Below are 115343 nucleotides of genomic sequence, written 5' to 3'. Positions count from 1 at the left end.
GCAAAACTTGGTGGTTTGCGCAAGATGATAGGATGGAATGGGCCAATGCTAACTGACTCAGGTGGATATCAGATATTTAGCTTAGGCCACGGATCAGTTTCGGAAGAGATAAAAGGAATAAGAAAAAAACAAAAAACTTTGATCAAAATTAATGAGGATGGGGCAATTTTCCGTTCTTACATTAATGGTAAAATTTATTGCTTAACTCCTGAAAAATCTGTACAAATTCAACAGAAATTAGGTGCAGATTTAATCCTAGTTTTAGATGAATGCACTCCATTTCACGTAAGCAAAGAATACACAGCAAAATCAATGCTCATGAGCCACAGATGGGCTGAACGTTCTTTAAATGAATTTGAAAAAAACAATAATGGCAAGCAGGCACTGTATGGAATTAGTCAAGGCGGAATATATCACGATCTGCGTAGAGAAAGTTGTGATTTTATCAACAATTTACCATTTTTCGGTCAAGCAATAGGTGGATCACTTGGTCAAAGTAAAGAGCAGATGTACGATGTAGTTTCTTTCACTATGGACCACTTGAAAAAAGACAGGCCTACTCATTTGCTTGGTATTGGTGGAATTGTGGACATCTTTCGCGGAGTTAGTCTTGGAATTGATACGTTTGATTGCGTGCATCCAACCCGTTTAGCAAGGCATGGTGGTGCGCTGATTAAAGTAAAAAATAGAGATTCTATTTCTTCAAAGTGCAAAGAGCATATCAATTTGCGAAATCAACAATTCGAGCTGGACGATAACCCAATTGAAAGTGACTGTTTATGTTTTACCTGCAGAAAACATTCAAGAGCTTATATACACCATTTACTGAAAGCTAAAGAGCTCCTGGCTTACACGCTCGTTACCATTCATAATATTTTCTTTATGAATAAGTTAATGACATCAATAAGGCAGGCAATATTAGATGATAGGCTAGATCAGGAGAAAAATAATTGGATTAGTGAAATACCATTGCACTTTGATTTGGCCTCTCTTTAAGTCTTTTCTTCATTAGACTTCTTGCATAACCATATAACGAACTTTTATTGGAAATAGAAACGAAAAAACTTACTTGACAAACTCCGCCAGCCCCCTTATCATGGTACTGAAGCTATTTATTTATCTTCGCAATCTGTGCAGGTTAATGACAAAAAACTTAGGGTATTTGGCGTCTCATGTTTAATTTTTCGCACTACGTGCATCGCATGTCCTTAAAAATTTCTGGGTTTTTACCTATATAAGCCGAAACGCGCTTACAAAGCGTTTAAGACAGCAAAAAACGTCAAATTGACAAGGGAGAATTTGAATACTAGCTACCCTAGGGTTTCTTTGCCTTTTTTCCTGCTTGGTAAATTTCTTAAACACTTGCGGTGTAGGTTAGTTGCAAGTTAAAAGCAGCTAAATCGCTCTTAATCAAGCGTTTTAGAATAAAAAAAACGCCGATATTTTAGTACATAGTGAATAGCTAACCACCACGGGGCTTCTTTTGCCTTTTTTTCATTTGGTAAATTCCTTAATATTTATGGCTAAACGACAATCGTCATCCCAGCGGGATCTAGAGATACCGCGGCGGTATAGCTATACCTTTTTTCTACTTAGTTTGGGTTATGCAAGAAGTCTATTCTGTTAACTCTTCCTTTTATTATTTTTCCTTCAGAAGTGCTATAATAAATAATTAATCTATTAATGTTAGCCTTTGTCTTGAATTTGTAAATGTTAGAGATAAAGATATGAATATAAAAAATAATGTTCTATTAATATTTGACTTTGATAATACTATTACTAATGGGCACATGCACAATGCTCTTTCTAGGTTAAGCAAAAGTGACTTTAATTCTACTCAAAATAATGCAGCAACTGATAACGACATAAAAAATTTTCTAGAAAATACAGACGGAATAAAAAATAAAGATGGGTTAAAATCTGTACTGCAATCTGCACTTTCAAGTGGAATAGAAGTTAATATTGCATCATATACAAAATATCCGGATGCTGTAAAAGAGGTTGTAAAGGATCACTTGGGTTTATTTGAAGAACAAACAGGTAGCATTTCTGTATTTGGTGGGTTTCCAGGAGATTATGATAATCAGTTGCAAGAGTTAGATGTTAGAGAACAACAAAGTCAAGTCGGAAAGAATTTGCACATCTGTGAGGCAATTGTGAAGTATAAGAATAAACACGGTGAGTTGCCAAAAACTGTCATGCTAGTTGATGATGATGTAAAAAATATTCAAAAGATTAATGAGTTTGTTGCATCAATGAGCAAAAGAGGGGGATGGCTTAAAGAAAATGGGCTGAGTGTTGAAGATATAAACAATATTAAATTTGAAGGCATTCAAGTACCTAAAGAGGACAAAAATGTTGGTTATCTAGAAAGAGTACAGGAGTTTGTCAATGCTAACTTGGTACAAGAACCAATTTATGAAAATTTAAGGAAAGAAGAACCTATATACCAAAATCTTCAAGACACTCAGAGACAATCACCTGAAGAAAAGCCACCACAATTACCTCCTAAACTTAAGAATTTAAATGCAGTATCCCAGAATAATGAGGAGCCACCATCATTACCTACTAAAAAAAGGAAATCAAGTTATGGTGTGGTTGTTGATGATGAGAGTAAAAAACAAGATATTAAAGACATGTCATCATCCAAAGCACAACCAACACGCTCAAAACGTCATGCAATGATGCTTGACCCTCAGCAAATAGAATCTATACACCAGAATGCTGAAGAGCCACCACTAGGTAAAAAATACGCACATACTGAAACCATCTCCTTATTAGAGGCATTTGAGACAATCAGAGATTTTTTTCAAGATTGTGGTCAAAAAATAATAAATACTATTCATAGATTATTAAAGAAGGAAGTAATAACAGGAGTTAAAGAGCAAGGCTATGATGTGAATAGTGAAAAAGGTAAAAGTGAAATTACGATTTATGGTAATAAATCGATAGATATTGACAAAATAAAAACGGATTTTATTGATACCTCTCTAATTCGAATAATGGAATTGGGTGAGGAGAAAATCAAAGATCTTAACAATAATTATAAAGGTGATCAGCTAGGGCGAGAGATATCGAAATTATTGAACGCTGGTTCGCAAAAGGAAAATATAAACTCAAACTATAATGATGGGGAGCCTATATTTCAGACTCGTGAAGAAGCATGGAATTATCCTCAGCAAAAGAAAGACATAAACTCAAACTCTGTAAGAGGAAACTACAATAATGGAGAGCCTATATTTCAAACTCGTGAAGAAGCATGGAATTATCCTCAGCAAAAGAAAAATATAAACTTGAATCCTGCAAGCAGCACTACACCTCAAGGTCAAGTATCATCATCTCCTCCTAGAAGCAATATAAAAGAAGCGTGTAGTTCACAGCACACCGCTTCAATTGTAAAGTAGCCAAATTAATGTAATAGAATGCGCTAAGCTTTAAGCATAGAAACCACTTTATCGTAACTTGGTAATGATTCAATTTCTCCAATTGCAGCTAGAGTGGTTTTTTCATGCTGAGATAACAATTCTTCTGCTGCTTTTTTTACGTTAGCAGTGGTAACTGCACTAATTTTTTCTATTAATTCATTTTTACTGATGTACCTATTATAGTTACCGTAGTAGTGTCCCAATGTTTCAGCACGTGAGCTAACACTTTCGCGTGACATTAAAATTTGGGATTTTACTCGCTCTTTCACTCTATTTACTTCTTCTTCCTTCAGATCATCTGTAGACAACTTCTTCAACTCTGTCGTTATAGATTTTAAAAGCTTATCTAAGTTACTACTGTCTGTACCAGCAAAAATGGAAAACATTCCTGTATTAGTATAGCTGGAATTAAATGAATAAACAGAGTAAGCTAATCCCTGCTTTTCCCTTACTTCCTGGAATAAACGTGATGACATTCCGCTCCCTAATATAGAATCAAGCACTTGAAACGTGTGATATTTATCGTCATGGCGAGAAACACTAGGTAGACCAATTAGCAAGTGTACCTGATCTAATTTACGATGTTCTAAATACTCACCACCAGTACAGCTCGCATTTTGGCTTTTTTTCAGCTTTTTAGAATGAATCTTTGAGAGAAAATCTTTGGTTAATGCAACAACTTCTTCATGTTCAACATTTCCTGCAACGGCAAATAGCATATTCTCACCAAAGTAATGCTCATTTATGTAATTATCTAGATCTCCTCGAGTAAAAGATTTTACAGTATTTTGCGTGCCTAAGATTGACCTACCAAATGGTTGGTCTTTATAAGCTGCCTCAAAATATTTGTCGAAAATAATGTCACTTGGTGAATCATTAGTTTGAAAAATCTCTTGTATTACAACACCCTTCTCACGTTCCAATTCATCTTCTGGAAACGTGGAATTCATCAATATATCTATTAATATATCAATACCAGTTTTTATGTCTTTCTTGAGGACTTTTGCATAATAGGTGGTGCTTTCCCTACCAGTGCTGGCGTTGAAAACCCCACCTATGTCATCAAAAGCTTTTGCAATTTCAAAGGCAGTTCTTGTCTTCGTCCCTTTGAAAGCCATGTGTTCTAAAAAATGGGATATTCCATTTTGCTTTGCACTTTCTGCTCTACTGCCAACACCAACTCGTATGCTTAAAGCTACGGAATCAATATCACGCACCTGCTCAGTTATTATGCGCAGACCATTATCTAATTTTGTTACCCGTGGTATATTCATCTCATATATTCTTCTAAGTTCTCTTCTGCAAAATCCCAATTAATCAAATGATCAAGGAAAACTTTTATGTAGTCAATTCTACGGTTTTGACAATCTAAATAATAGGCGTGCTCCCACACATCCATAGTGAGTAGTGGCACTTGGCCATAAATTATTGGCAAATCTGCATTTGGAGTCTTGGTGATTTTGAGCTTTCCTAACCTACCTTTTTCGAGCACTAACCATACCCATCCACTGCCAAACTGGCTTACTCCATGACTCGAAAATTCTTCATAAAATTTATCAAAGCCACCGATATCGTCCTGAATTTTTTTTGCTAAAAGACTACTATCTTTAGGCTTACCACCACCATTTTTTTTCATTGAGTTCCAATAAAAAGTGTGGTTCCAAACTTGTGCTGCGTTATTAAATATAGGCAAGTTGCTGCTATTACCATGAACTTCTGTTATTAATCCCTCAATTTTCACATGCTGATAATCCGTATTTTCAACCAGCTCGTTGAGTTTATTTAAATACCCTTTATGATGCTTATCATAATGAAAGTCTAAAGTTTTTGCAGATATGTAAGGCTCTAAAGCTGTTTTATCATATGGTAATTCAGGTAAAGTAAAACTCATAAAAACCTCTTTATTTCTAACCTACTTGGATGGTAGGGCAATATATGCTTTTGTGCAACATATAATTAATAGCTAAAACATTTAGGTATCTATTGCATTATTCTAAATTATACTACAATAACGATTATTATATAAGCCATAGAAATGGATTAAATGCAAAAGTTACTTGACACCCTTCGCCAACCCCCTTATCATGAAACTGAAGCTATTTATTTATCTTCTCTGTACAGATTAAATGACAAAAAACTCACGTATATGGCGTCTCATGCTTAATTTTTTGCACTATGTGCACCTTATGTCTTATAAAATTTCTACCTACATAAGCTGAAACGCACTTATAAAGCGTTTAAAACATAAAAAAACGCCAACTTAAAAAATGGATAGTGAATAACTAGCTACCCTAGGGTTTCTTTTGCCTTTTTTTCTGTTTAGTAAATTTCTTAACGTTTATAATTTAGATTAGTTGCGGTTTAAAAGTAGCTGAATCGCGGTTATTAAACGTTTAGAATAAAAAACGCCATACTTGAAAGTATAATGTAAGTAATTAGCCAACCACGGGGCCTCTTTTGCCTTTTTCTCCGCTTGGTAAATTTCTTAATGTTTATACGGAAGGTGTCATTCCAGCGCGTGACGCTGGAATCCCAAAAAAAGGAGCACTGGGATGACATCATAGGGGCGCTGGCCTGACAATCGTCATTCCGCTACGTGTTAGCGGGATCTAGAGATACCGTGACGGTATGACAAGGGAGAACAGTTGTATTCCTGCACAATTTATTCTCATGACAAAAACGTCTTAACTTTCTCTCTACTTTTTCTGGGTAAGGTCAATTTTGTGAAAAAATGGATTGAATTATAGGCAGATTTGGCTATTATTTGTAATACATGGGTATTAGGTAAAATGTTTAAATTTGATCCTTTATTATTAGCTCGAATTCAGTTTGCCTTCACAATAGGCTTTCACATTATATTTCCTGCTTTCACGATCGGGCTTGCAAGTTTTCTAGCCTTTTTGGAATGGTGTTGGCTTAAGACTGGTGATACACGTTTCCGTGATGTTTATAAATTCTGGATCAAGATTTTTGCCGTTGCTTTTGGCATGGGAGTGGTATCTGGAGTTGTAATGTCATATCAACTTGGTACCAATTGGTCGATTTTTTCTGACCGCATAGCCAATGTTCTCGGCCCTCTATTTTCCTTTGAGGTTTTAACAGCCTTTTTTCTGGAGGCATCTTTTTTGAGTATTATGCTATTTGGATGGAATAGAGTAAGTTCTCGTATGCACTTTGCTTCTACTTGTATTGTTGCAGTGGGAACGCTTATTTCAGCTTTTTGGATTATTGCGGCCAACAGTTGGATGCAAACACCCGCTGGATTCACGATTGGTGAGAATGGTCTCCTATATCCAACCAATTGGTTAGAGATTATTTTTAATCCTTCTTTCCCTTATCGCTTTATTCATATGGTAACAGCAGCCTATCTTACAACAGCTTTTGTGGTTGGTGGTGTAGGAGCATTTTATCTTTGGAGAAAACGACATGCTCCTCAAGCAAGAATTATGCTTGGTATGGCAACCATTATGGTAGCTTTAGCTGCACCATTTCAGCTGTTCATGGGAGATAGGCATGGATTAAATACACTAAAGCATCAACCTGCTAAGATTGCTGCAATGGAAGGTATATGGGAAACCGAAAAAGGGGCTGGCTTACTTTTATTTGCTTATCCGGATCAGCAAAATGAAATTAATCACTACGAGATAAAAATTCCTAATCTTGCCAGCTTGATCTTAACACATGATTTTTTAGGAGAAGTAAAAGGATTAAAGGAATGGAAAAAAGAAGATAGACCACCTGTAGTATGGGTATTCTGGTCCTTCCGTATAATGGTTGGAGTTGGAATTTTAATGATCATAATTGGGTCAGTAAGTGTTATACAGTATCTTCGTGGCAAATTATTCCAAAGTTGTTTCTTACATGGATGGTGGATATCAATGATGCCGTCTGGGTTCATAGCGTTACTTGCAGGTTGGTTTACTACTGAAATTGGCTGTCAACCTTACACTGTATATGGAATTATGCGCACAATTGAATCATTTTCATCTGCGATTACCGGTCCTCAGGTTGCATGGTCTTTGATTGCATTTATCGTTATGTATACCCTTATATTTGGAGCAGGTAGTTACTATATTCTGAAACTTATATACAAAGGAATTCCTGTCATTAAAGAAGAAGAGCAATTTTATAAACACGGTATTGGAGCTTCAGTGATTGATGCTGGTACATCTGGAAAGGACAACAATCATGTTTGATTTTTCTTCCTTAATTAATTTACCCCTAATCTGGGGATTACTAATTGCCATAGCTGTTTTACTGTATATTTTAATGGATGGGTTTGATTTAGGTATTGGTATTTTACTTCCTTTTGCACCGTCAGATAAATGCCGTGATCACATGATAAGCTCAATTGCACCATTTTGGGATGGAAACGAAACATGGTTGGTATTGGTTGGTGGAGGGTTGTTTGCTGCTTTTCCTCTTGCATATTCAATATTAATGCCTGCTTTTTATATTCCAATCATTATTATGCTGCTTGGCATTATAGTGCGCGGAGTATCCTTTGAGTTTCGTTTTAAGGCAGAAGGAAAATACAGGCGATTATGGGATTATGCCTTTCATTTTGGGTCACTTGGTGCTGCATTTTGCCAAGGCATGATTTTAGGTGCATTTATACATGGTGTAGAAGTAAACGGACGCAACTTTTCTGGTGGCCAATTTGATTGGGCAAGTGCTTTTAGTGTAATGACAGGCATTGCTGTGATATTTGGATATGCACTTTTAGGTTCTACATGGCTCATAATGAAGACAGAAAATATAACACAAGAATGGGCACGCAAGGTTGCTTCTTATACGCTTGGTTTTGTAGGTATTTTCATGGGACTAGTGAGTGTAGTGACACCATTTTTAAATGAACGTATTAAAAACTTTTGGTTTAGCATGCCAAATTTTTATTATTTATTTTCTATTCCATTACTCACATCTTGGCTATTTTTCATGCTGTGGTTTGATCTTCAGAATACTAAACGGAAGTACCGTCCATTCTTTCTCAGTATTGCTATTTTTTTTATGGGATATTTAGGTTTAGGAATTAGTATCTACCCATGGATTATACCTTTTCAATATACCATTCTGGATGCAGCCGCTTCTGGGCCAAGTTTATCTTTAATGCTCATTGTTATAATACCGCTTTTACCAATCATTTTAACTTATACTGGTTATTGCTATTATGTCTTTCGTGGAAAATCAAATTATGAACACACATATTAAGGAGTTAGTGACCTTATGGTTAAAACGTTACCCTTAAATCAAGCAGTCATTCAGGCAATGGCGTCAACTCAAGAACCTTCATTAGCAAACCCTCCTATGGATTTTCTGAAAAGTTTTTGAGTATATTGTATTTTTAATTTGTAGAATAAGTTTTTTCCTTTTTGCATGCTAACCAAAAAGGGTTCTGTCATCCTTCTTGTCATATAAGTAGCTTGACGCGGGCATTCAGTTTTCTTTATAATTTTCTTTGTGAAAGAACAAAAATGCTTATTTGTAACCATAGCTGGCTTACCAAATGCTGGGAAGTCTACATTAATTAACAGCATCATAGGCAAGAAAATTGCAATTGTCACCCCTAAAGTGCAAACAACAAGGACGCAAATAAGGGGTGTTGCAACATGCAACAACACACAAATTGTCTTTACTGACTCCCCAGGAATTTTCTCAGCAGAAACAAAACTTGAAAAAGCTTTAGTCAAATCTGCATGGTCGGCAGTTAAGGATAGTGACATCACTTTGTTGCTTGTTGATGTAAGCAATTATTTGAAAAATATAGAAAGAATTAAGACTATATTTATGCGGCTGCAGCGCACAAAAGGCAGATGCATTTTGGTTATCAATAAAACTGATTTGGTAAAAAGGCCTGAATTAAAGATGGCGCATGAGCATCTGAATTTGCTTTATAAATTTGAAAAGGTTTTTATGATATCAGCATTAAAGAATGATGGACTTTCTGATTTGATGAATTACTTGTCTGAAGTTGCATCGGTGAGCCCCTGGTTTTATGAAGAAGATCAAATAACCGATTCCTCGACAAATTTTTTATCAGCAGAAATTACGAGAGAAAAATTATTCTTGAACTTGCGTGAAGAATTGCCATACTCTACAGCTGTTATAACTGAACAATTTGAGGAAAAAAAAGATAAGAGTTTAGTCATCAAACAGATCATATTTGTGTTGAAAGATAGTCATAAAAAAATAGTGCTAGGAAAAGATGGCAGTAATATTAAAAAAATTAATATCGAAGCGCGTGCTGAACTAGAAAAATTATTTGAGTGCAAGGTACACCTCTTTTTATTTGTGAAAGTGCGACCTTGGATCGACCGTCCGGAGGAGTATATAGGCAATGCTTAATTCTTTATTGGTATTTGATATTGAAACTATACCAGATGTAAATTCCTGCAAAAATTTACTCAATATTAGTGATGATAGTAGTGTAGAAGAGAAGAGGGATGCATTAACAAAATATCATCTTGAAATAACAAACGGGCAAAACTCTTTTCTGCGTCAGCCTTTTCACCTTGTTGTAGTTATTAGTTTTTTACTTTGCAATATAAGCTACCAGAGTGGTTATGAGGTGTTCACACTGCAAGAAATAAGATCTGGAGGCACACTAAATTCCAGTGAAAAGGAGCTAGTGAAAGGATTTTTTAACTACATATCAGAGAAAAAGCCAAGATTAGTTTCGTTCAACGGACGCACTTTTGATATACCAGTGCTGAAGTATCGTGCTATGGTCCATGGCATTCAAGCGGAATATTTTCATAAAGCTGGCGATAAGTGGAATAGTTACAATCAGAGATATAGCAGTGATTGGCATTGTGATTTGCTTGAATCCCTCTCTGATTTTGGAGCTTCTGCGAGAGTAAAAATGAACGAAGTTTGTGCAGCATTTAATCTTCCTGGTAAGATTGGAGTTGATGGGTCACAAGTTATGGACTTATACGATAGCGGCAAGATACAAGAGATTCGAGATTATTGTGAAACAGATGTAATTAACACTTATTTGATTTACTTAAGGTTCATGCATCATCAGGGAAGGATTACTACTGAAAGCTACAACAAAAGTGCGGAAGAGCTGCTTTTAGAGTGCGAAAAAAAAGAATACCTAAAGAAATTTAAAGAAGAATGGCAAATAACTTGTGGTGGAAAAATTTTACTTCCATAGAATAAATAGTCGAGTTATAATGCACTAACAAGCGAACCTCTGTACTAAATTTTGGTTAATATACACGTTGAGCATATTAAGAAAGTTGCTTTTAAGGTATTGCATTTTACTTTTATTTTCGTTATAAGGTTGCTTTAAGTTGAATTTTCAACATTTTTATACTATTTACATTTAAGATATGATTTCGAAATTTTTTGGGGGCACTTCATGAAAAAGTCTATGTATACTAGAACTGCTCTAGTTTCTTTATTAACTTTATGTTCTTTCAGCAGTTTTGCAGCTGACTTTCCTGATGAGAGTATGAAGGAAATAAAAAAGCAAGAGAGCACAAAAACTTCTGGAAAAACAGAAGTTATGAAAACATCAAATAAAAAACTGAAAGAAAAGATGGACAGAATATGTAATGCTGATCCAAGAAAAAAAGCTGAAGAGCTTAAGAAAAAAGAGGAGCTAAGATTAGCAGCCGAGCAGAAGAAAAAAGAGGAGATCAGGCTAGCAAATGAGAAAAAAGCAAAGCTTATAGAGGATTCAAAAGCGAAAGCTCTAAACGCTAAGAATTCTAATATAGAAAAAGGTAAAGTTTCAAAAACTAAGCGTTCTAAAACTAAGAATGCTAAAGTTGAAGCTAAAGATGTAAAGAAGGATATAAAAGTTGTTAACAAAAATACAGAGGAAAAAGGTAAGGCAAGTCCTGTTGTTTCAGTTGGTGGAGTTGATATTATCGATACCAATCAAGGGCAAAGTAATTTAAGAATAACTTTTGGTGGTGTTGTTGATGCTCAAGGTTATGGCAAAGCTGGACCAAGTGGCGCAGATTATAAACGTTATAACGTTATGCCAAACAGATCTACAGAGTATTATAATGCCACTCCAGATATAACAAAAGGAGCAAATCCAATATTCTATGAAGGAATAGGAAATATTGGTGATTACAGCAACGATATGGGTATGATTGCTGATGCAATATTGCACCTCAGAGCAGAAAATAAGAATGAAGATTTAGGTCTTCTTTATGGTGCTGACGTGCAGTTTCATGTCCCAGTGACCGAAGGTAAGGGAGCTTCACAGGGTGTTTATGCTGCAAAAGGCAGAAGTGCGCATGTGTTTGTTAACTCAAAATATGGTGACGTGAAGCTTGGTTACCAATTTGGTCCTGAGGCTCTGATGAGGCTTGATGCAACAAGAATTGCGACTGTTGACGGAGCTGCAGATAGTGACTGGTTCAGAAAAGTGAACTTAGAAGGAAGCGCTGCTAGCTTTCCATTTTATGTAACACCACGTCTTTACACTGAAAGTTTTTCGAGTGAAAGTGAAAAATTCTCTTTCCGTATGGCAGGGAAATATAACAAAGGCGTTATGACTACACTGCCATTTAGAGTTGCTTACTACTCACCAAATTATATGGGCGCAAGATTTGGTATCAGCTACTCACCTCGTTATGATAGTGGTTTGTTTACTGTAAAAGAAACAGTTTCAGAAGATAAAGGCGGTAAGATAGAACATAAGGAAACGATAAAGCATGTCGGCCCAGACTATGAGCACATAGTAAGTGCTGGTGCATCATATGAATATGACTTTGATAAACATAACATAAAAGTTAAAACTTCTGCAGTTGGTGAATATGGCTTTCCAAAGCAACCAAGTAAAGATAAGCATCTTTATAAGGAATTTGTGGAGTATAATGACCTGATGGGTGTTAATTTTGGTGTAAGCGCTGATTATAAGATTAATGAAGATCAAGGCGTAAAGTTTGCTGCCTCTTTTGCATACTTGGGCAAATCTGGTCAACCGAAGGGTATTAAAAAATTAATTGGTGATACCTATACGGAAATTGATAGTAAAGATGCTACTGATGGCAAAAGAGTGGAAGGGCTGAAAGCTCAATTTGGTAAAGATAGTATAGATACAATGTATTGGACTGTAGGAGCTGGGTATCAACATGAGAATATCTACACAAGTTTGACGTATTTTGGCAGCAGAATGAATGACAAAGATATGCTTCATGATGGTGCACTTGGCGTTCAATATGATCTGTCTCCTGCATGCAGTAAGAACAAATTTGTTCCTTACGCAGCTCTCCATTATTTTATGACTAACGAAACAGGTAAGCTGAAAGATGAGTCTGATGCTGATGTACCTTCTAACCAAGGAATTCTCCTTCTTACTGGTGTGAAGTTTTCTTTCTAACCAGCCAGTACACACCACAGTTAATTGTGGTGTATTCTTGTCTGTTAGTGTTTATTTGTCGATCAAATAAACATATGGTGTCCTCTCTCCTGTCATCCCAGTGCGTGACACACAACTGTACGAACATTGTGATTTGAGGACACTCCACCAAGAAGGATGTCATCCCAGTGCCCAGACACTGGGATCCAGCTTTCCATGCAACTTCATCAAAAGCGTTTATTCAGCATAAGATCAGCCACTTTTTATGCTCACCAAATCAGTTTGCTTACTTACAAGCAAAATTTCCTGGATTCCAGTGTCAAGCACTGGAATGACACCCTATGGTCACCGGAATGACGCTTTATGGCTACTTAGATGATGAGAAAAGAACACACTGCCCTTATTCTACTGGCCGTATAGCTACTTTCAAATTTAATCAATTAAGCAGGAGGCCCCTATGCAAACCACACTAAAAAATCATTTAGCTGGAGAATTACTTACCACTGCTACGTGCTGGAAATTAACGCTTGCAGGTGGAGAAGTAATGGGATTCACTGACTATGATGAAGACTTAAATATTGATAATATACTCTATAAATCTTCAAGTGGATTTACAGCCAGTAGTATAATATTAAACAGCGATTTAAAGACTGATAATTTGGAAATTGAGGGAATATTAAATAGTGTTGATATCAAAGAAAAAGATGTTTTATCAGGAAAGTACGACTTTGCAAATATTGAGATATTTCTTGTGAATTATAAAGACTTGACCCAGGGAACAATGAATCTACATTCAGGAATTTTTGGTAAAGTGACATTAAGTAGTGGAAGATTTATTGTTGAAATTAGATGGCTTTCAGCAAAGCTTGAGAGAAGCATAGCAGAATTATACTCTCCTGCATGCAGAGCACAATTTTGCGATGATAAATGTAAAGCCGATACTAAAAAATTTAGTAAAATAAGTACAATCACTAAAGTAATAGACGAAAGAAGATTTGAAGACACGAATTTAACTGAGAGTGATGAATATTATAAGCACGGAGTAGTAAAATTCTTTGGCTCAATAGCGTTTGAAGGTGTAGTAAAAGAATATAAAAATAAAGTAGTTACGTTGTTTACTTCGCCTCCATACCAAATTTTTGCTGGAGATAAATATTCAATACTCGCAGATTGCGATAAAACATTTCCAACTTGCAGAAGCAAGTTTAACAATACTGTGAATTTTCGTGGTGAACCCTATATACCAGGTTTTTATATTGTTTAGCAGTACAATTTTCAATATTATGAATAAGCATGGAAAGGTGGCTGAGTGGTCTAAAGCACACGCTTGGAAAGCGTGCACATATGAAAATATGTCGGGGGTTCGAATCCCCCCTTTTCCGTATGTTACTTCTAGAATAGTATAAAACCCCCGGTCGCGCACACAACTGTACGAACATTGTAATATGGTACAATGTTACAACTATGCGGTGGTAATTTACGATAAATTCATGTAGCCATTTCAAATTTAGCCATACCAATGTCAGTAAATTGATTAAGCAAATAACACTTGAGTAGCAGTTCCTTCCCACGATTAATTTCAGATTTGTTCCGAAAATTAAACCCGAATGTTTGTTTCAGTCGCGAGAAAAAACTTTCTACATAAGATCTTTTTCCGTAGTTTGTTTGCCTTTTCCACCTCTTCATTCCATCTTCGCTGTATGACTTTATTAGTCTAATTGCAGCATTTCTCTCTGCCATACTTTGGATGCTCTGCTGCATTGTTTTTTTGGAGGAATTTTTGTCTTTATGCCGCATTCATCACACAATTTATAGAGTTTATGTCTGTCATATGCTCTGTCTGCATATAGTGCTTTTATGGCATGCTGAAAATTAACTCCTTTAAGTAAATCGCAAGCTCCATAGTGATCAGACCGTTACTGTATTTTGCAGCTATGGCTTTTTTGCTGTTTATATTCAACATTACATGCAATTTTCTTGTCTGTTCATAGCCACGATATTTTCTATCAGCGCTATTTTCCTTGCTGTGTGTTGTTATAAATGCTGATGCTTGTGCTATCTATGGCAATTTCGATATCTTCCATATTATTTTTATCAATTCTGCAATCATTGATCTTAATATTAAGTTTTTTTTGAAGCTTGCGAATAGCTGATAACTGCCAAATCTCTTCCTATTTGTTGCAAATATCCTTTTATAAACCCGACTGTTTGTCTTAAGCCAATTCTAAAAAGATTAACGATTATATGCACTAAAATCACAACTTTATCACTATAAATATAGTTGCCGCCCTGCATTTTTGGACTATTTTCATACCAATTTTCGATAGCTTTATCGATGTAACGAAAAATATTTCCTCTTTTTTCTAGAAATTTGTTATATTCATGGCAGTTACTAACTCTCATTTTTTGTGGCATATTTTTTCTTCAACAGTTAAATAGCTATTTATAATGAATTTTGTCAGTAGCCACCAGATTTTTCAGTTGCTATGCAACAAAGCTATTCCAGTGTCAAGCACTGGGATGACAGGAAAAGAGGCTATTTGGATGACATCTTTCTTCTTGGTATAAATTATTTTATATCTCAATGTTCATACAGCTATGCACGTTGCTGCATAGTGGATGAGGTGTACTACCTCTAAGAATATACATTATCTCACATAATAATATAATATTTCGTTCATAAATCAACGTTTTTAACATGCAGCAAGAACATTTCCGTTGTAATTAAGGTTCTTAAGATGTATATTAATGAATCTTGTTTTCAATAAATAATGAAAGTAATAATTGTCATGATAATGTTATTGTGTAGCACTTACACAATGGCAAGCGAGAGAATAAGTCTAGTGGATAAAAAACTATCTCAAGGATATGTAGCTCCAGTGCTTATAGAAAATAGCGTTATTTTATCAGACAAGCACGGCGCTTTATATTCCTTTGATATTGATAACTCAAAGGCTATGAATTGGAAATTACACCTCTCACATAGGAAAAAAATTGGTAACATGAGCCTATCACATTATGAAAAAAATGTTTTCTTTATAGTGGATAACACTTTACACGCAATAGGCGCAAAAACTGGCAAGATTGAGCGGGAAAAAGAATTGAGAGCTCCAGTAAGAGGAAAAGCAGCAGTAATAAATAATAAATTGGTAGTATTGACTATTGATAATTATCTGTACGTGTTTGATATAAAAGATGGCAGCTTCGTTTGGACTTATCAAAACGGCATCAATGAGGTTCGAGGTTTGTATTCCATATCGCCAGCAATTTCTAATGATAAAATAATAGCACCATTTTCAAATGGTGAGTTAATAGCTTTTAATGAAGACGGTAAAAAATTGTGGAGCCAAAAATTGGCTACAAACCTTTTGGATACACAGCTCACAGATGTAACTACTACACCGAGAGTGCTTGGCGATACTTTAATAGCTACAAATAATTCTTATATTTATAGCATTGACGTGAAATCAGGAAATATTTTATGGTCAAAGTCACTGCAAGTAAAAAGTGTATCAGACATTGAGTCATATTATAGTCCTCTTATCCCTGCAGAGAAACAAAAAGAAGGCGGCAGAATTTTTATAGTTACTAAAACGATAAAATAATTGGCCTGGATATAAAAAATGGAGAAACAGTCTGGACATCTGATTTAATAGAAAATACGCAATTGTTTGCTCCAATTATGCATGCCCATACACTGTGGGTGACAAGCAATAAAGGTTCAATGTTTGCTTTTCCGGGATCTGAAAGTGCAGGAAAGGTAGTCAAAGTACCTGGTAATGTGTTTCACACTCCAGTGTTTACTCGCAATAAGATATATGTAACAACTGAGGGAAAAGGTGTTTATTCTTTAGAAAATAGGTTTGTTTTTTATGACTGATTATGATTTAATTGTTATAGGTGGTGGCCCAGGAGGCTATAAGTGTGCTATCGCTGCTGCAAAACTTGGATTGAAAGTTGCCTGTATAGATAAAAATAGCATTTTTGGTGGCACATGCCTCAGAGTTGGGTGCATACCCTCCAAAGCATTGCTCCATTCTTCCTATCAGTATGCTCACACGAAAAATGATCTGTCGAAGCTTGGCATAAAAATTAAGGACGCAAGTTTCGATTTAAAAGAAATGCTAGGCTATAAGGACGCCAGAGTTCAGGAACTTGGAAAAGGTATAGAATATCTGTTTAACCTTCACAAAATCACTAAAATCAATGGGCTTGCTTCTTTTGACCAAGGTAATCTTGAAGTTTCAGTTGAAGATAAGGTGCTGAAGACAAAAAATATAGTAATTGCAACCGGTTCTGATGTTATTTCTTTGCCAGGAATTAATATCGATGAGAAAGACATTATTTCTTCCACCGGTGCACTATCTTTAACTGAAGTACCAAAAAAACTTGTCGTAATCGGAGCCGGGGCAATAGGGCTTGAAATGTCTTCTGTATGGAGAAGGCTAGGGTCTGAAGTCACTGTAGTAGAATTTTTTGACAGAATCGCTGCAGCAATGGATGGAGAATTAAGTAAGTCTCTACTTTCTAGTCTACAAAAACAAGGAATAAAATTTTTACTTAGCACTAAAGTCGAGGAGATAAAACAAAGTAGCAACTCTTTGAGTGTGAAAGTTTGCTCTGTAAAAGATAACCAAACAAACGTTATAGAGGCAGATAAGGTGCTGGTTGCAGCAGGACGCAAACCATGCACTGAGAATCTTGGTATTGATGAAAAAATAGAAAAAGATAATCGCGGTTTCGTTCAAGTTAACAACAGATATGAAACTAATGTAAAAGGAATATTTGCTATTGGTGATGTGATCGGTGGAGCAATGCTTGCTCATAAGGCAGAAGAAGAAGGAGTGGCAGTTGCAGAGATAATCGCTGGGCAAGTACCTCACGTTGATTATGAAATCATACCATCTGTCATTTACACTCACCCTGCGGTTTCTTCAATCGGTAAAACTGAAGAGGAGTTGAAAAGTGTTGGCCGTAAGTACAAAGTTGGTAAATGTCAATTTGCTGCAAACGGCAGAGCAAAAATCACTGATGATGCTGAAGGATTCGTGAAAGTGCTGACTTGTAGCAGAGCAGATACAATACTAGGTGTGCATATCATAGGAGCATACGCTGGCACGCTAATAAACGAAGCAGCGGTTGCAATGGCATATGGCGCAGCAGCAGAGGATATATACAGAATTTGTCACTCTCATCCTGATATAAATGAAGCCTTTCGAGATGCGTGCATCGATGCTTTCTTTAAAAAATAATTGTGGACCTCGGTTCAATCATTGAAAAATGGTATGAGTGGCTGAGGTGCAACAGATCTTATTCACCAAATACTTTAGAGTCATACATGAGGGACTTGAAGGATCTTATAAGTTTCCTAAATACTCACATTGGCGGAGAAGTAAATGTTGGTACTCTGAAAAATTTAAGCATACCTGAGTTAAGAAGTTGGCTTACCTCTCGTTACGCAAGAGGTGTAAACGCAAGATCCAACACTCGAGCACTCTCAGTAATCAGAAATTTCTTCAAGTACATAAAAAATAACCACAATATAGACAATGAAGCTGTATTTTCCTTATCAAGGCCAATTCAGAGAAGAACTCTGCCCAAAGCATTATCAATACCTAATATAAAAACTTTATTGAAAGAAATGAAACTATCCGACCTGGGTGAACCTTGGGTGGTAAAAAGAGAAATTGCGATTATCGTCCTGCTATATGGTACAGGCTTAAGAATCAGTGAAGCGTTGAACCTTAGGGTTAGTGATATCAGTAGCGAAAACTTAATAATTACAGGTAAAGGAGATAAACAAAGGCAGGTATTCATTCTCCCCGTAGTAAAAAAATGTATACAAGAGTATATAAAAGCTTGCCCTTACCTTGATGAAGCACAACATCTTTTTTTGGGAGTAAGAGGAAAAAAATTGGGAAGAACTTATGTGGCCAATCGTTTGCAGAAAATAAGGAGAATGTTAAATTTACCAGAAATTTTATCTCCACATGCATTTCGCCATAGTTTTGCTACTCATTTGCTTCAGGAAGATATTGACATAAGATCAATACAACAACTGCTTGGTCACTCAAGCCTGGAAACTACTCAAATTTACACTCACCTCAATTATCAAGATGTTTTTAACATGTACAAAAATTTTCAGCAGGGCCTGGAGAAGAAATCAAAACTTTAACTTCGTTCTAAACCACCAAGCTGAGTGCTTTCAACATCACTAAGTATTGTGTTTGCTTTATATAAATTACAACATCCTAATAAAAAAAAAGCCAGTGCAACTGCTGTAAAGAAAGCACTTATTATCCCTGGATAATCTTCTATTACTAAACATGCAACAACAGTATATACTCCAAGCAATATAAAACATGCAGAAGCGTAGTTGCTTAGTTTTCTACCAGAAGAAATTGCTTGCGAGGATTTTTCGTTTTTATTACTACGGAGCAGTCTATTTTCTGATGAAAGCCTATCTCTTTCTTCCCTTACTTGTTTCAAATCTCTTTTTAATTGTAAAATTTCGACAGTGTCTCTTGCTCTTCCATACACAATTCTATTAAGTCGAGTTACTTCACTATTTAGATCATTGATTTTTGTTTTTTGAGCCGATTTTTCCTGTCTTACTTGCCCTAAATCTCTTTCTAATAGTGAAATTTTGCTAGTTTTATTCGTTAGCTCTTGCTCTTTTTCTACAAGTTGAGCTTTTGTTCTTTCAAGCCCTTGTAAAAACTTCTCAAAATCTTCTGGTATATTATTCGTATTTGCAGGAAATTTTTCATTTAAATAATCTTTAATAGAGTTAACTGGATTATCAACACCCCCCAATGCAGCAGTAACAACTGCACGATTTATAAAACAATTATCTTCTACTAATTTTTTCACATCATCTAAATCTTTTCTATTAATAGTATCAGTTAATCGGCTCTGAATAGCTTGTTCAATTGTTTGCTTTAATTGTGCATACTGCTCGTAACTAAAATCTAGGTCTTTATGTTTTAAAAGTTTTGTCAATACTTCTTTTTCATCTTCTGTTATCGTTCGTAAACATAATCGAATAATTAAGCTAAGTGGTGTTTTTATTCTTCCATCTTGGGTTCTTCTCCAGCAATTAGGATGAAGCTCTTGATTCAATAGTCTTTTCGCTTGGCAAATATTTCCGCTAGAAAGAGCAGCTAATAATTCTTTTCCTTTCTGTGCTTTTTGTATTTCTATTATCAAATGCCCAGCACGATTTTGTCTAGCACATTCCTCAGGATTTTGATGGTTTTTATTGGTTAGATAAGTGTTTATGTTTGGATGACTTAGTAAGAGTTGTAAAGTTTTCTTTTGTTGAAAGCACATTGCTAGATGCAAAACTGTATTGTTATTATTTTGTTCAGAAATATTAACATCTATGCTCCGGTGCAGTAGGAGCAACCTAATCATATTCTGATATTCTTTTTCTGTTTCAGAGCATGCAGACAAATTAGTAACTATGGACATCAAAGGTGTCATGCCTTCTTTATCAAACGCATTAACATCCGCACCCTCTGCCAGAGCTTCTTTAAAATCTTCTAGGTTTCCATCATCAATAGCCTTAAATAGCTGTTTTGTTGATTCACTTAGCTGTCTTGAAGTTGTCGGATTTCGAGCTTGCGATGCCGTGTTATCACCACCTCCATAAGCTCCATAACATGCTACACCGTTTCTATAAGGCATACTAAACCCTCTTTATTAATGATTTACTAATATAATTATGTAAAAGAAAAGGAAAATTGCAAGCAATTTATCTAAAATCCTAGAATTAACTACGACTCCAAAAACTTTTCTGCATCAAGCGCAGCCATGCATCCTGTTCCTGCTGCAACTACTGCTTGACGATATACCTTATCTTGAACATCACCTGCAGCAAACACTCCTGCCCTACTAGTTAAAGTTGTTCCAGGTTTTGTAATGATGTAACCCTGCTCATCCATTTCAACAAAGCCTTTAAAAATACCCGTATTTGGTGCATGCCCGATTGCAATGAACACTCCATCCACTTTTAATTCTTGGGTTTCTGCTGATTTAATCGCAATACCAGCAACCCTTTTTGGATTTTCTTCTCCAAGAATCTGCTCTACGGTATGGTTCCACATTACTTTTATTTTATCATTTTTAAAGAGCCTATCTTGCATTACTTTTTCCGCTCTTAATTTATCACGCCTGTGTATTAATATCACTTCTTTGGCAAATCGAGTTAAAAATATTGCTTCTTCAACAGCAGTGTTTCCACCACCAATCACAGCTACAACTTTATTCCTAAAAAATGCACCATCGCAAGTCGCACAAGCTGAAACCCCATAACCCTGAAATTTCTTTTCACTTTCTAAACCAAGCCACTTCGCTTGCGCACCAGATGCAATGATAATTGCATCTGAATAGTAGTCATTGATATTACCAGAAGATCTAAACCTATACTCATTAGAATCCTCAAGTTGTTCAACGCTTTTTATCTCATCATCTATTATTTTTGCTCCAACCTTTTCTGCATGCAACCTCATTTGCTCCATTAGTTCTGGACCCTGTATTGAAACAAAACCAGGATAGTTTTCAACATCTGTAGTAATTGTAAGCTGACCACCAGGCTGCATTCCCGTTACTACAATTGGCTCTAAGTTTGCACGTGCTGCATATATAGCAGCAGCATAACCCGCTGCCCCAGATCCAATAATAAGAACTTTTGTACTAAATTTATAATTCTTCACTGTATGAGTTTAGATAATCAGCTACTCCTTCATCGCTTGCCTGCATTGCTGGCTTACCTTTTTTCCACCCTGCTGGACACACCTCACCATGCTCTTCATTATGTTTAATTGCATCAACGATTCTAACGAATTCATCGATATTACGCCCTAAAGGCAAATCATTTATCGATTGATGACGTACAATAAATTTATCATCAATAACGAAAGTTGCTCTCAGCGCAATTGAGTCATCATATAAGACCCCATAGTCTCTTGATATAGACTTTTTGATATCAGACACTAAAGTGTAGCTAATCTCTCCAATACCACCATCATTAACTGGAGTGTTTCGCCATTTATAATGTGAAAATTTTGAATCTACACTTATTCCTATCACTTCAACACCACGCTTTGCAAACTCATTTATTCTATTATTGAGCGATATCAATTCAGTTGGGCAAACAAAAGTAAAATCAAGTGGATAGAAAAAAAGGACAGCATACTTATTTTTTATGCGCTTACTCAGACAGAAATCATCAACAATTTCTCCGTCAGAGAGAACAGATGAAGCAGTAAAATCGATAGCAGATTTTGTTACAAGATTCATAATTAACCTATTCTTTTAAAATAACTTTAATTTTACATCTTGATAAACTTATATGCAAGTTTTCTTTGGTTTTAGTCCTATAAAAACTTCCTAAAATAGCTCTTCTTTTTTACCGATAAGATACAATCCAGGTTGGAATACTGAGTTGGTGAGTATAAAATTCTACGTCATACCGCGATTCATTCGCGGTATCTCGGCCGCTAACACGTAGCGGGATGACGGTTGTCGTTTAGCCATAAACATTAAGAAATTTACTAAACAGAAAAAAGGCAAAAGAAACCCTAGGGTAGCTAATTATTCACTATCCATTTTTTAAGTTGGCGTTTTTTAATGTATTAAATGCTTTATAAGCGTATTTCAGCTTGTGTAGGTCAAACCCAGAATTTGATAAAGACATAAGGTGCACATAGTGCAAAAATTAAACATGAGACGCCAGATACGTGAGTTTTTTGTCATTTAATCTGTACAGAGAAGATAAATAAATAGCTTCAGTTTCATGATAAGGGCTGGCGGAGTTTGTCAAGGAAGTTTTTCGCTTCTGCGGGCTACTTGAATAACGGCTACAATGTTCATACAGCTATGTACATAGCTGGAACCCAAAAAAAGAACCAAGTAGCCAAGGCTACTTGGATGACAAAAGGTAATACAAGAAATCTATTGGCTCTCGTATATCTTAGTGAAACTTAACAAGTTTATCTATAGTTTTAGTGATGATTCTTGGAGTATCCGGAGAAACTGCTGAGCTCAGCCTATTTAACCGCTCTATAGCGAACTCGCTATTCTCATTTGCTATGAAATCACATAAAATATTTTCTATATCCTTAGTAACACTTTCATGCTTTCTCAGAGGATGATTATGTGGATACCTACTGATGGTTTTGATACTGGAATACTCAACAAAAGCTTGATCCTTAAAAGCAAGTTGTCTCAATTTCTCTTTGAATTTTCCTTCTTCCTCTTTTGCTAAAAGGCGAGACTTTATCAGTGATTTTATAATCAAATTTATAGCTTGATGTATTTCAGAATGCACTATAACTTTAATGGTATTTTCTTCTACTATACAATCATAAATATTTTTTTCGCTCTGTAACGACTCTATTAATTTCTTGCTACTTTGTGAATTCAATTCCAAATTCTCCTCACTCATAGGAGTTATTATGAAGGTGTTCTTACTCACTCTGATGTTAAATTGTGGAGAGCCTTCAGAAAAGGAAAATGCTACATCCTTAAATTCAAGTGCATGATTGTATGCAGCAAAAAGGGTGTGTGCTATAACACTGCTGGGCACCTTCATTCCATGTTTACTCAGGTGGTTCAATACATTTTCAACCTCATGATATGTAAAGTCTGTATCTTTTAGCAATTCAACAACTTCTATGCCGTTGTGTTGTTTATACTCTATTCTCACTTCTTCTGTAAAAAGTGTTTTAGCTGCTATATGTTTATCAAGCACTGTGAAAATCTTGATGAAATTCTCTAAATCTTGTTTGTTAACTAATTCGATACTAATTAAGTTTCTGCTAATAATTGAAATATTTTTTGTCATTTTTTCCCACTAAAAAAACTCACTGAATGAATTGTATTTTTAATTCATTAAGAATTGTTTAAAGTGAGCATACTAGTTTTCATTTACGTATTACACGACAAAACAAGATAAAAAGTTACATAAAATCATCATGTGGTATAACACACTCTCCACATTCATCATTGCTGTTTGTGTAGGTTGTGACATCAGTGTGATTGTCATTATTATTTAGCATATCATCCAACTTTCCTTCTTTTTCAAGATCCATCAATTTGTCACACCCCCCAATGTGCTTATCGTTGATAAAAATCTGTGGAACTGTTCTAACGTTATACTTTGATTTTATGTCGTTAAATAGATCTGAGTTTTTGAGCACATCAATTTCTTCATACTTCACACCTTTTTTATCTAGTAAATCCTTTGCCCTTATGCAGTATGGACAGCCCTTCTTTACATATACCACAACATTTTTCACAATTTATCTCCGTAGCTTACTAAAATATAGTTATTATATATAAGAAACATATCAAATTGTATGAAAATTATTTATAATTGTGAGCAAGGAATAGAAAATAATATAGCACTAACCTTCGGAAATTTCGATGGCATTCATTTAGGACACGAGTTTGCAATTTCTACTCTAAAGAAGGTAGCACAAGAAAGAGGATTACCCTCTGCAGTTTTAACTTTTGAGCCTCACCCATCAACTGTTTTATTTGGTAGAAACAATTTTAGGTTAATAGACCAAGAACAAAAAAAGGAACTAATCAGCAGCTATGGTATAGATTACTTATATATTATTAATTTTAATAGAGGTTTTTCTGAGGTTAGCTGCGATGACTTTATCAGTGAGATTTTAATAGATAAATATGGCGCTAAACACATAATTGTCGGAGAAAATTGCACTTTTGGTCATAAACGATTGGGTAATATATTAACTCTAGAGAAATATTCTGAAATATATGGATACTCTTTGACTAAATTAGAGCCATTAACAATTGACGGCAAAATTTGCTCTTCTTCTTCAATAAGGGAGTATGTACAAAGGGGCGAAATAGAAATTGCTAATAAATTGCTCGGCAGGCCTTATCAAGTTTCTGGTGTTGTGACAAAAGGTGCATGTAGAGGTAGAGAAATAGGATTTCCAACCATAAATATTCCTATAGAAGATTGCATGATAAAACCTAAGTTTGGCACATATTACGCTAGAGTGACTTTTCCTGATAGTAATCCAAATTGGTTATATGGAGTAGTCAATATTGGTATGAGACCTACTTTTAAGGATCTGAAAAAGCCTATAATAGAAATGCACATATTCGATTTTGATGAAGACGTATATAGTCATAAAGTCAATATACAACTTTTAAAATTCATAAGGTCAGAAAAAAAATTCCATAGTATTGAGGAGTTAACAAAACAGATAAATTATGATATACTTAAAGTTTATAGGTTAAAGGCAAATTTATGAAAAAGTTATGCTTAGTTGTTATATTAATTATAGTATTGATTGACCAAACGAGCAAATTGTACATAAACTCATTGATTGATGAAGGAGAATCAATTGAGATCGCTAGTTTTATAAAACTAGTTGAAGTTTGGAATTCAGGTATTAGTTTTGGAATGTGTAGCGCTTTACCACATGGCGGTTTCTTTTTTTCAGCATTTTCAATACTAATAATTGGTATACTTGCATATTTGATATACAAGTCTGACGATCAGTCAACTTACCTTGGTTTTTCTCTGATGATTGGTGGAGCAATCGGAAACGTAGTTGATAGGATCTATTGGGGAGCTGTATATGATTTCATATATTTTCATATTGATGATTGGTATTGGCCAGCCTTTAATTTAGCAGATTTATCTATAGTTTGTGGAATGTTTACATTGTTATATAAGTGGTATATATACGATATGCTTATTTCTAAACAAAATGAGGAATAAAATAATTATATTCACATAATGTTGACATCGCTATATAAGTGGTATACATACGATATGTTTATTTCCAAACAAAATGGGGAATAAAGTAATTATGTTTATATTAGGTTAGGATAATGCTTCATAAGCTTTTTAGTTTTCTTATACTACCTGCATTTTTTTTACTTACCCAATTTCTTCGAATGCTTTAAACATAGAGCACAACATAAAACATGCTAAACTCGATAACGGTTTGGATGTTTATATTGTTCCTAATCATCGGATTCCAGCCGTTTTACATGCAGTAATATACAAAGTTGGGGGAATGGATGATCCAATAGCAGGATTGGCTCACTACTTTGAACATTTAATGTTTGAAACTACAGGAAAGTTCACAGATATAGAAGCCACTATGAGTAGCATTGGGGCTCAATTTAACGCGTTTACCACTAAAGAATATACCTGTTATTTTGAGTTGATCCCCAAAAAAGATTTACCACTTGCAATGGAAGTTGAAGCAGATAGAATGGGCAGCTTTAATGTTACTCAAGACAAAATAGATAGAGAAAAAAACATTGTGTTGGAAGAAAGAAAAATGAGATTTGATAATCATCCTAACAACTTGTTATGGGAAGAAATGAATAGTGCATTTTACCGTACTGGCTATGGTAGGTCTGTTATCGGCTGGGAGAGCGATATCAAAACTTACAATTTGGATGACATAACGAGGTTTCATGATAACTATTATCACTCCGGCAATGCAATATTACTGATTGTGGGTGATGTGGAACTTGATGAAGTAGTGAAATTAGCAGAAGAAAAATATGGCGAAATTAAAGCTAAGCCTGTAATGAGAAATTACCCAAATCAGGATCCAGTGCATAATGCAGGTCTATCGGTGACCTTAGAGAGCACTGAAGTAAAAGAACCAGTTTTATATTTTCGTTATCGTGTACCCTTATTTGAGCATATAAATGAAGCTTCCGCTGCTCATTTAGCGGTTGAAATTTTAGGTGGCGGCAAATCCAGCAAACTGTATAATGATCTGGTTTTAGATGAAGATGTGGCAGTATCAGTGTTTGCTTATTATAATAGCCTAGCTTTTAGTGATGGCTACATTGATATTCAGGTCATTCCAAAAAGCGGAGTTAATTTAGATATTGTTGAAAGAGAGTTAGATAATGCTATTAATAACTTCATGTCTAAAGGAATAACGGATGAGGAGTTGCAAAGCTCGAAATATAGATACAAAGCAGCACAGTTTGATAATCCATACGCGTCAAGTTAAGGAAAAGTGTAAGTAAAGTTGATAGAGTGAAGGAAAATAATAAAGTATAAATTCTCTTGGATATATGAATGAGAGAACTTACAATGGACAGAATAGCTTGCTTATCAAAAGACCTCAATGAATTCTTTAATGAAAAAGCAGACGAAATATCAATTGCAGTAGGTTTTATAAAAAGAAAGAGAAAACTTAATGGCTCATCATTCATAAAAGCTATGGTTTTTGGTAACATAGGAGTTGATGATTGCAGCATAGAAACAATGTGCCAATTGCTAAATGAAGACTCGATAGAAATTACAAAACAGGGTTTAGATTTTAGGTTTAGTGAAGAAGCAGTTGAGTTCATGAAAAAAATGTATAACGAAGCTTTGTGTTTATTTAAAAAAAGTCTACAGATTGATTGCAAAATTTTACAGCAATTTGGAAGCGTTAAATTATTGGATAGCAGCTACATTAGCCTGCCCAGTAGCATAGAAGATATGTACAAAGGATATGGCAGTAGCTATAGAGATTGTGAGAATAATACCAAATCAGGAATAAAGCTACAGTTAGTCTTTGATTACCTGAATCAAGCGCTAGATAAGTTAAATTTTATGGAAGGAATAAGGTCGGATCAAGGTTATAGGGATTATCTGAACGGTTTATCAGCCAATGATTTGCTAATATTTGACTTGGGCTACTTTGTGCCTAGTTCTTTTAAACAGATTGATGAAGCAGGTGCATATTTTGTTAGTCGTTATAAGTCTGATACCAATATATATGATATAGAAACAAATCAAAAAATAGAGCTATTGGAGTATTTGGAAGGTCAATTATCTTCAGAAAAAGAAGTATTATTAGGAAAGGAAGTAAAAATTAAGGTAAGAATTATATGTCAAAAGCTAACTGAAGAACAGTCTATGGCTAGAAGAAGAAAGGCTAATAAATTAGCAAAGTCACATGGATATACATCTTCTCAAAAGAATCAAAAGTTATTAGATTGGTCAATATTTATAACTAATGTTCCAGAGAGTAAAATTAATGCTGAACAAATATTGACGGTTTATAGAGTAAGATGGCAAATCGAATTACTATTTAAACTATATAAAAGTCATATCAATCTTGATAAACTAAAAGGAAAGACAAATCCATTTAGAGTATTGTGCGAGCTATACGCAAAATTATGTGCTATTCTCGTATTTCACGGAATGATTGGCTGTGTAAAACTAAAAAAGAACACGGAGCTCAGTTTAACAAAGGCATTTATTGAATTGAAAAGGCGGGTTAGAGAGCTCTTTTTGATATTAAACAATATTGTCAATAATTTAAAAATTTTTCTAAAAAAGCTTACTATAATCTGGTCAAAGTTTTCTTTGAAAGACAGATATAGGAAGACCAGGGTATCTACTTTAAGCTCTCTACATTCCTTAACTTGACGCGTATGGTTTATTTAACACTCCCGAATGTGACGGAGATGTGGGTTCAGAACCAGATCTTATACCACTGTCAAGACTCCCGCTTCTTTCTCTATGGAGCGATTGGGAGCCTGAAGATGCCTGCTCAATAGGTTCTGGGTCTGTCTCCCAATTTTCATCATCAGATACATTACTACTATCACTTGATACACTACTACTACGACTCCGTGGTGGTGGGATCATAGCTAACACTTTACTGAATGCCCTGCCCAGGTGACTTGGCTGTTGTACGTCGCTCCCTTGCTTTCCATTAACGCCTGCCCTTCGTTTCTGAAGTGCTTTACTCAAATCAGCCATAAGATCTTCATTTTTTTCTTGTTGCCCACCTCCTTTATTGCTTGACTTCTTTGCTGCCTGTTCCTTTAACTTCTTATCACGCTCTTCCTTGCTCATGAGATTTGGTTTTTGTTGTGTTATTTTATTAAATACAGCGCTCATGTCAGGTTTAACGTCAGGATCACTAGGACTACTAGCATTCTTTGATGAAGAAGTTCCATTTGAACTTGGAGGTGGAGGTGGTGGCGGAGGTGCATTATTATTTTGAGGAATTGCTGTACCAAGTGTTAGCGGAGGTTGTTGAGGAGTAAGGTTCGGAACATGTTCCGAACTTCTCACTTCCGTCTGTGATCCACTATCTTGCTTAACAGACAATCCTTTTCTAATTAGTTCACTGTCCAGATTATTACAATTTTTACACGCAGATTTTTGTGGTTCTTGAGATGCAGTATGGCCAAATTCCTGTCCATTAAGACCTGCTTCTTTCTTATTATCATCTCTAGAAACGGCAAGTTTAATAAGATATGCTACTGAAGCCAATGCAACAACCACAGAAACAGCAAAGATTGCTAAAGGAACTGCTGCAATGGCACCAGAACCAGAAACTGCTGCAATAACATAAGGGAGATGTATATAAATTGCAACAGCAGATACACATAATGATAAAGCAGCAATCGAAATTTTAAGGTTAGATGTAGACATTTTTTACCTCATTAACCACTAGAATATTAATAATAACTAGATTATCAACAGTGTCAATAATTAATTATGAAAAATAAAGTCAAAATTTGAATAGATAAACTATAAGTAATATACAACCGGCAATAGCTATACAATAGACTTCTTGCATAGAAAAAAGGCAAAATAGCTCCAAGTTGTATCCGTTTAGGAAAGCGGTAAAATAAGGTAGACAAGGTAGTATAAAAAGATAACCATAGAGTAAAAGTGAGTTTACAACAAATAGTGTCATGCAAGTAGCTGATACTGGAATCTAGTCTTTATTATGCAGCCACTTATTTAAAGTTAAGTTTTCTGGATCCAAGTAGTCAATGCACTGGGATGACAGGAGGCTACTTTCATGACACCATTCTTTTTCCTGGATCCCAGTGTCTGGGCACTGGGATGACATCATAGGGACACTGGGATTACACCCTGACAATCGTCATCCAGCTACTTGTTAGCGGCTAAGAGATACCGCGAATGAATCGCGGTATGACGGTTCGTGGCGGCATGACGATAACCTCGTCTCACTGCCATTAAGTTAAGGAAAAAAGATAGATTTTATGGGATAATGATGTATACCAATAAGTTTAAAGGTAGTATGAGTAAAAAAGGCAGTAATAAAATTTATTCAAAATGAATTGGCAAGTCTAGAATTTATAGAATCCCATAAATCATCTTCAAAAGATTTTATGAGAAAGAGGAAGTTATCTTTTATTGACATATTTATCTTAATTTTAAGAAAAAGTGTAAAGTCGCTGCAAGTAATACTAAACGAATTTATTTTATATAGGAAAAAAGACTATACCGTTACTGCTAGTGCTTTTAGTCAAGCAAGAAAAAAAATGAAACACAGTGCATTTTCAGAAATTAACGAAGGTGTGGTTTCCTTGTACTACCAAGACCAAAAATTTAAAACTTGTTTTGGCTTTAGAGTGTTAGCTCTTGATGCCTCCAAAATCATTTTACCAACAAGCGTTGAAATAAAAAATGAATTTGGCTCAAGAAAAATACGTAACCAAAAACCAAAAGATTTAGGTGATTATGCAAGTGCAACCTTTGCGGTTTGTTAAGATGTGCTAAATAATGTTGCCATAAGGTCAGTGTTAGATAGAGGTAACACTCATGAAATTAACTTAGCAGATGAAATGCTTAAAGTTGTAAATACTAATGACTTACTGATTTGTATATTTATCTTATAAATTTCTTTCTAGCCTTACAAAAAGAAAAATTGCTTATGTCATTCGATGTCCCAGATCATCTTTTAATGAAGTGAATGCTATGTTTGAAGAAAAAAGCCCATCTAGTGTTGAGGTTACCATATGTGCTCAGCGTAAGATAAAACAAGAAAATAGTGGAATAACGCTTCAAAGTGGTACTGCCATCTGGTGAAATTGAAGTGTTAGCTACATCATTAATGGATGAACAAAAGTTTCAAACTGGAGGATTTAAGGAGTTATATTTTTTACGCTGGGGAGTTGAGACATTTTTTGCAAAACTCAAAGGAAGACTAAGTCTAGAAAATTTTACAGGAAAAAGTGTTGAGTCTGTTAAACAGGATTTTTGGTCAGCTATCTTTATTAGCAACCTAGAAAGTGTTATGACAGAAGATGTAGAAGAAGCGTTGAATATGGACTTAACCGATGATAAGCTTAAGAGGAGCATTAACAAATCTGTCTCATTTAACGCGATCAAAAACTTGGCTTTCGACATTTTTGCTACGGAATCAGATACTGACTGCATTATGGATCAATTATCAAAGCTATTTTTGATGAACACTTTGGCGGTAAGAAAGGGAAGGAAAGTTGATCGTCATAAGGTACCTTATCTTCGTTCGTTCAATTACCAAAAAAGGGTTAGAAAACACATATTTTGACTAGAGGTAGTATTCATATCTTCTGATAATAACTGGGTAGCTTATTGCCATAGCTCCTGTAAAATGACTTCTAAACAAACTATTTCTTAAGTAATTTACACTTCAGAGTTTATCTGCTTTAAAGTTTACTCTATTCTGTTTCAGCATTTGTCATAAATCCTTAATTATTTCTGACTTTTTAGTTCAGTTTTTAACCATTCTTTCCTTAACTTAATGGCAGTGAACCTCGTCATCCCGCCTACTTGTTAGCGGGATCTCTTGTTAGCGGCTGAGATACCGCGAATGAATCGCGGTATGACGGTTCGCGGCGGTATGGACGTAAGAAAACCTTTCTTGGGTCAGCTATAGAGACTCTCATCTTTAGCGAGCTTCAAGGTAATTGGTTGCTATTTGCGAAAATATTCGCATAATTTAAGTAACATTACTTAATAAAAATTAACTATGGAGCTTAATAAGATTGCAGCATCGATTTTACTTTCTGGGCTAATCATTATGATAGTTAGTAATGTAGTTGATATGCTTTACAGTCCAGAAGAATATAAGATTGAACACCAAACGATAGTAGCTGCTGGCAGCAATGAGTTCCAGCAAAAAATCGAGCAAGTGGCGCTTGATATTGGAGCGCTCATGCAGAATGCTAGCTTTGAGAAAGGTAAATCAGCAGCAAAAAAATGTATAGCCTGCCATAGTTTTGAGAAAGGTGGAATGAATAAAGTAGGACCAAACTTATGGAACATAGTTGGAAATAAAAAGGCCCATCTTGGTAACTCATTCAATTACTCAAAAGCAGTGCTTGACAGAGGTGGAAAATGGGGGTATGAGGAGCTATTTGCCTTTTTAAAGAACCCAAAAGCCTATATAAAAGGTACACGTATGGCATTTGCAGGTATTTCCAATCCACAAGAAATTGCAGATCTAGTTAGTTATTTGCATCAATTGAGTGATAGCCCGGTTGCTTTGCCAAAGTAGTATGGATTATTGTAAATTGTTTGATGGAAATAATGGTCACATAGCATATCGAAAGCTACAAGGAAAGAAAGCTTCTGTAGTTTTTTTCGGTGGATTTGCATCCAATATGGATGGAACTAAAGCAACTGCTATTTACAAATTTTGCCAAGAAAATGACGTAGCACTTGTGCTATTTGATTATTTTGGTCACGGTCATTCAAGTGGTAATTTTATTGATTACACGATAAGTGATTGGCAAAAAAATTGTGCTAAAGTAATGAGTGAATTAACTAGCGATAAACAAATAATTATAGGTTCAAGTATGGGAGGATGGCTGATGTTGCTCACTGCCCTTCAATTTCCAGAAAAAATTGCAGCACTAATTGGTATATCGTCTGCTCCCGATTTTACTGAAGATTTGATATTCAAGCAATTGTCAGGCAAGCAAAAAGAAGAACTAGATTCTAAAGGTGTAATAGATTTTACTTCAGAGCATTGTACATACAAAATAACTAAAAATTTGATCGAAGATGGCAGAAAGAACCTTCTTTTAAACAAAAAGACAATAGATATAAACTGTCCTGTGCGCTTGCTGCATAGCATTAATGATAAAGATGTTCCTTATCAAACTTCATTGAATTTAGCTGAAAAAATTAAGTCAACCAATGTTGAAGTACACTTAATAAAATCAGCAGAGCACAATATGTCTGACAATCATTCACTGGAAGTTTTATTTAAGACCATTAGAGAATTTTGTAACCAGACTGCATTCTGTGATTTTTAGCAAAACACGATTTTTCATTTGAGCTTTCTTCAACTTAAAATAAATACAGAAAATTGCTGCCTATAGCTAAACTGACTTAGATTTACCGACAATTTGAAAAACCGTCATCCCGCTACGTGTTAGCGGCTGAGATACCGCGGCGGTATGACGGTTCGCACCATCACACTTTGGAACCTTACAGATATTGAGCAAATCCAATAATATCCTTGATTTCTTTTATATTATGGGTTGCAATTTCTGCTGCTTTCTTTGTGCCTTTTTTTAATATTTCATGTAAATGGAATTGGTCTTTTAAAAGATCATTCATTTTCTCACGTATGGGTGATATAACACTGATAATTAAATCAGCTAACTCTTTTTTGAAGTGCTTCATGTCATATTTGTTCACTTCTTCACATACTTTTTCTGCATTTACATTACTAAGCACTGAATAAATGTTTATCAAATTGCTTATTTCTGGTCGGCACTTTAAAGTAGCAAAGCCTAGAATTGAATCTGTTTTTGCTTTTTCTATTTTTTTGACAATTAAGTCATCCGTATCATCAAGGTTAATGCACGAATGTTCTGAAGGATCAGATTTACTCATCTTGCTTGTGCCATCCCTTAAGCTCATTATCCTTGATGTGCAATCCAAAGTTAAGATTTCAGGTACGATGAAATAATCCAGCTTATAATGATTGTTAAAAGCTGATGCAATATCACGTGCAAGCTCCAAATGCTGTTTTTGATCATCACCAACAGGAACGTATTTAGTTTGATACAACAATATATCTGCAGCCATAAGTACTGGATAACTATATAATCCAAGAGAGGCTTTTTGTTTATCGCTGCCAGCTTTATCTTTAAATTGAGTCATGCGATTAAGCCAACCAATTGGTGTATAGCATCCAAGCAGCCAGCCCAGTTCTGCATGACCACTAACTGTGGACTGACTAAAAATAATGGACTTTTCTGTATCTATTCCGCATGCAATATAAGTTGCTGCTGTTTTGAAAATATTACTTTTTAATTCACTTGCGGGAAGCTTATTTGCTGTGATTGCGTGTAGGTCGACAATACAAAAAAGAGATTTGTATTTATCCTGTAAGTCTATCCACTGTTTGATTGCACCAAGATAATTACCTAAATGTAGTACGCCACTTGGCTGGATACCTGAAAAGACAATACTTGTCATTATACATTTACCTCATGCTAATCGCTTCCACAATCAGCAGATTTCTTAGAAAGAATAACCATTGCAGGACGGAGCAACCTATTTTTGATAGTATAACCAGTTTGTAGTACTTCTACAATGGTGCCAGGCTTTTTTTCATTGTCTTCTCTTTCCACAACAGCTTGGTGTAAATTACTATCAAAAAGCTCACCAAGTGGATCTACTTCCTCTATTCCATGTTTTTTTAGATCATTTATAATTTTTTGATAAGCTACTTTAATCCCCTCATGAACAGGATCACCGTCTTTCAAAATTTCCATTACTCTTTTTAAATTGTCGCACGAGTCGATCATATCACGTGCAAGTTTTGTGACTGCGTAGTCACTTGCATCGCTAATTTGCTTTTGCATTATACGTTTGACGTTTTCATTATCTGCAACAGCACGGCGTAAATGATCTTCAAGCTGAGCTGCACGTTCTTTTAATGTATTGAGATCTTCATTTAAATCATCAGTCTGCTTATGGTTATCACTTTGTTGGTCGTCACCTTTCTGCCTACTTACCATATCAGCAAACTTCTTCTTTTTCTCTTTACTGCTATCTGACATATTATTACCCTTAAGAATCTAATAAATATATAGCAATTAATTCGAAAATATCAAGCGCCAGCTACATTCGTCTTTCTATGCTCGCATTTAAAAAGTCAATTAAAGTAGTTTTATAAAAAGAATCAGAAAAAGTACTAATATCATTTTGTGCCATATTAATGTAGTGTCTAGCTTTTTCCATAGAAAGCTGAATGGCATTATGGTGATTAATATAGTGTAATGCTTGGTCAAAATTGTGTCTAGCTGAAGAAAAGCATTTTTCCCAGAATTTTTGCTCTGCTGGACTGCCCTTTTCGTATGCTATAATAGCAGGTAAGGTGACTTTACCTTCGAAAAAGTCTTTTCCGACTTGCTTTCCAGAAGTGCCTTGATTAGCAGTATAATCGAGCATATCATCAACTATTTGAAATGCCATACCAAAATTAAAACCAAAATTCTTTAGCCTCTCTGTTTCGTCATTTGTTGCACCAGATACTGTTGATGCAGCTTCACAGCATGCAGAAAATAAAGATGCTGTCTTTTCTCCAATGATATCAAAATAATTTTCCCTGACTGTGTGGGGGTCAAAACGTGCTGTCATCTGCTTTATTTCACCCTTCACAAGTAAATGCGATGCTTTAGATAAAATAGAGAGAATATTTAAATTTCCACACTCTATAAGCCATCTAAATGCTAGAGTCAACAATAGATCACCAACTAAAATGCTTGATTTATTTCCCCAAATCTTATTCGCTGTTTTAACTCCATGGCGTGCCTCACTTTCATCGAGCACATCATCATGAAGTAAAGTAGCATTGTGTATAAACTCTACCGATGCAGCAACGTTGATCCTATTCTCCCCAGAATAGTTTAGCATTTTACATATAATAAAAACTAGTTTAGGCCTTATTTTTTTTCCACCTGACCTAACAAGATGAGATATAATATCAGTAGCAAGCTTAGCATCTTCATCATTGACATTTTTGAAGACAAAGTCATTCATAGCTGACAAATCAGAAGATACAATATCGTCTAATTTATCGCTGTTTGTTAAATCAGTATTTAGCATTTTAAGAGACTTATGCCTCTTGCCCTTGTGCTTTCTCGTTCTCTACTTTCTTCTTTTCTGTTTTCTTTGGTTCTGTTTCTAAAGTTACTATGCCTTTTTTGATAAACCACAGTACTCTTTCAGTTGCCTGCGCGCCTACACTTAGCCAATGTTTTAATCTATCAGCTTTCACCACAACACGATTTTTATTGTCTTTTGGTAACATTGGATCATATTGTCCTATTTTCTCAATAAAACGCCCATCTCTTGGTGCTCGTGAATCAGCTACAACTATCCTATAAAAAGGGCGTTTCTTTGCGCCAAACCTCGCCAACCTTATTTTAACTGCCATGTTAACCTTTATTCATATATTAGCCACAATTTTATACAATGAGCCGTTTTAAGTCAAATGAATTATACAACTTTTGCACCTTATAATATAATTACCAATAATGTAGGGCAGTGCCGGGCGCACAGCTATACGAACATTCATTTTTGAAGGTAAATTGCACAGCAAATGGTGTCATTCCAGTGCTTGACACTGGAATCCAGCCTTTTTTAATCATTAAAACGTTGTATTTTAACATAAAACGGCTACTTTTATGCTTACCAACTTAATAAAATTCCTGGATCCCAGTGTCTGGGCACTGGGATGACATCCTTTCTAGTGAAGATTGCTCTCAAATCGCAATGTTCGTACAGTTGTGTGTCTGGGCACTGGATGCGTTTGAAGCAGCTTATAAGATTTTTGATTATATATCATCAAGTATAGCGTGATTAACTTCGACTTTATACTTTGATTCCAGATAGCTAATTAATTGCTCTTTTAGCGATATCATCACACGTTTTCCGGTGTCAAGCGTGTTTAATTTGCCATTTGATGAATGCATTTCTTTTAGAACACCTATTATAATTTCATTATTGTATTGAATAGGATCTGTCACTGAACCAGTTGTTTTCATATTGAAAATCTCTTCTACAAAAGAAAAGGGGTAGTTTTGTTGATCCACTTTATTGCGGTGCATCTGCTGACCTTTAACTAATTCCACACCTTGAATTTCTTCCAAATCTGTTTTTTCTCTTAGTTGAACTGCAACCTCTTGCCCGAATTTAAACATTCTTTCTTTTATAAACTCACTACGCCAAAGCTCTACCGCTAATGCCTTGCCTTCTTCAAAACTTTGCAATTTGGGTGGAAAGATATCGACGATTTTTACACTAACAACGGCGTCCCCAACGCCCTTAAAATAACCTTTCTGATCCTTTTCTCGCGAAAAAATGAAAGAAATCAAATCACCAGAATCTCCTACGTTATTACCGCTTTGATCTTTTCCACTCGCATCTACTGGACCAATAGTTTGTATAGGTAAATTATATTCACTCAATATTTCTTCAATTTCTGAACCATTGTATATCTTATAGTTCACTTGGTTTATGAAATCATTGACTCTTTCAAAAGACTTTTGGTTAGTTAGAACTGACTTTATGTCTTTTTTTAAATCAACTAAGTCTTCATCAGAGATTTGATGCGCACTTTCCACTTTTACTATGTGCCAACCAAAACTGCTTGCTAAAACTTCACTTACTTCACCTACTTTAAGAGCAAATACCTTCTCTCTCACGTCTTCTGGTAAAAAATCCTTAGTTATATTATTTACTCTAGTTTCCTCAAGTTTTGCTTTGCCAAACTCTTCTACTATCTGTTCAAAGCTTGTTTTACCCTCCTCAAATGCTCTTCTTGCTGTCTCAGCTTCTTCTTTGGTAGAAAATATTGCATTGAATATATCTCTTTGATTTTTAAGTTCTTGTTGTTCTATTATACCATCAACTTCTTCATCTGAGATCTTGATTTGATCTTCAAAATACTTTTGGCCTAGGGAAATATATTGCGCAGTTCGATACTCAGGATAATAAAAATGGGATTTATTTCTTTCGTACAAATCAAGTAAGGCTTGATCATCTGGTTCAGGAATGTTTGTAACTGCATCTTCAGTTATTTTAACAATATCAACTACTCTAGTTTGGTAGCGACTTTCGTATATCTGCTCATCAATTTTCTCGCCAAAAGTTACTGGATAATTATCTTTAAATAATGAAGTCATGAACATCATTGCAGGCAGGACTTTCTCTAGCTTTGCTATATACTCTTTCTCTGTCATATGCAGGTCATTTAGCGTTTCATAGAATTTATTTTTGTCAAATTCACCTTTATCATTTTGAAAGTATTTGGTGTTTTTAATATGGTTTTTTATAGATTCTTCTCCAACTGTCAACCCCAGCTCACTAGTTAGGTTAAACAATAGTTTTTGCTCTATAAGTGCGTTAAGCAAATCATATTTCAGCTTTTTTACTTGTTCTCTACTCGCATCAGATCCAGAAATTTGCTTTTCATAATTTTGATATAGTGATTTATACTCATCTGACATTATAACTTCTTTTCCAACCCTAGCTACCTCTTCTTTTTCATCATCACCTGATAAAAGGTTGCCAATTCCCATGAAGATTAACAAGCAAGCTAAAAGGACAACGGTTACTTTAGTGAAAAAATTTTTAACATTCATTTTAAACCCAGTTAATTAATGATTAATTATAGAATAGTGATAATTTAATGCTTGTAAACCTGTTGCTTTATTAGCTAATATATATAATATTACAATATATTAACTTAAAATTTAACTCTCTAATCTTAAATAGGAACATATGTTTAACTGAGTTATACTATACCTTAGGAAGGGAAAATATTTTGTTTGAAATATGCTTAAAGGTAAGCGCATTTAATTAACTTAAGAGGTGGGAAATGACAAACAAAAAGTTATTGAATGACAAAATTAATGCTTTTTTAGTTTTAATAGTTTATATTTTAGCTCTGTATAACAGTAAGGGATACTTTAAATGGGAGATGCTTTTTTGATGTCAATGGAATCTTCTAAGGGCAATAACGATAGAAATAAACAGTTTCTAGTGCAAATAGCTGCTTGGTTAGTAGACAACACTGGTTTAACTTTTAATCAAATAGCACAATGTTGCAGATTGGCCCTTGAAGAAGTACAAGACATAGCTGATGAGGAAATAGGAGTAGAAAAATATAACCCTATTATTTCTGGAATAATTACTGAAAAAGAAATCGATGATTGCAAAAAAAATCCAAATCGTGTACCAAATTTGATTATAAAAAATATAAAAAAAAGGAGTAAAGCGATTGGTAGCATTCTTGGCTTTGCCTCTACGGCAAGACGTAGAGATAAACCTGATGCGATTTATTATTTAGTAAAAAAATTTCCTATCTTGGACAATAACGTTATAGCTAAATTAATTAGTACAACAAATTACACAGTTGAGCAGGTAAGAGATGGATCTCATCATAACATGCAAAATATAAAACCCCAAGATCCTGTACTACTCGGCTTATGTAGTCAAGAAAATTTAGAAGCAGAAGTGGAAAAAGCAAAAGTAGAAGAGGAGAAGCAAGAAAGGTTAAAAAAATATAAAGAATAGCTATTGAAAATCCTCAAATTTTTGTGCTTTGTTAACATTAAATTAACTTGACTTGCTAGTGTTTATTAGTATAATGTAAGTAAAGTACGGGGTTTAATGATAATTAAGCTTAATACGCACTGAAACTAACTCAGCCTAATTTATTATCTTATAGTCACATTTTAGGTTAGTAAGCATCAATTAAAATTTTTGGAGGATTATGACAACAATCAATGAAGATGTTTTGGCAAAAGGAAAGGTTACAGCTCAACCTGAAAAAAGTGAGCAAATTTACAATAACGATACAGTAAAACAGATGGTCAATGAAGGTACTGAGAAAAACAGAAAAACATTAGATCTGAGCGAATTAAAAGAGAAAACAGCAGAAGAATTGTTAGAGTTAGCTGAAGAAAGAAAAATTTCAACTAACGGTAAAAGCAATGGTAGAATGCTAAAGCAGGAAATAATATTCAGCTTAATGAAAAAAATGAGTGAAGAAGGAGGCATAACCACAGGGAGTGGAATAGTGGAAATATTGCCTGATGGTTTTGGTTTCTTACGTTCAGCAAGTGCAAATTATGCCCCAAGTACCGATGATGTTTATATTTCTAACGGGCAAATAAAGAAGTTTAATTTACGTACAGGAGATATGGCATATGGAGAAATAAGGCCACCTGGTGATAAAGAGAGATATTTTACTTTAACTAAGGTTCAAAGTATAAACTCTACTGAAGTAAGTGAATTAAGAAAGTACGTCCATTTTGATAATTTGCTTCCTCTTTATCCTGAGGAAAGCATAGTACTTGAGTGTAATAATGGTGATGATAAAAAAGGCTTAAGCATGCGTGCTATAGATATAGTAGCTCCTCTTGGAAAAGGGCAAAGAGCGTTAGTAGTTGCTCCACCTCGCACAGGAAAAACTGTATTGCTTCAGCAAATGGCTAACTCTATAGCTATAAATCACCCTGAAGTAGAATTAATAGTGTTACTTATAGATGAAAGACCTGAAGAAGTAACAGATATGATACGTTCTGTAAAAGGTGAGGTAGTAAGTTCTACGTTCGATGAGCCTGCTTACCGTCACGTACAGCTTGCTGAAATAGCAATAGAAAAAGCTAAAAGAATGGTTGAGCATAAAAAAGATGTGGTAATTCTACTTGACAATATTACTAGACTTGCACGTGCTTATAATGCGGTTATTCCTTCGTCTGGGAAAGTTCTAACTGGTGGTGTAGATTCAAACGCACTGCAGAGACCAAAACGCTTTTTTGGAGCAGCTCGTAATATTGAGAATGGGGGTTCTTTAACTATAATCGCCACAGCTCTTATAGAGACTGGTTCAAAAATGGATGAAGTTATTTTTGAAGAGTTTAAAGGTACAGGAAATGCTGAGATCATACTTGATAGAAAACTTTCTGATAAACGTATATTTCCAGCTATTGATATTACAAAATCCGGAACAAGGAAGGAAGAGCTATTAGTTGATAAGGCTATACTAAATAAAATATGGGTGGTGCGTAGGATACTCAATCCTATGGGACCCGTTGAAGCAATGGAATTTTTACGTGACAAACTACTTTTAACAAAGAGCAATGCTGACTTTTTTAACTCCATGAATCACTAAAAGTAAGCCAGTTATGATGGATATGCTGAGCAAAAAGTAAAACGCTCTTATAGCTAAAATAATTTGGATTTACCAAAATATATTTATAGTTAAGTTGGCAATTTACCTTAAGTTAGCGCGTGACACTGGAATGACACCCTTGGTGGCAGACAGCTAAAGGAAAATATCAACTAGGTTTATAATCTATCACTACCGTGTTTGCAATTTTGTCGTGAAAAGCTTGTTTATGTTCATCACCTACTGCACATACTAAAACTAAGATTAGTATAGCTAAGAATAAAATGGGATTACAAAGTGATATGCAATAAATTATAAAAAGAGCTATAGTCCTTTTCATTGCTTGCATTGTAGTGATTGACTCAAATGTATCTTTGTCTTTTACACGCATGCTAAATAACAAGTGTCCTGGAGTGCCGCCAAATTTTACTAGCATGAATATATGAAATATACATGGTATCATTAAAAATAAAGAAAATACAATCGTGGTGATTACAATTATTGCACCCATGATCCCTTGTATTGCGTGTGTAAGTGAGAAACCCACCACCATTAAACCAAATGGTATTGCGATAAATAAAATACAATCAACTATAAATGCTAGAGTACGTCTTGTCATCGTTGAGTAGTTTACTTTTTTATCCATGTACTACCTATAAAGAAAAATATCAACTAGATTTATAGTCTATCACTACTGTTTTTGCAATTTTATCGTAAAAAGTCTGTTTGCGTTGATCAAATACTGCAAACAAAAATAAAATTAGCACAATTAAAAGATATAGAAAAGTATAACCATGATAATGCAGATGAAGCAAAAAGCGAAAAATAATCCAGATGCTTCCCTTAGAAATACATCTTATTGTTGCTTGCATAAGGGTAACATTTGTAAATGTATTAGCATCTTTAATATGCATACCACACAATAGTTTTCCTGGGGTACCACCAAGTTTTGTTACCATTAATATTTTGGATATTGTTAGTACTAATGTTGCGACCACTGTAGAAACTATAAATGGTATTTCTGTTGCTAGTTGTGCAAGTTCCTGAAAAGAGTCTTTATCTTGATCTTGTAATGATACGATGAATACACCATAGATAAAACCGAAGATAAAATGAGGGAAAATATGATGAGGTCAAGTATTTCTGCTACAATACGCCTTGTAAATCCTACATAATTTACTTTAACATTTATTTCAGTATTCATAACCCCACCTATATTTCATAATATCATCATATGATATAAAAATACGTTATTAAATAACCGTAAATATACTAACTTGGGTAATATTAGCTACTTGTGCCACTCTATTATTTAAATTAATATTAAATCATTTATAACTAGGGAAGTTATGTCAACACTAATCACAGTTGCATATGGCGACGGTATCGGACCAGAAATCATGGAAGCGGTGCTGTCGATATTGCGCGAAGCAGAAGCGGAAATCTCAATAGATATTATTGAAATAGGGGAGCGTGTTTACAGTAAAGAATGGTCTCACGGAATTTCTCCAAGTGGTTGGGAATCAATTGAAAGGACAAAAATATTATTAAAATCTCCGACAACAACTCCTCAAGGTAAAGGGCACAAAAGCTTAAACGTTGCACTCAGAAAAAATCTAGGGTTGTATGCAAATATCAGACCATGCATTTCATATCATCCTGTTATAGAAAATAAATTCGATAAGTTTGATATCGTAGTGATACGTGAAAATGAAGAGGACGTTTACACCGGAATAGAGCATAGGCTCACTGGTGACTCTTACCAATGCACTAAAATTATTACTAGATCTGGCTCAGAGAAGATATGCAGGTACGCTTTTGAATATGCAAAAAAACACAACAGAAAAAAAGTAACTTGCCTGACTAAAGATAACATCATGAAAATGACTGACGGAACTTTCCATGCCGCGTTTGATCGCATTGCAAAGGAATACCCAGATATAAAGGCAGAACATTATATAGTTGATATTGGAATGGCGCGTGTTGCAACAGAACCGGAGAATTTTGATGTTATAGTAACCGAGAACTTATATGGCGACATATTATCAGATATAGTCGCACAAACCTCTGGATCTGTGGGGCTTGCCGGAAGTAGCAACATCGGGAATGAATACGCAATGTTTGAAGCAGTGCACGGTTCTGCCCCTGATATTGCAGGAAAAAACATAGCCAATCCTTCTGGTCTTTTAAATGCTGCAGTGCATATGCTAATTTACATAGGTCAAGTGGGTACTGCAAAACTAATCTACGATGCATGGCTCAAGACTTTGGAGGATGGAATACACACTGCCGATTTATATAAGGAGAAAAGAAGTAAACAGAAAGTTGGTACCAAAGAATTTGCAGAAGCTGTTATAGATAATTTAGGAAAGAAACCTGCTGAGCTTATAATTGGCAGTGGTTCGGATAGTAAAATAAATTTGGATAGTAAAATAAATAAAGTACAAGACAATTACGAACAAGATTACAAAGTTAAAAAGCTAGTGGGTAGTGATACAACTCTCGCTTGGGACAAATCCAGTAATGTTGATCAAATAGTAGGATTATTTGAATCAAGTAATCTGCAAATGATAGCAATATACTCAAAAGGACTTGCGATTTGGCCAGGAAACTCAAAACCTTCAAGTGACCAAATAACCTGTAGGTTTATCGCAAATAATGAAAAGCAAGCTATTACAAATAGTGATGTAAATAACTTGCTAATCAAACTCGAAGAACACAATTTTGACGTGGTGAGAATGGACAAATTGTATTTGTATGATGGGAAAGAGGGGTTCTTTGTTTAAATATTTAAAAGAGGTGTGGTAAATGAGATGGACTCAAAAAAAGTAGAACTAATATTTGAAAAGTTTCAACAATCAAATCCTGCGCCAAAAATAGAGCTAAATTATACCAATCATTTTACGTTACTGGTTGCGATAGTTTTATCAGCGCGGACAACTGATGTAAGCGTTAATAAAATTACAAGAGAACTATTTAATATCGCTGATACGCCAGAAAAAATGCTGAGCTTTGGGCAGAGTGAGCTGAAAAAATGCATAAGCAGTATTGGTTTATATAATTCCAAAGCAAAAAATATAATCGGGCTTAGTAAAATATTGGTAGAACGATACAACAGCAAAGTACCTACTAATTTTGATGATTTGGTGTCTTTGCCTGGAGTGGGGAGAAAGAGCGCTAATGTGTTCTTAAATTCGGGGCTTGGCATTCCAACATTGGCAGTTGATACTCACGTTTTTAGAGTGAGCAATAGAATTGGGCTTGTGAAAGAAAAAGATGTGTTTAAAACAGAGCAATCTCTTTTAAATGTGGTTCCCAAAAAATACCTGCTTTATGCTCATCATTGGCTAGTTTTGCATGGTAGATATGTTTGCAAAGCACAGAAACCTTCGTGTGAAACGTGCATAATTCATGATTTATGTGAATTTGAGTGCAAAAGGTATAAAGTCTAGTATTTCTTCTTTTGTCATCCAAGTAGCTATAGAAACGAAAAAACTTACTTGACACATTTTGCTGGAATGACACCAGTTGTTATTCAGACAACAGTTATGCAAGAGATCTGATTACATCTAAGCTAACAATGGACCACTAGATATATTCCTAACCACGTTGACCTGATTCAATATTTTATTAGTGGGATTGAAATAATTTTCTATAAATTCCTTATATATAGCTGTTAACTTGTGTATATCGTTTACTGATACGCATTCGTTTATCTGATGTGCGGTTTTGTTGATTATACCAAATTCAATCACTGGACAAACATCTTTGATAAACGCAGCGTCAGATGTGCCACCACTTGTGCTAAGTATAGCATCAATGTTGGTAACCTTACTTATTGCATCAAGCATAATATCAGTATTTCTATCGGGAGTAGAGAGGAAAACGTCCCTGCTGCTATGCACAGAAAGTTTATAATCGCTAGTTACACTGGAGCATATTTCATCAATCAGCTTATATAAGCCACCCGGTGTTTGTTCATTGTTATATCGAATGTTAAAACGTGTAGTTGCTGAGCCAGGTATTAGATTGCTAGTATTATTTCCAACATCGATAGTAGTAACTTCGCAATGTGAAGGCTGAAAATATTTATTACCATGATCAAAAGTAGTATTTTTTACCTTACTCAATATCGATATTACCTTATATATTGGATTGTCTGCTAGGTCTGGGTAGGCAACGTGCCCTTGTTTTCCATGGCAAATTAATTCAAATGTTACAGAACCTCTTCTGCCTATTTTTATGGTATCACCTAATTTCTCACTACTGGTTGGTTCGCCAACCACACAAAAATCTATCTTTTTCTGCTTATTTTTCATCCATTCCAAAACTGCCTTTGTTCCATATTCTTCCATGCTTTCTTCAGCACTGGTAATCAATGCACTTATCGAACCATTAAATTGAAACTTCTCTGCAATCAAATTTACCATAGCAGCAATAAATGCAGCTACTCCGCTTTTCATATCAGCGGCCCCTCTTCCATATAGCATTCCATCCCTCACTTCTGGATTAAATGGACGAAATGCCCAATCTTTTAACTGACCCGGTGGTACAACATCAACGTGCCCAGCAAAGCACAAATTTGGTACTCCATTTATATATTTCGCATAAAGATTTTTAACTTTATCACCAAATTCTAAAATCTCACAATCAAAGCCGCTCTTCTTGAAGATTGTTGCTATATACTCTATTGCCCCGCTGTCTTCTGGTGTTATACTCTCAAAAGAGATCAATTTCCTAGTTAGCTCTACAGGGTCAATTTTCATGTCAATCTTAAAATACTTATACTGCTATATTGTAAACACTCTATGCACTATTTAAAACAAATATTACATCAAACCGAACAAACTTTTCTAAGGGAAGTAATAACAGATTACTACCTTGCTGATGATATCTATGAAATATGCACACGACACGGAAATGACGTCTTTCTAGTTGCAGATAAAAATACAGCAAAACTTTTAAACAAAAACGTACTTAATAAAATTCCTAACTTAATTATTCCAGCTCCACCTGTCATTCCAGCGCGTGACACTGGAATCCATAAGTTGTTTTCCTGGATCCCAGTGTCAGCTACTTGCATGACACCAAGCAGAGCTGCCTCTCTTGAAACTGTAAATCTAGTTAGAAACAAAGCAAAAGACAGTGACTTAATAGTTGCATTTGGTAGCGGCACTGTTAACGATATCTGCAAATATGCAAGCTACCTCGAGAAAAAAGATTATATATCGTTCCCAACAGCCGCTTCTATGAATGGATATACCTCTGCAAATGCTTCAATATTAGTAAATGGATATAAAAAATCGTTCAAAGCACATCTTCCAAGAGCAGTATATATAGATATAGACATACTTGCCAATGCACCACTGCGTCTCACATTAAGCGGATTTGCAGATTTCATTTGTCGTTCAACAGTTCAGGCTGACTGGCTACTATCTCATTTGTTGCTTGGCACAGAATACAATGAATTACCTTTTACACTTATTCGCGATTTGGAGCAAATTTTGCTAAGAGAGTATACGGCGCTTACTAAAAGAAGTAGAAAAGTGGTCCTATTACTTATGGAAGTTCTACTAATTTCAGGACTTGGAATGGTAATATCAAAAGGCAGCTATTCTGCAAGCCAAGGAGAGCATATGATAGCTCACGCAATGGAAATGGTAACAAGAGATCATTCCTTACTACATGGCGAAAAAATTGCTGTTACGACGATTACCATGGCTAATTTGCAGGAAAAGATATTATCAATACAAAACCCGATTATCAAACCGACCACTTTAGATGTAGAACATATAACTCAGTGCTTTGATAATATCGAATTTGTAAGAACTTTTGAACAGAAGCAAATTATGCAGCAAAAAATCCAAGAGATTATTTGTAAAGAATGGCATAATATTTCCAGTTTAATTAAGCAAAATTTACTACCTGCAAAACACCTGCAAAAAATATTTGAAGATCTATCAATTCCACACTTACCAGAGCACCTCAGTTGGAATAAAGAACAATATTGTAAAGTGGTCGATCTTGCGTTTACAACAAGAGATAGATTCACCTTTCTTGACTTAGCTAACTGCATAGAAGAAAGTTAAGTTTTGTAGTGAAATTCTGTCATTTAAAGAGATCATAGGCCAAAAGCTAAACCCTTTTCACAATCTCTTATCCATTGTCTCCTCACCTGAGTGGATATACAACTCATTCCAAGTAACTGACACTGGGTTTCACCAGTAGCACTGCTTTGCTAAACATAGTTTAGTTCGAGTGGCTGAGGAGGGACTTGAACCCCCGACCAAGAGATTATGATCCTCCTGCTCTACCAACTGAGCTACTCAGCCTAATTAAAAACCTTATTATACACACGATCTATATGTTTCGTATAATACTTCAAATCAAACAAAGATTCAAGTTTTTCCGAGTTAATAACCTTAAGTAAGGGTTTATCTTGTTTCAATTCGGCCAGAAAATCACTGTTGTTTTGTTTCACTTTCATTGCATTGCTCTGAACAATTTTATACGCCTCTTCCCTCGCCAAACCACTATTTACTAACTCAAGCAATACACGCTGTGAGAAAACTAAACCTTTTGAAGAATTTAAGTTCTTTTCAATGTTTTCCTTATTGATCACCAATTTATCTATCAAATCTGTTAATCGCACTAAAGCAAAATCCATTGTTATACAAGCATCAGGAGCAATGCATCTTTCCACAGACGAGTGTGATATATCACGTTCGTGCCACAATGCAACATTTTCTAACGCAGGAAAAACATAACTGCGTATTAAACGTGAGAGTCCAGTCAGATTTTCACTTAAAATAGGATTACATTTGTGTGGCATAGCAGAGCTTCCCTTCTGCCCCGTGGAAAAATGCTCAGAAATTTCGCCGATTTCAGTTCTTTGCAAATGACGAATTTCAACAGCAACATTTTCTATTGAGCTTGCAATCACTCCCAAAACTGAAAAGAACATAGCATGTCTATCACGAGGAATGACTTGAGACGATATGATTTCAGGTATGAGTCCTATTTCTTTCGCTACATATTCTTCAACAAACGGATCAACATTTGCAAAATTGCCTACTGCACCTGATATTTTACAAATTGAGATCTCTTTTTGCGCGCTAATTAATCTCTGATAATTGCGTTTAAATTCAGCATAAAATCTGGCAAATTTTATTCCAAGAGTTGTTGGTTCTGCATGCATTCCGTGACTGCGTCCAACACAAACAATATCTTTATAGTCCTCAGCTTTTTTTTTCAATGCTGCAAGTAAATTTTTTAGATTCTCGAGCAAAATATCACAGGACTCTTTCAGTTGCACCGCAAGGCATGTATCCAAAACATCAGAACTTGTCATTCCATAATGAAGATAACGAACATCAACTCCCGCTTTTTTAGCAATATATGTCAGAAAAGCTATAACATCATGTTTTACAATGGATTCAATTTCGTTGATACATTCAACATCAAATTCAATAGCACCAGAGAGGTTCTCAGCAATATTATTCGGAATCACTCCTAACTTTGCTTGAGCTTCACACGCTAATTTTTCTATTTTAAGCCATATATTAAATTTATTATTTTCCTCCCAAATGGAAGACATTTCTTTTCTGCTATAGCGGGGAATCATTTTTGATTTATTCCAATAATGGTGTCATTCCAGTGCGTGACACTGGAATCTAGGTATAAAAGTATTTGCAAATTATTCAATGGACAACGGATTCTAGAAGCATAAAATAATGTCCATGATGAAATAAACTGGATCCCAGTGTCACGCACTGGGATGACATGAGGGAAGCACTGGGATGACACCAGCTTAGCCATGGCAGACATTTCTTTTCGGCTATAACAAGGGATCATCTTTGATCAGCTATCATCACCATCAGCAGCTTCTTTATTCGCATCTTGCTCTGCCTCTTGTTGCTCAGACTTCTGATTTTGCAATTTTACTTGCCTTAGCTCATTTGCATCTGTTTCGGATTTCACGACGTATATAGTAATTGGTACTACTACTTCACTATGTAATTCTACGTTTACTTGGTATTCACCCAAGTTTTTGATGCTTACTCCACCAAAAGATAAACTACGGTGGTCTATCACATGTCCTTCTTGTAGTAAAATTTTCGCAATTTCACGTGTTGTTACAGAACCAAAAATTTTACCATCCTCTGAAGCTTGCTTTATCAATACCACAAACTTATCATGTAGTGACAATGCAAGCTCTTTTGCTACATTTAATCTTTTTATATTCTCTTCTTCCAGTAATAAACGTTGCTCCTCTAGCTTTGTTAAATTTTCCTTGGTAGCTTTCACCGCTTTTCTTTGTGGAAAAAGAAAATTACGTGCATAACCTGGTTTAACTTTGACAACTTCACCAAGCTTACCTAAAGTCCTTATATTTTCCTTTAAAATTATCAACATAAATTACCTAAACTTTTTTAGTACAGTAAGGAATAAGAGCTAAAAAACGTGCCCTTATGATCGCTAAGCGTAACTTCCTTTGTTTTTTTGCACATACTCCTGTTAATCTTCTAGGTAATATCCTACCATAGTCAGAGGTAAACTTGGATAATAAATCTATATTCTTATAATCTATGTCTTCATCTTTAGACGCAGCAAGAGGGCAAACTTTAGAACGCCTAAAGCCAGTCCTATTATTTACAGATACGTAAGAATTATTAAAACTATTTCGTCTTTTCATCATTATGCGCTTTGCTCCTCAATTTGTTTATTCATCATATGAGATTTACCTTCAAAAATTTTATCAACCTGCACAGGAAAGTGGCGAATAACGTTCTCATTAAGTTTCATTCTACGCATAAATTCATCCAGAATGCTTGCAGTAGAACTTATGCACATTATACAATAATGACCGCTCTTCATTTTATTTTTGTGATATGCAAAATCCAAAAGACCCCAATGTTCATACTTGATTAATCCTGATGCTTCAATGTTTTTCAAAAGCATTTCCAACGCTTTGCTCGATTGAGTTGGACCGTTTATTCTAAAATCTTTCAAAATATCTTGAAAAATCTTTATTAGATGTTCTGAAATATTTCTCTTCAAAGCATTTACTGCGTTATGGATAAACGCACTTTTAGTACTGCCTCCTAGAAATTTTGTAAAATCTTGCGTTATTCCTAAATCTTTTAGGTCATCTTTCAACTCTTTATCGATTTTTGACTTCACTTCTTTCAAATTTGAAAGATCTTCTTCCAATTCAACCCATAAAATTTTTGTAAGATCTTCCAAGAAATCAGAGTAAGCAACTAGACCTTCTTTAATGTTTTCAGCACGCACTTCTAACTCTTGTGTTGTAAGCTTGTCATTTCCTTTTTTCAGAATATCCCTGATTTGCTGGAACATAACATCTGCTTTAATATTTTTCAATGAAACAGCTAGCTCTTGGACCATTTCCTCTACTTCTTGCTGTAATAATCCTTGTTGTGTTATAAAAGTAAATTCATAAAGATTCACTATATCTTCCTTTAATACCGATTAAATATTTCATTATATAAAGCTTTTTTATATAAGCAAGTTATTTGTGTTAATTTCTACGCCTTTAATCCAGCTTAAGTTAGATATTTCATACATAACTTGAGGAGCAATTGAGTACGCACCTGGTAATAAGATGCTCACTTTATGTTTTTCGAGAAGAAGTCTTAGCATTATTTTGGTTCTGCCTTCATCTTTCAATATTGCGTTTAATTCCATAGCGGCTTTTTGCGAATCCGTGCACTCAGTGGTGAGAACTAATTCTTTTATTGTAGAAGCGATTCTTTTTGTAAACTCAGATATATCCTTGCCTGCTAATCTTGTCGTATTTTCCGAAGCTTCAAGATCAATTATCACAAATGTTCCTGGTGAAAATAAATCTCTTTTTTCTTCTATTATTTCATTATTATAGAATGCTATTTCAGAAACGTTATGGGGATCGGAAAGTGTGAGGATAACAAACCTTCCACGCTCTGAAGTTCTCATACGTGCATTTAATATTACCCCAGCAGTTTTTGCTGTTCTATTTTCTCCGATAAACCCAATATTTAACTTTTCCAGAAGAATTCTAAATTTTTCAAGTGGATGATTAGTTAAATAAAATCCTAGTGAAAATAACTCATGCTCTAATTTTTTCTCTTCATCAAAATCTTCCACATTCTCAAGTTTCGGTTTGAGGACATCAAGGCTACCAAACAAAGCAGCTTGACTTGATTCTCTATCCTGTTTGTTTTTATTTGCAAAGTAAATCAGCGTGTCCATTGACTCATATAGCTGCTTTCTGTTCTTATGCACGCTATCGAATGCTCCGGATTTAATCAGGCTTTCTAGCGCTCTCTTATTTATTATATGACCTGAATTTTGAATGAATTCCCATATGTCCTTACAAGCGCTTGAACGTACGTTCACTATTCCTTCCGCTATAGAAAAACCAACATTCCTCAAGGCAGCAATACCATAACGTATGCGTTCGTTCTCTATTGAGAATTCAGCTTTAGATTTGTTTATATCAGGTGGAAGAACGGTAACGCCACTAAACTTTGCTGCATGATAAAATAAATTCAGTTTATCTCTATCATCAATATTCAGATTCATTAGTGCTGTAAAAAATTCTAATGGATAATTAGCTTTAAGGTAAGCCGTTTGATAAGATATAACCGCATATGCTGCAGCATGAGATTTATTGAACCCATAACCAGCAAATTTTGCAACAAGGTCAAAGATATAACTTGCCCTGTCATAATCAACGCCATTTTTTGTTGCCCCTTGGACAAAAAGTTCACGTTGTTTATCCATCTCTTCCTTGATTTTCTTACCCATGGCACGTCTCAGCAGATCTGCTTCCGCTAAGCTATACCCGGAAAGAATACGGGCTATTTCCATCACTTGTTCTTGGTAAATTATTACCCCAAATGTCTCTTTTAATACTTCCTCAAGTAACGGATGAATATAATCTGGCTTTTCAAGTCCATGTTTTCTTGCAACATAAGTTGGAATGTTATCCATAGGTCCTGGACGATAAAGGGAAATTAAAGCGATAATATCTTCAATGCAGTCCGGTTTTAGTTTAATTAAAGCTTCTCTCATTCCCGAACTTTCAAGCTGAAACACTCCAATTGAATCACCGCTTGAGAGTATCTCATAGGTTTTTTGGTCATTTAAAGGAACTGAAGAAATATCAATCTTTTTTCCATCACGATTAATTAAACGACATACATGATCTATTAGCGTTAGCGTACCAAGCCCAAGAAAATCAAATTTTATTAGCCCAGCTTTCTCCACATATTTCATGCTGTATTGAGTGATTGGCAGAGCCGAATTTGGATCGTAGTACACAGGAACAAAATTTTCCAACTTTTGATCACATATTACAATTCCAGCAGCATGGGTTGAAACGTGACGATATATTCCTTCAAGCTTAAGAGATATATCAAGAAGCTTTGCAATTACCTCATCACTATCCCGCTCTTTCTGCAGGTTTTGATCAAACTCTATCGCTTGTGATAAAGTTACAGGATTTACTGGATTAAATGGAACCATTTTAGATATTTTATCCACTTGAGAGTAAGGCATTTGCAATACTCTACCAACATCACGCAATACTGCCCTTGCTTGCAATTTTCCAAAAGTGATTATTTGAGCAACATAACCGTACTTTTTCTGAACATAATCAATAACCAGGTCCCTTTTCTCTTGGCAGAAATCGATATCAAAGTCAGGCATCGATACACGATCAGGATTCAAAAATCTTTCAAATATTAGGCCAAACTTTATTGGATCAAGGTCTGTAATCTGCAAGCCCCAAGCAACAATTGATCCAGCACCAGAGCCTCTTCCTGGACCAACTGGAATGCCATTTGCTTTGCTCCAACGGATAAAGTCAGAAACTATTAGAAAATACCCGGAATAATTCATTGAAGTTATTATGCTTAGTTCGTAATTTAGCCGATCGTAGTATTGTTTAAGGTCTATGTCTGTCTCATTCGTAATGCGGAATTCTAATCCCGCAACTGCCTGCTCCCTCAGTTCTTCATTCTCAGTTTTATTTTCTCTACAAGGAAATTTAGGCAGAATAGGCTGCCTGCTTCTTGGCATGTAAGAGCACCGCTTAGCTATTACTAAAGTGTTATGAATTGCTTCAGGAATATCACTGAACAGCTCCTCCATTTCTGCCACAGATTTGAAATAATGCTCAGAGGTTAGCTTTTTCCTGTTATTTTCGAGAGCATAACTACCCTCTGATATACACGTTAATATATCATAAGCTTCATAGTCAGATCTATTTGTAAAGAATACATCATTTGTTGCAACCAGTGGTATATTGTGCTGATAAGCAAAATCTATTAAAGTTTCTTCAAGCTCTAGCTCCTTGCTCAGCCCATGACGCTGCAATTCAACATATAAATGACCATTAAATGCTGAAAGCAGTTTTTCAACCGTTTCTTTATCTTGCCCCAACAATAGTTGAGCCAAACATCCACCGGTTAAAGCGATCAGACCCGTACTTAAATTCAATAGCTCATCAAAATCAACGTAAGGAATATCGCTGTTATTCTTGCGCTTTCTAAAAGACTCACTCACCAAAGTGACTAAATTAGTGTACCCTTGCTCATTTTTTGCAATCAATAATATAGGTAAATTTTGTTCTGAATGTTTAACTATAATATTGCATCCTATTATTAGCTGTATTCCCCTACTTGCCGCATATTCTGCAAACTCAAGTGAACCAAATAAATTACCTGAATCAGTAATTGCAACCGCTGGCATTTTATTTCGCAAACAAAGGCCGATCAGCTCCTCAATTTTAACCGAGCTTTCAAGCAGCGAATAAACACTATGAACACGTAAGTGTATGAACATAAGAAACTTTAGATCAACAAAAAAGGATAACATTAATTTACTCATGAGAACATAATTTTCATGAGAACAAAAGCCTATAAAATTCTAAAATTAAAATACAAAAACTTACTTGACAAACTCCACCAGCGCCCTTATCATGAAACTGAAGCTATTGTATTTGCTTTCGCCAATCTGCAGATTAAAAGGTAAGGATTACTTAATGTATCGGCGTCTTATGTTCAATTTTTTGCAGTATATAGATACTGTATGTCTTTACAAAACTTCATCTACATCTAGATTTTTATCTAAATAAGCTGAACGCGCTTATAAAGCGTTACAAGACATCAAAAAATGCCAATACTCGACAGAGATAGTAAAAGACTAGCTAACTCGGGGATTCTTTGTCTTTTTTTCTGCTTAGTAAATTTCTTAAACATTTGCAGCGTAAGTTAGTTGCAATTAAAAGCAGCTAAATCTTGCTTGTCAAGCGTTTAAAACATAAAAAACGCCAATATTTTAAAGCGGATAATAACCCCAGGGCTTCTTTTGCCTTTTTTTTCGTTTGGTAAATTTCTTAATGTTTATGGCTAAACGACAACCGTCATCCCGCTACGTGTTAGCGGGATCTATGTTAAGGTATAGTAGGGGATCTATGTTAAGAGATACCGCGAATGAATCGCGGTATGACGTAGGGATTGCATTAGCTATAATTCTTTAGTTTTCACTTTTCTTTTAACCTTGCAATGATATTTTCTTTGCCGATAAAAATTAATAGTTTAGCGAGCTCTGGTCCTGTTTCTGTTCCTGTTAAAGCTGAACGCAACTGCGTAAATAGGTTTTTTGCCTTTATATCCACTGTTTGTCGAATAGTTTTGACCCATTCTGACAACGTGTTTTCATTACAATCACCTTGGGGCAATGCATTGAACGCAATTTTTATAAGCTCCTTATCAAGAATCACAGGCTCTATATCAGATTTGCATATTTTCCACCACTTGGCCACCTCAGAAAACCTTTCTATATTGTTCCTTATAAAATACCAAAACTCTGAGGAGTCCACTCCAATTTGATTTAAACGGTCTTGCACCATTTCAAATGGCATTTGTTGCAGAACTTTGCTATTTAGCTTATATATTTCACTCAAGCTGAATTGTACAGATGCTGAGCTAAATTTTTTAATATTAAATGAATCAATCAAAGATTGCATACAGGCACAAGCTTCAATTGGATTGGATGTTCCGAGCTTCACTAAATAACTAACTAGTGCCATCGGTTCAATTTCATCTTCTTTTATAGATTTGATATCTAGCACGCCGGCTCGCTTGGATATCTTGCTATCATCAAAATGTAGCAGAGAAAGGTGAGCAAATGTAGGGATTTTCGCTTTTAATGCTTTAATCATTTGGAGCTGAACTGCGGTATTAGTTACATGATCTTCCCCGCGTACAACATGGGTTACATTAAAGTCAACATCATCAATAACAGAAGGTAACATGTATGTGTAAATTCCATCTTCTCTTTTTACCACAGGGTCACTTATGCTACTGGTTGCAATATTTATTTCACCTTTAACTTCATCATTCCATTTAACAACCTCATTTCTATCCAACTTAAATCTAAAATGTGGTCTTCTTCCTTCTTGCTCATAACTAATTTTCTCTTGCTCAGTTAGAAGTAACGCGCTTCTGTCATATACAGGGGGAAGTCCTTGTTTTAACTGCAATTTTCGTTTAATGTCTAACTCTTCTCTTGTTTCATAGCATGCATAAATATGCCCTTCTTTTATTAACTGCAAAAACACCTCATTGTAACGCTCAAAGCGCTCTGATTGCTTGAAACTTGCATCCCAATTGATACCAATCCATTTCAAATCTTGTATGATATCATTTATATATTTGACATCTGAACGCTGAAGGTCAGTATCATCAAAACGGAGTAAAAATTTTCCATTTTGATTGCGTGTGTACATCCAACAAACCAAGGCAGTTCGTACGTTTCCTACGTGGAGGTAGCCAGTTGGGCTTGGAGCGAATCTTGTTAGCATTTAAACAGCAATATTGTTTACTCTAATTTATTTTAATTTTATATAAATATATGGCTAAAGCAAGTGAGATCTGCTAATACAATTGAGCGAGAGAAGAATAAGTATGGCTATAGCATTGTGGCACCTTTGATATTTGATGGATTAAGACCATATGATAAATTCAAGAAAATTCACAGCTTGACGACAAAGGCTAATGTAGCATTATATTGGTATCATGACTAACTTAGAAAAGATGAGAGAAAAACTGCAAGATCAAATAAATTATCATAATGTTTTGTATCACCAAAAAAATAAGCCAGAAATAAGTGATGCTGAATATGATGAACTGAAGAAAAAGTTAGCTGAAATAGAGCCAGAAATTTATGCAACACAAGATAGTGTTGGTGCTCCACCTGATGAGAGGTTTTCTAAGGTGGAACATCAAGAACCTATGCTTTCTCTTGAGAATGCTTATGATGAACAAGGTGTAGAGAAATTTTTGTCTAAAATAAAGAGGTTTTTAATTGAGGACAAAATAGAGATATTATGTGAGCCAAAAATTGATGGGTTGTCGTTTTCTGCAATTTATGAGGATGGAAGATTTGTTAAAGCTGCAACTCGAGGTGATGGTTTTGTAGGGGAAGATGTCACTCACAATGTTGCAACAATAAAAGGCTTTCCTAAGTTTTTGCAAGGTGTGCAAGGAAGACTAGAAGTAAGAGGTGAAATATACATCGGTAACAGCGACTTTTTAAAGTTAAATGAAAACGATGAATTTGCCAATCCTCGAAATGCAGCCGCTGGTTCTCTGAAGCAATTGGATGCAAACATTACAGCAAGTAGACCACTTAGATATTTTGCTTATTCTTTAATTGGTGGAGCAGAGAAAAGTCAAAGTGAGGTACTAAATAAGCTTGAGGCACTTGGTTTTTGCGTAAATGAGCATCAGTCCTTAACGAGTAGTTTAGATGGAATGCTGAAGTTCTATAACGAGTTCTATAACTGTCGCTATAACTTGGATTATGATATTGATGGAATAGTCTATAAAGTAAATGATTTGGTACTACAAAATCGTCTAGGGAATACTCACAAAGCACCGCGCTCAGCACTTGCATACAAGTTTTCTGCGGTTTATGCAAAAACAAAGTTAAATAAGATATTTATACAGGTAGGCAGAACAGGGGTTTTAACTCCAGTTGCAGATTTAGTGCCAGTCAATATTGGTGGGGTGCTAGTTAGTAGAGCAAGTCTGCATAACCAAGATGAGATAAAACGTAAAGACATAAGAGAGGGAGATATTGTAACAATCAAAAGAGCAGGTGATGTAATTCCCCAGATCGTTGAAGTAAGCAGAGATTCTCGTCTTCCAAATACACCTGAATTTGTGTTTCCTGAAGTATGCCCTGAATGTGGTAGTAAAGTACGTCAGGTTGAGGGAGAGGCGGCAGTAAGATGTCCTGAGGAATTTGCCTGTAAAGCTCAAATAATAGAAAAACTAAAGCATTTTGTATCGAAAGATGCATTTGACATTGTTGGCCTTGGTGATAAGCAGATAGAGTTTTTTTACGACCTTGGTCTGATAAAACAAATCCATGATATTTTTACTTTAGAAGAAAAATTGGATGAATTTAATCTGGAAGGACAGTCTGGCTGGGGCGAGAAATCTATAGCTAATTTGTTAAATTCTATACAAAGCAGAAGGGTAATAACTCTAGATAGGTTTATATTTTCTTTAGGTATTAGATTTATTGGTCAAGTTGCAGCAGAATTGCTTGCAGATTATTATGTTTCTTATAATAACTGGTATAATTCGATGATTGAACTGTCATCAGATAATACTGAGCTAGTCAGTATAGACGGCATAGGAAAAAAAGTGGCTGAATCTTTGGAATCATTTTTTTCTAAGGAACATAACATCAAAATGTTAAATGATCTTACTGCTTGTCTTCAAATTCTTCCTGTGAGCTCCAACTCTAGTAACTCTGTTTTAAATAATAAAATTATAGTGTTTACTGGTAAGCTACTTGCTATGAGTAGAGGAGAGGCAAAAGTAAGAGCCAAAACTCTGGGAGCAAAGGTCAGCTCACATCTTTCTGCTAAAACTGACTACCTAATTGCAGGAGAAAAACCAGGATCCAAATATAAAAAGGTAGTGGAATTAGGTGTAGAAATTTTAGATGAAGACCAGTGGCATAAAGTGATAAGTTTGGGAGTGTTCAAATGAAACTTGGATTGTATATTAAATCAAAGTTGCAAGACTATTTAGAGAGTAGCCAATTCTTTCCATCCAAGAATCATTTTATTGACTTGCCTCAATTTTTCAACAGAAGGCAAGTCTTCTGTGCTGAGCGGTAGGCGGACAGTTTGATGTTCTATAAGACCAATATCATGCAAAAGTGCTTTAGTAGGTATTGGGTTGCTGGCAGTAAATAACGCTTCGCAAGCCTGTTGCCAGATATCTGCCTGAGGGTTCCTGCCATTGAGGCACTTCTTAACATATTCATGTGCTACATATGGCCAAACATTGGAAGCAACGGAAACCAGGCCAGCCGCACCATAAGCGGCCATATCGGATATCATATTATCATCTCCACAAAAGACCTCAATATTTGGTGCAACTTTCTTATACTGAGCTAAAGTATCAACAGTGCTACTTGAATCTTTGATAGCCCAAAATTTTTCGTGACTAGATAAGTTGCGTACAGTTTCAGCGTGAAGATTTATTCCTGCTCTTGATGGAATATTGTAAAACATAACCGGCACATGTGCTTTCTCAAGCAGCTTTTCAAACCATAAAGTCTGCCCCATAATTCCGGGCTTTGCATAAATGGGAGTTGTCATTAGATAGCCATGAATAGGCATACCCTTGCAAAAATCAAGCCATTCAAGAGTCTGATATAGATTCACTCCTGGTACGCCAATTATAATTTTCGTATTTAATTTTAGCTTACATACGAATTCAACTAATGTACGCTTTTCAGAATCAGTAAGCGATAGGCTCTCACCTGTGCTACCCAGCAACACTACGCCATTTTCAGCTTTAACTTGCATTGTCAGTAAACGCTGCAAACTGCTATAATCTATACTATCTCCATTGCAATTAAAAGGAGTAACACAAGCAGTCCATAAAAATGTAGATTTCAATTTAAATTGTTAAAATGGTATTTCATCGTCGAGTAGTTCATCTTTTATATCGTTGTCAAAACTTTCGTGTTTATCTTTTTGTTCTGTTTCACCTTGTTTGTATTCACTTGGCTTGTAATCAGAATTTGGCGCACTATTTCGTGAATCCAAGAGAGTAAGAGCGCTATTAAAATTATATAGAACCACCTCTTTTGTGTATCTTTCACCACCGTTTTGGTCAGTCCATTTTCTAGTTCTCAAAGAACCTTCAACATAAACTTTACTGCCTTTGCGTGCAAAATCTTTGACGATTTTTACTAATCCTTCACTAAAAATTACGATATTATGCCACTCTGTCTTTTCAGAGCGCATACCGGAAAGTTTGTCAGTCCAACTTTCAGACGTGGCTATTGAAAAACTTGCCATTTCTTTTCCATTTTGTGTAGTCCTAATTTCAGGATCTTTTCCTAAATTACCAACTAGTATGACTTTGTTTATGGTACCACCAGACATAATTATGCTCTAAATAAATCCTTTTATTATCTTATGTGAAAATACTATTGTCAAATTTAATTAAAAGTGCGCTTGGAGGGATTCGAACCCACGGCCTTTGCCTCCGGAGGGCAACGCTCTATCCAACTGAGCTACAAGCGCATATATATTTAAGTTATTTAATAGATAAGCCATCCAAGTCAAATTTTTGTTTTGGATAAAGCGTAAACATAATACTCCCATATCCAAAATATACATTTTGAGAATCATTCGCATGCTTTTTTATTGCTTTTTGATCTACGGTCCATACAAAAGTTACATAATTTTCAGTGACTGAGTGCACTTTTAAATCCTTAGTATTTATAAACAGTTTTCCATTTACCCATATTTTCCATGTATCGGGAGAAAGATATAAAATTGAGTCTAAACTCACTACCTTACAGTTGAAATTATCTGATACCTCCTCTTTTACAGCTCTTGAAGATCGTAAATTGAACTTTTCCATTTCATTGACCATTCTATTAACTGGCTCTTCATCAAAAAAAATGCTTTTTACGTTACTATATTGTGACAAAACGTCAAAGTCACTTTCCACTGCTTCTCTTATTATATCGTCCCGATCTGTATAGCTTAGTTTTTGATTGTTGATAAAGAAACACTCTTTTGCACGCAAATTTGCTATATCAATAAAATCGTCGATTTCTTGATTGCCAACTTTAAGAATACTTTCAAAATATCTTTTTTCTATCATCATTCCATACTGAGAATGATGACAAACCATTTCATCATTACCTTGTTTTTCTATATATACGCATAAATTTCCACTATTTAATCCTAATATTTTATGCTCAATAAAATCTTCATTGCCAATATATTGTCGGCAAGAATACTCCTTACAAATTTCTATGCTTTCTATGATATCTTCACAACTGCAATATGCATTAACATTGGAAATGAGTAGCGTAAAAATAAAAAACAGCTTTATGTTCATCACCTTATCTACTTAATATAGTATACCAATCAAAGACTATATTAGCTCTCACTATCTCTATCATATTACCATTCAAAATCTGATTCATAGTTGCAGCATCAATATTTCTCTGCTTATTTAAAATAAGAGATTTGATCATAACATAACCGGGCAGATTTGGAATAGACTGTAGAAATAAAAAAATATGCTTATCGCTGATTGAGCTTAAATTTAGGACCACTTCACTTTTTATTACTTTTGTGCGTTCACTTTTGTTGTGGAGCTCAACTTCTTCGGGTATAGAAATTGATATTTCAGGTTCTAATATATAGTGCTTTTTATATAACTTGCTAAGCTCGAAATTTAAATTTGCAATGTATCTGCTACTATGTAAATTTGAAGAAGAAATTTTTTTCCATAAATCTAGGTTTTTATTTAGAACAACTTCCTTTTTTTGAATTCCAGTAATCTGTAAATTAATAGAACGTATTTTATCAATCGCAATTTGGTTTTTATTATAAATCTTTTCGTTATAGATAACAACATATGTTAATAACCCTATTAATCCAACAGATAATAACAAATACGATATAAACTGAATTGTAGCTTTTCTTTTTAATTGAGAGATAGTCATTAATCTACATTGCCTCTCCTATTTCAACATCAATAGATAGATTTTGCTCTTTAGCAGCAGGTAAGCTAGAAATATTAATGTCATAGGTACGAAAATTATCGTTTAAATTTTTTCGTAGTTTCTCGTATTGATGAGAAATATTTTTACCGGATTGAAAATTAAACTTTAAAGTTGTGGTAATATAACTTTTTGCCTCATTATAATTCCATTCAAATGATCGAAGCTCTATACCTGGTATTTTTAACTTTTCTACATACTTAACTTGTGTAAGAGGAGAGTATTCTATTTTTGATAAAATATTATTGATATTAATAAAATCATAAATTTCATCTATTTTTTTTACATTATAGCTTTGGCTAAGTTTTGTTAATTGGTTATTTAAGGTGTTCTGCTTTGCTGATAAATTATCAGCGACATTGAAATTTGAATACAAATTTAGCAAACAAAGGGTGTTTGTTATAACTAAAACCAGGGCGAAGTATAGAAAAATTCGAGGAGAGTTTAAATAAAGGTAATTGAATAGATAAAATTCTTTAGTTTCCTTTGTATTAAAAATAGCTGCTAATTTATTCTTAAAGCTATGAAACAAAATTATGGTATCGCAAAAGTTATCTTTTTCACTTATAGCTAGTTCTGCTCCTAATAGTTTGCCTAACTCATATGGAGTTAATATGTTCACACTGTTCTCTGAAAAATTTATGACTGATAAACTAGCTTTGATATCTTCTGACACTATGATACAAAGGTCGATAGGGTTATTTTTTTCAAACCCAAACTTAGTTAAGGATCGAATAGTATCTTGCACTTCCTGATATATTCCACCAGCGATAATTCCTGGTAAATTATCATTAGTAAATGATGTTAAGCGCGTAAATACCATTTTATTCTCTTTAAGAACCACTTGTCTATAGCCTCCCGTTTTAGTTGCAGCAACTATAATTTTCCAATTATTAGGATCTTTATGTAGAATCTTTTTTGTTATATTACTTATCTCTATAGGAAACATTAATATTCCCTTAAAGTTGGAGCCTATCTCAATAAACACATTCAACCAATATTCTACTAAATGCTTTGCTTTTGATGAAACAAGAAGATAGCACCAGTTTTGATTGAATTTGTTTGGCTTCTCAACCAAAAAAACTGAACTTATGTCATTATTACGAGAAAAATGCTCCATCTTTGTTTTTGCTGATAGATAGGCACTAATCTTGTTTGCCCTTGTAATAAACTGTAGCGAGTAATTTTGATCTGCATGATTAAGCACCAGGTATAAAGGTGCTTTTTTATCTGACGAAAGACATGAAATTAAATCGGAAACTGCTTTATCGTTTTTGCCCTTAACAAAATACCTTTTATTTAAAGTATTATTTTTAAAATATAGTAACATTATGCCTTCTTCTCCAATAGAAAGCATAAACTTACTTTTGGATTTTGAACTAAACATATTAACAAAGCATATACTTATCTAGAATTAAAAAGGCAATTTATTGAAATTCATTAAACGTTAGAGGGAAATATTGTTATAAATTTTCGCAGCAACATTATTTATATTATAATTTTTTTTATAAAATTATAATATTAAGTTATTTAGATAACAAATTAAGAAAATTCATTAAGACGAATTTGTTGTTTTTCAAATTGTAGGTAAACCTAAGCCACTTTGGCTATATCTGCCGATTGACTTTAATTAATAAGAGTTATTAATCTATTTACTATTCTTGTAATATTATTTCTAATGGTAAAGAAATATATATTTTTCTGGAACAGTTGTTATTTCAGATACAGAATTTATTGTAAGTATAGCTCTTTTTACAATAATCCGAACAGACCGTAATATGCTACTGGCCTGCTATAGCCATAAACACATATCTTATCGCATTCGGACTATTATAAGAAAGGCTATAAACTAACCATTTGCTGAAGAGCGCTCATCTTCTGTGGTACTTGATGATGGAGCAACTAATTTGCTCAAAATCTCATCTTTTGGTCCCATAGCGTAAATGACACCATCTGACATGAGGATCACCTTATCAACTACGGACAATAACGGTAGCTTGTGAGTGATGATAACAGTAGTAGTATTTTGTTTTCTTGCAATGCCAATTGCATTAATTAAGCATGCCTCTCCATTGCTATCTAAGTTAGCGTTTGGTTCATCAAGTACTAAAAGTTTTGTGTGACCATAAAAAGCTCTGGCAAGTCCAAGAAGCTGTTTTTGGCCGCCAGAGAGCGTTACTCCTCCAGGACCTCCTATTGTTGTATCATATCCATTTGGTAAGCTTAGTATTAGTTCATGTATTCCTGAAATTTTTGCTGCTTTGATTATTTCTTCAGGATTTGGATCTGGCCTCATGCGAGCAATATTAGCTTTGACACTAGTGTTAAATAACTCAATATCCTGAGGTAAGTAGCCAACATAATTACCAAAATTTTCTCGATTCCAAGTATATACATCAGCGCCATCTAGTCTGACTACACCAGATATTGGCTTCCATACACCAACAGTTAATTTTGCGATAGTGGATTTACCAGAAGCACTTGCACCAATAACACCAACTACATCTCCAGGATCTATAATGAATGATATTCCTTTTACTGTCGGCTTATTGCTTCCATAAGGAGTAAAAAATACTCTATCAAATTCCAATTTTCCTTCAGGTTCTGGTAGAGCCATCGTTTGCTCTCTTTTTGGCGATGTTAATATAAGTCTTTGTAGCCTTCCATATGACATTCTAGCCTGATTTAAAAACTTCCAAGTATGAACCGCAGCATCAAATGGTGCTAATACTCTACCCATTAAAATTGAAGCAGCGATGATGCTACCGGCAGTCTTATGAGCTGTGATTGCAAGTAATGCACCTGTTCCAATCACTGATATTTGCAGAGTTGAGCGCAAAAATTTAGTGATTCCAGTAATTACATTAGAGCGATTTTGTGCTTTAATTTGCATTGCTCGGTTCTGATCATTTCGTTTACACCAATCAGAGACTATGAATTCTGACATGCCCATAGCTTCAACCACTTCTGCATTTCTTGTTGCAACATCTATAGCATTGATATTCCGTATAGTTTCTTCGTTGGTTTCTTGTAATATTCGTTTAGTGGCAAGTTCATTCCATATTGCCATAGAGACTAATATAATAATTCCAGTAATAGCTATAAACCCCGTGGAGGTATGTATCATGAAAATCACAACAAGGTAAATTAACGACCATGGAGTATCAAACAGTGAGAATATACCATTTCCTGTAATGAAATTTTTTATCACTCCGAGATCTCGTATTGCTTCACCACTTGAAGTTGAGCTCTGCACTGACGTTAGCCTGATTGACCTTACTATCAGATCTGGTGTTGCAGTTTTATCGATCCAATCACCTATTTTTGCCATGGCTAAATATCGACAAGTTTCAAGCATTGCAGAACATGCAAATGCAGATAAAGTGATAATTGTCAGCATAGTTAGTGTTGATACACTTTCGCTCGATATCACCCGATCAAGCACTTGAGAGGTATAAAGTGGTAGGAATAACATTAATAAATTGATTCCCGCACTAAACCAAAAGATAAACCAAAATGCACTTTTGCATTTTTCTAGGCAAACATATAGAGTACTTTGCTTCAATTCTTTTTTTATTGATGGCGTAATTTCCACAATCTTCTTCTTAATTTGATTACATGCACCATATACAATTTTTATTACAAAAATATTAATAACGGTAGTTAGCTTACTTTAAGTGAGTAAAATATTAATATATGTGAATAGGAAATATAAACAATGGTAAAAAGAAGTATAGTTAATATTTCCTTCATTGCCTATAGCGAAGCTACGTCATACCGCGATTCATTCCATAGCTGTACGAACATTCATTTTTGAAGGTAAACTGCACAGCAAATGGTGTCATGAAAGTAGCTGACACTGGGATAGCTTTGTTGCATCGCTACTTATGAAAGGCTAACTATAATTAGGATTATAAGCAACTTATTGAAAATCTTGTTTTTTTGCAATCAATCTGATCAAATTTAAGAATAGTAATTTGTTATTTATATTAATAAATTTAATTCTATTGAAAATAGCTAAAGCATTGAAATTCTTGAATTTTAGCCGGATTAGTGAGTGGTAGTGAAATTTCTTTTACTCAAATTTAGGTATTCACTGACCGTTCTTGTTATAAATACCAGAATAATAAGCTACTGATATTCTCCACCTTTTTTATCTTTAATCCATCATAGCTAGCGATGCAACAAAGCCCACCGATTCATTCTACTGCAACGCAGAAAATTCGTACAATTGTGCATAATGTGGGCTTCTGGCTACATTTTTCTATTGAACTCACCTTTTCTCTATGTGACAGATTTCGTATTAAATTTTAAATTTAATGCGCCTAGATATACAAGCATTCCTAGCAAAACCATAGGTATAGAAAGCAACTGCCCCATAGTTAAATCAAGCCACAAATAGCCAATTTGATAGTCTGGTTCGCGAAAAAACTCAACGAAAAAACGTGCTATTCCATACCACATAACTGCAATACCAGTTAACGCACCGTGATACAGTCTTATTCTAGTTAAGAAAAACAGTGAATTTGCAACTGCAAAAAGTAGCAGTCCTTCAAAAAGTGCCTCATAAAGCTGGCTTGGATGATGCAGCAAATTATCACCACTCTCTGGAAATACCATACCCCATGGCATAGTTGTAACTCTGCCAAATAACTCTCCGTTTATAAAATTGCCTATGCGACCTAAAAATAAACCTATGGGAACTCCGCAAGAAACTAGGTCCAGTGCATAAAATATAGGAATGTTATGTCTTCTGCAGGAGATTATTACTGCAAGCAAAACTCCTATAGCACCGCCATGAAATGACATCCCTCCTTCCCAGGTCTTCAATATCTCGATAGGGTTGCTTATATAAAGAACTGGATCATATATCAATACGTAGCCAAGTCTACCTCCAAGGATAATACCTATAATAGTGGCTGTTAATAACGAATCGTAAAAATTCTTAGTAAATATTTTTTGGTCATCTAGCCTATGTAAATACCAATATGCAAACACTATACCCAAAACGTAGGCTAAGGAATACCAATATATAGAAACAGGACCGATGCTGAAAATTACTGGATTTAAAGACATATTTTGCTATAAATTATTTTTAGACAACCTACTTTTTTCACGATCCCACTCTCTCTGTTTTATGGTTGCTCTCTTATCGTAGAGTTTTTTTCCTTTTACAATGGCAATTTTAGTTTTTGCAAATCCTTTATCGTTAAAATAGACCGAAAGCGGCACAACAGTTATCCCAGCAGTCTTGATTTGACCAATTAGTTTATTTATCTCCTTTTTATGCAAGAGTAATTTACGTTCCCTTTTTGGTTTATGATTTTTGCGGTTCGCAGCTTTATATTCTGCAATATGCATATTGTGCAGCCATACTTCGCTATTCTTTTCAACAACGTAGGCGTCGGAAATATTTACTTTTCTTTCTCTTAGCGATTTAACTTCACTGCTTAATAAGACCATACCCGCTTCAAATTCTTCTAAGATGAAATATTCAAACCTTGCTTTCCTATTTTCTGCAATAACTTCCATATCTAAAGATATCTTTAAGCTTCAATATATTACAGAGTTTTTGACTTAATTCATAATAAAACAGTTATCCCAATAAATATAAGGTGCCAGGCTAGTCTGATAGCAACAGGATAACAAAAATCAAGTAAGTGCTTTTTCTGTCTCTCTAGGCACAAGTTCCTTTACTTCTTTCATTTCAGTTTTAGGCTTTGACATTATATATTGACCAGCACCAACTATGAGCGCAGATCCTGCAGCTAGTCCAATTATTGCTGGTACAGATAGGGCAGTAGCAAATGCAAGTGCAACACCAACTATCACTGCAGTTACAAAACACACAATAATACCTTTTACAATTGCATTTTTTGCAGATTGTTCTTTTTCTTTCACAATTGCATTTTTTCCAATTTGTTTTTCTTCCTTTTTCTCTGGAAGCTGCATTACATCTTTATTTTCAGTAAGATCCTTTGGCGTTTTTTTATTCTCATTTTTTAACGTTTGCTTTTTTTCCGCTTCCTCTAAAAGCTGAATTATACCTTGATATTTAGTAAGGTCTCTTGGCGTTTTTCCATCAACATCTTTTAATGAAGGGTCTGCTTCAGTGTGTAGCAGAACTTCCACCACTTTTATTTTGCCATTTTCAGCAGCAAGATGTAAAGGAGTACGTCTATCACCATTTTTTGCATTAACCTTTGCTCCTTTTGCGATTAGAGTTTTTACTATATCTTCGTGGCCATTTTCAGCAGCAACATGCAAAGGAGTCCATCTATCAGCATCCTTTATATTAACATCTGCTTTCTCAACTAGAATTTTTACTACCTCTATGTGGTTATTTTCAGCAGCAAGATGTAAAGCAGTACATCTATCATCATTTTCTGCATTAACCTTTGCTCCTTTTGCGATTAGAATGTCTACTACATCTTTATGGCCCTCTCTGGCTGCAAGATGTAAAGGAGTACATCCATCATCATCTTTTGCATTAACGTTTACTCCTTTATTTAATAGGTTTTTCACCTCCTCCTCATTATTATGTTTAACAGCTGAATGCAAAGCTTTGATGTTCTCTTGTGCCTTTAATAGAGCTCCTTTTACCACTTCATGGCCTTTTTGAGAAGCAAATGTTAAAGGAGTCCATTTATAATGGTCTTTCGCATTAACATCTGCTCCTTTTTCAATTAGAGTTTCTACTATATCTTTGCGGCCATTTGCAGCAGCAAGATGTAAAGAAGTCCACCCATCACTATTTTTTGCATCAACGTTGATTCCTTCTGCTTTTGATAGAACTTGTACTATCTCTTTGTGGCCATTTGTAATAGCAAGATGTAAAGGAGCCCATCCTTTATCATTTTCTGCATTAACATTTGCTCCTTTTCCAATTAGAGTGTTTACTACATTTTTGTGGTTCTTTTCAACAGCAAAATGTAAAGAAGTCCATCCATCACCATTTTTTGCATCAACAATTGCTCCTTTTCCAGTTAGAATGGTTACTACATCTTCGTGGCCATAGTGAGCAGCAATATGTAAAGGAGTAATTTTATTATCATGTTCTGCATTAATATCTGCCCCGTTTTCAATCAGAGCTTTTGCTACATTTGCATAGTTCCAATAAGAAGCAAGATGTAACAATTTGACTTTCTTAGAATTTTGACCACAAGATATAGTAAATATGTAATTTATGCCAGATCCACTATCGTTGTCAGGTTTACTCTTTTCCCACTCTTGACATAAATCTGGATCTTCTTCTTGTAACTTAGCTTTTATTTTTTCAACTATATTGTCCTTGCTCAAATCTGAAAGGTCATTTATTTTTTTTAATATTTCCATAAATTTGCCATATTTCATAACTTCCTCACTTAAAATACATAACTTAGTTGTTATATCTTTTAACATAGAAGTCAAGAACCTAAATATTCGTTATTATCTTTCCTTAAAGAGTCATTTAAGTTATATTACAGACTATGAAAAACCTCAACTTTAGGAAGGAAATCAAGTTTTTTTCTCTGTCATTTATAATTTTATTTGTTCTATGGACTGTATTGTCTGGTTATTTTGAGCCGTTTTTTATTTTTTGTGGAGTGTTTTCCTCTATATTCACATCGTTTATCTTTAGAAGGTTGATAAACGCTGAAAGAGCTCTTAGCCAGATTTTAAATAGTACGAGTAGACTGTCGTTTTATAAGTTAGTAAGTTATATACCATGGTTAATGTACCAAATCATTTTATCAAGTGTTTATGTAACAAAAAAGGTGCTACAACTCAAATCTAAGCTTGAGCCAATCATTATTCTAAGAAAATGCAAAGGGCATAATGATGAAAGCATTGCGTTATTTGCCAATTCAGTCACAATCACTCCCGGAACTTTAACTATCAATGTTGAAAGTAAGCAGAAAACATATTTCTCTACCATGTATTTGATAGATAAAGATCTTGAAAGCGGCATTTCTGAAATAGAAAATAAAATCTTAAAAATACTACGTTCAGTTAAGTAATTGCTTTAAATAAGTTAACAGCATCCTTATATTCCCTTACAAGACTTTCAAGCATTTCTTTTGGAAGGCTATTGTTAACAATAGAACATAAATAATTATACAAATCTTCTAACCTTAATATGTTATTTCTCTTCTTGCTGTTGAATTTATACGGAAAAATACCTTCCATAACTTCAATAGTAGTAGCCTTGTTTAAAAATACATTTTCACTTGTCACGCTTATTCTTGCTAAAACAGTGTTAATTTCAGGTTCGTCACTCGTATAAAAATCTGATAGCTGAGTTATTCTAATAACGTACAAAGTTACTATTTTTGACAAGCAATTATCAGCATATTCACAATTTTTTATTACCTCCCACTGAGTAACCTGAGATTTACCTATTTTTGCATTGTTCGGTAATTTACTCATTGAACTTTCTCCATTTAATCCAGTGTAATAAATTATACTAATACTTTGTTAAATAAATAATAACGCGATTACAAAAATATATACTTATAGTAGTATATTATACAAAAATAGCACAATATCTAAGCATTAAAGCTAGTTTAAGCTGGGTACATGGGGCTATTCGTTATTTTGTGTTGTCCAGTGAGGTTCAAAATTAGAGGTCCACTTATATAAAGAGTTTAGTCTGCCTTCTTTGCTATAAAATAAGTTTTCCTTTTGAGCTGTTTTGTTAGTATTAACTAAATTCTAAACTAACTGTGCTATAATGAAAAAGATAAAACTCGGAATACTAATTTCAGGTAGGGGGTCGAATATGCAGGCCTTAATAGAAGCATGTCAAGATCAGAATTTTTCCGCAGAAGTTGCATGTGTTATCACAAATAATAGCGAAGCTGCTGGTCTGAAAATAGCAGAGCAAGCAGGAATCTCAGCGTTTATTGTTAAAGATAAACCGCTTGATGCTGGTAAAATTCACGAAATACTTGTTCAACATAAGGTTGATTTAATTTGCCTTGCAGGGTTTATGAGAATTCTCAAAGCTGATTTTCTGAGTAAATGGCATAACAAGGTTATAAATATTCATCCCTCTTTACTTCCGTCTTTTAAAGGTCTAAACGCTCAAGAGCAAGCTCTAAAAGCAGGTGTAAAAATTACAGGTTGTACTGTACATTATGTCACTCCTGAAGTTGATGCTGGAGCCATAATTGCTCAAGTTGTTGTACCAGTGTTACCAGCTGATGATATTCAAAGCCTCTCAGAACGCATTCTAGCTAAGGAGCATAAGTGTTATGTAGAAGCAGTAAGGTCAATAGCAGAAGATATATGACTGTAATAATTATTGACCTTGAGCGTTTTTTCCAACTTCAACAAAAAATAAATTTTCAGGTTCCAGTAAAGAACTTGCCAGTTCGTTTACTTCCTCTAATTTAACATCATTAATGATATTCGCATAATTATTTATACGGTTAACATCACGATTATTTATCTGCATATTATCTAGCAGCGTTGCTGTATTTGTGTTATTGGACAGGAAAAGGACAAGATTATTTACCAAGCCAATTTTTGCATCCTTGAACAATTGTTCGTCAATTCCTTGCTTTTTTATTCTGCTAAATGTATCTTTTACTGCTGATATAGCTTTGCCAGCAGCAGAACTATCAGTACTTATAAATCCAGATATAATATTTCCATGTTTATTGGAAATAATACTTGCATAAACACCATAAGTAATACCCAAGTTTTGCCTCAGTTCTGTCATTAATATTGAATTCAGCCTCATGCCACCAAGTGCATCAATTAAGACACCAGCGTTATAATAATTAGGATCTTCATAAGCTATACCTTTTTGAGCAAAAAGTATCACACTCTGTGGTATATCCATAAAAATATTCTTACTTTCTGCAGAACCAAAATTATTTTTTACAGGTATTTTTCTAACTTTTGATCTTTTTGACGGCAATTTAGATAAATATTTATCTAATAATGTAATGATTTCTTCTTTTTTTGCACAACCAGCAACACTGATAACTATGTTATCTTTAGCAAAATTACGCTTTATGTATGTTAAAACATCACCTCTAGTAATGTTCATTATAGTGTCAAGAGTACAGTACACACTTTTTGAGTAAGGATGTTTTTTAAACAATAACGTATCTAATTCTTTTCCAGCAACAAAATAAGGACTTTTTCAAGATTATTAAAATTAACTTTGGCTTTCTCGAAAACTCTATTCAACCCTTCAGGGTCAACTTTAGGACGCATTATAGTATCGCTCAGTAATGAAATTGCTTCCTCTAGATTGTCAGACAAAGTATTTAATGAAACCCTAAATGCTTCTAAATCAGCAATAAAATTTAAACTAATCCCTTTATCTTCAAGCTTTTTCGCAAAATCTTTGGCATCATTTTTTCCTGCCCCTTCTTGAATTATAAGAGAAGTAAACCAGGTAAGTCCCTGTTTTTCTGCATTCTCATACACATAACCTGCATCTTTAAATGATATATTCAGTGAAACTTTTGGTAAAGCACAGTTTTCGACAAATAAAAACTTAAATCCTTTACGGGTAGTGACCTCCTCTATATTTAAGCTACCACTTGCTTGTAAATTAAAGCTTAGGCAGAAAAAAAACAGAAGTACAAATTTACTTATTCTCATTGTTATCTCCTTTTGGTAATAAACGACCAATTAACTTATTGGAAGAAAAGATAGTACGAATTTTGTTATTTACATCCTCTAAATTAACATCATCTATTTTGCTATATGAAATATCTATTTCATCAAGTGGAATACCAAGTGCAAGGTGTGGCACATAGAACATCGCTATATGAGTTAAGTCAGATAGATTATCAAACCATACGCGTCAAGTTAAGGAAAAGTGTAAGTAAAGTTGATAGAGTGAAGGAAAATAATAAAGTATAAATTCTCTTGGATATATGAATGAGAGAACTTACAATGGACAGAATAGCTTGCTTATCAAAAGACCTCAATGAATTCTTTAATGAAAAAGCAGACGAAATATCAATTGCAGTAGGTTTTATAAAAAGAAAGAGAAAACTTAATGGCTCATCATTCATAAAAGCTATGGTTTTTGGTAACATAGGAGTTGATGATTGCAGCATAGAAACAATGTGCCAATTGCTAAATGAAGACTCGATAGAAATTACAAAACAGGGTTTAGATTTTAGGTTTAGTGAAGAAGCAGTTGAGTTCATGAAAAAAATGTATAACGAAGCTTTGTGTTTATTTAAAAAAAGTCTACAGATTGATTGCAAAATTTTACAGCAATTTGGAAGCGTTAAATTATTGGATAGCAGCTACATTAGCCTGCCCAGTAGCATAGAAGATATGTACAAAGGATATGGCAGTAGCTATAGAGATTGTGAGAATAATACCAAATCAGGAATAAAGCTACAGTTAGTCTTTGATTACCTGAATCAAGCGCTAGATAAGTTAAATTTTATGGAAGGAATAAGGTCGGATCAAGGTTATAGGGATTATCTGAACGGTTTATCAGCCAATGATTTGCTAATATTTGACTTGGGCTACTTTGTGCCTAGTTCTTTTAAACAGATTGATGAAGCAGGTGCATATTTTGTTAGTCGTTATAAGTCTGATACCAATATATATGATATAGAAACAAATCAAAAAATAGAGCTATTGGAGTATTTGGAAGGTCAATTATCTTCAGAAAAAGAAGTATTATTAGGAAAGGAAGTAAAAATTAAGGTAAGAATTATATGTCAAAAGCTAACTGAAGAACAGTCTATGGCTAGAAGAAGAAAGGCTAATAAATTAGCAAAGTCACATGGATATACATCTTCTCAAAAGAATCAAAAGTTATTAGATTGGTCAATATTTATAACTAATGTTCCAGAGAGTAAAATTAATGCTGAACAAATATTGACGGTTTATAGAGTAAGATGGCAAATCGAATTACTATTTAAACTATATAAAAGTCATATCAATCTTGATAAACTAAAAGGAAAGACAAATCCATTTAGAGTATTGTGCGAGCTATACGCAAAATTATGTGCTATTCTCGTATTTCACGGAATGATTGGCTGTGTAAAACTAAAAAAGAACACGGAGCTCAGTTTAACAAAGGCATTTATTGAATTGAAAAGGCGGGTTAGAGAGCTCTTTTTGATATTAAACAATATTGTCAATAATTTAAAAATTTTTCTAAAAAAGCTTACTATAATCTGGTCAAAGTTTTCTTTGAAAGACAGATATAGGAAGACCAGGGTATCTACTTTAAGCTCTCTACATTCCTTAACTTGACGCGTATGGTTTATTTAACACTCCCTCACATTCTGCGCCAAAGGCAGATAAACCACTGATATCGCCTAAGCCTGTTAATTTAAAAACGAAACCTGAAGCTCTTCCTGCAACAACAGTGACTAATGAAGCAGGAAAGCTACCAGCTTCTTCTGTTAAGGACCGTTGTAAAATGTTTGGTGGAGCGGCTACTAAATTTGAGAGGGGATCGGTATTAGTACGTTAAGGAAAGCACCACACACTTCCCTTCTTTTTCAAAATAAGTTTACCTATAGATCTGATTGTATTAAGATTGTTTAATACAATCAGATCTATTATATGCGTTTATCCAAGTATTACTTACCAACTCTAAAGGAAAAGCCTGCTCATGCTAAAATTATCTCCCATCAATATTCTTTACGTGCAGGTTTAATAAAGCAGATAGCATCTGGCATTTATTCCTGGTTACCACTTGGTCTCTTAGTGCTTAAAAATATTGAAGACATTATCAGAGATGAAATGAACAAATCCGGTGCTATTGAAGTGTTGATGCCTTGTGTCCAACCAGCAAATCTTTGGCGAGAATCAGGGCGTTACGATGATTACGGTAAGGAAATGTTACGTATAAGGGATAGGCATGAGGAAGACATGCTTTTTGGTCCAACGCACGAGGAGGTGGCAACTGATCTAATTAGAGATATGGTAAAAAGTTACAAAGATTTGCCACTTTGTTTATACCAAATTCAATGGAAGTTTCGTGATGAGGTAAGACCACGTTATGGCGTTATGAGGGGCAGGGAATTTTTGATGAAGGATGCATATAGCTTCGATGTAGATTACGAAGGTGCACTGAATTCATATAATTTGATGTACAAAACTTACATAAAAATCTTCAAACGCATGGGACTTACCCCAATTGGAGTTCGAGCTGATACGGGGCCAATTGGAGGAAATTTGAGCCACGAGTTTCATATATTGGCAAACACTGGTGAAAGCACTTTATATTACGACAACAAATTTTCTGAGTTGCTAGAAAGCGAAGATGTTGAAAGTTTGAAGAGTATATACGCAGTTGCAGATGATATGCATGATCCTGAGACTTGCCCTATATCACAAGAGCAGTTAAATGTTAGTAAAGGTATTGAAATAGGGCATATTTTTTATTTTGGCGACAAATACTCAAAGCCTATGAAGGCAAGTGTTACTTCTCAAGATGGAAAAAATGTCAATATACATATGGGTTCGTATGGCATTGGAGTTTCAAGGCTTGTCGGTGCAATAATAGAAGCTTTTCATGATGATAAAGGAATTATCTGGCCAGAATCGGTGGCTCCTTTCAGAATTGGTTTAATCAATTTACAAACGAAAGTAACGGAGGCTGCAGATAAAATATACAAAGCTTTGAAGAGCGATGAAGTGCTTTACGATGACACGGAAGGAAGTGTAGGAGTAAAATTTTCTAGAATGGATCTGATAGGCTTGCCGTGGCAAATAATTGTCGGAAAAAAGGCAATAGATGAAAAGATAGTTGAAGTAAAAAATAGAGCAACTGGAGAGGTAAAGGAAATGCAGATTGAGGAAGCAATAAATCACTTTAGCACAAAATGATACACGGTATCGGCACTGACATAGTATATATACCAAGAGTATCGAGGATATTACAAAAATACGGGGAAAAATTTCTCAATAGAATCTACACTGAGAAAGAAATAGAGCTAAGTAGAAAGTATAATAGTCAAGAAATGCGAGCAAGGTATTTCGCTAAGCGTTTTGCGGCAAAGGAGGCTTTTGTTAAAGCACGAGGTAGTGGTCAGGGTATTATAATGAAAGATATAGAAATATACAATGATGTAAGAGGCAAGCCATATCTTACCGTTAGCAAGGATTTTATCTCCAAAATTCATCTTTCTCTGAGTGACGATGGAGATTACGCTACTGCATTTGTTGTAATTTGCGTCTAGCAGATATTGTTTCAATTTATGCAGTTGACTTTATGCTATCTATATAGCTAAACCGACTTACAACAATTTGAAAAACCGTCATTCCGCTACTAGTTAGCGGAATCTATGCTGAGATACCGCGGCGGTATGACGGTTCGCGGTGGCATGACGATAAGCTCGTCATCCCGCTACGTGTTAGCGGGATCTAGAGATACCGCGGCAGCATAGCTATAGCATATGCAACAACTAAAAAAACATAGCAGTTTTTCTATGATTTTAGTATAATTCTAGCTTTACCTAAACAAAAAATTTATGGACTATATCTTAATGTATCTTTCCTTACCATTTTCAATTACTGAGAATTATTTATTAATTACTGCGTTGATTCCACTTTTAAGTGCGTTAGTTATTTTTTTTACTGGTAAATGGCCCGGAGTGAACAATAGTATTACTGTCACTTCTTCTGTACTTCTGTTTACGTATACGTGTCTGTGCACTTTATATTGGGTGTATGGTGATCATTCTCAATTTATCCTCATGGATTTTGGTAATAATTTGCACATTAGTTTAAAGCTAGAGTCTACCGGAGTAATATTCAGTTTATTAATATCGTTTTTATGGGTGCTGACCAGTATATATGCAATATGTTATATGCATAATAACTATGCTGATAGCAATCACTCAAGTTTTCTATGCTTTTTTTCAATATCAATTAGCTGTGCAATGTTTATTGCTTTTTCTGGAGATTTGCTCACTACATTTGTCTTTTATGAGCTTCTAACTATTAGTACATACCCTCTGGTTACTTACAACTCAACAAATGAATCAATGATTGCAGGGCGCTATTACTTTGGCGTGCTATTTTTCTCTTCTTTGGTATTGTTTTTTCCTGCAATAGGCCTTTTATATAATGAATTTCATACTTTAGACTTTGTAAGTGGTGGAATATTCAAATTTGATACTTCACTCATCACTTTCATTGCAGTGTGTTTTGCTATGCTGATTTACGGAATAGGAAAAGCTGCATTAATGCCAATGCATTTTTGGTTACCAAAAGCAATGGTTGCACCAACTCCTGTAAGCGCACTACTGCATGCTGTTGCTGTTGTGAAATCCGGAGTTTTCATCATCATAAAAGTTATATTATACACTTTCGGTATCGGTAACATGCAACGTTTTGCGCAGCAAAGTTGGTTTGCTGGAGGGTGGCTTCCGTACGCTGCTGGATTTACTATTATTACTGCATCATTGATTGCATTAAAGCAAAAAGAATTAAAAAAATTGCTTGCTTACTCTACCATCTCTCAATTGTCGTATATTATATTATTCGCTTCAATTTTTAGTGAGCTCAGCATGAGGGTTGCAATTTTCCAATTAGTTTGCCACGCATTTGCAAAAATCACTTTGTTTTTCGTTGCAGGAGCAATAATAACAAGAGCAGGTGAGAAGTATATAGATAAGATTTACGGTATAGGACGCAGTATGCCAATTAGCATGACAGCATTTGCTATAGGTGCGTTGTCTATGATAGGGGTGCCGCCTGCTCCGACTTTTTGGGGTAAATTTCTCATTTTTCAAGCTGTTTTCAACTCTGGCAATGTAATACTTTCTGTGTTTGTAACTCTAGTGTTAATTGTTAGTACTATACTCAACGCTCTGTACTTTTTACCGATAATTTACAACGCCTTTTTCTTAAAACCTTCTCAGAATTACTTTATTAAAAAAACACCAATTCTTCTAGTTTTACCTCCAGTTATTACTGCTACATGCACTTTGGTTATTTTTTTTAGCTACCAAGTAATATTTTAAAATCTGTATTTATAACCATTAACAATAAATTTAAATGGTATTATACCAGCCAGAGTTGCTTTTATATTCGACAAAGTGAAGCTAATCTCCACAGTATCCTCCTTATTTTGCTCGGTTGTAAAAACTACAGTAGCATTTCCAGCAAATGTAACTAGGTCCTTGGTCGATCGGTCAATAGATAATGTTATTACGTTTATGTTGGTAATTTTTCTTTTGGATGAAACAGCTTCATTATTCGTTTTTTCCTGAAAGCCTTGATGGATTTTATGTATAGAATTGTTTCTTATAAAATTTTCTTGGTACTTCGGTTCAACGGTCTTAATGGACTCGTATACTTCAATGTATTTACTTATTAAGTACCTCGCTGTGGAAGTGTATTCATCTTCCTTTTTACTGAAACTAAGCTTATGCATTGCAGAGAACTCATCTTCTGTGTGGTTCATATACTTCACAAAATTTAAATCTTTTTTAACAGGAAATAACAGGTATATGTTTAATGTTAATAAACATAAGCATACTAGGAGAAGCGATACTATTAATGCCATCCAAGATCTTTCTGCTACACAAAACAGATACCTATGGCAGTACCATTCGACTGCTTTACTGAAATAACTTTTGTTTTTTACTGATTCAAGCAATTTATCTTCCATAACACAATACTACCAGACCTAATCGGATCATTATAATAACAATAAGCTTAGATACTCTAAAAAAAACTTTAAAATATGTCTAAATTTTCCCAAATAGGATGAATGATTATATCACCTTGTTCTGCAATGAGGTAGAATTTATCGATTTTGCTCACATCTATATTTATCATTTTTACACTGAAATTTTCAGGATCATAAGTATTACTTTCTACACTTTTGTGATAATTATAATAATGTAATTTATTTTGATCATCAAAATAACCAAATTCATCAGCAAAGGTTCCCACTTTTCTACCTTTACCACTTTTGACTAGCTCAAATAGATCAATTACATGGTTTTGGGATCCAGGCTCAATAGGCCCTTCTGCAGCAAAAATTTAGGTGCATGACCAACGTATTCCTTAAATTTTAGATTATGAGTCTTTTTTACACTACCAAAATCCACAAACTTATATTCATCTGAAACGCCAGAATATTGTGGATCATACTTTTTATATTCAAAAAACTCATTACCTAAAAAATTACAAAACGTTAATTTATAATTATCATGATCGGATTTTACGACTTTAAGGTAATGAAAATCTCTAGGAATCCTTACTTCCTCTTCCGTGATATGATTACGTACAACAAACTCACCATTTAGCATATGATAGCCAATTTTTGGCAAAGTGGCTATATTGATTGCCTTGTTTAGCTTAAAATTTGCCTCATAGATGCCACTTAATAACTCCTTTCCTTTTTCTAAGGTGACGTCCTGGTCTAAAGCTATATTCTTGATTGAACTCAATTCTTTCTGCATATTCAGTATAGCTTTCGTCAAAACTTCTATTGATTGCCATACAGTTAATTTATTATCAGTCAAATTATATACTTCAAGTATTAAATTAACAGGATTTTATCATGAATTTATGTTAAAAGTATTATACTTTGTAAACTTATGTCATGATATTAACTACATTAGCTAAAACATGCTTTTTATCTAAGTGGAGTTGCTTAGCAACAACAAAAAGTTCATCTATTTTTTTCCACTGACTTAGCAGAATTTCAACATCATTTACCTCTCTCTTTATGCTTTCTAAAATGAAGGCCTGAATTATATATGATGCTAGTTCTAGTTCGATTTCGCTATTAATTACTTTATTAATCATATTGGGATTCTTTAAATCATGAAGAAATTTATAAAAGCACTTGTATGCTTCATAAGCATCACTACTTATTGCATTTATTATCATTCCTGGCATTCCAGGAAATAAAGTAATGATTTCATCAAATATTTGATCATCAAATTTACATTGAGATGAAACAACTTGCTTTGTTTCATCATAAGTTAATGGGAGTAAATTCAGCTGAAAGCACCTACACAAGATAGTGGTTTGTATATCATATGGCTTATGGCTAATTATAAATATCTTAGAATTTTTTGGCGGCTCTTCTAATATTTTCAATATTGCGTTTTTAGCGTTATTAGTCATTGCCTCTAAGCTATCTATTATAGCTATTTTGTGTTCTGATTGAATGGGACTTAAGTGTAGAAAGTTTTTCATTTCTCTGACTTTTTCTATTCCGATAGTATCACCTTCAACAATGTGTAAGTCCAATGCTACTTCATTATAGCTTTTTATGAGTAACCAATTGGAGAAGGATTTTGCAAGTGTTGCTTTTCCTATACCTTTTTTACCACAGATCAGCCAAGACTGAACAGATAAGTTGTTCATTAATTTTTTTTTGGCCTGGTTGTGACCTATTACTTTTTTCATTCTTTCTCCTATAGATCTTAGTTTGAAAATGCATTGTTTACTGTTTGTAATAAAATTGCACCTTCCCTTAAAACCTTAATCTTATCTTCGGTTAAGTCAATAATAGTAGATTCTATACCAGAAACTAATTCGTCATCTTCAATCACTGCAGATAAATGTTGCTTAATGGATTGTGGTATATCGTCTGCCTTACATACACTTTTTTCTCCTGAAATATTTATACTAGTTGCAACTATTGGAACTTTCAGTTTGTTTAGTATTGAAATTGCAATAGGATGCTCAGGAATTCTGATACCTATACTATCTTTAAAGAATTCGTTTGGCAATATGTTGTTGTTTTTAAGTGGTAAAATATAGGTAATTGGTCCAGGAGAAAAGTGGTTTATTAAATCAATATATCTTTCCTTTACCTTTGCTATTTTTGTCAAATTGTAAATATCACTAACAAATATAGACAGTGGTTTATTTTGAGAGCGTTTCTTTATCTGATATATTTTTCGTATAGATTCATTATCTAGTGCATTACAAGCAAGAGCATACACTGTTTCTGTTGGAAAACACACTAATAAATTGTTCTGTATTGCATTTATTATTTTAGATACCATATAGCTAAAAACTTATTCATAACAACTAGATCAGTTTTGTTGCACTGTATCTTATATAGTAACTGCTAGTTTTTGTAAACGTAATGCAACGCAGCTTACCATTTGTTATGCAGATTTGCTACAACCCAAACTCTTCATTGACTTTATCAATTATTGCCTGTGGTGGATCCTCTCCCCATCCTGAATACAAAATCTCTCCATAGTCTGCAACATCTATAGAGCCAGTTCTGCTTTTTGCTAGAAACATTTCTCTTTTCTCTTTATCAACTAACACATAATGCCACGCTGATTTTCCACGATCTTTACCACGGACTAAGTATACAAGATCTGACCTACTTCTTTTTGTTGCATCAGCAAAAGATCTTTCATTGACAGTTCTGCTTTTACTTTTTATGCCGCCACTTTCAGAAAAAGCTTCCTTGGATTCGGTTTTTTTGCCTGCTAATTCAGAAATTTTTCCTTTTTCCCCTAATGCCCGTTCTTTGGTGTTTTGAGACGAATACTTACTGGAAAAACCTTCCCCTGTACCGCCAGGAGTCCTGTTTGTGAAACGCTTAGTAAATGAATTATTGTCGTTGTTTTCTGCCATAAAAATCTCCAAACTTTAGATTGTAGAATCCAAACTTTTACTACACTTTATCATATGTTAATTAAATTAATATAAATGAAAAATAATATAGTAATTATTACAGGAATTACGGCCTCAGGTAAATCAGAATTATGCGATAACCTGATAGAAAAATATGGAAATATTAGTATAATAAATTGTGATTCAAAGCAGGTATATGAAGAAATTCCCATAATTACTGCTCAACCACCAAAGCAAGAAGTATTTTATAAACTATATGGTTATGTTTCAGCAAAAGAAAATTATTCCGTGGGTCTATGGTTAGAAGATTTAGAAAAAGAAGTTAATCACGCATTAGAAAATGCTCAAATACCTATCATCACTGGAGGAAGCGGGCTTTACATCAGCAGTTTAATCAAAGGCTTATCATCAATGCCACAAATAAGTCAGAAAGTGAGAAAAAACGTAAGTGAGCTCAGGAAAAATTTAAGTAAAGAGGAGTTTTACAAATTAGCGCTAAGCAAAGATCCAAGGATTCAAGGTAAAGTGTTCATGAATGACTCGCACCGCCTTTCAAGGGCACTTGAAGTTATCACTGAAACTGGCAAGTCAATTTTTGTATGGCAAAAGAATAGACAGCCTCCTTTATTCAATAATTTTAAGATATATACAATTCTGCCTAAACGTGAAGATGTATACCGAAAAATAAATTCTCGTTTCATTACAATGATTGAAAATGGAGCAATTGATGAAGTAAAAAAGCTACTTAGCATGAACCTAGCCCCACATTTGCCAGCTATGAAAGCACACGGAGTGCCAGAAATTATAAAGTACTTGAAAGGTGAGATTACTTTAGACGAAGCGATACAAATTGCTCAAACAAACACAAGACACTACGCGAAACGTCAGTATACCTGGTTTAAAAAACAATTTCTAAATGCTGAAGTGATTGATTGTGCAAACAAGCTCAAGATATTTTAATTCAGGCCGTGCTCATTACTACGAATAGGGGGTTCCATATTTTCCAGATGGTCGCTTACTTCTAGTGGATCGCCTAAACCATGCTCTATTTTTATTTTAAAAAATCCAAGCCTCTCGCACAATTTCTGAAAGTATTCTTTTATAATGTCAAATAAGCTTTTATCACCTATATTATAGTCCTTCAGTCTCTCAGGAACAGTAAGTGACAAGTTACCATTTGTGTATGTTACATTTTTATCATCTTGAGACTTAAGCGTGAATTCTAGTGAGCTGGATAGATCACACACCTTGTCACCGAATGTACCGTCACTCCTTTGGAAAAATATTGGTAATGTCATATCAGATTTAACACTCACATTATTTTGGCTAACACAGTCAATACTTATCACTTTTTCAGGTCTTTCTATTATGAATGAATGCTGGCTAAGTGCACCTTGAAACTCTATATGTACACCAGCTTCATATCCTGCTTGATTACAATTGATAACTAATTCTTCCAAGATAGAGTCACTTGGAACTTCTGCCTTAGCGTATTTGAACATCTCCTTAAAAACTTTTCTTGCAAATGGGCGGTAGTCTTCATTTTTACCTTCACTTTTTGGCAGTAAACTATCATGTTCTTTGTATAGCTCGGCAATCAAATCTCTACTTATACTTTTGCCGTTAATAACAAAATCCATTCTCTGAAAATCTAAGAACGCTGTATTACCAGAATTCGCTTCAGCATTGTCTTTACCAGCTCTTAACTTGCTAAAACCAAACTTTTCTGCTTGAGCTCTTAATGTAACTACTGGATTTTCCTTTTCTTCTGATATAGAGCTACTCATTATGAATACCTTGATATAGACTGCTGATAGTATAATAATACATAAAAATGATTAATAAGTTAATAAAATACCTACTATAAGCCCTATGATAGCAAATATAGTTAGGGGTAACTTAGGCTTACCGATGATTTTAAAAACAACAAATTCGTCATTCCGTTACGTGTTAGCGGCTGAGATACCGCGAATGAATCGCGGTATAACGTTAGAGAGCTGTGCTAGCTATAGTGCATACCTGACCATAAGGTGACAAGATTTTAAAAAGGCTCTATAACAGTTTTACACATGTATGAATCTCAATGAGCAATCAGATTTTTCTAAATAGCAGGCTGGAGAATATACCTAAGTTCCATTCCGCAATATTGCCTAAACTTTGTGGTGGGGACAAGGTGGTGGATCTGCTGTTTTATAAGCCACTTAGTTATGTGGATAGAAGCAAGTTACTATCTGATGCTCGAGTTGGAGAATTTACAACTTTCATTGCAAAAGTTTATGAGCATCAGTCGCCCACTTTTAGAGGTAGACCATATAAAATAGTCGTTGAAAGTGAGAGTCAGTATATATTCATAGTCTTTTTTAATTACTCAGTTAAGTATTTATATAAACTATTTCCAATTGGAGCGAATGTGATCATCAGTGGCAAACTCGAAAAATTTGCTGAACATTGGCAAATTACTCATCCAGATTACGTGTCGCTTGACATCAACCAATTTAAAAAAATAGCTTGCATAGAGCCAGTTTACCAATTATGCCGTGGCATTACCAATAAGCGCATTGGGAACATAATAAGCTCTAATCTAAAGGAATTGCCTGATTTACCAGAGTGGATAGATGATACATTAATCAAGCAAAAAAAATGGTTAAGTTGGAGGGAAAGCATCATAAAGTTGCACAGACCAAGCTCATTGGTGGAAGCTGAGGTTTGTAGAAAAAGGCTTGCTTATGATGAATTGTTTGCGTATCAGCTAGCGCTGAAACTTGCAAGAAAAAATCATGTGAAAGAAAGGGGAAGAGAATTTATAATATTGAGTAAATACAAAGAGCAAGTTTTAAATGAATTGTCGTTTCAATTAACAAATGATCAAACTCGTGCAATAGATGAGATCTCAGAGAGACAAAAATCCAAGTATCGCATGATAAGCTTGCTGCAAGGTGATGTTGGTAGTGGCAAAACCGTAGTTGCACTTTTTGCAATGATAAATGTGGTAGAAAACAACATGCAGGCAGCTCTAATGGCACCGACTACTATCTTGGCGGAGCAACATTATAATTGGATTGAGGAAGTTTTATCCTGTACCGATATAAAAGTTGCGCTGCTTACTGGTAAAACTTCGCGCAAGGAAAGAAAGATTATCATGAACGAACTTGCAAGTGGTGTTTTAAATATAGTGATTGGCACTCATGCACTATTTCAAGCTAACGTTACATTTAAAAATTTAGGGCTTGCAGTCATAGACGAGCAACAGCGATTTGGAGTGATGCAGAGAAATCGCTTGGTAGGAAAAGGAGAAAATGCCGATATACTTTTCGTTACTGCAACTCCCATTCCAAGAACTTTGCAGCAAGCTATGTATGGTGACGTTGAATGTTCAATTTTGAAAGAAAAACCAAAATCCAGATTGCCAATAAAAACTGTAACTATGAACATTAGTAGGGTGCCAGATGTTATTGAAAAGCTAAAAGGTGCTATAAACAGGGGCGAAAAAGCATATTGGATTTGTCCATATATAGAAGAAAACGAAGAGACCAATATTGCTGCAGCAGAGATGCGTTTTCAGGAATTACAAAAAACATTTCTTGATAAAGTCGGGATAATACACGGAAAATTGACTCAGGAGCAGAAAGATCAAGTTATGTTTTCCTTCAAAAGGAATGAATTTTCTCTGCTTGTTGCAACCACTGTGATAGAAGTTGGTATAGATGTGCCAGATGCAACCATCATGATTATAGAAAATGCAGAGCAATTTGGGTTATCACAATTGCATCAGTTAAGAGGCAGAGTAGGGCGAGGAAACAAGCCATCTTTTTGTGTATTATTATACGATAATTTAAGTAAAAGCTCATCTTCAAAGTTAAAGATCATGTGTGAGTCACAAGATGGATTTTACATTGCTGAAAGGGATATGATGCTAAGAGGCAGTGGAGATATTTTAGGCACAAAACAATCAGGATGTATGGAATTTAAATTTGCTGATTTATATCAGGACAAAGAGCTGCTCAATCTCGCGTATAATAACGCAAAAGGCGCAATGGCTGATTTTGAATTACTGCTTGATATATTTGAATATAGGAGTAGATTACATTTTTCAAAATTTCAGTAGAAAAACCAGGTAGCCCGCAGAAACAAAAAAACTTCCTTGACAAACTCCGCCAGCCCCCTTATCATAAAACTGAAGCTATTGTATTTGCTTTCGCCAATCTGCAGATTAAAAGGTAAGGATTACTTAATGTATCGGCGTCTTATGTTCAATTTTTTGCAGTATATAGATACTGTATGTCTTTACAAAACTTCATCTACATCTAGATTTTTATCTAAATAAGCTGAACGCGCTTATAAAGCGTTACAAGACATCAAAAAATGCCAATACTCGACAGAGATAGTAAAAGACTAGCTAACTCGGGGATTCTTTGTCTTTTTTTCTGCTTAGTAAATTTCTTAAACATTTGCAGCGTAAGTTAGTTGCAATTAAAAGCAGCTAAATCTTGCTTGTCAAGCGTTTAAAACATAAAAAACGCCAATATTTTAAAGCGGATAATAACCACGGGGCTTCTTTTGCCTTTTTTTTATTTGGTAAATTTCTTAATGTTTATGGATAAACGACAACCGTCATCCCGCTGCTTGTTAGCTGATGAGATACCGCGAATGAATCGCGGTATGACGGTGTAATGACGGTTAAGTAATTCGTTATCCCGCTGCTTGTTAGCGGAATCTGCTGTGGCGACATAAACTCAAATCATTTCAAATTTCAATCCAAAGAGGTATCATTATGTCAAACAACTTCAATTTTAAAGAATTTTTTAACCACTATGAAACAAATAGTACGTCAGATGATATACAAAGGTATTATTTGCTGTGGAAATCAGTAATAGCGCAGGCAATGATTGATGCAGCAAGTCACTGCAAAAAAACAGAAAGCTTGGTAGAAAAACGTAAGGCAATTTCTTGGTTATCAGACTTTAGTCAAGATTTTGTGCACACATGTATATTGGCTGATTGTGATCCGGTATACGTAAAAAATAAAATACAGCCAACCTTAAAAAGCCTTACTAGATAAAGCCTTTTTATATACTTAATGAGGTTTACTCCTTTTACCGAAAAAAATATAATTCAATCTCCTATCTATAGTTGCCTCTATATCTTTGATTAATAGCTGCTTTATCATGTTTACTTTTCGCTTTGCATCTTGAGCTTGACGCTCATTGTTACCACTGTTATTGCTGTAATTATTCTTATCACTATAACTACTGCCACTTGGTTTGCTACTGTTACTGAACTCACTACCCTTTTTTCTTCTTGTGTTGAGTATCTGTATTATCTTTTCCTTTAAAAAGGACTTCCAGCCTGTGCCAAGTAATAATTTATAGAGAAAATGCGGAGTAAGAAACGCCACTAATATTCGAATAGAAATTCCGTAACCGAGATCTTCCCTATTTTCATAATACCACTTGCAATATTGAAACAAACGGTAAAACGCATTTTTGAAAGAGCAAAATTCTACAGCATACCAAAAACCATTGCTGAGAAACATGAGCACAATGCTGAATGTGTAAAGATACATTGTGAAGAGAAACAGTTTCACAATTATATCTTTTAGACTACCTAATATATAATTCAATAATCTTAATTTATAGAAAAGTGATATCATTTCACACCCACTTCAACATGGCTGGGGTGGAAGGATTCGAACCTTCGCGTGGCGGTATCAAAAACCGCTGCCTTACCACTTGGCTACACCCCAATACTACTTACATCAATAACACTATTAGCCCAATTAGTAAAAGATTTATTTGCTTTTTCTATGGGCATCACAGCAATAGCTGGCTGATCATAAGAATGCATTGCTTCAATTTTTTCTACAATTTTATCAACTTGATCATTTTTGCTTTTCATAATTGCTACTACTTCACAACTATTACTAATTTTACCTTCCCATAAATACAGAGAATTCACTTCGGGAAATATATTTACACATACAATTAATTTCTCGTTTAACAATTCTTCAGAAATAGTTTTAGCTTCTTCAAAATTTGAAAAAGTTGTATAAATCAAAACTAAACTACTCATTAGAATCTATATAAACGCACTGCTACTATACTCTACCGAGGTTTATTCATCAAGAGAAAATAACGCCAGCGCGTACTGTATGAACATTTGTTTGCAAAGGTAGTATGTTAAGTGTTATAGCTAGTTTGCCTCAAACGTAAAGGTGTCATCCCAGTGCCCCTGTGATGTCATTCCAGTGCTTGACACTGGAATCCAGTTTTCCATATAATCTCATCGAAAACGTTGTAACCATTTTCTATGCTAGTTTGCTTGTAAACAAGCAAACTTTCCTGGATCCAAGTGGGCTTTGTTGCATCACACTTTATGAGATGGTGATTTATGGTAAATTCATGTAACTATCTCAAATTTAGCCATACCAATATCAGTGAATTTATTAAGCAAATAGCATTTGATTAGCAGTTCTTTTTCTCGATTTATCTCAGATTTATTCCTAAAACTAAATCCGAATATTTGCTTTAATCTTGAGAAAAACCCTTCAATATAAGATCTTTTCCCATAATTTACTTCTTTTTTCCATTCTTTCATGCCATCTTCACCGTATAATTTTATTAACCTAATAGCAGCATTCCTGTCAGACATATAATCTATTTCTGGATGTTCTGCCGCATTGTTTATTGGTGGAATTTTTGTCTTTATATCATATTCGTTACACAACTTATAAAACTTGTGCCTATCACATGCTCTATCTGCATATAGTGCTTTTATGGCATGCTGAAAATCAACTTCTTTTAGCAAATCACAAGCTCCATAGTGATCAGAGTAGACACCGTTACTGTATTTTACAGCTATGGCTTTTTTGTTGTTTATATTCAACATTACGTGCAATTTTCTCGTTTGCTCATAGCCACGATATTTTCTGTCAGTGCTATTTTCCTTGCTGTGACCAGGAGTGTTGTTGTATATACTAATTCCTGTACTGTCTATAGCAATTTCGATATCTTCCATATTATTTTCTGCAATCATTTATCTTAATATTAAGTTTCTTAAACCTTCTTGATGCTTGTGAATAGCTGATAACTTCCAAATCTCTTCCTATTTGTTGCAAATACCCTTTTATAAACCCGACTGTTTGTCTTAAACCAATTCTAAAGAAACTGACGATTATATGCACCAAAATCACAACTTTATCACTATAAATATAGTTGCCGCCCTGCATTTTTGGACAATTCTCGTACCAATTTTCTATGGCGTCATTGATATAACAAAAAATGCTTCCTCTTTCTTGGAGAAATTTGTTATATTCATGGCAGTTACTGACTCTCATTTTTTGTGGCATATTTTTTCTTCAACAGTTAAATGGCTATTTATAATGAATTTTGTCAGTAACTGCCAGTTCTTTTCACTTGAGCGATGCAACAAAGCCCACTGGGATCCAGTTTCACCTTGTGATGGTGTCATGAAAGTAGCTGACACTGGTTTCCATCCAAGACGGTGTCATTCCTTACTATTACCCACAAATATAAATGGACTAAAAAGTAAAATATTACAATATTAAAGTTTGCAAATATTGAGGGTGTAAAATGGCAAGTAAAAGTAGTGAATGGGCTAAAAATGAATTTGGAGATAAAAGATTAACTGACCGATTAGTAAAGATTGCTGATAGTTTGATAAGTTTACCTGAAAGCTCAATTAATGAGGCATGCGGAAGTTGGTCAGAAGCAAAAGCAGCATACCGTTTTTTTCAAAATGAGAATGTAAAAGAAAGTGATATTTTAGCTACACATATTAATAAGACGGTTGAGAGAACAAAAGCTCACAAGAGGGTTCTTGTCATTCAAGATACCAGTTACATTGTATATAATAACCATAAAAAAACAAGCGGATTAGCAAATTTGTCCAGTTATGATACTGCAAAAGGTATTATAATGCATACAGCTCTTGCCGTTAGTATAGAAGGTTTGGTACTAGGGATACTAGATCAAAAAGTTTATTCAAGACCTGAAGAAACTGAGAACCTTAAAAAAAAGAGCGATCGCATTGAAGATAAAGAAAGCGTAAAGTGGTTGGAAACTTTAAGAAAAACAAATAATATTATTGATCCAACTCAAACTGAGACTATAACTGTATGCGATAGAGAAGCAGATATATATGACTTTTTTGAGCTTGCACATAATCTTAATTCGGCAGTGCTAGTTAGAGCATGCAGAGATAGAGCAGTAAATAGAAAATCTCGATATCCTGAAAAAGGTGAGCAGAAGTTATGGGCATTTATTAAATCCTCTCATTGTGCAGGTACGGTAGAAGTTGAAGTTCCTGTAAAAGATAATAAGCCAAAAAGAACAGCACGTTTGGAAGTTAGATTTGGAAAGTTTATGATGAATCCATCTAAGAATAATATTAGGCATAAGACGGAAGAACTACCTAAATTACCACTTTATGCAGTTTATGTTGTTGAGAAAACTCCCCTTCCCTTAAAAAACCGCTAGAATGGATGCTATTAACGAATCTTTCAGTTAATACTTTCGATGAAGCTGTTGAAAAAATTAGTTGGTATTGCCTTAGATGGAAAATAGAGATATTACATAAAATTTTAAATTCGGTCTCAAAGTTGAAGAATGTAGGCTTGGAATAGCAGAAAGACTAATGAGATATCTAACAGTTATGAGTATTATTGCTTGGAGGATCTTCTTTATTACATCAATTGCAAGAGCTAACCCAACATTACCATGTACTACCTTATTAGCTGAAGAAGAATGGAAAGTTTTATACGTTAAAATACACAGAAAACCATGTCCAAGTGTAGTTCCCAACATAAAAGAAGCTGTTTCATGAACTTGGAGGCCATTTAGCAAGAAAAAATGACCCAAAACCAGGACCAATTACTCTTTGGAAAGGATATAAACGTCTCTTTGATTTAGCAGAAGGATGGCGACTTGCTCACGAACCTCATATTTGTGGGTAATAGTAAGTTGTTAGGGGGATCTGGAGATACCGCGGCGGTATGACGTAGGGAAATCTTACTTATTATAGCTATAGTTCTACATGAATTACAAAAGTAATATTTACTAGATCTTAATATTTTAGATCTATATTTTAATAAATAATGAGCTGTAATTAGTATGAATAATCCATTTAAAAGTGAGAACTATAAAAACTCGATTCTCTGATCAAAGCTGTAAAGCTAGGAAATGCAGAGAAACAATATAACAAAACGTTAAGGGATTTATCTCATGCATTAGAAGGTTTTACAGGTGAGGCAAAAGGTATAGCTGAGTTTGTTATATATACTGACTTGAACAATTATGTAGAACAGCCATTAGGTCTTTTTAAAACATTAATGAATAGAATTTTGGGAAAAAATTTTCCAACCAAGAACAGTAGTATAAGTAATTTTGTAAATGATGAGTTGTCAAGTTTCACTTTAGAAACAGCAGCTAAGTATACAAGAATTTTAAAAAAATTGATCTCTTGGAACAATTAGAAAAAGATTTCAGAAAAAATAATATTTTAAAAGATTCTTTAAATTTAGAACAAAGTGAAAAGAGTCAAGGAAAAGATAGATCACACGAAGTGAGTTTGGAAGGTAGAAAGCAAAAGGAAGGTACTTTTGAGCTGCGAAAAGAAGAACAGCCGAAAGAAAAATTAGGTGGTAATCGCATGAGGCAAATAAAGCGACCAACAACAGCACCTCCGGCTGCTCCAGATTCGAGGAAGGTACGCTTTAAATCAGAAATATCCTCAGATGGAGAAAGCAAGGCAAAGTCTACATCTTCTTTACTAAAAGGAGCTAATAGTTTTAGTATGCCTGATGCTAAGGAAAATCCTTCTGAGGATTCAGGCTATGAAAGTTCATTAGATCAGGGGTCTGAATATGAAGACATATCAAATTATCAAGAGAAAAAGCAAAAGGAAAATCCTTTATATGAGCAGAGAGAAGATTCAGGCTATGGAAGTTCATTAAATGAAGAGTCTGTATACAAAGAGATATCAAATTATCAAGAGAAGAAGAGTAAAATTTTAATAGAAAATTCGCAGAGTTCAAAATCGCCCAAAGAAGAGCCAATTTATGCAACAGTTCCTAAAGAACATATAGAAGCAAAAAGAGAACGTAAGCAGAAACAACAACCTCAATCCCTCGTACCACCAAAACCACCGCAAGTGCCAAAAAAAATGTTTACTACTGGTCAAGAAGTTAGACAAGAATCGAAAGTGGTAATCAAAGATAAACCTGCAGTACCGCCAAAGCCTAAAAATCTAAGCCGTGCTAATCAAAAAGTAAGCACAGAGCCAAAAGTAGTAGGAGTAATTCTTAAAAAATCAGCTGAAAGAGTACCACTAGAATCTGAAAATCAAGACAATAGGAAATCAGCACAAAAAGCTGCTGGTAAGGCGATACCAAAAGTAGCAGCAGCTACTATGAAAGGAGGAGCTAATCGCGAGATGGGCAGTAAAGTAAAGGCATTAAAAGAAAAATTTGAGCAAAATCAAGCAAAAGGAAATGCTAATGTACAGCTTGCTGAAAGCAAAACCACTCCAGCAGCACAAGCGGATATCGGTGTGAAGAAAAAACAATCTCATTCATTTCTAACAGAGAATAAAAGATCTGCAACGAAACACGTAACAGCAAAATCTGATCCAAAATCTCATATCAGCAAAAATTCCCTTCTCACGCATGCAAATGTAAAGGAAATGGTTGCACAAATTGAGAAAGGAAAAGGAGGAAGATAGTAACATTTGGGAAAAAAACATATGTGTCAAGTCAAGAGATTGTGAGCAAATTTAGGAAATTATAGCTAAACTGACTTAGATTTACCGACAATTTGAAAAACCGTCATTCCGCTAACTATAGTATTTTCAAAAGCGAATGATAAAGGTATAATATGTTTTTTTAAAGTAGGGAAAGCGATGGTATATAGTGTAGATTTAAGGGAAAAAGCAGTGTCTTTGGTAGAAAAAGGAAAGTCAAAGGTTGAAGTTGCAGAGGTTTTTGAGATAGGGATAGCAACACTATATAGATGGCTAAAAAAGAAAGCTACTGGCCAAGGTCTCAAAGCGGTAAAAAGTACTGGTTTTATTCGAAAAATAGATCCAGAAATACTCAAAGAATATGTCAAAAAACACCCAGATCACACACTAGCAGAAATGAAACAAAACCTTGGCTTTGGGATAAGTGCAATTTGGTATAGATTAAGACAGCTAAAAATAACCTTTAAAAAAAGTCACATTCTATCAAGAGCGCAATCAAGAAGATAGGCAGCAATTTATCGATAAAGTCTCAAAAATAGACCACTGTAGCATTTTATATATAGATGAAGCAGGAGTTGATAATAGACTATACCGAGAATATGCACGAGCTCCAAGAGGAGAAAAAATATATCCTGATGTTCCAGGAAAAAAGCGGGAAAGAGTGAGTATAATAGGTGGATGAGAAGTTTATTGCACCAATGACCTTCACAGGAGGGTGTAATAAAGATATATTTATGTATGGTTAGAGCGAAGATTACTTCCACAATTACAGCGTGATACAACCATAGTTATGGATAATGCTACATTCCATAAAACTCCCAAAACAAAGTCATTAATAGAGTCTTTTGGCTGTCATTTGCTTTATCTTCCAACATATTCACCTGATCTAAATCCGATAGAGCATTGTTGGCACACCATCAAAAGTTGCCTCAGACCTCTAATGCATCAATGTACAGACTTACACCTTTTAGTTGGTAATACCATTTTAGACGTTTATCATTCGTTTTAGAAAATACTATAGTTGAAATAGCGCAGTTACTCACCCCATAAATTTGGTGCTCTCTTTCAATCAAAGGTGTCTTGCTGCTTGAAATGTTTTCTTTGTAAAAATTTGGCTTATCTTTATATCATCTCATTCAAACAGCATTAACATAACTTATGCCTTTTTTGGATGTAGAAATTTTCTAGGAATTGTCTTTTTGAATTCTATGGTATTTTGTTTAACATTGAAACAGGAGGCCAGTGTCACGCACTGGCATGACACCCATTTGTTCCTATAGTTGTCTTTTCTCGTCTACCTTATTTTGCCACTCTGCTGAACAGATACATAAAGAAAGTGGAAAATTGGACATTCTCAACTCGGCTCCTGCAGATTAAAAATTAAGTTGAATAAAAATTGGATTTGACGCAGTTTTTTCCCATAGTTTAAGAAATTAAAAGTTTAACGATTAGAATTATAATTACAAACCACAATAAAAAATAGACTTTTCCATTTGATTTATTTTTAATTTGGATGTTTTCTAATTTTTTATCAGCTATTAGGTTCAATTTTTCTATAAGGCTAAATATCCCTTGGATTGTTTTTACAGGATAAGAACTTCTAATTTTTTCCCTATACCCTATTTTACTTTCATGTTGACTGCTTATCCACGCTTCAACTACTTTCCACATATTGATTTCTGGGTAGATCTTTCTACATGTCCCTTCCAGTAAAATCATAGTTTTCTGCAGCAATAACAATTGTGTTTGAACTTTCATATCAAAATCACCAGTTATTTTTAATAGCTGAGCAAGTAAACTAGCAAATGAAATCTTCTGTATAGGCTGCCCAATAATGGGTTCACCTATTGCCCTGCAAGCTGTGACAAAATTTCTATGCTGTGATGAAACGTAACCAGCTTTAAAGTGCATTTTTGCAACGTGATCATAATCCCGATTTAAAAAGCCTTTGAGTATCTCTATAACGTAATAGCATGTCTCACGATCTATTCTACCCATGATTCCACAATCCAGAGCAATAATATTGTTATTACTATCAACCATTAGATTTCCAGGATGCATATCAGCATGAAAAAAACAATCCCTGTATACCTGATTACAAAACGATTCTATAAGATTGATAGCTATTTGCTTATGATTATTCAGTTTTTCAACTTCGTATATTGGCGTTGCTTCTATCCATTCTAATGTTAAAACCTTTTTTGCAGTTCTATTCCAATCTATTTCAGGTACATAAAAACCTCTGTCATTTTTTGTGTTTTCCTTTAGTTCCGAAGAGTGAGCAGCTTCAAAACGTAGATCTAACTCTAATCGGCAAATTTCAGCAAAAGTTTTAACTAATTCAATTGGCCTCAGCCTTTTTGATTGTTCGCTAAATTTTTCTGCAATTTCTGCAAGCCAAGAAAGCATTTTTATATCTCTTGAGAATGTTTTCTCAATATTTGGCCTTAAAACCTTCACAGCAACTTCCTTACCCTCAGTTGTAACCGCTCTATGCACCTGAGAAATCGATGCTGCTGCAATTGGCTTTTCAGAAAAGCTTGAAAAAATGTCGCTCAATTTACAATTAAACTCACTTTCTATAGTTTTAACTGCTATTTTATGTGAAAATGATGGCAATCTATCACATATCAATAACAAGTTATTTGTTATATCTTCATTTAAAACATCAGTACGTGATGAGATAGACTGCCCAAACTTAATGAACACCGGACCTAATTTTTCAAGAGCACACTTTAGCTTGTGGCCTTGTATTTTATTTATTGATTTTTTTGATGGTGGAAGTAAATAAGGTAATATATTGTAACGCGTCAGCACCGTAGTTATGTGCAGAAGACGCAAAATATTTTGAATCATTTCGCTGCGTAACTGCTAAATATTTCATTTAGGGTTCTATTTTTCATAATCTCATCAGGCTTGCCTTGGCAATAGATAGTATTATTTATACAAATTATGTAATCTGAGGATGGTAGAGCAGAGTTAAGATCATGAGAAGTCATAAGAATCGATACCAATCGTTTTTTTGCTATTTTATTTATAATATCATAAAATTTAGCCCGCGCGTTAATATCCATTGCACTAACTGGTTCATCTAGAATGATCAAGTCAGGCTCTGCAATTAAACAACGTGCAAGTAGCAATAATTGTGTTTGCCCTGCAGAAATTTCTAACACTTGATTCTTCAAAATGTTACCGATACTAACCAACTCTATCGTTTCTGTAATAATGGATTGATTTTTCTTTAGTCTTTTCAAGGAGCTATTTAAAAGGAAATATTCAACTGTTATTGGCATCAAATTACTAATACTAAAATTTTGCGGCATATAGCCAATTTTTATGTTGTCAGCAAATACGATATTACCGGTACAGCTTTTATTTATGCCAGCAATTGCTTTCACTAAAGAGGTTTTACCTCCACCATTTGGACCAAGTATTGTAATTATGTCTCCTCTTTCCATGAACATATTGATATTGTCAAGGATTCTTTTACCATCATATGTGAGAGCAAGATTTTCTATTTTTAGAACACGATTATTGACATTATTCAATTTATTGACAAAATTTAACTTCTTCTCAACGTTTATATGAGACATTTACTGACTTTTTTTCTATTACTTTCATTTACACTATACTATAATATCGCCTTTTCATCCAATTTAAAAGTTGTAGCTACAATCAAACCTATCCACTCACTTGTAGCTTCTATTACAGAAGGGATTTTAGAACCGGAATTGCTTGGCTATGCAACATCTGCGCATAATTATATATTAAAGCCATCTGATGCGAGTAATTTAGAATCAAGTGACGTTATATTTTATGTTGACGATAACTTAGAGACGTTTGTTCAAACTTTCGCCAAAAATAATAAAGAACTAGTGCAATTGTCAAAGGCAATCAACCTACTTCCTACTCGGCCACATTCATTTTCTAGAAAAATTACTCACATTAAAGATGAAAAAGATTTACACATTTGGCTGAGTCCCGAAAATGCAAAGAGCATGATACTTTCTGTAAGTGCAACATTGTCTAACATAGATAAAGAAAATTCCCATCGATACAACTCTAATGCAACAAAAGCTATAAAAAAAATAGACCAAGAAGTAAAAGAAATTATGAAAGAACTGAATGATTTTAAAAATCAAAAATATATCGTCACTCACGATGCTTATCAATATTTTGAAAAATATTTTGGTTTAAATCACCCAAGTGCCATTCTTTCCATAGAAGAGGATTCTTACATAGGTATGAGGAGTTTAATGAAGCTAAAAAAGATAATGAAGGAAGAAAACGTTAAATGTATATTTGCTCATTCACAGGAAGACAGCATAAAGCCTAATGCTCTTTCTAATGACGCAAAAATGGTAGTTCTTGATCCTATTGGATCAGACATAGAGCCTGGAAAAGATGCATATCTAGCTATAATCAATAACATTGCACAAAATTTTAAGTCTTGTTTTGTTGAGTAATAAGTTCCCTTTTAGCTTACTGTTTTATTGTTCTGCATTTATTTGTCCTTTACATATTATGCAGGTTTAGAATTATGCTTTATTCTTACGTTTATGTCTTGGCCCAATACAATCAATAAGTTAAGCAAGTATTCTAAGGAGAACCCTTCGATTTTTGACCTATTGATTTGAGATACTTTAGGTTGATCAATCTTTAGAGCGTTTGCTGCTTTTTTCTGTGTTGTGTACTTCTTACTTATTAATTGTGCAATGACCTTTATTAATTTCAGTTTTGTATCTTTCACATCCCCCAACTCTACTATTATAGGATAACTTAATTGTAAATTTTGCATAATAATAAAATCCCTTATAAAAAAATTACTTTAGTTTTTCTTCTTTAAATAACACATGCCTTCTGACTACTGGGTCATACTTCCTAAACTCCAGTTTTTTGGTAAGCTTTTTTGGATTACGCTTTTTTACATAAAAATAACCTGTTGATTTTTCTTCACCAGTTTTTGTTGTCTTGATTGCAGTGCTAACTAACTTAACGAGCAAAGAAGCATTTTTTTTCGCCATACTTATAATGATATAATAAATTCTATGCGAGTTTATTACGCAAAACACTAAAAGTCAACCGAATAATGCAGATCGTAAAATTCTTGACAATCAACAGTGCATTAAGTAGCATGAAGTTAACTTCAGAATGAAAAGCAAACGGTAAATAAGTGGTAAATAGTGGTAAAAGGTTATTATTGATAGAAAATTCCACCTGTTCTAATGAGGTAAGAGTTGCCTTGTCAGTTAATAATAAGGTTGTAGAATTTGAACAAGAATTCAAGGAAAAAAAACAATTAAGAGGTAATGTATACGTTGCTTATATAAAGCGTATAGAGCCTTCTTTGCAAGCCGTATTTATCGAATATGGAAAAAATAAGCAAGGTTTTTTGTCTTTTTCCGAGATATCTCTAGATTACTTCAATATTCCAGAAAAAGAAAAGGAAACTATCTTTGAGAGCTACTCAAATGACGATTATACAGAAAAAGGGAACGATACCATAGCAAATGTCTCTTCAGATTCTGCAGCTAGTAAGAATGTCAACGAGTCAGGTAGTGGTTTTGTAAGAGAGGTACCTTTATATAAAAAATACAAATTACAAGATGTTATTTCAGTAAATCAAAAAGTATTGGTTCAGCTAACTAAAGAGGAACGAGGCAATAAAGGAGCTTCATTTACAACATACATAACTTTAGTGGGTAGATACTGTGTTTTCATGCCAAATTCCATGAGTAAAGGTGGAGTGTCTCGGAGAATTGAAGATGCTAATGTCAGAAAGCAGTTAAAGGAGATACTGAGTTCAATAAACTTGCCAAAAAGGTCAGGTTTAATAGTAAGAACTGTTGGTTCAGGAAAAAATAAGAAAGAAATTGAGCAGGATTACAATTACTTATCCTCATTATGGCAGAGCATTCAAAAAAATGCCTTCTCTGTAAACGTTCCATCATTAATTTACAATGAAGCAGATGTAATTATGAGATCTGTTCGTGATTTTTGTAGCGATGGTATAGAAGTTATAGTGTCTGGAAAGGAAGCTTTTGAGGCAGTTAGGCAATATGCTAACAATGCACTAAAAGGTAGTAAGTTGCGCTATAGATTGTATAGAGGTTATGCTCCGATCTTTACTTACTACGGAATCGAAGATCAAATTTCTGAGTTATATAGCAATAGAGTAGAATTGCCATCTGGTGGGTCTTTGATAATAACTTTAACTGAGGCGTTTGTTTCAATAGACGTAAATTCAGGAAAGATGACAGGAGAAGATAGCATAGAAGAAACAGCTTATAGAACCAACATGGAAGCAGTACCTGAAATATCAAGACAGGTGAATCTTAGGGGCCTATCAGGATTAATAGTAGTCGATTTTATTGATATGTTGAAATATCAGTATTGCAGAGCTGTTGAGTCTGCTATAAAGCAAGCGTTTAAAGATGATAAAGCTAAAGTTCAATTTAGCTACATAAATGACTTTGGTTTAATGGTATTTTCAAGACAAAGAATTAAACCAAACATACAAGAAATTAATACTACAGAGTGTTTACACTGCAAAGGTACTGGAAGAGTAAAATCAAACGAAGTAATTGTTTCATCAATACTAAGGGATTTACAACATATTGCTAACAAGAATCGAAATAAGTCTTTTGATTTAGTAGCACACAGTGCAGTTATAGCGCACATTTTTAATAACAAACGCAATACAGTTTCTACAATCGAAAAAGAGTTTAATATTACATTGAACGTTAGTATTGATAACAGTTTAGATGTAAATACATTTGTTTTAAAACAAGGAGATGATGTTAATTTAAACGGTTATAAGCCATTACAGAACTCTGGATACCAAATTGGGGATAGCAGCAATGAAGAAGCTGATAATTCAAATAAACTACGAGGCAATTTTTGGCTGACTAAGTGGCTTTCGCGCCTTTTAAGTTCTAATAACTAATTAGAAACCTAAATTGGGCTTGTAATTAATGAGCCCTATACTTATATATTCTTATATCAGATAATATTTACAATGGGGTACTCATTATGGGAAGAGCAATAGGCATAGATCTCGGAACAACAAATTCTTGTGTTGCAATAATGCAGGGCAAGGATACAAAGGTAATAGAAAATAAAGAAGGGGCAAGAACTACTCCATCTATAGTTGCATTGACTTCTTCAGGAGAAAGGTTGATTGGTGCTCCAGCAAAAAGGCAAGCAACCACCAATGCAAGTAATACCTTTTTTGCTACTAAGAGATTAATAGGCCGTCAATATAGTGATCCTGAGATGAAAAATCTAAGTGTACCATACAAAGTATTTGCAGCAAAAAGTGGTGATGCATGGGTTAAAACAACTGATAATAAAGAATATTCTCCTAGTCAAATTGGTGCATTTATACTACAAAACATGAAAGAGGCAGCAGAAGCTTATCTTGGAGAGGAAGTAAAAGATGCTGTGATAACAGTGCCAGCATACTTCAACGACTCTCAACGTCAAGCAACAAAAGATGCAGGAAAAATTGCCGGATTAAATGTACTCAGAATAGTAAATGAACCGACTGCTGCAGCACTTGCTTATGGTCTTGATAAGAAACATGGGCACACAATAGTAGTATATGACCTTGGTGGTGGTACATTTGACGTTTCAATACTTGAAATAGGTGATGGAGTTTTCGAAGTGAAAGCAACAAACGGTGATACCCATCTTGGAGGTGAAGACTTTGATAATGGAGTAGTGAGTTATTTACTAGATGAATTCAAGAAAAGTAATGGCATTGATTTGAAAAATGATCCAATGGCTATGCAAAGAATCAAAGAAGCTGCTGAAAAAGCGAAAATTGAATTATCAAGTGCAATGGAAACGGAAATAAATCTACCGTTTATTACAGCTGATGCAAGTGGTCCAAAACACTTAAATATGAAATTAACGAGAGCAAAACTTGAAAGCTTAGTGAATGATTTAATCGAAAGAACTATGGCTCCTTGTAAAAAAGCTCTTGAGGATGCTGGTTTATCTGCTAGTCAAATTGGCGAAGTGGTTCTTGTTGGTGGCATGACTCGTATGCCAAAAGTCATAGAGAAAGTTAAAGAATTCTTTGGCAAAGATCCACATAGAGGAGTTAACCCTGATGAAGTTGTAGCAATTGGAGCTGCAATACAGGCGGGGATCATTCAAGGTGATGTAAGAGATGTGTTACTACTTGATGTGACCCCACTTTCTCTTGGTATTGAAACTCTAGGAGGAGTATTCACTCCACTTATTGAGCGTAATACTACAATTCCTACTAAAAAATCTCAGGTGTTTTCAACTGCAGAAGATAACCAAACAGCTGTTACAATTAAGGTGCATCAGGGTGAAAGAAAACTGGCAGTTGATAATAAGCTACTCGGTCAGTTTAGTTTGGAAGGGATACCTCCTGCTCCGCGCGGAAGGCCACAAATTGAAGTGACATTTGATATAGATGCAAATGGAATAGCACACGTTTCTGCAAAAGATAAAGCTACTGGAAAAGAGCAAAAAATACGCATTCAATCTTCAGGCGGTTTATCTGATGATGAAATAAATCGCATGGTAAAAGAAGCTGAAGAAAAAGCGCAAGAAGATGAAAAGCGCAAAAAGTTTATTGAAGTGAAGAATCAAGCGGATAGCTTAGTCCATTCTACAGAAAAGTCTCTGACAGAGTATGGTGATAAAGTTTCACCAGAAGATAGATCTGCTATTGAAAATGCAGTTAACGAATTAAAAGAAGTTAGTAAATCTGATAACATTGATGACGCTGATTCAATACAGCAGAAAGTTACTAATCTTTCTCAATTATCTATGAAACTTGGAGAAGCTATGTATCAAGCATCTCAACAAAATAGTGCTGAAAATGGCTTTTCATCAGAAGGAAATCCAAATGATAAAGAGGAAAAAGTAGTAGATTCTGATTATCAAGACATAGATAATAAAGAAGAGAATAAGTAATTGCGATTGTCATCCAAGTAGCTGATACTGGGATGACAAGAGGAGCATATTGTTGCTTAAAGAAACCATTATGGATATTATTAAAACGATAGAAGAAAAGATACACGATTCGATAGATGTAATTGATATCAACATTATCGATGAATCAGCAAAGCATGCTGATCATTATTTTGCTTCATCTTCAACACTACCTTCACATATCAAGCTAATATTGATATCTGACAGCTTTATCGGAATGAACACTCTCAAAAGGCATAAATTGATCTATGAATTATTAAAGAGTGAGATAGAGCTAATACATGCAATTTCTCTTCACTTGTATACGCAAAACGAGTACAATTTAAAAAATAAATAATAAAAATGTGAAGGAAGAGTCTTTATTAGTTAAAGCAGGAAGAAAATTTAAGGACTATAAAGGTTCTATGAACCCGCCAGTTTATCATTCTTCTACCATATTATTCCCTACTTACAAGGACTACTTAAATGCAGCAAATGGAGAAAGTATATACGATGTAATCAACGATGATGTTGCAAGAGATTACAGCTATAGTAATGTTGGTACTCCCACTGTTCATTATTTTTCAAATGCACTGGCTGAAATTGAAGGGAGTGGACAAGCGCTTATTTTTCCTTCCGGACTATTTGCACTTACTTTTGCTATTTTGACTTTCACTAAAGCAGGTTCTCATGTTTTAATTCAGGATAACAGTTATTACCGACTCAAGAGATTTGCCGAAAATGAGTTACCAAACAGGGGAATAGAAGTAACTTTTTATGATCCAACACAGGATATAACTGATTTAATTCAGAGTAATACTTCATTGATAATGATCGAGACTCCTGGTTCTGTAACGTTTGAGATTTCGAATATAGAGCATATAGTAAAAGTTGCTAAAGAACGTGGAATCGTAACCGTTTGCGACAATTCATGGGCCACTCCTTTGTTATTTAAGCCGCTTGATTATGGAATTGATGTTGCACTATATGCGGTAACAAAGTATCTAGCCGGTCACTCAGATTTATTGATGGGGACTATGATTGCTGAAGGTGAAATTTTTAAATTGCTTTATGAGAGCTATAAAAATTATGGAGTAACCATTCAATCGCACGACTGTTATCTTGCACATAGGGGACTAAGAACACTGCACACACGTATGAAAAAGTACCAAAATACAGCAATGGAAGTGGCAAAGTGGCTAGAAGCACAGCAAAAAGTTAGAAAGGTTTTATATCCAGCACTTCCCTCCCATCCTCAACACGAATTATGGAAAAGTTACTTTAAAGGAGCAAGCGGCGTATTCAGTATAGTATTGGGTAGAGAATATTCATGTGAAGAACTAAGCTGCATGGTTGATCACATGAAAATTTTTGGTATCGGTGCTTCTTGGGGAGGGTGCGACAGTTTGATATTACCAATAGATCGTAGATCTATGTCAAGATCTGTAATGAATTCAGATTATGGTGGAAGTTTTATACGGATATTTTGTGGACTGGAAGATCCTGAAGATTTAATCTTTGACATTAATGACGCACTAAAAAGGTTACCATGTTTAGACTTTCAAAACGATGAAGTAGGACATGAAACTGAGAGAATTACTGCATAACATTATTGATGTTAACTTTGATATTGAAATCAAAGGCATCACATGTAATCCCAAGAAAATCAAGGAAGGTTATCTTTTTGTTTGTGTGTCAGAAAGGGATAGGATTTACATAGATCAGATATTATCTTGTGGAGCTAAAGCGATAATTGCAAGTGATTGCATAACAGAAGCTTCAAGCCTTGGTATCATTCCAACGCGTGATGCTGGAATCTGTATCTTCCACCCAAACCCTCAAGAAATATACAGCGAAATAGTCAGCAGGTTTTATCAATTCAAACAGCCAAAATATGTTGCTGCTGTAACAGGCACAAATGGCAAGACTTCAGTAGTAGAATTTTGCCGCCAGATCTGGCAAAACTCTGGCTATAATGCTGCGTCTATTGGAACACTTGGAACATGCATCAATAATGGCAGAAAAGGTAATAGCAACAGCCTTACCACTCCAGGTGCAGAAGACCTTTACGCAACATTGCGTGGTATAAGTGTAGAACACTTAGTGTTGGAATCATCAAGTCATGGGATTGATCAATACAGAATCCATGGATTAAAGTTGAGTGCTGCAGCTTTTACTAATTTCTCGCAAGATCATTTAGATTACCATAAAAGTCTTGGTGGATATTTAGAAACTAAAAAAAGGTTATTTTACGAAGTATTACCAGAAGGAAAAACAGCGATTTTAAATGCGGATATAGATGAATACGGCGCATTGCTTAAAATAGCTGAAAAACGCAGTAATAAAGTTGTGACTTATGGAAAAAAAGGCTCTGATATTACTTTATTAGAGCAAATACCAACTCCAAGTGGTCAATACCTTACAGTAAAAGTTGATAACCAAATTTACAATACATTTTTCCCAGTTTTAGGAAAATTTCAAGCATATAATCTGCTATGTGCAATTGGTATATCTGGATTAAATTACAGAGAAATATGTGTGGATAAACTCATTTTCCCGTCAGGAAGAATGGAGAAAGTGAAACCTTTTGCATTCGTGGATTACGCTCATACTCCAAGTGCGCTTAAACAAGCCCTATTGTCTTTAAAATGGCACTTCAATAAAAAAATAGTTCTAGTTTTTGGATGCGGTGGCAATCGTGATCAAACAAAACGCGCAGAAATGGGTAAAGTAGCACAAATATATGCAGACAAAGTGATAATCACGGATGACAATCCGCGTGATGAGAATCCTGCAGAAATTCGTCGTGGTATTTTACTACATTGCCCTGATGCGCTAGAGATAGAAGATAGAAGAGAAGCTATAGAGAAAGGAGTAGATATTGCCTATAATGAGGGTATGATTCTGCTAGTTGCAGGAAAGGGGCATGAAGTATACCAAATCGTGAGCGGCCAAACTTTTGAATTCAGTGATGTTGAGGTTATTAAAAATCACGTTTTAACATGCTACCGTTCTTGCAAGCGATAGCACTCTCACTTCTCTTGCACCAGAATTTAAAATTTCTTGAGAGCAGGACCTTACAGTTGCTCCAGTTGTTACTACGTCGTCAACTAATATCACGATTTTATTTTCGATAATTTTCTTGTTGCTTATGCTAAAAGCCTTCTTTAAATTTTTTTCACGCTGCTTAAGTGAAAGACCAGCCTGAGGGATAGTATGGCGAGGACGTTTTATTGCAAATGGCGTATAGGATAAATTGGATAACTTAGTCAACTCTTTTGCAAGCAGTGCTGCTTGATTATATTTACGTTTAAACAAACGCATTTTATGTAACGGTATAGGAATTACGACCTCTGCGTTCTGAAACGTATCCTGATTAGCTTGGTGTATCCACTTTGCATAGATTTTTACGTAATTCAAATTATCAAAAAATTTGAAATTTATAATCATGTTTTTACTATGTTGATCATAAGCAAAAACTGATCTTAATACTTTAAACGGTGGAGGATTGATGATGCACTTACCACACGTATAAATATTGTCTGAGATTACTACGCCACAAACATTGCAGTAATGCTTAGTTAGAAAATTGATTTTTTTGTTGCATTCACTACACAGATTAAGATTTTCATCAATGATACATTCGCAACTTACGCATACGCTTGGAAATATGAGATTTGTAGCTTTTTTTAGTAAGAGAAGGTTCACAACTCATTAAATATATTATAAAATAATTTATATAGTATAGCTAAAGTAACTTAAGCTTACACTCTTTCACTTTTTATTCCATTTCAATATAGTTCATGCTGCTGAAAAGCAGAACTTATAACTCAGTTTGTGGTATACCATTGACTGAAGTAGTCTTTGAATTATCCTTAGATAAAAATTGATGTTTTTCTGGCTTCTGTACTTCACTCAACTTACTTTGCACTTTGTCACAAGCCCACACAAGTGGCGTTATGATTGACGCGGCAGCCCAAATGATAGCAGCGCAAGCATAACTTACAATCTTGTTAAATACTCTAGCTACTGCATTAGCACAATCTTGCCCCATTTCTAAAAATATGTTTGAATAATTAACGAATGATTTTGTATCCGTTTTAAAACAATAGTCCCCTGTTATTTTTGACAATAACTTGACTGGAAAGTATGACAAACATGCCACTATCAAAAATAAAGGTTGCAATATTATGTTGGCTGCTAAAATAGCACTCAGTGCACACAATGAATACACTTTCTCTGCTCTGTAACCCACGTATTCACAATTATCATTGTTTTTATAATACTTGTTATAATCATCTTTACTCTCAACTCCACAAATTACATCTTTCACAGGTCCTAGCACATTATCAACGTAATGTACGGACTTATAGAAACTACTTTCTGGAACTAGTGTGCAATCTTCTGCTCTCTTAGCAGGTACAACTCCATATTCAACGTACCTTTTAAAGTATCGATATACTGACATTACCCTCTCCAAATCATAAATATGCAACATAGTCAATAATGATTAAGAAATAGTTTATAATAAATATGTTTTAAGATACCTGCCTGTAACACTTTCTGGAATTTTTACCACTTCTTCTGGAGTTCCAGTAGCAATCACTTCTCCGCCTTTTATTCCGCCCTCTGGTCCGATGTCTATTATATAATCTGCAGTTTTTATAACGTGCAAATTGTGCTCGATAACTATAACAGTGTTTCCCAGATCGACTAATCTATGGAGTATTTTTAGTAAGTTATTTATATCTTCAAAGTGTAATCCAGTTGTTGGTTCATCAAGAATATACAATGTTCTTCCGGTAAATCGTTTTGATAGCTCTTTAGATAGCTTTATTCGTTGTGCTTCCCCCCCAGACAACGTTGTTGACGACTGTCCGAGTTTTATATAGCCAAGTCCCACTTCCTGCAAAGAAACCAACTTTTCTTTTACCATTGGAAGGTTTTCAAAAAAAACACAAGCTTGATCTATCGTCATATCAAGCACATCAGAGATTGATTTTTCTTTATAAGTAACTTCCAATGTTTCCCGATTATACCTTCGCCCTTTACATTGCTCACACTTCACATAAACGTCCGGTAGAAAATGCATCTCTATCTTTAAGTGCCCATCACCTTTACAAGCCTCACACCTTCCCCCTCTGGTATTAAATGAAAACCGGCCTATATTATATCCCCTTGCTTTTGACTCCGAAAGACCTGCAAACCAATTTCTTATATGAGTGAACATACCAACATATGTTGCTGGATTTGACGCAGGAGTTCTACCAATTGGCGACTGATCAACTTCTATAACTTTATCTATATATTCAAGGCCTTCTATTCTATCACACTGACCATACCTTGCAGACGAATGATGTATCTTATGTGCTGAATATTTATATAACGTTTCTATGACTAAACTTGATTTTCCCCCTCCTGATATTCCAGTAACACAAATAAGATTCCCTATAGGAAATTTAACGTTCACATTTTTTAAGTTATTTTCACATGCATTTATTACTTTTATGAACTGAGTTGCTTGCTTTCTTCTCCTTGGAATTAAAATTTTTTTCTCTCCACTCAAATATTGCCCTGTTATGCTCCCCGAATTTCTTTGCACCTGGTCTGGTGTTCCTTCTGCAACAACTTTTCCACCATTTACGCCAGCTCCAGGACCAATATCAATCGCATAATCAGCAGCCATTATTGTATCTTCATCATGCTCAACAACGATTACAGTGTTACCCATGTCTCTTAAGTTTTTTAGTGTGGCAATTAACCGATCATTATCACATTGATGAAGGCCAATCGAGGGTTCATCAAGAACATATAAAACCCCCGTTAATCCTGAGCCAATTTGCGAAGCAAGTCTGATCCTCTGACTCTCGCCGCCAGAGAGAGTGCTAGATTCTCGATCAAGCGTTAGGTAATTCAACCCTACATTCTTTAAAAATGTTAGCCTCTTGATTATTTCACTTAGTATTTTATTTGAGATTTGCTTCTGTTGTTCTGTGAGCTTGTCTGGCAAATTTTCAAACCACTTAAGGGATTCATCGATACTAAGCCCTGATATTTCACCTATATGTTTGCTATCAATTTTTACTGTAAGCGCTTCTTTTCTCAATCTATAGCCAGTGCATTCTCTGCAGTGAGTAACAGAGCAATATCGCTCAACAAGCGTTTCATCATAATCCATCTGGTTTTCTAAGATACTGACCAAACCTTGAAATTTACCGAAGCCAAAGAGTATCATATCTTTTACTTCTTGATCTATGTTCTTCCACGGAACATCAAGGCTAAATTTACAATTTTCAGCCAGTGATAGAATTGCACTTTTTAAAAATCCATAACCTGTGTGCACTTGACGGAACATTGATCCCACTGGCTTTAAAGCGCCTTCAGATATTGAAAGAGTTTCATCTGGCACTATCAGCTTCACATCAATAGCCAGCTTTTTACCAAGCCCATTACACGAACCACATGCACCGTAAGGGCTGTTAAAAGAAAATAATCTTGGTTCTATTTCCTCAAGAGTGAAACCAGACTCGGGGCATGCAAAATTCTCTGAAAAAGTCAGAATTTGACCATTTTTATACTCGGAATGATGGTTGTCAGGTAGGTTTACTATTTCTACATACATTAGACCATTACCAAGTTTTAGTGCGGATTCTATACTACTTGGCAGTCGATTTCCTATATCGCCCAATATTGATATTCTATCTGCAACCACAAAAATGTCGTGTTTCTTGTTCTTATCGAGTTTAGGCAAGTCATCTACATTGTACACTTCACCATCTATTTTGAACCTTACGTAACCTTGTATTTTAATTTCCAATATCTCTTTAAGATGTTCTCCCTTTCTACCACGCACAACAGGGGCAAGTATATATATCTTAGTTTCTAAAGGTAACGCAATTATAGTATCTACAATTTGAGACACCGTTTGTTTTGTTATTGGTAATCCAGTTGCAGGTGAATAAGGAACTCCTATTCGTGCATATACTAAGCGCAAGTAATCGTAAATTTCGGTAACAGTTCCAACTGTTGACCTTGGATTTTTTGAGATCGATTTCTGGTTGATAGATATTGCAGGAGAGAGACCTGTAATCGACTCAACATCTGGTTTATCCTGAATGTTGAGAAATTGACGCGCGTAAGCTGACAGGCTTTCAACGTACCGGCGTTGGCCTTCTGCATAAATCGTATCAAATGCAAGGCTAGACTTGCCAGAACCACTTAGCCCAGTTATAACAACTAGCTTATTTTTCGGTATATTGACGTCTACACCTTGCAGATTATGTTCCCTTGCGCCCTTAACTCTGATAAAATCGTCCATATTATACCATATAGCGTATTAACCATTATAGCCTCAAAATACGTGAATTTATAGTGATATATTGATTTTCTATTGATTTTTTCAACTGTTACGGAAAATTAAGCAGCGTTTGATAAATCGTCATTCCGCTACTTGTTAGCGGCTGAGATACCGCGACGGTATGACGGTTAAGTAGGCCAGTGTCCCTATGATGTCATCCCAGTGTCAAGCACATAGCTGTACGAACGTTGTAGTTTAGGAGCAATTCCCACCAGTGGGCCAGTGCCCAGACACTGGTTCTATGCAACTTAATTAAAAACGTTTGTTTTAGCGTAAGACAACTACCTTTAGCTCATCAGCTCAGTTATAAGCAAAATTTCTGGATTCCAGACTGGAATGACACCATTTGCTGTGCAATTTACCTTCAAAAATGAATGTTCGTACAGCTATGTGTCAAGCACTGGGATGACACCATTCTTTTTTCTTGATTCCAGTGTCTGGGCACTGGAATGACACCCCCCTGATAGGCTCAAATCATAGTGTTTGTACAGTTGTGGGTTTAGGCTACCTATAAATTCTAAACTGTTGTTACGTATTAGGACCACCAAATACACCCCCAGGACCCAAAGTCAGTTTAGCTATATCAGAAAACAGGTTATGTGGAAATCTTAAAATACTTCTTGTTCGCCAAGCAAAATAAATACATTCCTACAAACAAGCAGATGCTCAATACTGACACATAAGAAAACTTAAAAATTAAATCTCTAATGTATATTGATAAGCATTTACCTGCAGAAAATTTGTATAGTAATCCAACACATACAACGGCACTATCAACCACTGATGCTATAATTAAAGTAATGAAATTTGCCATATGAAAATTCAACTTGGACTTCAATTTTTCAAAAATAATTATGCTTGAGAGAAGAGATACTAAAATTGCAGTATATGAAATCAATATCATCAAATTAAAACTTTGCCATTTAAAAACACAACATAGCGCTATACACACTATTAAGTTGTACGTAGCTTTGCTTCTGCCATAAAATTCAACCATTGAATTTACAACTAAAGCAGCTCCCACAAATAAGGCAGCACATATCATCAATTTATTTGAAGTGTTGAGTAAAGAAAGACTGATAAACAGCAGTATCGATAAAATAGACATAATTACCTACCCAAAATTAATAACATACATTCATTCTAAATAAACATTACATATAGTAAAAGAGTTATTTAGCATAATAAGAAAAATATTTTATATTAGCATGCCACATCTTTCAGATCTACTTTTAAAACATCCTTTATGTTTAGCACCTTTTTCTCTGTTGCTTTGCCAATACATGAATAAACTGCACCTTCAAACAATTCTTCAAACCTCTTCTGATTTTGTGGTGCAATAGTAACCAAAATTCTACTTTGCGATTCAGAAAACATTATTATCTTGTTTATTATGTCTGTATTTTGTATTTTTCCTATTGGCACTAGTGAAAGATCGATTTCAGCACCAAGGTCTCCTGCAATTAGCGATTTTGCCAGAGCAATAACTAATCCGCCTAAGTTTGGTGCAATTGCAGAGGCAATTATGCCATCTTTTATTGCTTGGTTGTAACGCTCATACAACTTCCTAGCGCTCTTTGCATCAACTTTTGGTACGTTGTTATTACCTATTCCACTATATAACTGATATTCAGATCTACCAAGTTCATCAAGTGTTTCTCCAAGCACGTATATTAAGTCTCCCGGCATTTTCACATCAAGCGATACCGCATTTTCAATATTTTCTATAATTCCAATTGCTGAAATGAGTAATGAAGGTGGTGCAGATATCATCACTTTCTCGCCATTTTCATCATATCCCTTAAAGTCGTTAAACATACTATCTTTTCCGGATATGAATGGTGCTTTAAATGCGGTTGCGTAATCATAACAAGCCTCTGCAGCTCTCTTTAGCTGCCATAGCCTTTCTGGATTATAAGCGTCACACCAGCAAAAGTTATCGAGCAACGCTAGATGGTCTATATTTCCTCCTGCGGCTACATAGTTACGTATGGCAGTGTCGATCGCACATGCTGCCATATGGTAAGTGTCAATTTCCCCATAACTCGAGCCAAACCCTTGCGATTTTACAACACCTTTATTTGAAGAAAGGATTGGCCTTGAAACAATAGCTTCACTGCACACTCTTCCCTTGCCCTGCAGTGGTTTCAGCACTGACGACCCTTGAACCTCATGGTCATATTGCACCACTATGAACTCTTTACTGCATATGTTTGGTCTGCTCAGCATTTCTTTTAGTTCAACATCTATTGAACTAAGTGGGAGCTCAGAAGCTCGGTCTGGTGTCATGCAAGTAGCTATCCACTCTCCAGTCCACGGCTTTGTCTGTAAATGCATTTTAGGATTACCGTCATGCAGAAATTCAGTTTCGATGTCCATTATTACTTTCCCTTCAGGACATTTAACAACAGCTTTACCACTCTCATTGAACTCTCCAATCACACAAACCTCCACATCATGTTTTTTCATAATTTGCTTAAACATAGGAAGATTTTCTTCTGGCACTGCTAAGGTCATTCTCTCTTGTGATTCTGATATCCATATTTCCCACGAAGCCATACCATCGTTTTTAAGGAGAACCTTGCTCAAATCAACTTCAAATCCGTCTTTTCCCATTTCACCAATAGACGATGATAGACCACCTGCTCCGTTATCCGTTATTGCATTATAAAGACCAAGATCTCTTGCTTTTATGACGGCATTGGATAGTTTTTTTTGTGTTATGGGGTCACCAATTTGCACAATTGTTGAAGGGCTGTTTCCCGACAAAGCCTCTGAGGAAAACGTTGCGCCGTGAATTCCGTCCCTTCCAACTCTTCCACCAATAATTACGATTTTATCGCCATTTTTTGGTCCTTTAATGTGTGAAGGTGCGTTATTTATGTTGCGCGGAATAATTCCGACACTGCCAACAAAAACCAGCGGCTTGCCACAAAATCTATCGTCAAAATATACCGATCCAAGTTGTGTTGGAATACCAGAGCAATTACCAGCAACATTAACACCATGGATCACTTTTTTCATTATATATTTTGGCGGTAAGATCTCATCAGTGCGCTCTTTATCCCTATAAAATTTGCCTTTTGCTTCTTTGGCAAAGCAAAAGTAATAGGTATTCATTATAGGCTCCGCGCCTTTCCCGAAACCAACTACATCACGATTAACTCCAAGCACTCCGGTCATTGCTCCACCAAATGGATCAAGAGCTGAAGGGCTATTGTGGGTTTCAACTTTATCTACAATCAAGTAATCGTCATCAAAAATTATTCCTCCTGCGTTGTCAGAGAAAACTGACACACATATGTCAGAATTTATCTCACGCGTTGCACGCTTGATATAATGTGCGTATAGGCCATCTTTTATTTCATCAATGGGAGAGCAAAAGATATTGTGCTTACAATGTTCAGACCAAGTCTGTGCCAGAGACTCAAGTTCAATATCATATGGATTTCTATTAAGTTTTTTAAAGTAATCCTTTATAGCTTTCATTGCTGCCAGAGAGAGCCCTAAAGTGCCATTACCATCGATTCCATCTCTGCTGATTTTCTCAAGTTCTTGGTCACTTACATTTAGGTTAACAGACTTAGCCCCATTACTACTTGATATCACTCCAGTGCTCTCTTTTGTCATTCCTGTTTCCCCCTCTGTCATTCCAGTGCTTGACACTGGAATCCAGTTTTCATTATACAATTGCTTGAAATTTTCTGGATCCAAGTAGTCAAGCACTGGGATGACGCCTTTTAACTTACCGTAATGCCTCCAATAGTAATTGCCGTTTTCTTTATAAACAAGCGTGCAATACTCAGTGATAGGGTTGAATTCTTGCTTTATATCATCTTCAGTTGCTTGACTTAGAATCAATTTTGAACTTCTTGCTTTTATACAAACATTTTCATCAATGTAGTCCTTGTTTATTAAATATTCTCTAACAATTTGTTTCGCTGTGTTGCCTACATTATCGGTCATGCCAGGTAAGAAGCTTATTTCCAAGCCCCACTTTGCTTGTGGTTCTATGAAATCATACGGAACTTCTTCAAGGTTTTCATTGTAGGAATAATAACGGCAGTCTTGTACGACTTTATTATAAAATAGCCCGCAAATTTCTTCATATAATTTGGATGGTAATCCTTTGCGTATGTAAATCGAGTAAACGTTGACTAACCATCTGCATCCAATTTGCTCGCATTTATTTAAAACTTCTATTCTAATGTTTGCCATGTAATGTTATAAAAAATTTTAATATATAATAGCATACAAGCACGTTTATATTTTGAATAATTTCTATACAATAAAATATTGTATTAATTGTTACTGTTAGTGGGAAGAGTTTTTACCGTTAATGTGGATGAATCCCTTTTTGATGTGCTGGTTCAGCACATATTTTCTGAATATGAAAGAGAAAAAATTCCCGAGATAAAGGTCATACTTCCTTGCAAGAGGGATGTGATAGCGTTACTCAATGCATTCAAGAATTATAACGCTGAAAAATGCATAATTTTGCCAGAGATAGTTTCGCTAGAGAACATTGATGAGGAAGATTTAATATTAAATCTTGATAGAGTTAAAGTTATAAGTCCAATAAAAAGGACGCTGCTACTCATTCAATTCATATTGGAATGGAATAGAAAAAATAACGACAATTTCCCAGTTGATTTAGCTTATAGCCTGCCATCACTGCTTGATAAAATTCAATCTACCCAAACAACGGATTATGATCAATTTAATGAGCATTCAAAAAAAATAGAGAATTTCATAAGCTTACTCACTGAGACTTGGAGTAAAACTTTAAAAGGTTTAGAAGTAGTAGATATATTAAAACATAAGAGTGATTACATAAACAATATGATAATCTCTTTACAAAAAGACCAATATATAATCTTTGTTGGAATTGGAAAGGATAAGTCGTTAATTAAGGCTATATATGACCTGCCATTTGGAAAAATAATTTTGCCTAACCTGAATTTGAAAATTAAAGAGAAAGACTGGAAATTGCTTGATAAAAAACACTATCAATATTGTCTGAAAGATCTGCTCGATTATTTAAATGTAGATAGAAGGGATGTTAGCTGCTTGAACACTATAGAGAATGAAATAACTGACTATGTCTTTGATACAACTGCCGATCTAAGCAAAGTTAGTAGTGGACATGTTGGCAATATTGAAGTCATCACTTGTGATTCCAGAGAGGAAGAAGCACAAGTGACATCATTAATTATAGAAAATGAAGGTTATGAAAACATTTCTTTGGTCGTCTTTGATAAATTACTTGCAGCTCGTATAGCATGTTTATCAAGGCAACACAGTGCCATACCGGAAAATTACCCTTATATAACGCTTCTGCTTTATAGTATCGAAGTTTTGACCTCAAATTGGAGCAGTGTGTCATTACTTTCGCTCCTTAAACATAGGCTAGTGACTTTTGGTTACACTCAAGAAGAGTACACTCGGATTTTATCTGAATTTGAAATAGAGGTATTACGCAACTTTAGTACAAATGGCCTGAGCGATATTATAAATGCTATCAATGCCCATAAAAAGCTAAAACATAAAGAAGATATATTACTTATTATCAGTAAGTTAGAGGTTGTATTTAATCCTTTGCTTAACATTATAAATTGCCCTATTTCTGATGTGGTGGCAACTCATTTGCAGTGTGTTAATATGCTATCTGGTATAAATTTTTCAGAGCTAAATGGTGAAATAGGTAATTTCACCTGTAATTTCTTGAATGCATGTGAGGGTGTAGAAATTAAGTGCTCCTTAGAGTTATATAACCAAATTCTGACCTTATTTTTAGAGAAAGAGTTTTTCTCTGTAGCAAATGACTTAAATAAATTCAGCTTATATCACAACAAGGTTGTAATACTCGCTGGGTTTAATGAAGCGCCAAGCTTTCAAAGTCCGCTTTTGAATGCACTTACGAGAGAAAAATTTAGTCTTCCTTCTGCGCAAGAAGAGCAGGGGTATTTTTTTTATACTTTACACAATTTGTTTTGTGCAAGTAAGGTTTATATTACAAGATCGCTAAGCCATAGAAAACCAATTCTATTGCAGCGTTTGGAAATTATGTTACAGGGGTCAAAATATCCTTATCGTGATTGGCTAAGGATATTAAATACGCCTGAATGTACTGTTCCATGTACTCAGCCTATGCCAAAACCTCAAACCGAAGTTAGAAAAGAAAAAATGCAGGTGATGTCTTGCAGTGCAATAGAAAAGCTAATTCGTAATCCTTATTCATTTTACGTTGAATATATACTGGGCCTTAAACAATTAAGAGACTTGAATTTTAAGCCATCGATGTTGGAATTTGGCACTATGGTGCACAACATTCTTGCAAGATATTTACGCAACAAAAAGTCGCCAATGAGCATTGCACGAGAAACATTCTCGACTAGTCAGTTTAATTTTTCAAATATGTGGTGGATAAGACTACAGAGGGTAATTCAATCTTTTGTCGAACTTGATGAAACTCGAAGCAACTATGTTGAGTTGGAAAAGAGCTTTTCCTGTCCGATATTTCATATTCCAGTGCGTGATGCTGGTTCTTGTGATCAGTATGAAACTGCTGGGATGACAAATAGGCCACAAGAAATTTCACTGACAGCAAGATGTGATAGAGTTGAGTATCTACCAAGTGGGCAAGTGGCAATTATAGACTATAAGCTTGGTACACCACCTTCCAATGAAGAAGTAATGTCGGGATTTTTTCCGCAATTAATTTTACAAGCCTTAGCGGTAGAACATATAACAAAAAGAGAAGTCTCAGAACTTGCTTATTGGAAACTTGATTATGATAAAATAAAAGTTATTTCTATACAAAATTATAGATACAAAATGCAAGAATTAAAAAATGATCTGCCTGGTTTTTTATCTAATTATTTAAGTAATTCCACACCCTTTATTGCCTCTCCATATTTTGATAAATTCCTGAGATTTAACAGCTATAAACAGCTAGAAAGGGTAGGAGAGTGGTTGTAAATGGTGTCATCCGAGTAGCTGACACTGGGATCACCGCGAACCGTCATACCGCCACGAACCGTCATATCAACTATGTTTTTTTTAAATTTTTTGAATTTAGTTTTATTACAACTCTTGTTTATAATTTTGTATTTTTATTCAATTAGAAAATGCATTTTTGACAATAAATACTCTAATTTATCATAGAAAAATTTTATATCAAACAACAGTTACTGCTTAGATTTTATGGTTTGTGCTTTAAGTGTGTGTGGACGCACATATTCGTTAACTTATTTCCTATGCAGATTTTTAATTCATATTAACTGCTTCTTTAAGCCTGGCATTAGCAATAACCATAATTTTACGCATTAGAGCTTACCATCTTCTTCTTACCACTTTCAATGAGCTTGGAATAAAATGCACCAAGTGCAGATTTGAGCAGCCATTGCAGCCGTTAGTACGAACATTGCTTCTACCGCCTGTTATTCTTCGATAACCAATAGCTTTTCCACTTTCTTTTGGATGCGCCAGCAAGACTTGCTACTTCTTTTCTGTTTAAGTAGCCAAGCTCTGGCATTAAACACAGAAAGTCTTGAGATAACTTTTCCAGGAACTGTTTTAAGGATTTTTTGACGTTGTTGTAACTCACGGCTTTCATCAATAATTTTTTGTATAGTATTATTGAGTTCATCTATTTGACTATTAAAGAATCCGATAGTTTTTTGACAACTTTCTTTTATATGGTCGTTTTCAGGTGCTTCCAGTCTACATTTTTCCTGAGTTCTCATTTGCGTAATGTCATCACGACGTTGACAAAGTGCAACCAAGGTTGATTGTTTTTCAGAAGTGGGGAGAGAGAGTTCCATGACGCATATTGAGCAAGAGCCCTTGCATCTGATTTATCGGACTTTGCTAAA

95 protein-coding genes, 4 tRNA genes and 10 pseudogenes (2 of these 109 only partly in view) are annotated in these 115343 nt (G+C 34.8%); 47 read left to right on the top strand and 62 right to left on the bottom strand.

Annotation, left to right across the window (positions count from 1 at the left end; translation table 11 throughout):
• Both tgt and HUB95_RS02030 read left to right on the top strand, forming a co-directional pair.
• On the top strand, positions 1–996 hold the 3' portion of the coding sequence (gene tgt / locus HUB95_RS02035; RefSeq protein WP_209452486.1) for a tRNA guanosine(34) transglycosylase Tgt. It extends 222 nt beyond the left edge of the window; only the last 996 of its 1218 coding nucleotides appear in the window; its start codon lies off the left edge, out of view; its stop codon occupies positions 994–996.
• A 731-nt stretch (positions 997–1727) separates the two neighbouring features.
• Positions 1728–3404: a hypothetical protein gene (locus HUB95_RS02030; RefSeq protein WP_244662785.1), complete on the top strand. Its 1677-nt coding sequence runs from the start codon at positions 1728–1730 to the stop codon at positions 3402–3404.
• 23 nt (positions 3405–3427) lie between these two features.
• Here HUB95_RS02030 and HUB95_RS02025 read toward each other — a convergent pair whose 3' ends face one another.
• Together HUB95_RS02025 and HUB95_RS02020 are read right to left on the bottom strand one after the other, a co-directional pair.
• Positions 3428–4699 (bottom strand): M16 family metallopeptidase, encoded by a 1272-nt coding sequence (locus HUB95_RS02025; RefSeq protein ID WP_010962800.1) that lies wholly within the window; start codon positions 4697–4699, stop codon positions 3428–3430.
• A complete protein-coding gene (locus tag HUB95_RS02020; RefSeq protein WP_197907379.1) occupies positions 4696–5316 on the bottom strand; it encodes a superoxide dismutase in 621 nt (206 codons plus the stop codon). The genes HUB95_RS02025 and HUB95_RS02020 overlap by 4 nt, the downstream gene beginning before the upstream one ends.
• 898 nt (positions 5317–6214) lie before the next feature.
• Here HUB95_RS02020 and HUB95_RS02015 point away from each other — a divergent pair.
• The 8 genes from HUB95_RS02015 to HUB95_RS01980 all read left to right on the top strand — a co-directional run bounded on the left by HUB95_RS02015 (position 6215) and on the right by HUB95_RS01980 (position 14132).
• Positions 6215–7621: a cytochrome ubiquinol oxidase subunit I gene (locus HUB95_RS02015; RefSeq protein ID WP_209452525.1), complete on the top strand. Its 1407-nt coding sequence runs from the start codon at positions 6215–6217 to the stop codon at positions 7619–7621.
• On the top strand, positions 7614–8636 hold the full coding sequence (cydB, locus tag HUB95_RS02010; RefSeq protein ID WP_209452485.1) for a cytochrome d ubiquinol oxidase subunit II: 1023 nt from the start codon (positions 7614–7616) through the stop codon (positions 8634–8636). The genes HUB95_RS02015 and cydB overlap by 8 nt, the downstream gene beginning before the upstream one ends.
• A 249-nt stretch (positions 8637–8885) precedes the next feature.
• Complete coding sequence (era, locus tag HUB95_RS02005; RefSeq protein WP_010082484.1) at positions 8886–9770, top strand: GTPase Era; 885 nt, start codon at positions 8886–8888, stop codon at positions 9768–9770.
• Positions 9763–10584: a 3'-5' exonuclease gene (locus HUB95_RS02000; protein WP_015589180.1), complete on the top strand. Its 822-nt coding sequence runs from the start codon at positions 9763–9765 to the stop codon at positions 10582–10584. The genes era and HUB95_RS02000 overlap by 8 nt, the downstream gene beginning before the upstream one ends.
• Positions 10585–10791: 207 nt before the next feature.
• Positions 10792–12771 (top strand): WD0745 family porin, encoded by a 1980-nt coding sequence (locus tag HUB95_RS01995; RefSeq protein WP_012673252.1) that lies wholly within the window; start codon positions 10792–10794, stop codon positions 12769–12771.
• Between the two features lie 156 nt (positions 12772–12927).
• Positions 12928–13107, top strand: a complete 180-nt coding sequence (locus tag HUB95_RS01990) for a hypothetical protein (RefSeq protein ID WP_155975174.1) — start codon at positions 12928–12930, stop codon at positions 13105–13107.
• Between the two features lie 100 nt (positions 13108–13207).
• Positions 13208–14014, top strand: coding sequence for a DUF2163 domain-containing protein (locus tag HUB95_RS01985; protein ID WP_209452484.1), 807 nt, complete (start codon positions 13208–13210; stop codon positions 14012–14014).
• Between the two features lie 31 nt (positions 14015–14045).
• Positions 14046–14132 (top strand) — tRNA-Ser (locus HUB95_RS01980).
• 106 nt (positions 14133–14238) lie between these two features.
• Here the strand turns inward: HUB95_RS01980 and HUB95_RS06575 are convergent.
• A pseudogene (locus HUB95_RS06575) lies at positions 14239–15165 on the bottom strand (IS5 family transposase).
• A 356-nt stretch (positions 15166–15521) separates the two neighbouring features.
• Here HUB95_RS06575 and HUB95_RS01965 point away from each other — a divergent pair.
• The 3 genes and pseudogenes from HUB95_RS01965 (at position 15522) to HUB95_RS01955 (ending at position 18925) form a co-directional block, all read left to right on the top strand.
• Positions 15522–16630 (top strand): annotated as a pseudogene (locus HUB95_RS01965) (outer membrane protein assembly factor BamB family protein).
• Positions 16623–18002 carry a dihydrolipoyl dehydrogenase gene (lpdA, locus tag HUB95_RS01960; RefSeq protein ID WP_209452483.1) on the top strand — a complete coding sequence of 460 codons (1380 nt, stop codon included), beginning with the start codon at positions 16623–16625 and terminating at the stop codon, positions 18000–18002. Before HUB95_RS01965 ends, lpdA begins: the two are co-directional and overlap by 8 nt.
• Positions 18003–18004: 2 nt before the next feature.
• Positions 18005–18925, top strand: a complete 921-nt coding sequence (locus tag HUB95_RS01955; RefSeq protein WP_015589184.1) for a tyrosine recombinase XerC — start codon at positions 18005–18007, stop codon at positions 18923–18925.
• Here HUB95_RS01955 and HUB95_RS01950 read toward each other — a convergent pair.
• The 5 genes from HUB95_RS01950 to grxC form a co-directional block, all read right to left on the bottom strand.
• Positions 18922–20439 carry an ankyrin repeat domain-containing protein gene (locus tag HUB95_RS01950; protein ID WP_209452482.1) on the bottom strand — a complete coding sequence of 506 codons (1518 nt, stop codon included), beginning with the start codon at positions 20437–20439 and terminating at the stop codon, positions 18922–18924. The two genes, HUB95_RS01955 and HUB95_RS01950, sit on opposite strands and share 4 nt — an antisense overlap.
• Before the next feature lie 89 nt (positions 20440–20528).
• Complete coding sequence (gene trxB, locus HUB95_RS01945) at positions 20529–21467, bottom strand: thioredoxin-disulfide reductase (protein WP_015589186.1); 939 nt, start codon at positions 21465–21467, stop codon at positions 20529–20531.
• Positions 21454–22053, bottom strand: a complete 600-nt coding sequence (locus HUB95_RS01940; RefSeq protein ID WP_012673206.1) for a peroxiredoxin — start codon at positions 22051–22053, stop codon at positions 21454–21456. Before HUB95_RS01940 ends, trxB begins: the two co-directional genes overlap by 14 nt.
• Positions 22054–22726: 673 nt before the next feature.
• Positions 22727–23599: a hypothetical protein gene (locus HUB95_RS01935; protein WP_007550039.1), complete on the bottom strand. Its 873-nt coding sequence runs from the start codon at positions 23597–23599 to the stop codon at positions 22727–22729.
• 115 nt (positions 23600–23714) lie between these two features.
• Positions 23715–24053 (bottom strand): glutaredoxin 3, encoded by a 339-nt coding sequence (gene grxC, locus HUB95_RS01930; protein ID WP_209452481.1) that lies wholly within the window; start codon positions 24051–24053, stop codon positions 23715–23717.
• A 60-nt stretch (positions 24054–24113) separates the two neighbouring features.
• Here grxC and ribF point away from each other — a divergent pair, with 60 nt between their 5' ends.
• The 4 genes and pseudogenes from ribF (at position 24114) to HUB95_RS01910 (ending at position 28195) form a co-directional block, all read left to right on the top strand.
• On the top strand, positions 24114–25046 hold the full coding sequence (ribF, locus tag HUB95_RS01925; protein WP_010082493.1) for a riboflavin biosynthesis protein RibF: 933 nt from the start codon (positions 24114–24116) through the stop codon (positions 25044–25046).
• Complete coding sequence (lspA, locus tag HUB95_RS01920; RefSeq protein WP_006279329.1) at positions 25043–25519, top strand: signal peptidase II; 477 nt, start codon at positions 25043–25045, stop codon at positions 25517–25519. The genes ribF and lspA overlap by 4 nt, the downstream gene beginning before the upstream one ends.
• Positions 25520–25632: 113 nt before the next feature.
• Positions 25633–26765 (top strand): annotated as a pseudogene (locus tag HUB95_RS01915) (M16 family metallopeptidase); the annotation flags it as partial.
• 101 nt (positions 26766–26866) lie between these two features.
• A complete protein-coding gene (locus HUB95_RS01910; protein ID WP_197907300.1) occupies positions 26867–28195 on the top strand; it encodes an IS4-like element ISWosp9 family transposase in 1329 nt (442 codons plus the stop codon).
• On the opposite strand, the gene HUB95_RS06005 is transcribed toward HUB95_RS01910, so the two are convergent.
• Together HUB95_RS06005 and HUB95_RS06000 are read right to left on the bottom strand one after the other, a co-directional pair.
• The gene (locus tag HUB95_RS06005; RefSeq protein WP_244662783.1) at positions 28187–29212 is read right to left on the bottom strand and encodes a hypothetical protein; all 1026 of its coding nucleotides are present in this window, start codon (positions 29210–29212) and stop codon (positions 28187–28189) included. The genes HUB95_RS01910 and HUB95_RS06005 overlap by 9 nt on opposite strands.
• Positions 29213–29501: 289 nt before the next feature.
• Complete coding sequence (locus HUB95_RS06000) at positions 29502–29669, bottom strand: hypothetical protein (protein ID WP_244662782.1); 168 nt, start codon at positions 29667–29669, stop codon at positions 29502–29504.
• A 181-nt stretch (positions 29670–29850) separates the two neighbouring features.
• On the opposite strand from HUB95_RS06000, the pseudogene HUB95_RS01895 reads away from it, so the two are divergent.
• The 3 genes and pseudogenes from HUB95_RS01895 to HUB95_RS01885 all read left to right on the top strand — a co-directional run bounded on the left by HUB95_RS01895 (position 29851) and on the right by HUB95_RS01885 (position 32838).
• A pseudogene (locus tag HUB95_RS01895) lies at positions 29851–31106 on the top strand (IS4 family transposase).
• A 441-nt stretch (positions 31107–31547) separates the two neighbouring features.
• A complete protein-coding gene (locus tag HUB95_RS01890) occupies positions 31548–32075 on the top strand; it encodes a c-type cytochrome (protein WP_015589210.1) in 528 nt (175 codons plus the stop codon).
• Position 32076: 1 nt separating this feature from the next.
• Positions 32077–32838, top strand: a complete 762-nt coding sequence (locus HUB95_RS01885) for an alpha/beta hydrolase (RefSeq protein ID WP_197907417.1) — start codon at positions 32077–32079, stop codon at positions 32836–32838.
• 175 nt (positions 32839–33013) lie between these two features.
• Here the strand turns inward: HUB95_RS01885 and trpS are convergent, their stop codons facing one another.
• The 6 genes from trpS to HUB95_RS01860 form a co-directional block, all read right to left on the bottom strand.
• Entirely contained in the window at positions 33014–34012 is a 999-nt protein-coding gene (trpS, locus tag HUB95_RS01880; protein WP_209452480.1) for a tryptophan--tRNA ligase, read from the bottom strand.
• 17 nt (positions 34013–34029) lie between these two features.
• Positions 34030–34599: a nucleotide exchange factor GrpE gene (locus tag HUB95_RS01875; RefSeq protein WP_141456996.1), complete on the bottom strand. Its 570-nt coding sequence runs from the start codon at positions 34597–34599 to the stop codon at positions 34030–34032.
• A gap of 61 nt (positions 34600–34660) precedes the next feature.
• Complete coding sequence (locus HUB95_RS01870) at positions 34661–35647, bottom strand: polyprenyl synthetase family protein (RefSeq protein ID WP_015589208.1); 987 nt, start codon at positions 35645–35647, stop codon at positions 34661–34663.
• Positions 35648–35657: 10 nt separating this feature from the next.
• Entirely contained in the window at positions 35658–35978 is a 321-nt protein-coding gene (gene rpsP, locus HUB95_RS01865; RefSeq protein WP_006279266.1) for a 30S ribosomal protein S16, read from the bottom strand.
• Positions 35979–36069: 91 nt separating this feature from the next.
• On the bottom strand, positions 36070–36192 hold the full coding sequence (locus HUB95_RS06330; protein WP_256433084.1) for a hypothetical protein: 123 nt from the start codon (positions 36190–36192) through the stop codon (positions 36070–36072).
• Positions 36193–36378: 186 nt separating this feature from the next.
• Positions 36379–38187 (bottom strand): peptidylprolyl isomerase, encoded by a 1809-nt coding sequence (locus tag HUB95_RS01860; RefSeq protein WP_209452479.1) that lies wholly within the window; start codon positions 38185–38187, stop codon positions 36379–36381.
• Positions 38188–38518: 331 nt separating this feature from the next.
• On the opposite strand from HUB95_RS01860, the gene HUB95_RS01855 reads away from it, so the two are divergent.
• Entirely contained in the window at positions 38519–39121 is a 603-nt protein-coding gene (locus tag HUB95_RS01855; RefSeq protein WP_015589206.1) for a cell cycle transcriptional regulator TrcR, read from the top strand.
• A gap of 199 nt (positions 39122–39320) precedes the next feature.
• Positions 39321–40724, top strand: coding sequence for a transcription termination factor Rho (gene rho, locus HUB95_RS01850; protein WP_197907419.1), 1404 nt, complete (start codon positions 39321–39323; stop codon positions 40722–40724).
• Positions 40725–40890: 166 nt separating this feature from the next.
• On the opposite strand, the gene HUB95_RS01845 is transcribed toward rho, so the two are convergent.
• Together HUB95_RS01845 and HUB95_RS01840 are read right to left on the bottom strand one after the other, a co-directional pair.
• Positions 40891–41367, bottom strand: a complete 477-nt coding sequence (locus tag HUB95_RS01845) for an RDD family protein (RefSeq protein ID WP_209452478.1) — start codon at positions 41365–41367, stop codon at positions 40891–40893.
• 22 nt (positions 41368–41389) lie between these two features.
• A complete protein-coding gene (locus tag HUB95_RS01840) occupies positions 41390–41803 on the bottom strand; it encodes an RDD family protein (protein WP_244662809.1) in 414 nt (137 codons plus the stop codon).
• Positions 41804–42070: 267 nt separating this feature from the next.
• Here HUB95_RS01840 and icd point away from each other — a divergent pair, with 267 nt between their 5' ends.
• Both icd and nth read left to right on the top strand, forming a co-directional pair.
• On the top strand, positions 42071–43507 hold the full coding sequence (gene icd, locus HUB95_RS01835) for an isocitrate dehydrogenase (RefSeq protein ID WP_197907420.1): 1437 nt from the start codon (positions 42071–42073) through the stop codon (positions 43505–43507).
• Positions 43508–43534: 27 nt separating this feature from the next.
• Positions 43535–44173 carry an endonuclease III gene (gene nth, locus HUB95_RS01830; protein ID WP_006279797.1) on the top strand — a complete coding sequence of 213 codons (639 nt, stop codon included), beginning with the start codon at positions 43535–43537 and terminating at the stop codon, positions 44171–44173.
• 117 nt (positions 44174–44290) lie between these two features.
• Here the strand turns inward: nth and dapE are convergent, their stop codons facing one another.
• Positions 44291–45487 (bottom strand): succinyl-diaminopimelate desuccinylase, encoded by a 1197-nt coding sequence (dapE, locus tag HUB95_RS01825; RefSeq protein WP_209452477.1) that lies wholly within the window; start codon positions 45485–45487, stop codon positions 44291–44293.
• Positions 45488–45529: 42 nt separating this feature from the next.
• Between dapE and HUB95_RS01820 the strand changes: the two genes are divergently transcribed.
• Positions 45530–46810, top strand: a complete 1281-nt coding sequence (locus tag HUB95_RS01820) for an iron-containing alcohol dehydrogenase (RefSeq protein WP_197907421.1) — start codon at positions 45530–45532, stop codon at positions 46808–46810.
• Between the two features lie 170 nt (positions 46811–46980).
• Here the strand turns inward: HUB95_RS01820 and HUB95_RS01815 are convergent.
• The 8 genes from HUB95_RS01815 to gltX all read right to left on the bottom strand — a co-directional run bounded on the left by HUB95_RS01815 (position 46981) and on the right by gltX (position 55593).
• Positions 46981–47053, bottom strand: a tRNA-Met gene (locus tag HUB95_RS01815).
• Entirely contained in the window at positions 47053–48345 is a 1293-nt protein-coding gene (gene purB, locus HUB95_RS01810) for an adenylosuccinate lyase (protein WP_012673216.1), read from the bottom strand. Before purB ends, HUB95_RS01815 begins: the two co-directional genes overlap by 1 nt.
• Positions 48342–48548, bottom strand: coding sequence for a hypothetical protein (locus tag HUB95_RS01805; protein WP_242049609.1), 207 nt, complete (start codon positions 48546–48548; stop codon positions 48342–48344). The genes purB and HUB95_RS01805 overlap by 4 nt, the downstream gene beginning before the upstream one ends.
• 33 nt (positions 48549–48581) lie before the next feature.
• Complete coding sequence (gene rplI / locus HUB95_RS01800; protein WP_141457004.1) at positions 48582–49136, bottom strand: 50S ribosomal protein L9; 555 nt, start codon at positions 49134–49136, stop codon at positions 48582–48584.
• A 7-nt stretch (positions 49137–49143) separates the two neighbouring features.
• Positions 49144–49419 carry a 30S ribosomal protein S18 gene (gene rpsR, locus HUB95_RS01795; RefSeq protein WP_007548890.1) on the bottom strand — a complete coding sequence of 92 codons (276 nt, stop codon included), beginning with the start codon at positions 49417–49419 and terminating at the stop codon, positions 49144–49146.
• Positions 49419–50192, bottom strand: a complete 774-nt coding sequence (locus HUB95_RS01790) for a 30S ribosomal protein S6 (protein ID WP_065094495.1) — start codon at positions 50190–50192, stop codon at positions 49419–49421. The genes rpsR and HUB95_RS01790 overlap by 1 nt, the downstream gene beginning before the upstream one ends.
• Before the next feature lie 48 nt (positions 50193–50240).
• Complete coding sequence (gene dnaE / locus HUB95_RS01785) at positions 50241–53570, bottom strand: DNA polymerase III subunit alpha (protein WP_209452524.1); 3330 nt, start codon at positions 53568–53570, stop codon at positions 50241–50243.
• A gap of 700 nt (positions 53571–54270) precedes the next feature.
• On the bottom strand, positions 54271–55593 hold the full coding sequence (gene gltX, locus HUB95_RS01780) for a glutamate--tRNA ligase (protein WP_015589198.1): 1323 nt from the start codon (positions 55591–55593) through the stop codon (positions 54271–54273).
• Positions 55594–55807: 214 nt separating this feature from the next.
• On the opposite strand from gltX, the gene ligA reads away from it, so the two are divergent.
• Positions 55808–57796, top strand: coding sequence for an NAD-dependent DNA ligase LigA (ligA, locus tag HUB95_RS01775; protein ID WP_209452476.1), 1989 nt, complete (start codon positions 55808–55810; stop codon positions 57794–57796).
• 38 nt (positions 57797–57834) lie between these two features.
• Here ligA and dapA read toward each other — a convergent pair whose 3' ends face one another.
• The 10 genes from dapA to HUB95_RS01725 form a co-directional block, all read right to left on the bottom strand.
• Positions 57835–58716 (bottom strand): 4-hydroxy-tetrahydrodipicolinate synthase, encoded by an 882-nt coding sequence (dapA, locus tag HUB95_RS01770; RefSeq protein WP_015589196.1) that lies wholly within the window; start codon positions 58714–58716, stop codon positions 57835–57837.
• A 9-nt stretch (positions 58717–58725) separates the two neighbouring features.
• The gene (gene ssb / locus HUB95_RS01765) at positions 58726–59208 is read right to left on the bottom strand and encodes a single-stranded DNA-binding protein (RefSeq protein WP_197907423.1); all 483 of its coding nucleotides are present in this window, start codon (positions 59206–59208) and stop codon (positions 58726–58728) included.
• A gap of 67 nt (positions 59209–59275) precedes the next feature.
• Positions 59276–59349, bottom strand: a tRNA-Arg gene (locus HUB95_RS01760).
• A 13-nt stretch (positions 59350–59362) separates the two neighbouring features.
• The gene (locus HUB95_RS01755) at positions 59363–60178 is read right to left on the bottom strand and encodes a hypothetical protein (protein ID WP_065094808.1); all 816 of its coding nucleotides are present in this window, start codon (positions 60176–60178) and stop codon (positions 59363–59365) included.
• Positions 60179–60182: 4 nt separating this feature from the next.
• The gene (locus HUB95_RS01750; RefSeq protein WP_015589194.1) at positions 60183–60791 is read right to left on the bottom strand and encodes a hypothetical protein; all 609 of its coding nucleotides are present in this window, start codon (positions 60789–60791) and stop codon (positions 60183–60185) included.
• A gap of 4 nt (positions 60792–60795) precedes the next feature.
• Complete coding sequence (locus HUB95_RS01745) at positions 60796–62235, bottom strand: hypothetical protein (protein WP_015589193.1); 1440 nt, start codon at positions 62233–62235, stop codon at positions 60796–60798.
• Positions 62236–62697: 462 nt separating this feature from the next.
• Entirely contained in the window at positions 62698–64443 is a 1746-nt protein-coding gene (locus HUB95_RS01740; RefSeq protein WP_197907425.1) for a type I secretion system permease/ATPase, read from the bottom strand.
• 689 nt (positions 64444–65132) lie between these two features.
• Positions 65133–65924: a prolipoprotein diacylglyceryl transferase gene (gene lgt / locus HUB95_RS01735; RefSeq protein WP_015589191.1), complete on the bottom strand. Its 792-nt coding sequence runs from the start codon at positions 65922–65924 to the stop codon at positions 65133–65135.
• Between the two features lie 6 nt (positions 65925–65930).
• Entirely contained in the window at positions 65931–66380 is a 450-nt protein-coding gene (smpB, locus tag HUB95_RS01730) for an SsrA-binding protein SmpB (RefSeq protein ID WP_007548863.1), read from the bottom strand.
• A gap of 120 nt (positions 66381–66500) precedes the next feature.
• Positions 66501–68249: an ankyrin repeat domain-containing protein gene (locus HUB95_RS01725; RefSeq protein WP_197907427.1), complete on the bottom strand. Its 1749-nt coding sequence runs from the start codon at positions 68247–68249 to the stop codon at positions 66501–66503.
• Between the two features lie 68 nt (positions 68250–68317).
• On the opposite strand from HUB95_RS01725, the gene HUB95_RS01720 reads away from it, so the two are divergent.
• Positions 68318–68848, top strand: a complete 531-nt coding sequence (locus HUB95_RS01720; protein ID WP_010962821.1) for a Na+/H+ antiporter subunit E — start codon at positions 68318–68320, stop codon at positions 68846–68848.
• Here HUB95_RS01720 and HUB95_RS01715 read toward each other — a convergent pair.
• A complete protein-coding gene (locus HUB95_RS01715) occupies positions 68841–69257 on the bottom strand; it encodes a hypothetical protein (RefSeq protein ID WP_006279382.1) in 417 nt (138 codons plus the stop codon). The genes HUB95_RS01720 and HUB95_RS01715 overlap by 8 nt on opposite strands.
• Positions 69258–69561: 304 nt before the next feature.
• On the opposite strand from HUB95_RS01715, the gene purN reads away from it, so the two are divergent.
• The gene (gene purN / locus HUB95_RS01710; protein ID WP_015589189.1) at positions 69562–70122 is read left to right on the top strand and encodes a phosphoribosylglycinamide formyltransferase; all 561 of its coding nucleotides are present in this window, start codon (positions 69562–69564) and stop codon (positions 70120–70122) included.
• A 9-nt stretch (positions 70123–70131) separates the two neighbouring features.
• Here the strand turns inward: purN and HUB95_RS01705 are convergent.
• Together HUB95_RS01705 and HUB95_RS01700 are read right to left on the bottom strand one after the other, a co-directional pair.
• Positions 70132–71450 (bottom strand): annotated as a pseudogene (locus HUB95_RS01705) (M16 family metallopeptidase).
• Positions 71437–71646: pseudogene (locus tag HUB95_RS01700) on the bottom strand (insulinase family protein); the annotation flags it as partial. The pseudogenes HUB95_RS01700 and HUB95_RS01705, both read right to left, overlap by 14 nt.
• Positions 71647–71747: 101 nt before the next feature.
• Between HUB95_RS01700 and HUB95_RS01695 the strand changes: the two are divergent.
• The 4 genes from HUB95_RS01695 to HUB95_RS01680 all read left to right on the top strand — a co-directional run bounded on the left by HUB95_RS01695 (position 71748) and on the right by HUB95_RS01680 (position 76801).
• Positions 71748–73076: an IS4-like element ISWosp9 family transposase gene (locus HUB95_RS01695; protein ID WP_197907300.1), complete on the top strand. Its 1329-nt coding sequence runs from the start codon at positions 71748–71750 to the stop codon at positions 73074–73076.
• A gap of 315 nt (positions 73077–73391) precedes the next feature.
• Positions 73392–74660 carry a proline--tRNA ligase gene (gene proS, locus HUB95_RS01690; protein WP_015589211.1) on the top strand — a complete coding sequence of 423 codons (1269 nt, stop codon included), beginning with the start codon at positions 73392–73394 and terminating at the stop codon, positions 74658–74660.
• A complete protein-coding gene (locus tag HUB95_RS01685) occupies positions 74657–75013 on the top strand; it encodes a holo-[acyl-carrier-protein] synthase (RefSeq protein WP_007549151.1) in 357 nt (118 codons plus the stop codon). The genes proS and HUB95_RS01685 overlap by 4 nt, the downstream gene beginning before the upstream one ends.
• A 291-nt stretch (positions 75014–75304) precedes the next feature.
• Positions 75305–76801 carry a proton-conducting transporter transmembrane domain-containing protein gene (locus HUB95_RS01680; protein WP_209452475.1) on the top strand — a complete coding sequence of 499 codons (1497 nt, stop codon included), beginning with the start codon at positions 75305–75307 and terminating at the stop codon, positions 76799–76801.
• On the opposite strand, the gene HUB95_RS01675 is transcribed toward HUB95_RS01680, so the two are convergent.
• From HUB95_RS01675 to HUB95_RS01655, 5 genes and pseudogenes are all read right to left on the bottom strand, one after another.
• Positions 76798–77451 carry a type IV secretion system protein VirB8 gene (locus HUB95_RS01675; protein WP_015589213.1) on the bottom strand — a complete coding sequence of 218 codons (654 nt, stop codon included), beginning with the start codon at positions 77449–77451 and terminating at the stop codon, positions 76798–76800. The genes HUB95_RS01680 and HUB95_RS01675 overlap by 4 nt on opposite strands.
• 68 nt (positions 77452–77519) lie before the next feature.
• Positions 77520–78313 (bottom strand): annotated as a pseudogene (locus HUB95_RS01670) (hypothetical protein).
• A 73-nt stretch (positions 78314–78386) separates the two neighbouring features.
• A complete protein-coding gene (locus HUB95_RS01665) occupies positions 78387–79208 on the bottom strand; it encodes an AAA family ATPase (protein WP_141457205.1) in 822 nt (273 codons plus the stop codon).
• A 17-nt stretch (positions 79209–79225) separates the two neighbouring features.
• Entirely contained in the window at positions 79226–79813 is a 588-nt protein-coding gene (locus tag HUB95_RS01660) for an L-threonylcarbamoyladenylate synthase (protein ID WP_209452474.1), read from the bottom strand.
• A gap of 118 nt (positions 79814–79931) precedes the next feature.
• Positions 79932–80402, bottom strand: a complete 471-nt coding sequence (locus tag HUB95_RS01655; protein WP_015589217.1) for a hypothetical protein — start codon at positions 80400–80402, stop codon at positions 79932–79934.
• Between the two features lie 75 nt (positions 80403–80477).
• Here HUB95_RS01655 and miaA point away from each other — a divergent pair, with 75 nt between their 5' ends.
• Positions 80478–81362 (top strand): tRNA (adenosine(37)-N6)-dimethylallyltransferase MiaA, encoded by an 885-nt coding sequence (miaA, locus tag HUB95_RS01650; RefSeq protein WP_209452473.1) that lies wholly within the window; start codon positions 80478–80480, stop codon positions 81360–81362.
• Here miaA and HUB95_RS01645 read toward each other — a convergent pair.
• The gene (locus HUB95_RS01645) at positions 81359–82189 is read right to left on the bottom strand and encodes a hypothetical protein (protein ID WP_015589219.1); all 831 of its coding nucleotides are present in this window, start codon (positions 82187–82189) and stop codon (positions 81359–81361) included. The two genes, miaA and HUB95_RS01645, sit on opposite strands and share 4 nt — an antisense overlap.
• Before the next feature lie 296 nt (positions 82190–82485).
• On the opposite strand from HUB95_RS01645, the gene recG reads away from it, so the two are divergent.
• Together recG and HUB95_RS01635 are read left to right on the top strand one after the other, a co-directional pair.
• Positions 82486–84507 carry an ATP-dependent DNA helicase RecG gene (gene recG, locus HUB95_RS01640; protein ID WP_015589220.1) on the top strand — a complete coding sequence of 674 codons (2022 nt, stop codon included), beginning with the start codon at positions 82486–82488 and terminating at the stop codon, positions 84505–84507.
• Positions 84508–85173: 666 nt separating this feature from the next.
• Entirely contained in the window at positions 85174–85461 is a 288-nt protein-coding gene (locus HUB95_RS01635) for a hypothetical protein (protein ID WP_007549783.1), read from the top strand.
• A gap of 15 nt (positions 85462–85476) precedes the next feature.
• On the opposite strand, the gene HUB95_RS01630 is transcribed toward HUB95_RS01635, so the two are convergent.
• The 5 genes and pseudogenes from HUB95_RS01630 to HUB95_RS01605 all read right to left on the bottom strand — a co-directional run bounded on the left by HUB95_RS01630 (position 85477) and on the right by HUB95_RS01605 (position 87869).
• Entirely contained in the window at positions 85477–85935 is a 459-nt protein-coding gene (locus HUB95_RS01630) for a hypothetical protein (RefSeq protein WP_022626355.1), read from the bottom strand.
• A gap of 135 nt (positions 85936–86070) precedes the next feature.
• Positions 86071–86145: transfer RNA gene (locus HUB95_RS01625), tRNA-Gln, on the bottom strand.
• Entirely contained in the window at positions 86136–86471 is a 336-nt protein-coding gene (cutA, locus tag HUB95_RS01620; protein WP_015589221.1) for a divalent-cation tolerance protein CutA, read from the bottom strand. The genes HUB95_RS01625 and cutA overlap by 10 nt, the downstream gene beginning before the upstream one ends.
• A 327-nt stretch (positions 86472–86798) precedes the next feature.
• Positions 86799–87747: pseudogene (locus HUB95_RS01615) on the bottom strand (IS5 family transposase).
• Entirely contained in the window at positions 87732–87869 is a 138-nt protein-coding gene (locus tag HUB95_RS01605) for a hypothetical protein (RefSeq protein ID WP_209452472.1), read from the bottom strand. Before HUB95_RS01605 ends, HUB95_RS01615 begins: the two are co-directional and overlap by 16 nt.
• 122 nt (positions 87870–87991) lie before the next feature.
• On the opposite strand from HUB95_RS01605, the pseudogene HUB95_RS01600 reads away from it, so the two are divergent.
• From HUB95_RS01600 to HUB95_RS06460, 5 genes and pseudogenes are all read left to right on the top strand, one after another.
• Positions 87992–89373 (top strand): annotated as a pseudogene (locus tag HUB95_RS01600) (IS4 family transposase).
• A gap of 375 nt (positions 89374–89748) precedes the next feature.
• Positions 89749–89892: a hypothetical protein gene (locus HUB95_RS05990; protein ID WP_244662779.1), complete on the top strand. Its 144-nt coding sequence runs from the start codon at positions 89749–89751 to the stop codon at positions 89890–89892.
• On the top strand, positions 89880–91139 hold the full coding sequence (locus tag HUB95_RS01595; protein ID WP_244662778.1) for a hypothetical protein: 1260 nt from the start codon (positions 89880–89882) through the stop codon (positions 91137–91139). Before HUB95_RS05990 ends, HUB95_RS01595 begins: the two co-directional genes overlap by 13 nt.
• A 177-nt stretch (positions 91140–91316) precedes the next feature.
• Positions 91317–91664 carry an IS630 transposase-related protein gene (locus HUB95_RS01590; protein WP_022626382.1) on the top strand — a complete coding sequence of 116 codons (348 nt, stop codon included), beginning with the start codon at positions 91317–91319 and terminating at the stop codon, positions 91662–91664.
• 223 nt (positions 91665–91887) lie between these two features.
• On the top strand, positions 91888–92166 hold the full coding sequence (locus HUB95_RS06460) for a transposase (protein WP_209452523.1): 279 nt from the start codon (positions 91888–91890) through the stop codon (positions 92164–92166).
• Between the two features lie 416 nt (positions 92167–92582).
• On the opposite strand, the gene ubiB is transcribed toward HUB95_RS06460, so the two are convergent.
• Positions 92583–94013: a 2-polyprenylphenol 6-hydroxylase gene (gene ubiB / locus HUB95_RS01580; RefSeq protein ID WP_012673305.1), complete on the bottom strand. Its 1431-nt coding sequence runs from the start codon at positions 94011–94013 to the stop codon at positions 92583–92585.
• Positions 94010–94750, bottom strand: a complete 741-nt coding sequence (locus tag HUB95_RS01575) for a metal ABC transporter ATP-binding protein (protein WP_015589282.1) — start codon at positions 94748–94750, stop codon at positions 94010–94012. Before HUB95_RS01575 ends, ubiB begins: the two co-directional genes overlap by 4 nt.
• Here HUB95_RS01575 and HUB95_RS01570 point away from each other — a divergent pair.
• A complete protein-coding gene (locus HUB95_RS01570; RefSeq protein WP_012673303.1) occupies positions 94742–95623 on the top strand; it encodes a zinc ABC transporter substrate-binding protein in 882 nt (293 codons plus the stop codon). The genes HUB95_RS01575 and HUB95_RS01570 overlap by 9 nt on opposite strands.
• A gap of 56 nt (positions 95624–95679) precedes the next feature.
• Here HUB95_RS01570 and HUB95_RS01565 read toward each other — a convergent pair whose 3' ends face one another.
• Positions 95680–95955, bottom strand: coding sequence for a helix-turn-helix domain-containing protein (locus tag HUB95_RS01565; RefSeq protein WP_010082632.1), 276 nt, complete (start codon positions 95953–95955; stop codon positions 95680–95682).
• Positions 95956–95980: 25 nt separating this feature from the next.
• The gene (gene rpmG / locus HUB95_RS01560) at positions 95981–96181 is read right to left on the bottom strand and encodes a 50S ribosomal protein L33 (RefSeq protein WP_015589280.1); all 201 of its coding nucleotides are present in this window, start codon (positions 96179–96181) and stop codon (positions 95981–95983) included.
• A 149-nt stretch (positions 96182–96330) separates the two neighbouring features.
• Here rpmG and HUB95_RS01555 point away from each other — a divergent pair, with 149 nt between their 5' ends.
• The 5 genes from HUB95_RS01555 to HUB95_RS01535 all read left to right on the top strand — a co-directional run bounded on the left by HUB95_RS01555 (position 96331) and on the right by HUB95_RS01535 (position 103136).
• On the top strand, positions 96331–98103 hold the full coding sequence (locus HUB95_RS01555) for an Rne/Rng family ribonuclease (RefSeq protein WP_209452471.1): 1773 nt from the start codon (positions 96331–96333) through the stop codon (positions 98101–98103).
• A gap of 86 nt (positions 98104–98189) precedes the next feature.
• Positions 98190–100112: a molecular chaperone DnaK gene (gene dnaK / locus HUB95_RS01550; protein ID WP_012673300.1), complete on the top strand. Its 1923-nt coding sequence runs from the start codon at positions 98190–98192 to the stop codon at positions 100110–100112.
• Positions 100113–100182: 70 nt separating this feature from the next.
• Positions 100183–100467 carry a BolA family protein gene (locus HUB95_RS01545; protein WP_007549117.1) on the top strand — a complete coding sequence of 95 codons (285 nt, stop codon included), beginning with the start codon at positions 100183–100185 and terminating at the stop codon, positions 100465–100467.
• 7 nt (positions 100468–100474) lie between these two features.
• Entirely contained in the window at positions 100475–101716 is a 1242-nt protein-coding gene (gene metC, locus HUB95_RS01540; RefSeq protein WP_209452470.1) for a cystathionine beta-lyase, read from the top strand.
• On the top strand, positions 101691–103136 hold the full coding sequence (locus HUB95_RS01535; RefSeq protein WP_209452469.1) for a Mur ligase family protein: 1446 nt from the start codon (positions 101691–101693) through the stop codon (positions 103134–103136). The genes metC and HUB95_RS01535 overlap by 26 nt, the downstream gene beginning before the upstream one ends.
• Here the strand turns inward: HUB95_RS01535 and HUB95_RS06400 are convergent.
• From HUB95_RS06400 to HUB95_RS01505, 6 genes are all read right to left on the bottom strand, one after another.
• The gene (locus HUB95_RS06400; RefSeq protein ID WP_015589276.1) at positions 103107–103817 is read right to left on the bottom strand and encodes a ComF family protein; all 711 of its coding nucleotides are present in this window, start codon (positions 103815–103817) and stop codon (positions 103107–103109) included. The genes HUB95_RS01535 and HUB95_RS06400 overlap by 30 nt on opposite strands.
• Positions 103818–103932: 115 nt before the next feature.
• Complete coding sequence (locus HUB95_RS01525; protein WP_244662777.1) at positions 103933–104607, bottom strand: hypothetical protein; 675 nt, start codon at positions 104605–104607, stop codon at positions 103933–103935.
• A gap of 24 nt (positions 104608–104631) precedes the next feature.
• Positions 104632–107427 (bottom strand): excinuclease ABC subunit UvrA, encoded by a 2796-nt coding sequence (uvrA, locus tag HUB95_RS01520; RefSeq protein WP_209452468.1) that lies wholly within the window; start codon positions 107425–107427, stop codon positions 104632–104634.
• Between the two features lie 425 nt (positions 107428–107852).
• Positions 107853–108011, bottom strand: a complete 159-nt coding sequence (locus tag HUB95_RS01515; protein ID WP_161601225.1) for a hypothetical protein — start codon at positions 108009–108011, stop codon at positions 107853–107855.
• A 50-nt stretch (positions 108012–108061) separates the two neighbouring features.
• On the bottom strand, positions 108062–108574 hold the full coding sequence (locus HUB95_RS01510; RefSeq protein WP_015589273.1) for a hypothetical protein: 513 nt from the start codon (positions 108572–108574) through the stop codon (positions 108062–108064).
• Between the two features lie 95 nt (positions 108575–108669).
• A complete protein-coding gene (locus tag HUB95_RS01505; RefSeq protein ID WP_209452467.1) occupies positions 108670–111684 on the bottom strand; it encodes an AIR synthase-related protein in 3015 nt (1004 codons plus the stop codon).
• 99 nt (positions 111685–111783) lie between these two features.
• Between HUB95_RS01505 and HUB95_RS01500 the strand changes: the two genes are divergently transcribed.
• A complete protein-coding gene (locus HUB95_RS01500) occupies positions 111784–114447 on the top strand; it encodes a PD-(D/E)XK nuclease family protein (RefSeq protein ID WP_174516936.1) in 2664 nt (887 codons plus the stop codon).
• Positions 114448–114735: 288 nt separating this feature from the next.
• Here HUB95_RS01500 and HUB95_RS01495 read toward each other — a convergent pair.
• Positions 114736–115343 (bottom strand): annotated as a pseudogene (locus HUB95_RS01495) (IS110 family transposase); it runs 273 nt beyond the window's last position.

This window comes from Wolbachia endosymbiont of Ceratosolen solmsi (assembly GCF_017869155.1).
Classification (GTDB): domain Bacteria; phylum Pseudomonadota; class Alphaproteobacteria; order Rickettsiales; family Anaplasmataceae; genus Wolbachia; species Wolbachia pipientis.
The sequence above is the reverse complement of the archived record's forward strand: the minus strand, read 5'-3'. Positions and strand labels throughout refer to the sequence as shown.

Excerpts from the sequence above, each read along its gene's own strand:
- HUB95_RS01525 (WP_244662777.1), bottom strand. The coding sequence starts at position 104,607 with ATGTTGCATATTTATGATTTGGAGAGGGTAATGTCAGTATATCGATAC.
- rplI (WP_141457004.1), bottom strand. The coding sequence starts at position 49,136 with ATGTTGATAATTTTAAAGGAAAATATAAGGACTTTAGGTAAGCTTGGT.
- HUB95_RS01820 (WP_197907421.1), top strand. The coding sequence starts at position 45,530 with ATGCACTATTTAAAACAAATATTACATCAAACCGAACAAACTTTTCTA.
- HUB95_RS01870 (WP_015589208.1), bottom strand. The coding sequence starts at position 35,647 with ATGCTAAATACTGATTTAACAAACAGCGATAAATTAGACGATATTGTA.
- HUB95_RS01510 (WP_015589273.1), bottom strand. The coding sequence starts at position 108,574 with ATGTCTATTTTATCGATACTGCTGTTTATCAGTCTTTCTTTACTCAAC.
- HUB95_RS01715 (WP_006279382.1), bottom strand. The coding sequence starts at position 69,257 with ATGAGTAAATTACCGAACAATGCAAAAATAGGTAAATCTCAGGTTACT.
- dapE (WP_209452477.1), bottom strand. The coding sequence starts at position 45,487 with ATGAAAATTGACCCTGTAGAGCTAACTAGGAAATTGATCTCTTTTGAG.
- rho (WP_197907419.1), top strand. The coding sequence starts at position 39,321 with ATGACAACAATCAATGAAGATGTTTTGGCAAAAGGAAAGGTTACAGCT.
- ubiB (WP_012673305.1), bottom strand. The coding sequence starts at position 94,013 with ATGATTCAAAATATTTTGCGTCTTCTGCACATAACTACGGTGCTGACG.
- cutA (WP_015589221.1), bottom strand. The coding sequence starts at position 86,471 with ATGAGTAGTTTAGTTTTGATTTATACAACTTTTTCAAATTTTGAAGAA.
- HUB95_RS01745 (WP_015589193.1), bottom strand. The coding sequence starts at position 62,235 with ATGTTTAGTTCAAAATCCAAAAGTAAGTTTATGCTTTCTATTGGAGAA.
- HUB95_RS01990 (WP_155975174.1), top strand. The coding sequence starts at position 12,928 with ATGTCATCCCAGTGCCCAGACACTGGGATCCAGCTTTCCATGCAACTT.
- HUB95_RS01720 (WP_010962821.1), top strand. The coding sequence starts at position 68,318 with ATGAAAAACCTCAACTTTAGGAAGGAAATCAAGTTTTTTTCTCTGTCA.
- icd (WP_197907420.1), top strand. The coding sequence starts at position 42,071 with ATGTCAACACTAATCACAGTTGCATATGGCGACGGTATCGGACCAGAA.
- ssb (WP_197907423.1), bottom strand. The coding sequence starts at position 59,208 with ATGTCTGGTGGTACCATAAACAAAGTCATACTAGTTGGTAATTTAGGA.
- HUB95_RS02015 (WP_209452525.1), top strand. The coding sequence starts at position 6,215 with ATGTTTAAATTTGATCCTTTATTATTAGCTCGAATTCAGTTTGCCTTC.
- HUB95_RS01935 (WP_007550039.1), bottom strand. The coding sequence starts at position 23,599 with ATGACAAAAAATATTTCAATTATTAGCAGAAACTTAATTAGTATCGAA.
- dnaK (WP_012673300.1), top strand. The coding sequence starts at position 98,190 with ATGGGAAGAGCAATAGGCATAGATCTCGGAACAACAAATTCTTGTGTT.
- HUB95_RS01660 (WP_209452474.1), bottom strand. The coding sequence starts at position 79,813 with ATGGTATCTAAAATAATAAATGCAATACAGAACAATTTATTAGTGTGT.
- HUB95_RS01940 (WP_012673206.1), bottom strand. The coding sequence starts at position 22,053 with ATGAATCTTGTAACAAAATCTGCTATCGATTTTACTGCTTCATCTGTT.
- HUB95_RS01665 (WP_141457205.1), bottom strand. The coding sequence starts at position 79,208 with ATGAAAAAAGTAATAGGTCACAACCAGGCCAAAAAAAAATTAATGAAC.
- HUB95_RS01630 (WP_022626355.1), bottom strand. The coding sequence starts at position 85,935 with ATGTTTCTCAGCAATGGTTTTTGGTATGCTGTAGAATTTTGCTCTTTC.
- HUB95_RS01680 (WP_209452475.1), top strand. The coding sequence starts at position 75,305 with ATGGACTATATCTTAATGTATCTTTCCTTACCATTTTCAATTACTGAG.
- HUB95_RS01750 (WP_015589194.1), bottom strand. The coding sequence starts at position 60,791 with ATGACTATCTCTCAATTAAAAAGAAAAGCTACAATTCAGTTTATATCG.
- HUB95_RS01755 (WP_065094808.1), bottom strand. The coding sequence starts at position 60,178 with ATGAACATAAAGCTGTTTTTTATTTTTACGCTACTCATTTCCAATGTT.
- HUB95_RS01565 (WP_010082632.1), bottom strand. The coding sequence starts at position 95,955 with ATGCAAAATTTACAATTAAGTTATCCTATAATAGTAGAGTTGGGGGAT.
- trpS (WP_209452480.1), bottom strand. The coding sequence starts at position 34,012 with ATGACAAGTATTGTCTTTTCAGGTATCCAGCCAAGTGGCGTACTACAT.
- HUB95_RS01910 (WP_197907300.1), top strand. The coding sequence starts at position 26,867 with ATGGACAGAATAGCTTGCTTATCAAAAGACCTCAATGAATTCTTTAAT.
- HUB95_RS01590 (WP_022626382.1), top strand. The coding sequence starts at position 91,317 with ATGGTATATAGTGTAGATTTAAGGGAAAAAGCAGTGTCTTTGGTAGAA.
- lspA (WP_006279329.1), top strand. The coding sequence starts at position 25,043 with ATGAAAAAGTTATGCTTAGTTGTTATATTAATTATAGTATTGATTGAC.
- gltX (WP_015589198.1), bottom strand. The coding sequence starts at position 55,593 with ATGCTAACAAGATTCGCTCCAAGCCCAACTGGCTACCTCCACGTAGGA.
- HUB95_RS01725 (WP_197907427.1), bottom strand. The coding sequence starts at position 68,249 with ATGTTAAAAGATATAACAACTAAGTTATGTATTTTAAGTGAGGAAGTT.
- HUB95_RS01545 (WP_007549117.1), top strand. The coding sequence starts at position 100,183 with ATGGATATTATTAAAACGATAGAAGAAAAGATACACGATTCGATAGAT.
- HUB95_RS01695 (WP_197907300.1), top strand. The coding sequence starts at position 71,748 with ATGGACAGAATAGCTTGCTTATCAAAAGACCTCAATGAATTCTTTAAT.
- HUB95_RS01995 (WP_012673252.1), top strand. The coding sequence starts at position 10,792 with ATGAAAAAGTCTATGTATACTAGAACTGCTCTAGTTTCTTTATTAACT.
- lgt (WP_015589191.1), bottom strand. The coding sequence starts at position 65,924 with ATGTCTTTAAATCCAGTAATTTTCAGCATCGGTCCTGTTTCTATATAT.
- proS (WP_015589211.1), top strand. The coding sequence starts at position 73,392 with ATGCGTTTATCCAAGTATTACTTACCAACTCTAAAGGAAAAGCCTGCT.
- HUB95_RS01505 (WP_209452467.1), bottom strand. The coding sequence starts at position 111,684 with ATGGCAAACATTAGAATAGAAGTTTTAAATAAATGCGAGCAAATTGGA.
- rpsP (WP_006279266.1), bottom strand. The coding sequence starts at position 35,978 with ATGGCAGTTAAAATAAGGTTGGCGAGGTTTGGCGCAAAGAAACGCCCT.
- HUB95_RS01885 (WP_197907417.1), top strand. The coding sequence starts at position 32,077 with ATGGATTATTGTAAATTGTTTGATGGAAATAATGGTCACATAGCATAT.
- dnaE (WP_209452524.1), bottom strand. The coding sequence starts at position 53,570 with ATGTTCATACACTTACGTGTTCATAGTGTTTATTCGCTGCTTGAAAGC.
- HUB95_RS01875 (WP_141456996.1), bottom strand. The coding sequence starts at position 34,599 with ATGTCAGATAGCAGTAAAGAGAAAAAGAAGAAGTTTGCTGATATGGTA.
- ligA (WP_209452476.1), top strand. The coding sequence starts at position 55,808 with ATGACTAACTTAGAAAAGATGAGAGAAAAACTGCAAGATCAAATAAAT.
- HUB95_RS01605 (WP_209452472.1), bottom strand. The coding sequence starts at position 87,869 with ATGACACCATCACAAGGTGAAACTGGATCCCAGTGGGCTTTGTTGCAT.
- recG (WP_015589220.1), top strand. The coding sequence starts at position 82,486 with ATGAGCAATCAGATTTTTCTAAATAGCAGGCTGGAGAATATACCTAAG.
- smpB (WP_007548863.1), bottom strand. The coding sequence starts at position 66,380 with ATGGAAGTTATTGCAGAAAATAGGAAAGCAAGGTTTGAATATTTCATC.
- uvrA (WP_209452468.1), bottom strand. The coding sequence starts at position 107,427 with ATGGACGATTTTATCAGAGTTAAGGGCGCAAGGGAACATAATCTGCAA.
- HUB95_RS01845 (WP_209452478.1), bottom strand. The coding sequence starts at position 41,367 with ATGGATAAAAAAGTAAACTACTCAACGATGACAAGACGTACTCTAGCA.
- HUB95_RS01860 (WP_209452479.1), bottom strand. The coding sequence starts at position 38,187 with ATGAATGTTAAAAATTTTTTCACTAAAGTAACCGTTGTCCTTTTAGCT.
- purN (WP_015589189.1), top strand. The coding sequence starts at position 69,562 with ATGAAAAAGATAAAACTCGGAATACTAATTTCAGGTAGGGGGTCGAAT.
- HUB95_RS05990 (WP_244662779.1), top strand. The coding sequence starts at position 89,749 with ATGAATAGAATTTTGGGAAAAAATTTTCCAACCAAGAACAGTAGTATA.
- nth (WP_006279797.1), top strand. The coding sequence starts at position 43,535 with ATGGACTCAAAAAAAGTAGAACTAATATTTGAAAAGTTTCAACAATCA.
- HUB95_RS02025 (WP_010962800.1), bottom strand. The coding sequence starts at position 4,699 with ATGAATATACCACGGGTAACAAAATTAGATAATGGTCTGCGCATAATA.
- HUB95_RS01890 (WP_015589210.1), top strand. The coding sequence starts at position 31,548 with ATGGAGCTTAATAAGATTGCAGCATCGATTTTACTTTCTGGGCTAATC.
- HUB95_RS01635 (WP_007549783.1), top strand. The coding sequence starts at position 85,174 with ATGTCAAACAACTTCAATTTTAAAGAATTTTTTAACCACTATGAAACA.
- rpmG (WP_015589280.1), bottom strand. The coding sequence starts at position 96,181 with ATGGCGAAAAAAAATGCTTCTTTGCTCGTTAAGTTAGTTAGCACTGCA.
- HUB95_RS01950 (WP_209452482.1), bottom strand. The coding sequence starts at position 20,439 with ATGCCTTATAGAAACGGTGTAGCATGTTATGGAGCTTATGGAGGTGGT.
- HUB95_RS01570 (WP_012673303.1), top strand. The coding sequence starts at position 94,742 with ATGAGACATTTACTGACTTTTTTTCTATTACTTTCATTTACACTATAC.
- HUB95_RS01655 (WP_015589217.1), bottom strand. The coding sequence starts at position 80,402 with ATGGCAGAAAACAACGACAATAATTCATTTACTAAGCGTTTCACAAAC.
- HUB95_RS01855 (WP_015589206.1), top strand. The coding sequence starts at position 38,519 with ATGGGAGATGCTTTTTTGATGTCAATGGAATCTTCTAAGGGCAATAAC.
- HUB95_RS01645 (WP_015589219.1), bottom strand. The coding sequence starts at position 82,189 with ATGAGTAGCTCTATATCAGAAGAAAAGGAAAATCCAGTAGTTACATTA.
- HUB95_RS06330 (WP_256433084.1), bottom strand. The coding sequence starts at position 36,192 with ATGATTAAAAAAGGCTGGATTCCAGTGTCAAGCACTGGAATGACACCA.
- HUB95_RS02000 (WP_015589180.1), top strand. The coding sequence starts at position 9,763 with ATGCTTAATTCTTTATTGGTATTTGATATTGAAACTATACCAGATGTA.
- ribF (WP_010082493.1), top strand. The coding sequence starts at position 24,114 with ATGAAAATTATTTATAATTGTGAGCAAGGAATAGAAAATAATATAGCA.
- purB (WP_012673216.1), bottom strand. The coding sequence starts at position 48,345 with ATGATTCCCCGCTATAGCAGAAAAGAAATGTCTTCCATTTGGGAGGAA.
- HUB95_RS01805 (WP_242049609.1), bottom strand. The coding sequence starts at position 48,548 with ATGTCTGCCATGGCTAAGCTGGTGTCATCCCAGTGCTTCCCTCATGTC.
- miaA (WP_209452473.1), top strand. The coding sequence starts at position 80,478 with ATGAAAAATAATATAGTAATTATTACAGGAATTACGGCCTCAGGTAAA.
- HUB95_RS02030 (WP_244662785.1), top strand. The coding sequence starts at position 1,728 with ATGAATATAAAAAATAATGTTCTATTAATATTTGACTTTGATAATACT.
- HUB95_RS01985 (WP_209452484.1), top strand. The coding sequence starts at position 13,208 with ATGCAAACCACACTAAAAAATCATTTAGCTGGAGAATTACTTACCACT.
- rpsR (WP_007548890.1), bottom strand. The coding sequence starts at position 49,419 with ATGATGAAAAGACGAAATAGTTTTAATAATTCTTACGTATCTGTAAAT.
- HUB95_RS01535 (WP_209452469.1), top strand. The coding sequence starts at position 101,691 with ATGAAACTGAGAGAATTACTGCATAACATTATTGATGTTAACTTTGAT.
- HUB95_RS01685 (WP_007549151.1), top strand. The coding sequence starts at position 74,657 with ATGATACACGGTATCGGCACTGACATAGTATATATACCAAGAGTATCG.
- HUB95_RS02020 (WP_197907379.1), bottom strand. The coding sequence starts at position 5,316 with ATGAGTTTTACTTTACCTGAATTACCATATGATAAAACAGCTTTAGAG.
- HUB95_RS06005 (WP_244662783.1), bottom strand. The coding sequence starts at position 29,212 with ATGTCTACATCTAACCTTAAAATTTCGATTGCTGCTTTATCATTATGT.
- HUB95_RS01675 (WP_015589213.1), bottom strand. The coding sequence starts at position 77,451 with ATGGAAGATAAATTGCTTGAATCAGTAAAAAACAAAAGTTATTTCAGT.
- lpdA (WP_209452483.1), top strand. The coding sequence starts at position 16,623 with ATGACTGATTATGATTTAATTGTTATAGGTGGTGGCCCAGGAGGCTAT.
- HUB95_RS01575 (WP_015589282.1), bottom strand. The coding sequence starts at position 94,750 with ATGTCTCATATAAACGTTGAGAAGAAGTTAAATTTTGTCAATAAATTG.
- cydB (WP_209452485.1), top strand. The coding sequence starts at position 7,614 with ATGTTTGATTTTTCTTCCTTAATTAATTTACCCCTAATCTGGGGATTA.